Source organism: Acidocella sp., assembly GCF_050253495.1.
Taxonomy (GTDB): Bacteria; Pseudomonadota; Alphaproteobacteria; order Acetobacterales; family Acetobacteraceae; genus Acidocella.
Window position 1 is genome coordinate 57,512 of sequence record NZ_JBFWIX010000001.1, and the last position, 113,936, is coordinate 171,447.

The 113,936-nt window shown below is 65.2% G+C and carries 107 protein-coding genes (2 of these 107 running past the window's edge); 41 read left to right on the forward strand and 66 right to left on the reverse strand.

What is annotated here, in order from left to right:
• Window positions 1-885: the 5' portion of a malonyl-CoA decarboxylase gene (locus tag AB7D48_RS00265; RefSeq protein ID WP_427975021.1), read on the reverse strand. The gene continues 627 nt to the left of window position 1, outside the view; only the first 885 of its 1,512 coding nucleotides appear in the window; its start codon is at window positions 883-885; its stop codon lies off the left edge, out of view.
• Window positions 886-1,038: 153 nt separating this feature from the next.
• On the opposite strand from AB7D48_RS00265, the gene AB7D48_RS00270 reads away from it, so the two are divergent.
• Window positions 1,039-1,755, forward strand: coding sequence for a GntR family transcriptional regulator (locus tag AB7D48_RS00270; protein ID WP_427975023.1), 717 nt, complete (start codon window positions 1,039-1,041; stop codon window positions 1,753-1,755).
• A gap of 44 nt (window positions 1,756-1,799) precedes the next feature.
• Here the strand turns inward: AB7D48_RS00270 and AB7D48_RS00275 are convergent, their stop codons facing one another.
• Window positions 1,800-3,296 (reverse strand): helicase HerA domain-containing protein, encoded by a 1,497-nt coding sequence (locus AB7D48_RS00275; RefSeq protein WP_427975025.1) that lies wholly within the window; start codon window positions 3,294-3,296, stop codon window positions 1,800-1,802.
• 190 nt (window positions 3,297-3,486) lie between these two features.
• On the opposite strand from AB7D48_RS00275, the gene AB7D48_RS00280 reads away from it, so the two are divergent.
• The 4 genes from AB7D48_RS00280 to AB7D48_RS00295 all read left to right on the forward strand — a co-directional run bounded on the left by AB7D48_RS00280 (window position 3,487) and on the right by AB7D48_RS00295 (window position 9,081).
• Complete coding sequence (locus AB7D48_RS00280; RefSeq protein ID WP_427975027.1) at window positions 3,487-5,364, forward strand: sigma-54-dependent Fis family transcriptional regulator; 1,878 nt, start codon at window positions 3,487-3,489, stop codon at window positions 5,362-5,364.
• Window positions 5,365-5,490: 126 nt separating this feature from the next.
• Window positions 5,491-6,567 (forward strand): 2,3-butanediol dehydrogenase, encoded by a 1,077-nt coding sequence (locus AB7D48_RS00285; protein ID WP_427975030.1) that lies wholly within the window; start codon window positions 5,491-5,493, stop codon window positions 6,565-6,567.
• 29 nt (window positions 6,568-6,596) lie between these two features.
• The gene (locus AB7D48_RS00290) at window positions 6,597-8,414 is read left to right on the forward strand and encodes a flavin-containing monooxygenase (protein WP_427975032.1); all 1,818 of its coding nucleotides are present in this window, start codon (window positions 6,597-6,599) and stop codon (window positions 8,412-8,414) included.
• A 106-nt stretch (window positions 8,415-8,520) separates the two neighbouring features.
• A complete protein-coding gene (locus tag AB7D48_RS00295) occupies window positions 8,521-9,081 on the forward strand; it encodes a cytochrome b (RefSeq protein ID WP_427975035.1) in 561 nt (186 codons plus the stop codon).
• Window positions 9,082-9,085: 4 nt separating this feature from the next.
• Here AB7D48_RS00295 and AB7D48_RS00300 read toward each other — a convergent pair whose 3' ends face one another.
• Window positions 9,086-10,114, reverse strand: a complete 1,029-nt coding sequence (locus AB7D48_RS00300; protein ID WP_427975037.1) for a zinc-dependent alcohol dehydrogenase — start codon at window positions 10,112-10,114, stop codon at window positions 9,086-9,088.
• 113 nt (window positions 10,115-10,227) lie between these two features.
• On the opposite strand from AB7D48_RS00300, the gene AB7D48_RS00305 reads away from it, so the two are divergent.
• The 7 genes from AB7D48_RS00305 (at window position 10,228) to AB7D48_RS00335 (ending at window position 16,683) form a co-directional block, all read left to right on the forward strand.
• Window positions 10,228-11,223: an ABC transporter substrate-binding protein gene (locus AB7D48_RS00305; protein ID WP_427975039.1), complete on the forward strand. Its 996-nt coding sequence runs from the start codon at window positions 10,228-10,230 to the stop codon at window positions 11,221-11,223.
• On the forward strand, window positions 11,210-12,028 hold the full coding sequence (locus tag AB7D48_RS00310) for an ABC transporter permease (RefSeq protein WP_427975042.1): 819 nt from the start codon (window positions 11,210-11,212) through the stop codon (window positions 12,026-12,028). The genes AB7D48_RS00305 and AB7D48_RS00310 overlap by 14 nt, the downstream gene beginning before the upstream one ends.
• On the forward strand, window positions 12,028-12,792 hold the full coding sequence (locus AB7D48_RS00315; protein ID WP_427975044.1) for an ABC transporter ATP-binding protein: 765 nt from the start codon (window positions 12,028-12,030) through the stop codon (window positions 12,790-12,792). The genes AB7D48_RS00310 and AB7D48_RS00315 overlap by 1 nt, the downstream gene beginning before the upstream one ends.
• Window positions 12,793-12,802: 10 nt before the next feature.
• Window positions 12,803-14,125 carry a histidinol dehydrogenase gene (gene hisD / locus AB7D48_RS00320; RefSeq protein ID WP_427975047.1) on the forward strand — a complete coding sequence of 441 codons (1,323 nt, stop codon included), beginning with the start codon at window positions 12,803-12,805 and terminating at the stop codon, window positions 14,123-14,125.
• A complete protein-coding gene (locus tag AB7D48_RS00325) occupies window positions 14,122-14,877 on the forward strand; it encodes an SDR family NAD(P)-dependent oxidoreductase (protein ID WP_427975050.1) in 756 nt (251 codons plus the stop codon). The genes hisD and AB7D48_RS00325 overlap by 4 nt, the downstream gene beginning before the upstream one ends.
• Window positions 14,864-16,150, forward strand: coding sequence for a hypothetical protein (locus AB7D48_RS00330; protein WP_427975052.1), 1,287 nt, complete (start codon window positions 14,864-14,866; stop codon window positions 16,148-16,150). The genes AB7D48_RS00325 and AB7D48_RS00330 overlap by 14 nt, the downstream gene beginning before the upstream one ends.
• 68 nt (window positions 16,151-16,218) lie before the next feature.
• Entirely contained in the window at window positions 16,219-16,683 is a 465-nt protein-coding gene (locus AB7D48_RS00335) for a CBS domain-containing protein (protein ID WP_427975054.1), read from the forward strand.
• A 117-nt stretch (window positions 16,684-16,800) separates the two neighbouring features.
• Here the strand turns inward: AB7D48_RS00335 and AB7D48_RS00340 are convergent, their stop codons facing one another.
• Both AB7D48_RS00340 and AB7D48_RS00345 read right to left on the reverse strand, forming a co-directional pair.
• The gene (locus AB7D48_RS00340) at window positions 16,801-16,992 is read right to left on the reverse strand and encodes a YqaE/Pmp3 family membrane protein (RefSeq protein WP_427975057.1); all 192 of its coding nucleotides are present in this window, start codon (window positions 16,990-16,992) and stop codon (window positions 16,801-16,803) included.
• A gap of 106 nt (window positions 16,993-17,098) precedes the next feature.
• Window positions 17,099-18,592: a CoA-acylating methylmalonate-semialdehyde dehydrogenase gene (locus AB7D48_RS00345; protein ID WP_427975059.1), complete on the reverse strand. Its 1,494-nt coding sequence runs from the start codon at window positions 18,590-18,592 to the stop codon at window positions 17,099-17,101.
• Window positions 18,593-18,808: 216 nt separating this feature from the next.
• On the opposite strand from AB7D48_RS00345, the gene AB7D48_RS00350 reads away from it, so the two are divergent.
• From AB7D48_RS00350 to AB7D48_RS00360, 3 genes are all read left to right on the forward strand, one after another.
• A complete protein-coding gene (locus AB7D48_RS00350; protein ID WP_427975061.1) occupies window positions 18,809-19,663 on the forward strand; it encodes a MurR/RpiR family transcriptional regulator in 855 nt (284 codons plus the stop codon).
• Window positions 19,664-19,937: 274 nt separating this feature from the next.
• On the forward strand, window positions 19,938-25,106 hold the full coding sequence (locus AB7D48_RS00355) for a Hint domain-containing protein (protein WP_427975063.1): 5,169 nt from the start codon (window positions 19,938-19,940) through the stop codon (window positions 25,104-25,106).
• Window positions 25,107-25,233: 127 nt separating this feature from the next.
• Complete coding sequence (locus AB7D48_RS00360) at window positions 25,234-25,692, forward strand: glycine zipper family protein (RefSeq protein ID WP_427975066.1); 459 nt, start codon at window positions 25,234-25,236, stop codon at window positions 25,690-25,692.
• Window positions 25,693-25,754: 62 nt separating this feature from the next.
• Here AB7D48_RS00360 and glcF read toward each other — a convergent pair whose 3' ends face one another.
• From glcF to AB7D48_RS00405, 9 genes are all read right to left on the reverse strand, one after another.
• Window positions 25,755-27,056, reverse strand: coding sequence for a glycolate oxidase subunit GlcF (gene glcF, locus AB7D48_RS00365; protein WP_427975068.1), 1,302 nt, complete (start codon window positions 27,054-27,056; stop codon window positions 25,755-25,757).
• The gene (gene glcE / locus AB7D48_RS00370) at window positions 27,046-28,182 is read right to left on the reverse strand and encodes a glycolate oxidase subunit GlcE (protein WP_427975071.1); all 1,137 of its coding nucleotides are present in this window, start codon (window positions 28,180-28,182) and stop codon (window positions 27,046-27,048) included. Before glcE ends, glcF begins: the two co-directional genes overlap by 11 nt.
• A gap of 3 nt (window positions 28,183-28,185) precedes the next feature.
• Window positions 28,186-29,679 (reverse strand): FAD-linked oxidase C-terminal domain-containing protein, encoded by a 1,494-nt coding sequence (locus tag AB7D48_RS00375; RefSeq protein ID WP_427975073.1) that lies wholly within the window; start codon window positions 29,677-29,679, stop codon window positions 28,186-28,188.
• A 175-nt stretch (window positions 29,680-29,854) separates the two neighbouring features.
• On the reverse strand, window positions 29,855-30,565 hold the full coding sequence (locus AB7D48_RS00380; RefSeq protein WP_427975076.1) for an ABC transporter ATP-binding protein: 711 nt from the start codon (window positions 30,563-30,565) through the stop codon (window positions 29,855-29,857).
• Window positions 30,562-31,326: an ABC transporter ATP-binding protein gene (locus AB7D48_RS00385; RefSeq protein WP_427975079.1), complete on the reverse strand. Its 765-nt coding sequence runs from the start codon at window positions 31,324-31,326 to the stop codon at window positions 30,562-30,564. Before AB7D48_RS00385 ends, AB7D48_RS00380 begins: the two co-directional genes overlap by 4 nt.
• Window positions 31,323-32,309, reverse strand: coding sequence for a branched-chain amino acid ABC transporter permease (locus tag AB7D48_RS00390; RefSeq protein WP_427975081.1), 987 nt, complete (start codon window positions 32,307-32,309; stop codon window positions 31,323-31,325). Before AB7D48_RS00390 ends, AB7D48_RS00385 begins: the two co-directional genes overlap by 4 nt.
• Window positions 32,306-33,175, reverse strand: a complete 870-nt coding sequence (locus AB7D48_RS00395) for a branched-chain amino acid ABC transporter permease (protein ID WP_427975083.1) — start codon at window positions 33,173-33,175, stop codon at window positions 32,306-32,308. The genes AB7D48_RS00390 and AB7D48_RS00395 overlap by 4 nt, the downstream gene beginning before the upstream one ends.
• A gap of 124 nt (window positions 33,176-33,299) precedes the next feature.
• The gene (locus AB7D48_RS00400) at window positions 33,300-34,553 is read right to left on the reverse strand and encodes an ABC transporter substrate-binding protein (protein WP_427975086.1); all 1,254 of its coding nucleotides are present in this window, start codon (window positions 34,551-34,553) and stop codon (window positions 33,300-33,302) included.
• A 229-nt stretch (window positions 34,554-34,782) separates the two neighbouring features.
• Entirely contained in the window at window positions 34,783-35,940 is a 1,158-nt protein-coding gene (locus AB7D48_RS00405; protein WP_427975088.1) for an iron-containing alcohol dehydrogenase, read from the reverse strand.
• Window positions 35,941-36,087: 147 nt separating this feature from the next.
• On the opposite strand from AB7D48_RS00405, the gene AB7D48_RS00410 reads away from it, so the two are divergent.
• Both AB7D48_RS00410 and AB7D48_RS00415 read left to right on the forward strand, forming a co-directional pair.
• Window positions 36,088-37,014 (forward strand): LysR family transcriptional regulator, encoded by a 927-nt coding sequence (locus AB7D48_RS00410; protein WP_427975090.1) that lies wholly within the window; start codon window positions 36,088-36,090, stop codon window positions 37,012-37,014.
• Between the two features lie 103 nt (window positions 37,015-37,117).
• Entirely contained in the window at window positions 37,118-38,218 is a 1,101-nt protein-coding gene (locus AB7D48_RS00415; protein ID WP_427975093.1) for a class II histone deacetylase, read from the forward strand.
• A gap of 42 nt (window positions 38,219-38,260) precedes the next feature.
• Here the strand turns inward: AB7D48_RS00415 and AB7D48_RS00420 are convergent, their stop codons facing one another.
• Window positions 38,261-39,874 (reverse strand): GMC family oxidoreductase, encoded by a 1,614-nt coding sequence (locus AB7D48_RS00420; RefSeq protein ID WP_427975095.1) that lies wholly within the window; start codon window positions 39,872-39,874, stop codon window positions 38,261-38,263.
• A complete protein-coding gene (locus AB7D48_RS00425; protein ID WP_427975098.1) occupies window positions 39,852-41,252 on the reverse strand; it encodes an amidase in 1,401 nt (466 codons plus the stop codon). Before AB7D48_RS00425 ends, AB7D48_RS00420 begins: the two co-directional genes overlap by 23 nt.
• Before the next feature lie 110 nt (window positions 41,253-41,362).
• Between AB7D48_RS00425 and AB7D48_RS00430 the strand changes: the two genes are divergently transcribed.
• On the forward strand, window positions 41,363-42,328 hold the full coding sequence (locus AB7D48_RS00430) for a LysR family transcriptional regulator (RefSeq protein ID WP_427975100.1): 966 nt from the start codon (window positions 41,363-41,365) through the stop codon (window positions 42,326-42,328).
• Between the two features lie 20 nt (window positions 42,329-42,348).
• Here the strand turns inward: AB7D48_RS00430 and AB7D48_RS00435 are convergent, their stop codons facing one another.
• The 11 genes from AB7D48_RS00435 to AB7D48_RS00485 all read right to left on the reverse strand — a co-directional run bounded on the left by AB7D48_RS00435 (window position 42,349) and on the right by AB7D48_RS00485 (window position 51,481).
• The gene (locus AB7D48_RS00435; protein ID WP_427975103.1) at window positions 42,349-43,875 is read right to left on the reverse strand and encodes a sodium:solute symporter family protein; all 1,527 of its coding nucleotides are present in this window, start codon (window positions 43,873-43,875) and stop codon (window positions 42,349-42,351) included.
• On the reverse strand, window positions 43,872-44,153 hold the full coding sequence (locus tag AB7D48_RS00440) for a hypothetical protein (protein WP_427975106.1): 282 nt from the start codon (window positions 44,151-44,153) through the stop codon (window positions 43,872-43,874). Before AB7D48_RS00440 ends, AB7D48_RS00435 begins: the two co-directional genes overlap by 4 nt.
• Window positions 44,154-44,497: 344 nt before the next feature.
• A complete protein-coding gene (locus AB7D48_RS00445; protein ID WP_427975109.1) occupies window positions 44,498-44,704 on the reverse strand; it encodes a 2-hydroxymuconate tautomerase in 207 nt (68 codons plus the stop codon).
• A 5-nt stretch (window positions 44,705-44,709) separates the two neighbouring features.
• Entirely contained in the window at window positions 44,710-45,483 is a 774-nt protein-coding gene (locus tag AB7D48_RS00450; protein WP_427975111.1) for a 2-keto-4-pentenoate hydratase, read from the reverse strand.
• Window positions 45,480-46,514, reverse strand: a complete 1,035-nt coding sequence (gene dmpG / locus AB7D48_RS00455) for a 4-hydroxy-2-oxovalerate aldolase (RefSeq protein WP_427975114.1) — start codon at window positions 46,512-46,514, stop codon at window positions 45,480-45,482. The genes AB7D48_RS00450 and dmpG overlap by 4 nt, the downstream gene beginning before the upstream one ends.
• Window positions 46,515-47,456, reverse strand: coding sequence for an acetaldehyde dehydrogenase (acetylating) (locus AB7D48_RS00460; protein WP_427975117.1), 942 nt, complete (start codon window positions 47,454-47,456; stop codon window positions 46,515-46,517).
• A 3-nt stretch (window positions 47,457-47,459) separates the two neighbouring features.
• Window positions 47,460-48,239: a 2-keto-4-pentenoate hydratase gene (locus AB7D48_RS00465; RefSeq protein ID WP_427975119.1), complete on the reverse strand. Its 780-nt coding sequence runs from the start codon at window positions 48,237-48,239 to the stop codon at window positions 47,460-47,462.
• Between the two features lies 1 nt (window position 48,240).
• A complete protein-coding gene (locus tag AB7D48_RS00470; protein ID WP_427975121.1) occupies window positions 48,241-49,740 on the reverse strand; it encodes a 2-hydroxymuconic semialdehyde dehydrogenase in 1,500 nt (499 codons plus the stop codon).
• A 25-nt stretch (window positions 49,741-49,765) separates the two neighbouring features.
• Entirely contained in the window at window positions 49,766-50,167 is a 402-nt protein-coding gene (locus AB7D48_RS00475) for a GlcG/HbpS family heme-binding protein (RefSeq protein WP_427975123.1), read from the reverse strand.
• 37 nt (window positions 50,168-50,204) lie between these two features.
• Window positions 50,205-51,125 carry a catechol 2,3-dioxygenase gene (locus tag AB7D48_RS00480; RefSeq protein WP_427975126.1) on the reverse strand — a complete coding sequence of 307 codons (921 nt, stop codon included), beginning with the start codon at window positions 51,123-51,125 and terminating at the stop codon, window positions 50,205-50,207.
• On the reverse strand, window positions 51,116-51,481 hold the full coding sequence (locus AB7D48_RS00485; protein WP_427975128.1) for a 2Fe-2S iron-sulfur cluster-binding protein: 366 nt from the start codon (window positions 51,479-51,481) through the stop codon (window positions 51,116-51,118). Before AB7D48_RS00485 ends, AB7D48_RS00480 begins: the two co-directional genes overlap by 10 nt.
• Window positions 51,482-51,785: 304 nt before the next feature.
• On the opposite strand from AB7D48_RS00485, the gene AB7D48_RS00490 reads away from it, so the two are divergent.
• From AB7D48_RS00490 to AB7D48_RS00535, 10 genes are all read left to right on the forward strand, one after another.
• A complete protein-coding gene (locus tag AB7D48_RS00490; RefSeq protein ID WP_427975130.1) occupies window positions 51,786-52,514 on the forward strand; it encodes a GntR family transcriptional regulator in 729 nt (242 codons plus the stop codon).
• A 151-nt stretch (window positions 52,515-52,665) separates the two neighbouring features.
• Window positions 52,666-52,959: a phenol hydroxylase subunit gene (locus AB7D48_RS00495; protein WP_427975132.1), complete on the forward strand. Its 294-nt coding sequence runs from the start codon at window positions 52,666-52,668 to the stop codon at window positions 52,957-52,959.
• A 90-nt stretch (window positions 52,960-53,049) separates the two neighbouring features.
• Entirely contained in the window at window positions 53,050-54,042 is a 993-nt protein-coding gene (locus AB7D48_RS00500) for a phenol hydroxylase (protein ID WP_427975134.1), read from the forward strand.
• 18 nt (window positions 54,043-54,060) lie between these two features.
• Window positions 54,061-54,333 (forward strand): MmoB/DmpM family protein, encoded by a 273-nt coding sequence (locus tag AB7D48_RS00505; protein ID WP_427975136.1) that lies wholly within the window; start codon window positions 54,061-54,063, stop codon window positions 54,331-54,333.
• Between the two features lie 23 nt (window positions 54,334-54,356).
• Window positions 54,357-55,871 (forward strand): aromatic/alkene/methane monooxygenase hydroxylase/oxygenase subunit alpha, encoded by a 1,515-nt coding sequence (locus tag AB7D48_RS00510; RefSeq protein WP_427975138.1) that lies wholly within the window; start codon window positions 54,357-54,359, stop codon window positions 55,869-55,871.
• Window positions 55,872-55,920: 49 nt separating this feature from the next.
• Window positions 55,921-56,283: a phenol hydroxylase subunit P4 gene (locus AB7D48_RS00515; RefSeq protein WP_427975140.1), complete on the forward strand. Its 363-nt coding sequence runs from the start codon at window positions 55,921-55,923 to the stop codon at window positions 56,281-56,283.
• A 14-nt stretch (window positions 56,284-56,297) separates the two neighbouring features.
• Entirely contained in the window at window positions 56,298-57,359 is a 1,062-nt protein-coding gene (locus tag AB7D48_RS00520) for an NADH:ubiquinone reductase (Na(+)-transporting) subunit F (protein WP_427975142.1), read from the forward strand.
• A 38-nt stretch (window positions 57,360-57,397) separates the two neighbouring features.
• On the forward strand, window positions 57,398-58,318 hold the full coding sequence (locus AB7D48_RS00525; protein WP_427975144.1) for a SphA family protein: 921 nt from the start codon (window positions 57,398-57,400) through the stop codon (window positions 58,316-58,318).
• Window positions 58,319-58,448: 130 nt separating this feature from the next.
• Window positions 58,449-60,461, forward strand: a complete 2,013-nt coding sequence (gene nagA / locus AB7D48_RS00530) for an N-acetylglucosamine-6-phosphate deacetylase (RefSeq protein ID WP_427975147.1) — start codon at window positions 58,449-58,451, stop codon at window positions 60,459-60,461.
• Between the two features lie 13 nt (window positions 60,462-60,474).
• Window positions 60,475-60,987, forward strand: coding sequence for a hypothetical protein (locus tag AB7D48_RS00535; RefSeq protein ID WP_427975149.1), 513 nt, complete (start codon window positions 60,475-60,477; stop codon window positions 60,985-60,987).
• Window positions 60,988-60,994: 7 nt separating this feature from the next.
• Here AB7D48_RS00535 and AB7D48_RS00540 read toward each other — a convergent pair whose 3' ends face one another.
• On the reverse strand, window positions 60,995-62,188 hold the full coding sequence (locus tag AB7D48_RS00540; RefSeq protein ID WP_427975151.1) for an MFS transporter: 1,194 nt from the start codon (window positions 62,186-62,188) through the stop codon (window positions 60,995-60,997).
• Between the two features lie 163 nt (window positions 62,189-62,351).
• Between AB7D48_RS00540 and AB7D48_RS00545 the strand changes: the two genes are divergently transcribed.
• Complete coding sequence (locus AB7D48_RS00545) at window positions 62,352-62,966, forward strand: DUF1826 domain-containing protein (protein ID WP_427975154.1); 615 nt, start codon at window positions 62,352-62,354, stop codon at window positions 62,964-62,966.
• 56 nt (window positions 62,967-63,022) lie between these two features.
• On the opposite strand, the gene AB7D48_RS00550 is transcribed toward AB7D48_RS00545, so the two are convergent.
• The gene (locus AB7D48_RS00550; protein WP_427975156.1) at window positions 63,023-64,303 is read right to left on the reverse strand and encodes a tetratricopeptide repeat protein; all 1,281 of its coding nucleotides are present in this window, start codon (window positions 64,301-64,303) and stop codon (window positions 63,023-63,025) included.
• Window positions 64,300-65,100 carry an alpha/beta fold hydrolase gene (locus AB7D48_RS00555; RefSeq protein ID WP_427975158.1) on the reverse strand — a complete coding sequence of 267 codons (801 nt, stop codon included), beginning with the start codon at window positions 65,098-65,100 and terminating at the stop codon, window positions 64,300-64,302. Before AB7D48_RS00555 ends, AB7D48_RS00550 begins: the two co-directional genes overlap by 4 nt.
• Before the next feature lie 178 nt (window positions 65,101-65,278).
• Between AB7D48_RS00555 and AB7D48_RS00560 the strand changes: the two genes are divergently transcribed.
• Window positions 65,279-66,217, forward strand: a complete 939-nt coding sequence (locus AB7D48_RS00560; protein ID WP_427975160.1) for an NAD(P)H-dependent flavin oxidoreductase — start codon at window positions 65,279-65,281, stop codon at window positions 66,215-66,217.
• Window positions 66,218-66,305: 88 nt separating this feature from the next.
• Here AB7D48_RS00560 and AB7D48_RS00565 read toward each other — a convergent pair whose 3' ends face one another.
• The 22 genes from AB7D48_RS00565 to AB7D48_RS00670 form a co-directional block, all read right to left on the reverse strand.
• A complete protein-coding gene (locus AB7D48_RS00565) occupies window positions 66,306-66,908 on the reverse strand; it encodes a TetR/AcrR family transcriptional regulator (protein WP_427975162.1) in 603 nt (200 codons plus the stop codon).
• A complete protein-coding gene (gene hpxZ / locus AB7D48_RS00570) occupies window positions 66,909-67,295 on the reverse strand; it encodes an oxalurate catabolism protein HpxZ (RefSeq protein WP_427975165.1) in 387 nt (128 codons plus the stop codon). It lies immediately after the preceding gene.
• A 2-nt stretch (window positions 67,296-67,297) separates the two neighbouring features.
• Window positions 67,298-68,647: an AtzE family amidohydrolase gene (locus tag AB7D48_RS00575; RefSeq protein WP_427975168.1), complete on the reverse strand. Its 1,350-nt coding sequence runs from the start codon at window positions 68,645-68,647 to the stop codon at window positions 67,298-67,300.
• Between the two features lie 6 nt (window positions 68,648-68,653).
• On the reverse strand, window positions 68,654-68,836 hold the full coding sequence (locus AB7D48_RS00580) for an AtzG-like protein (RefSeq protein WP_427975170.1): 183 nt from the start codon (window positions 68,834-68,836) through the stop codon (window positions 68,654-68,656).
• The gene (locus AB7D48_RS00585; RefSeq protein ID WP_427975173.1) at window positions 68,836-69,921 is read right to left on the reverse strand and encodes a BMP family ABC transporter substrate-binding protein; all 1,086 of its coding nucleotides are present in this window, start codon (window positions 69,919-69,921) and stop codon (window positions 68,836-68,838) included. The genes AB7D48_RS00580 and AB7D48_RS00585 overlap by 1 nt, the downstream gene beginning before the upstream one ends.
• Window positions 69,922-69,950: 29 nt before the next feature.
• The gene (locus AB7D48_RS00590) at window positions 69,951-70,877 is read right to left on the reverse strand and encodes an ABC transporter permease (RefSeq protein WP_427975175.1); all 927 of its coding nucleotides are present in this window, start codon (window positions 70,875-70,877) and stop codon (window positions 69,951-69,953) included.
• On the reverse strand, window positions 70,874-71,950 hold the full coding sequence (locus AB7D48_RS00595; protein ID WP_427975178.1) for an ABC transporter permease: 1,077 nt from the start codon (window positions 71,948-71,950) through the stop codon (window positions 70,874-70,876). Before AB7D48_RS00595 ends, AB7D48_RS00590 begins: the two co-directional genes overlap by 4 nt.
• Window positions 71,934-73,505 (reverse strand): ABC transporter ATP-binding protein, encoded by a 1,572-nt coding sequence (locus tag AB7D48_RS00600; RefSeq protein WP_427975180.1) that lies wholly within the window; start codon window positions 73,503-73,505, stop codon window positions 71,934-71,936. The genes AB7D48_RS00595 and AB7D48_RS00600 overlap by 17 nt, the downstream gene beginning before the upstream one ends.
• A 123-nt stretch (window positions 73,506-73,628) precedes the next feature.
• Window positions 73,629-74,297, reverse strand: coding sequence for a cysteine hydrolase family protein (locus tag AB7D48_RS00605; RefSeq protein ID WP_427975182.1), 669 nt, complete (start codon window positions 74,295-74,297; stop codon window positions 73,629-73,631).
• Window positions 74,294-74,770, reverse strand: coding sequence for a nucleoside deaminase (locus AB7D48_RS00610; RefSeq protein WP_427975184.1), 477 nt, complete (start codon window positions 74,768-74,770; stop codon window positions 74,294-74,296). Before AB7D48_RS00610 ends, AB7D48_RS00605 begins: the two co-directional genes overlap by 4 nt.
• Window positions 74,757-75,677 (reverse strand): xanthine dehydrogenase accessory protein XdhC, encoded by a 921-nt coding sequence (gene xdhC, locus AB7D48_RS00615; protein ID WP_427975187.1) that lies wholly within the window; start codon window positions 75,675-75,677, stop codon window positions 74,757-74,759. The genes AB7D48_RS00610 and xdhC overlap by 14 nt, the downstream gene beginning before the upstream one ends.
• The gene (gene xdhB / locus AB7D48_RS00620; protein WP_427975190.1) at window positions 75,670-77,985 is read right to left on the reverse strand and encodes a xanthine dehydrogenase molybdopterin binding subunit; all 2,316 of its coding nucleotides are present in this window, start codon (window positions 77,983-77,985) and stop codon (window positions 75,670-75,672) included. The genes xdhC and xdhB overlap by 8 nt, the downstream gene beginning before the upstream one ends.
• A complete protein-coding gene (gene xdhA / locus AB7D48_RS00625) occupies window positions 77,978-79,405 on the reverse strand; it encodes a xanthine dehydrogenase small subunit (protein WP_427975193.1) in 1,428 nt (475 codons plus the stop codon). The genes xdhB and xdhA overlap by 8 nt, the downstream gene beginning before the upstream one ends.
• A 70-nt stretch (window positions 79,406-79,475) precedes the next feature.
• A complete protein-coding gene (locus AB7D48_RS00630) occupies window positions 79,476-80,402 on the reverse strand; it encodes an ABC transporter permease (RefSeq protein ID WP_427975196.1) in 927 nt (308 codons plus the stop codon).
• Window positions 80,399-81,469 carry an ABC transporter permease gene (locus AB7D48_RS00635; protein WP_427975198.1) on the reverse strand — a complete coding sequence of 357 codons (1,071 nt, stop codon included), beginning with the start codon at window positions 81,467-81,469 and terminating at the stop codon, window positions 80,399-80,401. The genes AB7D48_RS00630 and AB7D48_RS00635 overlap by 4 nt, the downstream gene beginning before the upstream one ends.
• The gene (locus tag AB7D48_RS00640) at window positions 81,469-82,920 is read right to left on the reverse strand and encodes an ABC transporter ATP-binding protein (RefSeq protein WP_427975200.1); all 1,452 of its coding nucleotides are present in this window, start codon (window positions 82,918-82,920) and stop codon (window positions 81,469-81,471) included. The genes AB7D48_RS00635 and AB7D48_RS00640 overlap by 1 nt, the downstream gene beginning before the upstream one ends.
• 56 nt (window positions 82,921-82,976) lie before the next feature.
• Window positions 82,977-84,053, reverse strand: coding sequence for a BMP family ABC transporter substrate-binding protein (locus AB7D48_RS00645; protein WP_427975202.1), 1,077 nt, complete (start codon window positions 84,051-84,053; stop codon window positions 82,977-82,979).
• A 17-nt stretch (window positions 84,054-84,070) separates the two neighbouring features.
• Window positions 84,071-85,102 (reverse strand): isopenicillin N synthase family dioxygenase, encoded by a 1,032-nt coding sequence (locus AB7D48_RS00650; RefSeq protein WP_427975204.1) that lies wholly within the window; start codon window positions 85,100-85,102, stop codon window positions 84,071-84,073.
• A gap of 211 nt (window positions 85,103-85,313) precedes the next feature.
• Window positions 85,314-86,225, reverse strand: coding sequence for a polyprenyl synthetase family protein (locus tag AB7D48_RS00655; protein ID WP_427975207.1), 912 nt, complete (start codon window positions 86,223-86,225; stop codon window positions 85,314-85,316).
• 1 nt (window position 86,226) lies between these two features.
• Window positions 86,227-86,463, reverse strand: a complete 237-nt coding sequence (locus AB7D48_RS00660; RefSeq protein ID WP_427975209.1) for an exodeoxyribonuclease VII small subunit — start codon at window positions 86,461-86,463, stop codon at window positions 86,227-86,229.
• 30 nt (window positions 86,464-86,493) lie between these two features.
• Window positions 86,494-87,417, reverse strand: coding sequence for a histone deacetylase family protein (locus AB7D48_RS00665; RefSeq protein ID WP_427975212.1), 924 nt, complete (start codon window positions 87,415-87,417; stop codon window positions 86,494-86,496).
• Complete coding sequence (locus tag AB7D48_RS00670) at window positions 87,414-87,650, reverse strand: sulfurtransferase TusA family protein (protein ID WP_427975214.1); 237 nt, start codon at window positions 87,648-87,650, stop codon at window positions 87,414-87,416. The genes AB7D48_RS00665 and AB7D48_RS00670 overlap by 4 nt, the downstream gene beginning before the upstream one ends.
• 64 nt (window positions 87,651-87,714) lie before the next feature.
• On the opposite strand from AB7D48_RS00670, the gene AB7D48_RS00675 reads away from it, so the two are divergent.
• Complete coding sequence (locus tag AB7D48_RS00675) at window positions 87,715-88,608, forward strand: ROK family protein (protein WP_427975217.1); 894 nt, start codon at window positions 87,715-87,717, stop codon at window positions 88,606-88,608.
• Between the two features lie 31 nt (window positions 88,609-88,639).
• Here AB7D48_RS00675 and AB7D48_RS00680 read toward each other — a convergent pair whose 3' ends face one another.
• Both AB7D48_RS00680 and mutY read right to left on the reverse strand, forming a co-directional pair.
• Entirely contained in the window at window positions 88,640-89,665 is a 1,026-nt protein-coding gene (locus tag AB7D48_RS00680; protein ID WP_427975218.1) for a dipeptidase, read from the reverse strand.
• Window positions 89,646-90,683 (reverse strand): A/G-specific adenine glycosylase, encoded by a 1,038-nt coding sequence (gene mutY / locus AB7D48_RS00685; RefSeq protein ID WP_427975220.1) that lies wholly within the window; start codon window positions 90,681-90,683, stop codon window positions 89,646-89,648. The genes AB7D48_RS00680 and mutY overlap by 20 nt, the downstream gene beginning before the upstream one ends.
• 11 nt (window positions 90,684-90,694) lie before the next feature.
• Here mutY and AB7D48_RS00690 point away from each other — a divergent pair, with 11 nt between their 5' ends.
• Genes AB7D48_RS00690 through smc form a run of 3 tightly spaced genes read left to right on the forward strand, consistent with a single transcriptional unit; the run spans window position 90,695 to window position 95,349 of the window.
• Complete coding sequence (locus AB7D48_RS00690) at window positions 90,695-91,135, forward strand: DUF721 domain-containing protein (RefSeq protein WP_427975222.1); 441 nt, start codon at window positions 90,695-90,697, stop codon at window positions 91,133-91,135.
• Between the two features lie 60 nt (window positions 91,136-91,195).
• Window positions 91,196-91,807: a DsbA family protein gene (locus AB7D48_RS00695; protein WP_427975224.1), complete on the forward strand. Its 612-nt coding sequence runs from the start codon at window positions 91,196-91,198 to the stop codon at window positions 91,805-91,807.
• A gap of 11 nt (window positions 91,808-91,818) precedes the next feature.
• The gene (gene smc / locus AB7D48_RS00700; protein ID WP_427975226.1) at window positions 91,819-95,349 is read left to right on the forward strand and encodes a chromosome segregation protein SMC; all 3,531 of its coding nucleotides are present in this window, start codon (window positions 91,819-91,821) and stop codon (window positions 95,347-95,349) included.
• Window positions 95,350-95,471: 122 nt separating this feature from the next.
• Here smc and AB7D48_RS00705 read toward each other — a convergent pair whose 3' ends face one another.
• On the reverse strand, window positions 95,472-95,705 hold the full coding sequence (locus AB7D48_RS00705) for a DUF1127 domain-containing protein (protein ID WP_427975227.1): 234 nt from the start codon (window positions 95,703-95,705) through the stop codon (window positions 95,472-95,474).
• A gap of 173 nt (window positions 95,706-95,878) precedes the next feature.
• On the opposite strand from AB7D48_RS00705, the gene AB7D48_RS00710 reads away from it, so the two are divergent.
• The 4 genes from AB7D48_RS00710 (at window position 95,879) to AB7D48_RS00725 (ending at window position 100,361) form a co-directional block, all read left to right on the forward strand.
• Window positions 95,879-97,645: an aminopeptidase P family protein gene (locus AB7D48_RS00710; protein WP_427975228.1), complete on the forward strand. Its 1,767-nt coding sequence runs from the start codon at window positions 95,879-95,881 to the stop codon at window positions 97,643-97,645.
• Between the two features lie 74 nt (window positions 97,646-97,719).
• The gene (gene thpR, locus AB7D48_RS00715; protein ID WP_427975230.1) at window positions 97,720-98,253 is read left to right on the forward strand and encodes an RNA 2',3'-cyclic phosphodiesterase; all 534 of its coding nucleotides are present in this window, start codon (window positions 97,720-97,722) and stop codon (window positions 98,251-98,253) included.
• 85 nt (window positions 98,254-98,338) lie between these two features.
• A complete protein-coding gene (locus tag AB7D48_RS00720) occupies window positions 98,339-99,829 on the forward strand; it encodes a CHAD domain-containing protein (RefSeq protein WP_427975231.1) in 1,491 nt (496 codons plus the stop codon).
• Window positions 99,830-99,875: 46 nt separating this feature from the next.
• Window positions 99,876-100,361, forward strand: coding sequence for a cupin domain-containing protein (locus AB7D48_RS00725; RefSeq protein WP_427975233.1), 486 nt, complete (start codon window positions 99,876-99,878; stop codon window positions 100,359-100,361).
• A gap of 13 nt (window positions 100,362-100,374) precedes the next feature.
• Here AB7D48_RS00725 and AB7D48_RS00730 read toward each other — a convergent pair whose 3' ends face one another.
• On the reverse strand, window positions 100,375-101,814 hold the full coding sequence (locus AB7D48_RS00730; RefSeq protein WP_427975234.1) for an ATP-binding protein: 1,440 nt from the start codon (window positions 101,812-101,814) through the stop codon (window positions 100,375-100,377).
• A complete protein-coding gene (locus tag AB7D48_RS00735) occupies window positions 101,811-102,530 on the reverse strand; it encodes a response regulator (protein WP_427975235.1) in 720 nt (239 codons plus the stop codon). Before AB7D48_RS00735 ends, AB7D48_RS00730 begins: the two co-directional genes overlap by 4 nt.
• Window positions 102,531-102,861: 331 nt before the next feature.
• On the opposite strand from AB7D48_RS00735, the gene AB7D48_RS00740 reads away from it, so the two are divergent.
• Window positions 102,862-103,983 (forward strand): type III PLP-dependent enzyme, encoded by a 1,122-nt coding sequence (locus AB7D48_RS00740; RefSeq protein ID WP_427975236.1) that lies wholly within the window; start codon window positions 102,862-102,864, stop codon window positions 103,981-103,983.
• A 24-nt stretch (window positions 103,984-104,007) separates the two neighbouring features.
• On the opposite strand, the gene AB7D48_RS00745 is transcribed toward AB7D48_RS00740, so the two are convergent.
• Window positions 104,008-104,508 (reverse strand): hypothetical protein, encoded by a 501-nt coding sequence (locus tag AB7D48_RS00745; protein WP_427975237.1) that lies wholly within the window; start codon window positions 104,506-104,508, stop codon window positions 104,008-104,010.
• 140 nt (window positions 104,509-104,648) lie between these two features.
• On the opposite strand from AB7D48_RS00745, the gene AB7D48_RS00750 reads away from it, so the two are divergent.
• Together AB7D48_RS00750 and AB7D48_RS00755 are read left to right on the forward strand one after the other, a co-directional pair.
• The gene (locus AB7D48_RS00750; protein WP_427975239.1) at window positions 104,649-105,350 is read left to right on the forward strand and encodes a dienelactone hydrolase family protein; all 702 of its coding nucleotides are present in this window, start codon (window positions 104,649-104,651) and stop codon (window positions 105,348-105,350) included.
• On the forward strand, window positions 105,343-106,512 hold the full coding sequence (locus AB7D48_RS00755) for a hypothetical protein (protein ID WP_427975241.1): 1,170 nt from the start codon (window positions 105,343-105,345) through the stop codon (window positions 106,510-106,512). The genes AB7D48_RS00750 and AB7D48_RS00755 overlap by 8 nt, the downstream gene beginning before the upstream one ends.
• A 21-nt stretch (window positions 106,513-106,533) precedes the next feature.
• On the opposite strand, the gene mnmE is transcribed toward AB7D48_RS00755, so the two are convergent.
• The 8 genes in view from mnmE to ctaD are tightly spaced (at most 36 nt apart) and all read right to left on the reverse strand, a layout consistent with a single transcriptional unit that may run on beyond the window.
• Window positions 106,534-107,811: a tRNA uridine-5-carboxymethylaminomethyl(34) synthesis GTPase MnmE gene (mnmE, locus tag AB7D48_RS00760; RefSeq protein WP_427975242.1), complete on the reverse strand. Its 1,278-nt coding sequence runs from the start codon at window positions 107,809-107,811 to the stop codon at window positions 106,534-106,536.
• The gene (locus tag AB7D48_RS00765; protein ID WP_427975243.1) at window positions 107,808-108,968 is read right to left on the reverse strand and encodes a low temperature requirement protein A; all 1,161 of its coding nucleotides are present in this window, start codon (window positions 108,966-108,968) and stop codon (window positions 107,808-107,810) included. The genes mnmE and AB7D48_RS00765 overlap by 4 nt, the downstream gene beginning before the upstream one ends.
• A complete protein-coding gene (locus AB7D48_RS00770) occupies window positions 108,968-110,437 on the reverse strand; it encodes a carboxypeptidase M32 (protein WP_427975245.1) in 1,470 nt (489 codons plus the stop codon). Before AB7D48_RS00770 ends, AB7D48_RS00765 begins: the two co-directional genes overlap by 1 nt.
• Complete coding sequence (locus AB7D48_RS00775) at window positions 110,434-111,117, reverse strand: SURF1 family protein (RefSeq protein WP_427975246.1); 684 nt, start codon at window positions 111,115-111,117, stop codon at window positions 110,434-110,436. The genes AB7D48_RS00770 and AB7D48_RS00775 overlap by 4 nt, the downstream gene beginning before the upstream one ends.
• A 3-nt stretch (window positions 111,118-111,120) precedes the next feature.
• Window positions 111,121-111,972: a cytochrome c oxidase subunit 3 gene (locus AB7D48_RS00780; RefSeq protein ID WP_427975248.1), complete on the reverse strand. Its 852-nt coding sequence runs from the start codon at window positions 111,970-111,972 to the stop codon at window positions 111,121-111,123.
• Between the two features lie 36 nt (window positions 111,973-112,008).
• Window positions 112,009-112,212 (reverse strand): hypothetical protein, encoded by a 204-nt coding sequence (locus AB7D48_RS00785; RefSeq protein ID WP_427975250.1) that lies wholly within the window; start codon window positions 112,210-112,212, stop codon window positions 112,009-112,011.
• Between the two features lie 8 nt (window positions 112,213-112,220).
• Window positions 112,221-113,156 (reverse strand): heme o synthase, encoded by a 936-nt coding sequence (gene cyoE, locus AB7D48_RS00790; protein WP_427975252.1) that lies wholly within the window; start codon window positions 113,154-113,156, stop codon window positions 112,221-112,223.
• Window positions 113,157-113,173: 17 nt separating this feature from the next.
• Window positions 113,174-113,936, reverse strand: partial view of a cytochrome c oxidase subunit I gene (gene ctaD, locus AB7D48_RS00795; protein WP_427975254.1) — the 3' end only. Its footprint extends 836 nt past the window's final position; the window shows 763 of its 1,599 coding nt (coding positions 837-1,599); its start codon lies off the right edge, out of view; its stop codon occupies window positions 113,174-113,176.

A 113,936-nucleotide genomic window follows, 5' to 3' on the forward strand; every position in this document is an offset into this window, starting at 1 on the left:
GCCGCGCAACCCGTCCTGGCAATTTGAGATGGAATAGAAAATCGCGCTATCCGCCTTGCTGGCATGGGCGATCTGGCTGGCCTCGTCCGTGTCGCGTTCCAGCAGGTTCTGCACGGACCCGGCCAGGCCGGACACCAACGCCACCTCCACGAAGATCAGCGGCTCATCCGGCAGGGCCGGATGGAAGAAGGCAAAACAACGCCGGTCCGCCGCCAGACGCCGGCGCAGGTCATCCCAACCCTGGATTTCATGCACCGCCTCGTAGGCGATCAGTTTTTCGAGGATGGCGGCGGAAGTCTGCCAATCGATCCGGCGCAACTCGAGAAACCCGCGGTTGAACCAGGACGCAAACAGATGGCGCATATCCGCGTCGAGCAGCTTCAGAACCGGATCCGCCTTCAGCAACCCGTTCAGCTCGCGCCGCAGCGCCACCAGCAAGGCGGTGCCGCCTTGGGCCATGTTGATGCGCCGCAGCACCTCCTGGCGCGGCGGCTCGCTGGCGCGGGCCAGAGCGGCGGCGGTTTCAGGCCCGCGCGCGGCCAGATAATCCCGCGCCGCGGCGGCCAGACCATCCTCGTCGGGGTTAAAATCCTCCGCCAGGAACAGATAATAATCCCGCCGCTCCTCCGGCGTCAGGGCTTTCAGCGCCAATAACAGCTCACGCGAGACCGCCGCGCCGGAGGCCTCGCCCCGTTCGGACAACAAGGATCTGGTGAGCTGGCGGGCACGCTCCAGCCCGGTGACATCGCTGGCGGGAATCGGCGCGAAACCACGCCCGCGCTCGGCGATGGAGGACCAAAGCCGTTCCAGCCAGTTGCGTCCGCGCGGACGCAACGTGATCTCCAGAGTCGGTTCCTCTTTGCCCTGTAAGGCTTGTTTCGGCATGACATTCCCCCGGGACAGCGTTAGGTATACAATAATTATTCAATCCCGCTTCTAAATATATTTGCAACCTCAAAAAACGTCAATCTGAATATTTTTATCCCCGGGCGACAACCTTACCTTGCACCGCCCCCCGGCGCTGTGAGACAAAGCCTCATGAGCCGATCCCCCTCAAACGCAGAGACCGTGATCCGCATGCCATCCGCCGAGATGGGACGTGAGGCGGGTGAGACACTCGCCAGCCGGATCCGCACCAGCCTCGCCGACGCCATCACCAGCGGCCGCATCGCCCCAGGCTCGGAAATCGACGAACAGGAGCTGGCGCAGCGTTTCGGCGCTTCACGCACGCCGGTGCGCGAGGCTCTGCGCGAGCTGGCCTCCACCGGGCTAGTGATCATCGAGCCCCGGCGCGGCGCGCGCGTGGTGGAAATGACCGTCGAGCGCATCGGCGAATTATTCGAGCTGATGGCGGAGATCGAGGCCATTTGCGTGCGCTTCGCCACAAACCGGATCAACGCCCGGGAACGCGCGGCCCTGGCCCATGTTCACGCGGCGGCGCTGAAGGCCGTGCAGGCGGAGGATCTGGACGGCTATGACAGGCTGAACCAGGAATTTCACGCCATGATCTACAGCGCCACCCGCAACCAGGAGATCCAGAGCCATGCGCTGGCCCTGCGCCAGCGCGGCGCGCCCTTCCGTCGGGCGCAGTTCAGGGGGATGGAACGGCTACGCGCCTCCTGGACCGAGCATGACGCCATTCTGCAAAGCCTCTTCGCCGGCGATGGCGACCATGCCGCCCGGCTGATGCGCGCGCATATGCTCAAGGCCGGCACCGTCTATGCCGATTATGCGCATGAGCAAGGCATCGCCTGAGCAAGGCATCGCCGCGCCGCGCGAGGATGCCGGCGCGGCTTAGCTCACCCTTCCAGCGCGCCATCTCCCTCCGGGCTGCCCGCCGCCGTGGCCCAGGCCAGCTCCACCAGGGTCACGATACGCCGCCCCGCCCCGTCCTGCTGACAGACGATCAGCCCCTGCTCCTCCATGTAGGTGAGCAGGCGCCGCGCCCGGCCCATCGAGCGCGTGCCATAGGCGCGGGCAATGGCGGAATCCGGCGGGCAAGGCGCGCCTTCCTTCGCGGCGCGGGCGATCATCATATAGATCCCCTGCATATCCTCCGGCAGCACCGCCGCACGAGTGGCAACATCCCGCCATATGTCGTTTTCGGCCATGTCGGCGGTAATGCCCGCGCGCGCGCGGGTGAGCATGCGGCGAAACGCCGCCAGCTCCGGCACGCCATTGCCCATGCCCTCGATCCGGCAGCGGACCAGAAAATCCTGATACAGCACGCCGACCGCGCGGAACCCGGCCTCCGGATCGGCGAGGATGGCGGCAAGGATCCTGTCCAGCTTGGCGCGCCGCTCGGCGAGCCGTTCGGGGCTGGGCGGTTCCGATGCCTCTTCCGGCGCGTCCTCCACCGCCGGAGCGGCGGCCATGAGCTGGCTGATCAAATCCGGCGGCGGCGGCGGTGGCGCCCGGCGGGCCGGACGGGGCGCATCGGGCGGCGGCGCGGCCAGAATCACCGCCTGCGCATCCTCCAGCGCCATGCCCGGCAAGGGCATCAGCCGGGGCGGGGCGGTGCGCGGCGCCGTCCGCGTGACGCCGATGCGAACCCCCAGAGGGCGGCGGGACAAAGCCGGGCCGAGCGCCATGAAATGGCCACGCTCCAGATCGCGGAAGGCCTCGGCTTGGCGGCGCTCCATGCCGAGCAGCTCGGCGGCGCGCATCATGTCGATATCCAGAAACGTGCGGCCCATCAGGAAGTTGGAAGCCTCCGCCGCCACGTTCTTGGCGAGCTTGGCCAGGCGCTGGGTGGCGATGACCCCCGCCAGGCCGCGCTTGCGCCCACGGCACATCAGATTGGTCATCGCCCCCAGGGAGAGCTTGCGGGCTTCGTCCGGCACCTCGCCCCCGGCGGCGGGGGCGAAAAGCTGCGCCTCGTCCACCACCACCAGCACCGGATACCAATGGTCGCGCGGCACCTCGAACATCCCGCCCAAAAACGCCGCCGCGCGGCGCATCTGGTGCTCGGCATCCAGCCCTTCGAGATTCAGCACGGTGGAAACACGGTGAATACGCGCGCGCTCCCCCGCCAGTTGCAGCCCCTGCTCGCCATGCGCCTCGGCATCGATGACGAGATGGCCGAACGGCTCGGCCAGGGTGACGAAATCGCCCTCGGGGTCGATGATGGTCTGCTGCACCCAGGGGGCACTTTGCTCCAGCAGGCGGCGCAGCAGATGGGATTTACCCGAGCCGGAATTACCCTGCACCAGCAGGCGCGTGGCCAGCAGCTCCTCCAGATCCATCGCCACCGGGCCACCGCCCGTGCCCTGCCCCATCTCGATCGCAACCGTCATGCCCGACTCCGAGCCCCCTTTCGCCGGGTGGGCTTATCAACCCAATCCCGGCGCGTCGAGCGCCGCGCGCCATGCGCGCGCCAAGGCTGGAAAAGCTTGCAATCCACCGGCCAGGAAGCCAGATTTCAAACAAAACCATAAAGCCGCCGCGTGTCGCCCCGGTGCCGCGCGCACGGCAAGGGGAAACGCTATGAGCACGATCGAGCATGTGCGTGAAATCGAAACCGCCTGGCGCGGCGGCGTCTCGGGGCGGGATTCTTATGTCGTCCAATCCTGGCGGCGCTGCCTGGATGAACATCATCTCGACCCGACGGTGAATTGCGAGGCGGTGATCTTGCCCGAGGGGCGGCTGAAGGAACATCGCCAGCAGGCGGAGGAGCTGATCTCCATCGCCCGTTCCGGGCTGGAACGGCTCTACGGCCATATTTCCGGGCAGAACTACGTGCTGCTGCTGACCAACCGACATGGCATCGCCGTGGAATATTTCGGCGATCAGCGTCAGGCGCGGGATCTGCGCAAGGCGGGGCTTTATCTGGGCGCGGACTGGGCCGAGGCACGGGCGGGCACCTGCGCCGTGGGGGCCTGCATCGCCGCTGGCGAGGCGCTGACCATCCACCAGACCGACCATTTCGACATGACGCACACCCCGCTCTCCTGCACCGCCGCGCCGATCTACGACACGGGCGGCGCGCTGTGCGCCGTGCTGGACATCTCACTGCTCTCCTCCCCGCGGGAGAAGATCAGCCAGACCCTGGCACGCCATCTCGTCACCGCCACGGCCCGGCGGATCGAACTTGCCAACCTCATGGCCCAGACCCGCCGGCAATGGGTGCTGCGCTTCGCGCCCGCGCCCGAATTTTTGGATGTGGACCCGGAAGGCGCCATCGCCATCGACCATGCGGGGCGGATCGCGGGCATGACCAACGCCGCCGCGCGCATGCTGGCCCAGGCAACGGGGCAAGCAACGGGGCGGGATTGGCGGCGGCCCGAGGCGCTGTTGGGCAAGCCCGTTTCGCATTTCCTGGATCTGGAGGTGGACGGGCTGCCCGGCCTCACACGCGGGCGCCCGGCGCAGGAACGCGTGCTGCGGACACGGAACGGGCAGACACTCTTCGCCCATGCCATCGAACCACCGGCGCGCCCGCGCGCCCGCGCCGCCAGCCTGCCCACCGCGCTACCCACGGCGCTGCGCGAACTAGGCGGCCAGACGCCGGAGATAAACCGGCTGCTGGACAAAGCCGCGCGCCTGGCCCGCACCCACCTGCCTCTCTGCATCCATGGCGAAACCGGCACCGGCAAGGAATTCATGGCCCAGGCGCTGCACCAGACCAGCGGGCTGAAAGGCCCGTTCGTCGCGGTGAATTGCGCCGCCATCCCCGAAAGCCTGGCCGAAGCGGAGTTGTTCGGCCATGCGCCGGGCGCCTTTACCGGCGCCGCGCTGAAGGGCCGCAAGGGGCTGATCGAAGCGGCGGATGGCGGCACCTTGTTCCTGGACGAAATCGGGGACATGCCGCTCGCCCTGCAAACCCGGCTGTTGCGCGTGCTGGCCGAGCAGGAGGTGCAGCCTCTGGGCGCCACCCAGCCCCGCCGGGTACGGGTGCGCATCATCTCCGCCTCGCACCGCGACCTCGGCGCGCTGGCGGCGGAAGGGCGGTTCCGGGAGGATCTTTATTACCGGCTGCACGCCGCCACCCTCAGCCTGCCCCCCTTGCGCGCGCGGGCGGATTTCGGCTGGCTGGTGGAAAAATTGCTGGCCCGGCACGCCCCATCCGGCCAGAGCCTGAACCAGGCGGCCTGGGCGGCGCTGCGGGCGCATCATTGGCCTGGCAATATCAGGGAGCTGGATCATTGCCTCGCCACCGCCTCGGCCTTGTGCGAGGGCGATGAGATCGGCCCCGAAGACCTGCCGGAGACATTGGGCGGCGGCCCCATAAACGAAGCCGCGCGGCTGCGCGCCGCCCTGGCCGATTGCGGCGGCAATGTTTCCGCCCTGGCGCGTCAGTTGGGGGTGGATCGCACCACCATCCATCGCCGCATGCGCCGGATGCAAGTGAACCGCCACAGGTAAACGCCACAGGCCCCGCCACATCGTGGCGGGCACGCATGCATGGTTTTGTGCTTTTTCAATGAGTTGATTTTGGCACGCCGGTTGCTCATCCGTTTCTTGCAACGACAAAAGCAAGGAGGAAACAGCTTGCGAGCCCTACGATTCCATGCCGCGCGCGATTTGCGCGTGGAAGATATTTCCGCCCCGCCCGGCAACCCGCCCCCCGGCCAGGTGCTGGTGCGCAACCGCTTCGCCGGCATTTGCGGCACCGACCTGCATGAATATGCCTATGGTCCGATCTTCATTCCCACCACCCCGCACCCCTATACGGGCGCGCATGGGCCGCAAATTCTGGGCCATGAATTCGGCGGGGTGGTGGAGGCCATCGGCGCGGGTGTCACCAACGTCAAACCCGGCGACCGCGTCTCCATCCAACCGCTGATCATGCCCCGCTCGGGGGATTATTTCGCCGAACGCGGATTGTTTCATCTCAGCCCCCAACTGGCCCTGGTGGGGTTGAGCTGGGCCTGGGGCGGCATGGCCGAGGCCGCCACGGTCCATGACTATAACGTCCAGAAAATCCCCGACAGCCTCAGCGACGAGGAAGCCGCCCTGGTGGAGCCCACCGCCGTCGCGGTTTATTCCTGCGACCGCGGCGGGGTCAGCGCCGGCCACTCCGTGCTGGTGACGGGTGCCGGGCCCATCGGGCTGCTGACCTTGCTGGCCGCGCGCGCCGCCGGGGCCGGACCGCTCTTTCTCTCGGACTTGAACGATGCGCGCCTAGCCTACGCCAAGGCCATCGTGCCGGAGCTGACCACCCTCAACCCCAAGCGCGACAATGTGGGCGAGGCGGTGCGCGCCGCGACGGAAGGCGGCGTGGGTTGCGACGTGGCGCTGGAATGCGTGGGCAATGAACATGCGCTGAAAGCCTGCCTGGATGCGGTGCGCAAGCAGGGCGTGGTGGTGCAGACTGGGTTGCACCCGCACGAAAACCCGCTGGACTGGTTCCAGGTGACGTTCAAGGATGTCGATCTGCGCGGCGCCTGGGCCTACCCGACCCATTACTGGCCGCGCGTCATCCGGCTCATCGCCTCCGGCGCGCTGCCCGCCGCCAAGGCCGTCACCGCGCGGATCAAATTGCAGGATGCGGTCAGCCAGGGTTTCGAGGCGCTGCTCGACCCCTCCGGCAAGCATCTGAAAATCCTCATCGATTTGAATGGCTGAGACAAACCCAAGAAAAACTGGAAACGAACATGAACGACATGACGATCGAAACCAGCGCCGCCGCGCCGCGTGAGGCCGTGGAATCCTGGCTGAGCGCCTTCAACGCCGCCCTGGCGGAATATGACGTGGACACCGCCGCGCGGCTCTTCGCCACCACCAGCTTCTGGCGCGACCTGACCGCCTTCACCTGGAACATCAAGACGGTGGAAAATCCGGATGGGGTGCGCGACATGCTGCGCGAGACATTGCCGCATCTGGGCCGCGTGGCCTTCCGCCTGGCCGAGGACCCCAGCCAAAATGGCGATGTCACGGAAGCCTGGCTGAGCCTTGAAACCGGTGTCGGCCGGGGGGAAGCCTATCTGCGGCTGCGCGACGGCGCGGCCTGGACGCTGCTGACCACCCTCACCGAACTGAAGGGCTTCGAGGAACCCTCCGGCTTGCGCCGCCCGATGGGCGCGGAGCACGGCATTTCCAAGACCCGCAAGAGCTGGGCGGAAAAACGCGAGGAGGAAACCCGCGCGCTCGGCCATGAGACACAGCCTTATGTGCTCGTCATCGGCGGCGGCCAGGGGGGCATCGCGCTTGGCGCGCGGCTGCGCCAGCTCGGCGTGCCGCATATCGTGATCGACAAGCATGACCGCCCGGGCGACCAATGGCGCAAGCGCTATAAATCCCTCTGCCTGCACGACCCCGTCTGGTACGACCATCTGCCCTATATCGATTTCCCCAAGAACTGGCCGGTATTTTCACCCAAAGACAAAGTCGGGGACTGGCTCGAATTCTACACCAAGGTGATGGAAATCAATTACTGGCCCAAAACCGTGGCCAAGCACGCCACATTCGACGAGGCCAGCAAGACATGGCGCGTGACGGTGACGCGCGATGGCCAGGAGATCGAACTGCGCCCCACCCAGCTCGTGCTGGCCACCGGCATGTCGGGCAAGCCGAACATTCCCAGCTTCAAGGGCATGGAGCGCTTCAAGGGCGAGCAGCAGCACAGCTCCCAGCATCCCGGACCAGATGCCTATGCGGGCAAGAAGGTGGTGGTGATCGGCGCCAACAACTCAGCCCACGACATCTGCGCCGCCTTGTGGGAGGTGGAGGCGGACGTGACGATGGTACAGCGCTCCAGCACCCATATCGTGCGTTCCGATTCCTTGATGGAGGAAGCCCTAGGCGGGCTTTATTCCGAGCAGGCGCTCGCCAACGGCGTCACCACCCGCAAGGCGGACATGATTTTCGCCTCCATCCCCTACAAGATCATGCATGAATTCCACATTCCGGTTTACGAGAAGATCCAGGCGCGCGACGCCGCCTTCTATGCCGCCTTGCGCGAGGCCGGCTTCATGCTGGATTTCGGCGATGACGGCTCTGGCCTGTTCATGAAATATCTGCGCCGCGGCTCAGGCTATTACATCGATGTCGGCGCCTGCGAGCTGGTGATCAATGGCGGCATCAAGCTGAAGAGCGGCGTGGGGGTCGAGGAACTCACCGAAACCGGCGTGAAATTCACCGACGGCACGGAGCTTCCCGCCGACCTCATCGTCTACGCCACCGGCTATGGCTCGATGAATGGCTGGGCGGCGGATCTCATCAGCCAGGACGTGGCGGACAAGGTCGGCAAGGTCTGGGGGCTGGGCTCCGCCACCACCAAGGATCCCGGTCCGTGGGAAGGTGAGGAGCGCAATATGTGGAAACCGACCCAGCAGGAAAATCTCTGGTTCCATGGCGGCAATCTGCATCAGTCCCGCCATTATTCGCTCTATCTGGCGCTGCAACTGAAAGCCCGGATGGAAGGGCTGGCGACCCCGGTCTATGGCCTGCAAAACGTCCATCATCTGAAATGATCCAGAGCCGGGCTCCATGCCTCCCCTGGGCCGGAGCCCGGCGCGCGGCTTTGCCGCATGGGGAAAAATCCCTTATAGCTCACGCGCAACTTCTTTCCGGCAGAAGATGGATCCGCAAGCTTCCCCCCGCTCCTCCGCCTTGCCCACCCACCATGACCGCCTCACCATCGCCCTGCATTGGCTGACCGCGCTGCTGGTGGCCGTGCAATTCCTGCTCGCCGAGCTATGGGGCTTCTTTCCCCGCCCCACGCATCATCTGATGGTCTCGGCGCATATGTCCTTTGGCCTGCTCCTCACCGCCCTGTTCGCCCTGCGCCTGGCCTGGCGGCTCCGCCCGGGCCATACAAGCTTCGATGACGGCGCCGGGCTGTTCGCCCGCGCCGCGCGGGGCATGCATCATCTGCTCTACCTGCTGCTGGGGGCGGAGATCGTGCTCGGCTTTCTCACACGCTGGACGGACAATCACCCGCTCGTTTTTTTCGGGCTGCTGATCCCCTCGCCCTTCGGCACCTTTTCCAAGACGGCGGGCTATGTCACCGACCAGATTCACGACATCGCCGCCTGGACCATCATCGTGCTGGCCGGCGCGCACGCGGCGGCGGCCCTTCTGCATCATTACATCCTGAAAGACGGCGTGCTGCGGCGGATGCTGCCAGGGCGCAGCTGACCGGCTACGGGCGCGCCAGCGTCTTCAACGCCAGCACTTCCCCCGCCAGCAGCGCCTGATAGGTCGCGGGCAGATCCTCCAACGCCACCCCCGCCGCCACCAAGCGGGACAAAGCGGGCGCATTCGCCGCCGCCAGGGCCGCCGCGCGCGGCAATTCATCGGCGAATGCGTGGCTGCCGAGCAACGTGATCTCACGCTCCACCAGCAGATTGGCATCCAGGCTCACCGGGCCATGAAAAATCCCCACCAGGGCAACGCGCCCGCCCGGGGCCATCAACCCGGCCAGGGCGGTGAGCACGGCACCACTGCCCGTGGCCTCCAGCGCGTGGCCCAGACGCTCCCCCGCCAGCACCGCCGCGTCGAGCGGCACAATGCGCGCGCCGGTCACCTGCGCCACCAGCGAGGCGCGGGCCGCGTTCCGGTCGGCCACCAGCAGCGGCCCGTCATGCAGGCGGCTCGCGGCAAAGGCGGCCAGCCCGCCAATGGCGCCGCACCCCGCCACCAGCAAGGGCGCGCCCTTGGGAAGGGTCAGCCGCGCCAGCCCGTGCAAGGCCACGGCCAGCGGCTCGGCAAGGGCCGCCACCTCCGGCGGCGTGCCCGCCGGAACAGCCAGCAGCTGGTGCGCCGGCAGCACGACCTCCTCGGCGAACCCGCCCTCGCAAACCTCTCCCACGAAGCCGATATGCGCGCATAAATTATAAGCACCATCGCGGCATTGCGGACATTCCCCGCACCAGACCCGGGAATCCGCCACCACCAGCGTACCCGGCGACAGCGCGGCACCCGGCCCCGCCTCCACCACCACACCCGAGAACTCATGCCCCGGCGTCGCGGGCACGCGGGAAATCCACTGCCCTGTCCTGAAATTATGCAAGTCCGACCCGCAGATGCCCGCCGCCTTTACCGCCACCCGCACATGGCCGGGCGGGGGCGCGCCCGGCGCGTCAATCTCTTCAAACCGAATATCCGCCACACCGTGGAGCCGTACCGCCTTCATGCCCGCGACGATAAAAAAGGCACTCTCGACGGTCAAGCAAATTGTATATGCAAATAATGCGAAATGTATATACAAACGCATTGACCAAACTTCCCGCCCCTGCTGTTATCGCGGGCATCCGACCGCGGGACGGTCCAAGACGGAGATTCATGATGCTGAAGAAGAGGCTGCTGCTTTCCCTGGCTCTCGGAGCCGCTCTGCTGGGCACGACATTCGCCCGCGCGCAACCCATTCCCGCCACGCCCGAACCCGGCACGGTGAAGATCGCCCTGGAGCCCTGGCTTGGCTATGGTCAATGGTATGTGGCGCAGAAGGAAGGCTTCTTCGCCAAGGAAGGGCTGAAGGATGTGAAGATCATCTCCTTCCAGGAAGACAAGGATCTGAACGCGGCGATGGCCGGCGGGCAGGTCAGCGTGGCCTGCGTCTCCACCAATACCGCCATGGCCATGGTCGCCGCGGGGCTGCCGGTGAAGGCCGTGCTGCTGATGGATTTCTCCAACACCGCCGATGCGATCCTGGCGCCGGATTCCATCACCAGCATCGCCCAGCTCAAGGGCAAGAAAATCGCCTATGAGGAAGGCTCCACCAGCGACGTTCTGCTGCATTACGCGCTGGCCAAGGCGGGAATTCCATTCTCGGACATCACCAAGGTGCCCATGCCCGCCGCCGACGCGGGCAGCGCGCTCATCGCCGGGCGGGTGCCGGTGGCCGTGACCTACGAGCCCTATATTTCCGCCGCTCTCGCCTCCGGCAAGGGGTATCACCGGCTCTTCACGGCCGGGGTGAATCCCGGCCTGATCTCGGATGTGCTGATCGTGCCGGATTCGATGATCAAGAAGGATCCCGGCCAGGTCGAGGCGCTGATCCGCTCCTGGCAGGACGCGATCACCTATTACAACACCCATGTAAAGGAAGGCCGCACCATTATCGCCCAGGCGGTTGGCTCGGATCTCGCCAGCCTCAACACGGCGTTCGACGGCGTGACCTATTACACCGTGCCCGCGGCCCGCGCGGCCTTCAATGGCAGCTTCAAGGATAAAACCTTCGGCGACGTGCTGAAAGCCGCTCAGGCGGCCGGCATCGTCAACGGCACCGTCACCCCCGCTCAGGTTCTGGACGCCCGCTTCCTCGATGCCGCAAAATAAATTCAGCGCCGCGCGCCGTGCCCTCTTCACCACCGGGGGCACGATCGGGCGGCGGAGTTTCCTCACCATTTCCGGTGGGGTATTCCTGCTCCTGTTCCTCATCTGGTGGGCCGTCACCGCCAGCGGGCTGGTGCCCGCCTTGTTCCTGCCGGCCCCCGGCGCGGTCTGGGGCAAGCTCGCCGCCCTCTCCGCCGCCGGCACGCTCTGGGGGGATGTGGGCATTTCCACCTACCGCATCGTTGCCGGGTTTCTCATCGCCTCGGTCATGGCCGTGCCCATCGGCGTGCTCATCGGTTCCTACCGCTTCTGGGAGGCCGCGCTCGAACCGCTGGCGGATTTCATCCGCTACATGCCCGTCGTCGCGTTTCTGCCGCTGACCATCCTCTGGACCGGCACCGGCGACATCCAGAAATTCCTGATCATCTGGATCGGCACCTTTTTCCAGCAGATCCTGATGGTGATGGACAACGTCAAGCGCGTCCCGCGCGATTTCATCGGGCTGGGCCGCACGCTGGGTCTTTCGGAATTCCAGTTGCAGATGAAAATCGTCGTGCCCTCCGCTCTGCCCGGCATCTGGGACACGCTGCGCATCACCTTCGGCTGGGCCTGGACCTGGCTGGTGGTGGCCGAGCTGGTGGCGGCCAATTCCGGCCTTGGCTATCGAATCACCGTCTCCCAGCGTTATTTCCAGACGGATGTGACCATCGGCTATATCCTCATTCTCGGCGTGCTGGGGCTGATTTCCGACCAGATCATGAAGGCGCTGGAACGCGTGCTCTTCCCCTACGCGAAAGGCCACCGCTGATGGCGGCGAAGCTTGAAATCAAACATCTTGGCAAACGCTTCGCCCGCAACGAGGCGCTGCGCGATGTCAACCTCGCCCTGGCGGAGAATGAATTCGTCTCGCTCGTCGGCGTGTCGGGCTGCGGCAAAAGCACGCTGCTTTCCATTGTCGCCGGATTGCTGGATTACGAGGCGGGGGACATCCTCATCGACGGCGCGCCGATGGAAGGCCCAGGGCTGGACAGGGGCGTGGTCTTCCAGTCCTACACGCTGCTGCCCTGGCTCAGCGCGCGCGGCAATGTGGAATTCGCGCTGAAGGCGGCGGGGCATAAGGGCAAGGCGGTGCGCGAGATCGCCGAGGAGCATTTGGCGCTGGTGCGACTGTCCAAATTCATGGATGCCTACCCGCATGAGCTGTCCGGCGGCATGAAACAGCGCGTGGCCATCGCCCGCGCCTTGTCCTACCGGCCGAAAGTGCTGCTGATGGACGAACCCTTCGGCGCGCTGGACGCGATGACCCGCCATGAGATGCAAACCCTGCTGACCGGCGTATGGGAAAAGCACAGGCTCACCGTTTTGTTCGTGACACACGATGTGGAGGAAGCGGTCTATCTCTCCGACCGCATCGTGGCGATGACCATCGGCCCTGGCCGCATCAAGACCGAATTCAAGGTGGATCTGCCCCGCCCGCGCCCGGCGGGCATCACCACCAGCCCCGAATTCATCGCTCTGCAAAGCCAGGTTCTGGCGACCATCCGCGAAGACCTGCACCCAGATGAAGACTGAGAGACAGACCATGAGCCAACCCATCAGCTTTCACGATCTGCGTCATGACGACGCGATTCCACCCGCGCTGCTGCGCCGCACGGAGACCGATCTGTCCGCCATCACCGAACAGGTGAAGCCGATCATCGAGGCCGTGCGCCAGGAGGGCGATGCCGCCTTGCTGCGTTTCGCCCATGATTTCGACAAGGTGCGCGCACAGGACATGTCCCTGCGCGCCACGCCAGAAGAGTTCGAGGCGGCATTCGCCGATTTCGACCCGGCGATGATCGAGACGCTGAGCTTCGCCATCGACAATATCCGCCGCTTTCACGAGGCGCAGAAGCCCGAAGAGATGTGGATGAAGGAGATCCGCCCCGGTGTATGGACGGGCGACCGGATGCTGCCGATCGACTCCGTGGCCTGCTACGTGCCGCGCGGCAAGGGCGCCTTCCCCAGCGTGGTGAACATGACCTGCATCCCCGCCATGGTGGCGGGCGTGAAGCGCGTGGTGATCATCACCCCGCCTGGGCCGGACGGCAAAGTGGATGCCGGCACCTTGGTCGCCGCGAAACTGATCGGCATCACCGAGATCTATAAATGCGGCGGCTCCCAGGGTGTCGCGGCCGTGGCTTACGGCACCCAGACCGTGCCGAAATGCATCAAGATCGTCGGCCCCGGCAGCCCTTATGTGGTGGCGGCCAAGAGGTTGCTGGCACAGGCGATCGACACGGGCACGCCGGCCGGCCCCTCGGAAGCCATCATCCTGACCGATGACAGCGTCAATGGCGCGCTGGCGGCACTGGATCTCATCATCGAATCCGAACATGGGCCGGACAGTTCCGCCTATCTGGTCACCAACAGCGAGCGCGTTGCGAAAGAGGCGATGGAGGCCCTGCCCCGCTATTGGGCGCAGATGGAGCCACAGCGCGCCGAATTCTCGCAAACCGTGCTGGGCGGCGCCCATGGCGGCGTGGTGCTGACCAAGGATGAAGCCGCCGCCGTCGCCTTCGTGAACGCCTATGCGCCCGAGCATCTGGAGATTCTCACCAAGGAGCCGCATGCCACGCTGGGGCGCGTGACGAATGCGGGGGAAATCCTGCTTGGTGTCCATACACCGGTGACATTGGCCAATTACTTGCTCGGCCCCAACGCCGTGCTGCCCACCAACGGCATGGCGCGCACCTCCTCTCCGCTTTGCGTGTTCGATTTCATGAAGCGCGCCTCCATCGCGCATGTCACGGGGGCCGCTTATCCCGCCCTGGCGCCGCACGCAGAACGCTTCGCCACCTATGAAGGGTTCAACGGCCATGCCCGCGCGGTCTCGGCGCTGCGCGCGAAACTGCTGACGGAATGAGCCATTTTTCCCTGCACGGCCGCAAGGCGCTGATCACCGGCGCCACGCGCGGTATCGGCCGGGCGCTGGCCTTGGCCCTGGCCGAAGATGGCGCCGAGGTTTTTTGCGCCGGGCGGGACGAAGCCGCCCTGGATCGGCTCGCCCAAGGGCTGCGCGCCACCGGGCACAAGGCGCACACCCTGCGGCTGGACGTGTCCGCGCCCGCGCGAATCGCCGAAGGATTTGAAATCCTCAAGTCCATGACCTCGACATTGGACATTCTGGTGAACAATGCCGGGGTGGAGGATGTGCGCCCCTCCCTCGATGTCGACGAGGCATTATGGGACAAGATCCTCGACACCAACCTGAAGGGCGCCTTTTTCTGCGCGCAGAATGCCGCGCGGATGATGGGCAAGGGCGCGGCGATTTTGAATCTTTGTTCCCTCACCTCGGAAGTCGGCGTGCCGACCGCCGCCCCTTATGGTGCCTCGAAATCCGGCATGCTGGGCATTACCCGCGCGCTGGCGGCGGAATGGGCGCCGCGCGGCATCCGCGTGAACGGCATCGGCCCCGGCTATTTCCGTACCGCGATGACGGAGGTGTTTTACGAAAACGAAGCCTGGGCGCGGGCAATGCTGGAAAAGATTCCCCTGGCCCGCTTTGGCGAGCTGGAAGATCTCGCGGGTGCCGCGGTCTTCCTGTGCTCCCCCGCCGCCGCTTACATCACCGGGCAGGTGCTTTATATCGACGGCGGCTATCTTGCCAGCATCTGAAAGCCGCACGGCCCGTCTGCGCGCCCTGGCGGCGCAAGGGCGGATGGAAGACGCCCAGGCAGGCATCGCCGCCTTGCTGAAGGATCGGTTCGGGCTGGTGGCGCGGCAGGTGCGGATCAATGACGATCAGTACAGCCTGAACTCCCTCAACGGCTTCTTCTTGGCGGAAGATGGGGAATTCTTCTTCAAGTTCCACCAGGAGGACGGCGAGGATGAGATGGCGGGCGAATATTACCGTGCCCAGCTTCTAAGCCATGCGGGCCTGCCGGTGGACCAGCCCGTGCATGTCTCGCGCGAGCCAGGCGCACAGATCCTCGTCTATCCCCGCCGCCGGGATCCCCGCTTCGCCGACACGCTGGCGGCGCTGGACATGGCGGACGACACCGTGGAACATCGGCGTGCCCTGGCCGCCGAACAGGCGCTGAATGAAAAGCTGCTGGCGGTTGCACGCGCAACGCTGCACCCCATCGCGCCGGGCGACGCGGCGGCGGAGCCCATCCATCAGCTTTTCCATAACCGGCTGACGCCTGGCGGGCGGTATGAACTGTTCTATCCCGGCCAGAAAGTCGTTCTGCCCGGGCTGACCCTGCCGTGGGAAGAATTCGCCTCATTGCGCTTCGTCGTCAATGGCGCGGCATACCGGGAGCCCCTGTCCAGCCTGTTCAACCGCGCGCGGGCGCGCCTGGCCCCCTCCAATCTGGCCGATGCGGGCGGCATCACCGCTCACGGCGATGCGCATAACGCCAATGTGTGGGACAGCGCCCAGGGTTTGACCTTTTACGACCCCGCTTTCGCCGGCACCAACATCCCCTCCTTGCTGGCGGAGGTGAAATCCACCTTCCACAATATCTGCGCGCACCCTTTCTGGCTGTACGAGCCCGATCAAACGGCCCGTCTCCACCGCGCCACCGCCCGGCGCGAGGGAGATTGCCTGTTCATCGACACGGACTGGGCCCCCACCGCCATCCGCCAGGATCTGATGGAGATAAAGCTGCGAAGCTTCTGGGCCCCCTGGCTGGCCACGCTGGCGGCACGCGACATGCTTCCGGCGGACTGGCGGGAAGTGATCCGCCTTGCCTTGTTCCTCTGCCCCACTCTGGTGATGAATCTGCGCGCCGGGGCGGGGCGGCATAACCCCGTCTCCTCGGCCATCGGCTTTGCCGTGGCGGTGATGGCGGGCAGCGAGGCCGTGGACCAGCCGGCCGAAATCGACCTGACCGCGCGTTTGATCGCGCCCTTGACGGCCCAATTGCTGCATCGCAGCAATTTTTGATCCAGATCATCGCGTCGCCGGAACCGGCGGGTGCAAGCAGGCCCTGTCATTTCCCAAGGAGAGAGGCGATGATCACCGCCAATATAATGACCGACGCCGTGACGGTCGCGCCCGGCGCCAGCTTGGCCGAGGCGGCGCGGGTCATGCTCGCGCGCAACGCGGGCAGCCTGCAAGTTGTCGACGAGGCCGGCCAGTTGCTCGGCATTCTGACGGAGAGCGACCTGCTGCGCCAGGCCGCGCTGGAAAGCCATGACGGGCAGCATGTCTGCTGGCTGAAGGCCTTCCTGGCCGCGGCACCGCTCGTCGTGGATTACAGCCCCGCCCATGGCCGCAAGGTCAGCGATGTGATGACGCTCAACCCCACTTCGCTCGGGCCGGAGGACACGCTGGCCGAGGCCGCCAAAACCATGCGCCGCCTGAATGTCAAACGCCTGCCGGTGGTGGATGAAGGCACGCTGGTGGGGTTGCTCAGCATCGGCGACCTGCTGGCCGCCCTGACCAATGGCCATCCCGCCCCGCAAGCCTTGGCGTGATCCCACCCGCGGGCCCGGCCCAAAAGCTTCAGCGCCTGGGCGGCGTCCGGTCAGATCAAGTCACCCGTTGAAACACCGGGACGCGCCCCCCGCGAGCCGGCCCCAACGGCAACGGCGCTAGCCGCCGCGCATGGCTTTTTCGATCTTCTGGTCCGTCTTGTACTGGCTCAGCGCATAGACGGACCAGATGGCCGCCGGAATCCAGCCGATCAGCGTGATCTGCAGGATCAGGCAGAAAAAGCCCGCGAAGGGCCTGCCAATGGTGAAGAATTGCAGCCAGGGCAGCAACAGGGCGAGAAGCAGGCGCATCATTCCTCCAGAAACATGTTCTGTCCTCCTCGCAAATTTAGCCCCGAAAAGAAAGGGGCGGCGCATGGCACGCCGCCCCCTGGTTTCAAAACCGGAAAGACCGCCTTTACTTCATTGTCGGCATGGCGAATTCCGCGCCCTTGCGGATGCCGGTCGGCCAGCGGGACGTAATGGTCTTGATCCGGGTATAGAAGCGCACGCCCTCGCGCCCATGAATGGCATGGTCTCCGAAGATGGAACGCTTCCAGCCGCCGAAGGAATGGAACGCCATCGGCACCGGAATGGGCACGTTCACCCCCACCATGCCGGCCAGCACGCCGTTGGTGAAGGCACGGGCGGTATCGCCGTCGGATGTATAGATGACCGCGCCATTGCCGAACTCATGCTTGTTCACCAGTTCCAGCGCCGCATCGAAGCTGTTCTGGCGCACCACGCTCAGCACCGGCCCGAAAATCTCTTCCTTGTAGATGCTCATCTCCGGCGTGACATTGTCGAACAAGGTCGGGCCGGTGAAATACCCGCTCTCATTGCCCTGCAACGTCAAGCCGCGCCCATCCAGCACCAGCTTGGCACCTTCTGCCTCGCCCTTGGCGATATAGCCTTCCACCTTCGCCTTGTGCTGCTCGGTCACCAGCGGGCCCATCTCGGCTTCCTTGTCCGTGCCCGGCCCGATCTTGAGGGCGCGCGCGCGCGCGGCGATGCGTTCGATCAGCGGTTCGGCGATCGGCCCGATGGGCACGGCGACGGACACCGCCATGCAGCGCTCGCCAGCCGAGCCGTAAGCCGCGCCCATCAGCGCATCCACCGCCTGGTCGAGATTCGCATCGGGCATGATCACCAGATGGTTCTTCGCCCCGCCCAGCGCCTGCACGCGCTTGCCGGCCTTTGTGCCGGTGGAATAGACATATTCGGCGATCGGCGTGGAACCGACGAAGCTGATGGCGGCAATGCGCTTGTCATGCAGCAATTGCTCCACCACATCCTTGTCGCCGTTCACGACATTGAACACGCCATCCGGCAGCCCGGCCTGCTTCAAAAGCTCGGCCATGCGCAAGGCGGCGGACGGCACTTTTTCCGACACTTTCAGCACAAAGCTGTTGCCGCAGGCGATGGCCACCGGGAACATCCACAACGGCACCATGGCGGGAAAGTTGAACGGCGTGATGCCCGCGCACACCCCCAGAGCCTGGCGCACGCTATAGCTGTCGATATTGGTGCCGACATTCTCGGTGAACTCGCCTTTCAGCAGTTCCGGAATCCCACAGGCGAATTCCACGACCTCCAGCCCGCGCGTCACCTCGCCCTTGGCATCGGAGACCACCTTGCCATGCTCGGAAGAAATCAGCTCCGCCAGCTCATCCGCATGGTCCTCGAGCAAATCCTTGAACTTGAACATCACCCGCGCGCGGCGCAGCGGCGGGGTCGCGGCCCAGGCGGGGTAAGCGGCGGCGGCGGCGGCGATGGCCGCATTCACCTCGTCCGCGGTGGCCACGGCCACCTGCTTGCTCTGCGTTCCGGTGGCGGGGTTGAACACGGGCAGGCTGCGCGGGCCAGAGCCCGAAACAGGTTTGCCGTTGATATAGTGACCAAGCGTTTCCATTGCGGCTTTCCAATCCTCTCAGGCCATGATGGGCGGCGCGGCGGCCAGAAACAGCCGCCGCCAGACATTGTTTTTGACAGATGAATGAAACAACAATTCCATTTTTTCCGCAATACCGGAACTCATATTCTGTTTTTAATTCATATTCCTCTAGTTCATTCCAAAAATAGAAATTTCATTCTAGATTTATCGCCCTGCTTGAGGTAACTTGCCTTCATGTCCTCCGCTGGTCTTTCCCCGTCCGCGCCGCCACGCAGCTTCGCCGCGTTGCGCGAGATGCTCATCGAGCGCCAGGCGGCCTTGCCCAAGCGCTTGGCCCAGGTGGCGAAATTCATGCTCGACCGGCCGGATGAAGCGGCCCTGGGCACGGTGGCGGAACTGGCCGGCGCCGCCGGTGTGCAGCCCTCGGCCTTGGTGCGCTTCGCCCAGACGCTTGGCTATTCCGGTTTTTCGGACCTGCAGCAGGTGCTGCGCGCGCGCCTGCGCGAACGCTGGCCGGATTATCAGGAGCGGCTATCCAAGGTGAAGGACGAAACCGGGCAGGGGGCCGATTCCGCCCCGGTGCTGACAAGGCTCGTGGAAACCTCCGCGCAATCGCTGTCCCGCCTGTCCGGCAGCATCGACCCCACCGCGTTCGGCCGCGCCGTGAGCGTGCTGGCCCGCGCGCGGATGATCTATCTGCTGGGCCAGCGCCGGGTGTTTCCCGCCGCCGCGTACCTGTCCTACATGCTCGGCAATCTGGGCATGCCGCATATGCTGCTGGACAATGTCGGCGGCATGATCGACGTGCAGGCTGGCGGCATCGGCCCGCAGGACGCGCTTCTGGCCATCACCTTCACCCCCTATACCCCCGCGACCGTGAAAATCGCGGCTCAGGCCGCCGCGCGCGGCGTTCCGCTGGTCGCCATCACCGATTCCGCCTTCTCGCCCGTCGCCGGCCTCTCCCAGGCTTGGCTGGAAGTCGTGGAGGCGGATCTCGGCGCTTTTCGCACCCTCTCCGCGACCATGGCCCTGGCCATGGCGCTGGCCATCGCCAGCGCGGAACGGCGCCTGAGCCTCGCCTCCTCGTGAGGCTGGGGCCATCACGAAAAATTCATCCCGCGCCAAAGCGGATTTTTCCCGCATAGCGTCGCACGCGCCTCGCGCCGGCCTCAAAATCCCCTTCAAAATCAAGCCTTAATCCAGCCCTCATGGGCCACCGCCCAAATGTTAGGTTAACAAACTATTCCGGGCCCATTGACACAACCTGACGTTACAAAAAAAGTACCGAAACGTGACGGCCCATTCCCCGTGAATGCCAGCCTGCCCGTGCCGAAACGCTGAACCAATAGTTTAGGAAAAACACATGGCGACGACGCTGGATGTCACGCTCAGCAACACGCTGATCGATAGCCTGACGAGCGCGGGGAATACGGCATCCTCCGTTTACGCTGTTTATTACGATTCTTCAACAACAATCGGAACCTGGACCCCCCTGGTCACGAACGGGACCGTGCAAAACGGCACGGCGGCATCCATCTCCTCATCCCTGGATGGCGAGAAATTCACCGTCGATCTGCCGTCCAGCTTCGCCAGCGGCAAGGTCTATATTCTGGTGCAAAGCCAATCCAATGGCAGCACCCTCGCCTCCCTGCCGGACGTGATCACGCAGCAGAGCCAGATCAACGCCTCCATGGCCTCGGCCTATGATTTCGCCTATGATTCGGTCGAGCTGAACCTCACCGGCACCACCACGGACGCGGGCAATCTCACCTCCGTCGTCGAATACGGGCTGCCGATGAGCCTAGGCGTTAGCTATAGTAACGGCTCCACCGCCTCCGTCGGCTATAAAATCAGCGGCGCCAGTCTGGTCAGCGAGCTGAGCCACTCCGGCGCCACCATCGTCACATACAGCACCGGCCCGCTCGCCAACGACACGATGAGCGTGCAGCCGCCGACCGATGCCAGCAACTGGGCCACCTATGTCGAAAACCTGGAAGGCACGCAGGCCGAAAGCATCGAAATCTCAGGCTTCTTCAACGGCGCCAAGGACAGTTCCGGCACATATCACAATGCCGGATATTTCGCTTATACGCTGAGCTATTCGAACGGGGCGTTCTGGCTCAAGCCCATCGCCAATGTCAGCCAGATCCAGGGCGACATCGAACTGACCCCGACGGAGCTGGAAGACAGCATCTACCAGACCAACGGCACGGCCAGCATCTATTCCGAGGGCACATTCGTCACCACCATCAATACCGGCGCCAACAACCAATGGGGCACCGTGCTGCGCCAGCTCATGGTGGGCTTCAACGCCGGCTATTACGGCTCCACCGGCACTCCCGTGAACACCCAGGTCACTGGCGGCGGCATCGACCTCAATGACAGCTATAACTGGGACCCCACCTACGCATTCGACAATAACCTGACGAGCAAATCGAACGCGCAAACCTATAATTCCTACGCCTCGGTCATCACCGACAATTCAAATTCCTACGGTTTTGGCTATTCCGACGCCGAAACGGCGGCCTACTCCTCGGGCGGCCCGCTGCTCTCCCTAACCGAACCGCACACCAGCATCGATGTTTCGACCATCGACCTCACGGTTTTCGGCGCCAGCGACACGCCGACAGGCTACACCGCCCCGACGATCAACAATATCGTCGTCCCCTCCAGCGGCACATACGCCGCCGCCACCGGCACCAGCGGCAACAACATCGTGCTGGATTTCTCGGTCGGCAATTCCGAAAACGCCGGCATGGTGCTCGACCAGGACGCGACCATCGTGCTGAGCATCCTGACATCCGACGCTGGCGACAATCCGGTTTTCGACAATGTAACGCTGGACGGTAGCGGGCTCTCCGGCGGGCTTTGGCGCGAATGGGACATTGAATATTCCAACGGCAGCTACGCCGTCTCCGCCACGACCAGCCTGCAAGCCAACGGCGAGCTGATGATCAACAATCTGCCGGTCAACGCCGAGGGCGGCGTTTCCTGGTACAAGGTCACGGAAGAAACCGCCACCGACAGCGGCAAGACCTATAACCTCTACCTCACCACGGCCCGGCAAACCGCCACGAATACCGGCACCGTCACCGGCGCGGTCATCAACAACGCCACGGCCTCCGGCGGCACGGTCACGGTCGGCACGCTGGGCGGCGCCACCGTGACCAGCGCCTACGTCACCGGCGCCACCATCGTCATCGACCATACCTCCAACGTCACCAATGTCTCGGGCGGGCAGATCGTCACGGGCATCCTCGAAACCGGCAATCTCATCTCCGGCGGCATCTCCGGCGCCACCATCAGCGGCACCATCGATAATTTCGGCGTCTCCGGCACCCTGCTGACGGAAGGCATCTTCACCGGCGGCACGCTCACCGGCGGCAGCTACACGAACACCTCCTTCAGCCAGGACTTCCAAACCGCCTCCCTCAGCGGCAGCACCATCGAAAGCGCGAATTATTCCGGCTACAGCATTACGGGCGGCTCCTCGACCACCAGCAGCAACGAAACCACCATCACCAACGCGACCCTCACCAACGCCACGGTGAGCGGCGCCGCCTTGCAAGACGGCACCATCACCAACGAAACCTTCACGCTCTCTGGCGTCGACGACACACAAATCAGCGGCGGCACGGTCGTCACCCAGGCCTATATCAAAAATCCCGACTATACGAGCCAGGAAACCTCCGCCGCCATCGACGGTCTCGGGCTCGTCAACGGCACCAGCGGCACCACGATTCCACAATATGTCGATACGCTGACCTACACGCTGTCCGGCAGCGACGGCGACGCCAGCGACCCCGCGCTCATGACCGAGAATACCAGCACCAGCGCGCTGGCCACCCTGACCATGCCAAGCGCTCCGGTCATCGGCACGCTCAATGGCAACGATTTCAGCGCGCTGGCCAACCAGGACAGCCTGAACGGCAACATCGTCACCACCAGCCTGGAAAGCCTCGTCTTCGGCTGGACCGGCACCAACGACGCCACCGGCACATCCTCCTGGATCTCCAGCTACACCAACAAGGTCAATGGCGACGATTTCGTCGTCGTTACCGTGTCGGAAAACAACAGCATCGTCACGCGGGTCACCACCACCGCCAATATCGACGGGGAATGGCAAACCACCACGCCGATCAGCCTGGATTCCGGCACCTACGCCATCACCATGCAGGATTATCAGGCCGTCACCGACACCAGCACCGGCAGCATCACCATGGGCGCCGCCCTGACCGGCGAAAGCAACAGCCTCGTGCTGGTGGAAACCGGCACGCCCTGCTTCTGCCCCGGCACACGCATCCGCACCGAAACCGGCGACGTGGCGGTCGAGGATCTGCGGATCGGCGACCAGGTGAGCGTGCGCTCCGGCGCGGCGCGGCCGATCAAATGGATCGGCCGGCGCAGCTATCTCGGCGCCTTTGCCGCCGCCAACCGCAATGTCTGGCCCATCCGCATCGCCGCTGGCGCGCTGGGGCCGCGATTGCCCGCCCGCGAGCTGCATGTCTCGCCCGAGCATGCGATGTATCTGGACCGGCATCTGGTCCAGGCCAAGCATCTGGTGAATGGCCGCAATGTCACGGTCGTGGACTGCCCCGAGCGGATCGATTACATCCACATCGAACTGGACACGCACGACATCATCTTCGCGGAAGGCGCCGCCACCGAAAGCTTCGTCGATTGCGGCAGCCGCGGCATGTTCCATAACGCGGATGAGTTCGCGGCCCTCTACCCGGGCCAAAAGCCGGCGCAATGGCAATTTTGCGCGCCGATGCTAGAGGGTGGCCCCCGGCTCGCGGCGCTGCAACGCCGCATCCTGGCCCGCGCCGGGCAAGACAGCGCGCCGCAAGCCGCCTTGCAAGGCTTCGTGGACGAAGCCACGCACGATTTCGTGCGCGGCTGGGCCTGGCGCCAGGGGCACGACCAGGACATGGTGGAGCTGGACGTGCTGGACAACGGCACCCTCATCGGCACCGTGTTCGCCAATGAATTCCGCGCCGACCTCGCGGAAGCGGGCATCGGCAATGGCTGGCACGGCTTTCACCTGACCTTTCCGCGCCGTCTGGCGGCGGACCAGCCCCATAGCCTCATGGTGCGCGGCAAGCGCCACGGCACCGGCTTGTCCGGTTCTCCGGTCCGCCTCGAAGCGATAACGGGCACGGACATGGCGCTGGTGCAAAGCCTGCGCGCGCAACTCAGCGCCGCCATGGCCCGGGCGGACAGCCCGGCCCAGGCCCGCGCCTTGCTCGCCATGCTGACGGACGAGACCGAGCAGATGAAACAGCGCCATGCCGGCCTGCTGCGCGCCGCCGGGCCACACCGCGGGCAGCGCGGCAGCCGGGTCGGCCTGACGGCCCGGCGCGCCCTGGTCATCGACGATGCATGGCCACGCCCGGAACGCGGCGCCGGCGCTCAGGCCATTCTCTCCCATATGCAAGCCCTGCTGAAACTCGGCTGGCATGTCACCTTCACCGCCAAGACGAACGCGCCGCTGGATCATGCCGCCATCGCCTCTCTGGAGGCGCTGGGCATCGCCTGCCTCGCCCCGCCCGCCATCGGTTCCGTGGAGGAAGCCCTGGCCCGCCAGGCCGGGCAGTTCGAGCTGATTTATCTGCACCGCGCGCCGGTGGCGGCCCCCTATATGGGGCTATTGCGCCATTACCAGCCGCGCGCGCGGATTCTCTACAGCGTCGCGGATCTGCATCATCTGCGCCTGGCACGGCAAGGCAATGTGCAGAACCGGCCGGAACTGACACGCGCCGCCGCGCGCACGCGCCGGCAGGAGCTGGCGGTCATGGCCCAGGCCGACGCGGTCATCACCCACTCCCCGGCCGAGGCGGCACAGCTGATCGAAGCCGGGCTTGAAGCCGGGAAACTGCATATCGTGCCCTGGGCCATCAAACCCGCCTTGACGGGGGCCGCCAAGGGCAAACCGCCGGTACCGGCGAGCCCCGGACCGGGAGAGGGGCTCATCTTCGTCGGGAATTTCACGCATGAGCCAAATCTCGACGGGCTGGACTGGCTGAGCGAGCATGTCCTGCCGCTGCTGCGCGCGCGCCAGCCGAACATGAGGCTTGTGGTCGCGGGGGCCGGCATTCCGGTGGATCTGACCCGGCGGATCGCGGCGCGCGGGGTCGAGCTGCGCGGTCACGTGCCGGATCTCGCGCCGCTTTATGCCGGGGCCCGGGTGGCGCTGGCACCCTTGCGCTTCGGCGCGGGGATCAAGGGCAAGATCCTGGAGGCATGGGCGCACGGCCTGCCTTGCGCGATGACGGCAATGGCCGCCGAGGGCCTGCCCCGCGCCGCCGGGCTGGACAGCGCCATCGCCCAGGATGCGCGCGGCATGGCCGATGCCATCCTCGCCCTGCATGAGAACGCCAAGCTGCGCGCCAGCCATGTGGCGGCGGGCCGCGCCTTGCTGCGGACGCATTTCTCGCAAAAAGCGACCATGGCGGCCTTGGCCGAATCCCTGCGCGCCCCGCCCGCCATGTCCACCAACGTGACCGGCCTATCCGGGCGCAAACGGGGCTGAACGCCATGGCGGCTCCGAAAGCCGCCACAACCACAAGCTGCACACCACCCCCGAAACGGGTGGCAGTTGCCCCGCGCGGCGCGCTCTGGCAAGATTCCGGAACCCCTTCGGGGATAGGAGGTTTATGATGAACAAGGATAGAAAAATTCTGCGCGGCACGGCCATTGGGAGCGCGCTCCTGGCGTCTCTGGCCCTGGCGGGCTGCGCGGTTCCCGCACCGACAGGTCCGACCGTCCTCGTCACGCGCGGCGCCAAGGTGACCCCGACCGAGTTCCAGCAGCAGGACGCCTATTGCCGCCAGACCGCCAGCCAGACCCTCAACAGCGCATCGCAGCAGGCCAAGAGCTCGGCGACCACCAAGGCCGTGGGCGGCACGCTGGTCGGCACGGCCGCCGGGGCACTGCTGGGCGCGGCCGCGGGCAATGCGGGCATGGGGGCGGCCATCGGCGCCGGTTCCGGCTTGCTGCTGGGCGGCGGCGCCGCCGCGCTCGGCGCCAACAAGTCCGAGCAGACCATGCAGCAGCAATACAACATCAATTACGTTCAGTGCATGACCAGCTACGGCAACGTCTATCACGGATCGTAATAACCAAACGCCGCGCCATGCTTACCCTGAATAAGGGCGCATGGCACGGCCTCACTGTCTCCTCACCCGATGGCCGCTTTCGCCAGCGGCGCGGGGGCTGGGCCGCCCGTGGCCCAGTCCAGCAATTCCACCAGATGCACCACGGGCAGCTCCATATGCTGGCCGATCTGCACGGCGCAGCCGATATTGCCGGTGGCCACCACATCCGGCCGTAATTGCGCCAGCGTTTCAGCCTTGCGGGTGCCAAGCTGCCCCGCGATCTCCGGCTGGAAAATATTATAAGTGCCCGCCGACCCGCAGCAGAGATGCGCATCCGCCGGCAAACGCACGCTAAACCCCGCCGCGCGCAGCAAGTTCTGCGGGGCCGCGGTGATCTTCTGGCCGTGCTGGATGGAGCAGGGCGGATGATAGCCGACGGTAAGGGCCGGCACCTCCACCCGCGCGGGCAGCCCCGCTTCTTCCAGAACCTCGCTGATATCCTTGGCCAGGGCTGAAACCTTCGCCGCCTTGGCGGCATAGGCGGGATCGTCCCTCAGCATGAACCCGTAATCCTTGACCGTGGTGCCGCAGCCCGAGGCGGTGATGACGATCGCCTCCAGCCCCGCCTCGATCTCGCGGGTCCAGGCATCGACATTGCCGCGGGCGGATTGCAGGGCGCTGGCCTCCTTGCCCATATGATGGGTGAGCGCGCCGCAGCAGGCCTCGCCCGCGGCAAAGCTGACCTGATAGCCGCAGCGTTCCAGCAGCCGCACCGTGGCGGCGCGGATCTCGGGGCGCAGCACGGGCTCGGCACAGCCTTGCATCACCACCACCCGTCCACGCGGGCCGCGCGCATTGGCGGTGGCCAGACCGGCCTTGGGCGGCAAGGCGGGCGGGGCGAGCCGCAGCATGGCGGCGGCCGGGCGCAGGGGCTTCACCTGGTCCAACAGCGGCGCCAAGGGCTGGGCCAGGCGGGCCAACCGCAAGCCGGCGCGCAGGCGCCCGGGCACGGGCAGAATGGCCGCCACCGCCGCGCGCAGAGCGCGTTCCACCAGCGGGCGGCGGTAGCGCCGCTCGATATAGGCGCGGGCATGATCCACCAGATGCATGTAATTCACGCCCGAGGGGCATGTGGTCATGCAGGACAGGCAGGAGAGGCAGCGATCGACATGGCTCACCACATCCGGCCCCGGCACACGCTCATTCTCCAGCATGTCCTTGATGAGATAGATGCGCCCGCGCGGGGAATCCAGCTCATCGCCGAGCAGCACATAGGTCGGGCAGGTGGCGGTGCAGAAGCCGCAATGCACGCATTTACGGATCACCGCCTCCGAAGCGGCCATATGCGGATCCGCGAGTTGGGCGGGGGTGAAATCAGTCTGCATTTGGTTCGTCCAGGAAACGGTTTATCTCGAACACGCCCATGGGGTCGAAGGCGCGGCGGACACGGCGCGACAGCGCCTCGATGGCCGGCGGCTGCGGATGCAAGGCCGGGATACGCGCGCGTAGCGCCGCCGGGGCGCGCGCCAGCGTGGCGTGACCGCCCGCCAGGGCCGCCTGGGCGCGGACAATATCCTCATGCCCCTCCAGGACAAGCCAGATGAGCCCGCCCGCCCAGTCCGCCACATAACGCCCCCCCAGGGCCAATAGCGGCGCGATGGCGGCCAGCGCCTGGCGCGGCGGCAGGCTGAGGCGCCAGAGCGGCAGCTCCGGAGCCAAGGCGGCGCCGTCCCGCAGGCTGGCCCAAAGCGGCGCGGCCTCATGCGCGTCCAGCACATCCGGCAGGCCATAACGCTCCAGGGCGGTGGTGAGATGCGCCTTGCGCGCGGCCACCGAGGGGCCAAACCCATCCAGCCGGACCAACGCGGCATGGCCGGGCAAATACGAGGCGGCGGCGGCATCGACGGGCTGGCGCATCGCCTCACGCAGCAGGGCGAAACCGGCCTCATCCTCCAGCCCGCGCCAGAGCAGGGTCTGGCATTCCGGCGGGCGCGGCAGCACTTTCAACGTCACCTCGGTGAGCGCCGCCAGCCGGCCCCAGGAGCCGCAAACGAGCTTGGGCAGGTCGTAGCCGGTGACGTTCTTCACCACTTTCGCCCCGGCGCGGAAACTGTCCCCCCGGCCGGAGACCGCCTCGAACCCCAGCAGATGGTCGCGCACCGCCCCGGCGGAGACGCGGCGCGGCCCGGAAACACCCGCCGCGACGACACCGCCGATGGTGGAGCCCGCCGCCCCCCAGGGCTCGAAGGCGAGAGCCTGGCCCTGGGCGGCGGTGGCCTCGTTCAGCTCGGCCAAAGCCGTCCCCGCGCGGGCGGTGAGCACCAGCTCGGCCGGGTCGTATTCGAGGATGCCGGAGAGGGCGGCAAGGCTGAGCCGGTCGGCCTGGCGATCCGGCGCGCCGAACGCCAGGCGAGTGGCCCCGCCAGTGATTTCCAGCTTGCCGCCGCCCGCCAGCGCATCGGAAACGAGGTCACGAACCTCTTGGGTATTTTGAGGGGTGTGCAAAATCATGGCTCAGAAACGCGGCAATTCAGGAAAGGGAAGCTGCCCGCGATGCACATGCATGCGGCCCAGCTCGGCGCAGCGATGCAAGGTGGGAAAAACCTTGCCGGGATTCAGCAGCAAATCAGGGTCGAAGGCGCATTTCAGACGCTGTTGCTGGCGCAGATCCTCCTCGCCGAACATGTCCGGCATCAGGTCGCGTTTTTCGACCCCCACCCCATGCTCGCCGGTGAGCACACCACCGACCTCGACGCAAAGCCGCAAAATATCGGCGCCGAACCCCTCCGCGCGTTCCAGCTCGCCGGGCTTATTGGCATCGTAGAGAATGAGCGGATGGAGATTGCCGTCCCCCGCGTGAAAGACATTGGCGACGCCAAGGCCATATTGTTCGGAAAGCTCGCGCATGCGTTGCAGCACCCGGGGCAATTGGCCGCGCGGGATCGTGCCGTCCATGCAGTAATAATCCGGCGAAAGGCGCCCCACGGCGGGGAAGGCGGCCTTGCGCCCGGCCCAGAAGGCCAGGCGTTCCGCATCGTCGCGCGAGGCGCGCAGCGTGACCGCGCCGTTTTTCCGCGCCAGGGCCTGGACCTCCTCCAGCAGATGGTCGCATTCCGCCAGGGGGCCATCCAGCTCGACGATCAGCAGGGCCTCGACATCCAGCGGGTAGCCCACCTGCACGAAGGCCTCGGCGGCGTGGATGGCGGGTTTGTCCATCATCTCCATGCCCGCCGGAATGATGCCCGCCGCGATGGTGTCCGCCACGCATTGCCCGGCGGATTCCACGGTGGGAAACCCGATGAGCAGGGCCCGCGCGGTTTCGGGCCTTGGCAGGATGCGCACGGTGACTTCGGTGACCACGCCGAGCAGCCCCTCCGAGCCGACGACGATGCCGAGCAGATCCAGCCCCGGCGCGTCCAGCGCCTTGCCGCCGAAGCGCAGGATCTCGCCCGCCATCGTCACGAACTGCACGCCCAGCACGTTATTGGTGGTGAGGCCGTATTTCAGGCAATGCACGCCACCGGAATTCTCCGCGATATTGCCGCCGATGGAGCAGGCGATCTGGCTGGACGGGTCGGGAGCGTAATAGAACCCCTCCCCCTCAACCGCCTTGGTGATGGCGAGGTTGGTGACACCTGGCTGCACCACGACCAGCCGGTCCTCGTAATCGACCTCCAGAACCTTCTTGAACTTGCCCATGCCGAGCAGCACCGCGTCCGCCAGGGGCAGCGCCCCGCCGGACAGCGAGGTGCCCGAACCGCGCGGCACCACCTTGACCTTGTTGGCGTGACAATAAGAGAGAATGGCCGCCACCTGTTCCACGGTCTCCGGCAGCACCACCACCATCGGCGGCTGACGGTAGGCGGTGAGGCCGTCCGATTCATAAGGGCGCAGCGCATCGGGCTTGTCGATGACGCCTTCGCCCGGAACGATCCGGCGCAACGCGGCGATGATCTCATCGCGCCGGGCCAGAACCCTCTGGTCCGGCAGGGGCATCTTCAAGGACATCCTAGTTTCGTTTCCCTTGTTTTTCAGTGCGGGCCACGGCCATGGAACCGGACGACCTGAGGCGGGGCGGTCTGGCCTAGCCGTCTTATGTCCGAGCCCGTCTCCAAGGCCCCACCTCCAGCCCATGGACATAGAACGCGTTTTTCCAGCCGCCCACAAGTGGCCGGCCAGGAGCTTACGCGGCGTGGCTGACGCCGGCCAACGATTCCATGCGCTTGGTATCCGCCTTCAGCGCGGCGGCGTCGCCATCATACACCACCTCGCCATCGGAGAGCACATAGGCCCTGTCGGCCAGTTGCAGAGCCAATCTGGCATTCTGCTCCACCAGCAGGACCGACATGCCCTCTTTCTTCATGCGGGCGATGGTGCGCATCACCTCCTGCACGATCACCGGCGCCAGACCCTGGGAGGGCTCGTCGAGAATCAGCAGCTTGGGGTTCAGCAGCAGGGCGCGGGCGATGGCCAGCATCTCCTGCTCACCGCCAGAAAGCCGCCCGCCCTTGCTGGTGCGCCGCTCATTCAGGCGGGGAAACAGCTCGTAGATCGTGTCGATGCTCCAGGGTCCCTTGGTTTCAGGCGGCACCTGGAGATTTTCATGCACGCTCATATGGCCGAAGATCTTGCGCCCCTCCGGCACATACCCCACGCCCGCGGCGGCGATCCTGTAGGACGGCGCGCGGGTCAGATCCTGCCCGAACAGCCTCACGCAACCGGATCTAGGCGGTGTGAGCCCCATGATGCTGCGCATCGTGGTGGTTTTGCCGGCCCCGTTGCGCCCCAACAGCGCCACCAGCTCACCTTGCCCCACCCGCAGCGACACGCCATGCAGAATATGGCTCTTGCCGTAATAGGTATGAAGTTCCTGAAGTTCGAGAACATCGCTCATGCGGCGGTCTCCTCAAGCGCGGTGCCCAGATAGGCTGTTTGCACGCGGGGGTTTTCGGAAATCTCGGCGGCGGTGCCCTCCGCCAGCATGGTGCCGTTATCGAGCACGGTGATCTGGTCAGCGATGCCGAAAACGATCGCCATGTCGTGCTCCACGAACAAGATGGTGATGCCCTGCTCCTTGTTCAGCCGGCGGATCAGATCCGTCATGTGGTGGGTTTCCTCATCGCCCATGCCCGCCGTGGGTTCATCCAGCAGCAACAGGCGCGGATGGCGCGACAGCGCGATGCCGACCTCCACCACGCGCTGGTCGCCATGCGACATTTCACCCACGATCCGGTCCAGCTTACTTCCGATGCGCGTGATCTCGATCAGTTCCTCCACCTTATCCTCGACCTTGGCGCGCGTGGCGCGGGAGATCCAGGGACGCAATTGCAGCCCCATCGCCGTTTCCACCGCCACGCGCAAATTCTCATGCACGCTGAGGGACAGGAAAACCTGCGTGATCTGGAAGGTGCGGATGATGCCGCGCCGCACCAGCTCATTCGGGCTGACGGAGATGATCGGCTGACCATCGAAACTGATCGTGCCCTCGGTGGGGGGAAAGAAACCGCTGATCAGGTTGAACAAGGTTGTCTTGCCCGCGCCGTTCGGGCCGATGATGGCGCGCAGCTCCCCCGGTTCGACGGACAGGGAGATGCCCTTGAGGGCTTGCAGCGCGCCGAAGCGGCGCCCGACACTCTCCAGCTTCAGAAGGCTCATGAGCGCGCCCTCCCCTTGATGAATCCCAGCAGACCTTGCGGGAAGAACAAAACCGCGAGCACGAAGATGAGACCGATGAAGCTCATCCAGTTCTGGGTGACGCTGGACAGATAATCCTGCGCGACGATGAAGATCACCGCCCCCAGGAACGGCCCCCAGAAGCTGCGCATGCCACCCAGCACGCAGATGACGACGAAGGAACCCGATAATTGCCAGCCGAGATTGTCGGGCGAGGCAAAGCCGGTGAGCAGCGCGTTCAAGCTGCCCGCCAGCGCCACGATGAAGGTGGAGATGGCGAACACCACCCAGATCTGCCGGTCCACCGCGACCCCCAGAAAGCGGAGCCGTGTCGTGTTCTCACGCACCGCGACGAAACTATGGCCCATCGGCGAACGCAGGATCTGCCAGACAGCCAGCATCACCACGGCGAACAGCACCAGCACCAGATAATAAAAACGCTCCGGACCGAGCTTGAAGGCCTCGCCGCCGATATGCAGCGGCACGCGCGAGAAGCCCGTCAGCCCATCCTCGCCGCCGGTGAGGGCGTTCCAGCGCACGGCGAGGAAATAAAACATCTGCCCGAAGGCGATGGTGATCATCGCGAAATAGATCCCCTTGCGCTTCATCACCATCGGGCCGACCAGAATGCCCGCGACACCGCCCAGCACCGTGCCCGCCAGAATGGCCAGGGGCAAGGAAGGCGCGACATGGATAAGGCACAGCCCGGTGCCGTAAGCCCCGAGGCCGAAATAGGCGGCATGGCCGAAGGATAACCCCCCCGTATAGCCAAGCAGCAGGTTCAGCCCCGTCGCGGCGATGGCGTAAATCAGCGCGCGGGTGGCAAGGTCCGTGTAACCGCCGAGCATGGGCAGCCAGAACGGCACGAACAGCAGCACCAGCCAGATGAGGGCGGCGGCCAGGGGCTGCCCGCCGGAAGCCGGCGCGAGGCGGGCGGCTGGCTTGGTATCGATGGAGACGCTCATTCAAAAAGTCCTTCCTGACCGAGCAAGCCGCGAGGGCGGGCGATCAGCACGACGGCCATGATCACATAGATCACGACCTCCTGCGCGACCGGGAAAAAGGCGGCGGTAATGCCGGAGGCGATGCCGATGATCAGCCCGCCCAGAACGCTGCCGATCAGACTGCCGACACCGCCGACGATGATCGCCACGAAAGAGGGCATGATCAGGGACGAGCCAATGGATGGCGAAAGCCCCAACTGCCCCGCCGCCAGAATGCCCGCCACGCCGGCCAGAAACACACCGATGCCGAAATTCGCGGCGCGGAGAAAATAAATATTCACGCCGACGGCCGAAATGGTTTCAAGATCCGCGTTGCCCGCGCGGATTCGGATTCCGATCCGGCTATAGCGCAGCACCGCGAACAGAGCACCTGTCACCAATATCGTGATCAGGATCAGCACCACGCGGTAGCCGGTCAGGAAGAACAGCGAGGAACTCAGCGGCGTGTTGAGATAAGCCGGCAAGGCGAATGGTTGCCCGACCGCCCCCCAGATGGTGCGGATCAGATCCTCCATGATCATCGCCAGCCCGAATGTGAGCAGCAGCGAGAATAACGGGTCCCGCCCATAAAGCGGGCGGATCAAGATTCTCTCCACCACCAGGCCGAAGATCACGGCCAGGAGCGGCGCGAAAACGAGACTCCCCCAGAAGCCCACATAAGGCTCGATGGTGAAGGCGAGATAACCGCCCAGCGCCATGAAGGTGCCGTGGGCGAAATTGATGACGCCATTAAGGCCTAGAATCAACGACAGCCCCAGCGCCATCAGCGCATAGAAGATGCCGACGATAAGCCCGTTGAAAGCACTGTATAGAATCAGGGATTCCACGGTATTTGCTTCACTTTCCTAGCACCCTCGGGCGCGGTTGCCGATGACGCCCGGCGCTGCGGCCAAGGCGGTGCCGGCCATGAGCCGGAACCGCCCGCCCGCACCGGGCCGCGGGTCTGTTTATTCAGCCTGGATAAGTCATCTTGCAGCCAGCCTCCGCCGGAGACTTGGCGATGGTGCCGCTGGGAATGGTCTTCGCCACGGTGAAGAGATTCGGATAGGTGGCCCCCTTGGGCACATAGCCCGGGAACATATTGGCGATCATCTGGTGATCTTCCGCCCGGTAATAGCATTTACCCGGTTGCAGCGCGACTTCCGGCGGTAGTTCCATGCCTTCCAACGCTTTCACGACCTTCATCGAATCGAGCGACTTGGCCTGATTGGCGGCAAGCGCCAGCGCGTGAACGGTGGCATAACCGAACCAGGAACGCGCCGTTGGCACCTTGTTGCCGTAACGCGCCTTGTAGGCGGACACGAAATCGGCCAGATGCGGCACGTTGGGCTGGTTCCAATACCATTCGAACGTCCACCAGCCGAGCAAGGCCGCGGGCGGCAGCGCCTCCAGCACTTCCATTTCCTGCATGGCGCCGGCCACGGTCATCTGCGTGTTCATGCCAAACTGCACGGTCTGCTTCAGCAAATTCACGAGATCGTCGCCCGCCTGCAGGCAGATCAGCACATCGGGTTTCGCGGCACGGGCACGGATCAGATAGGACGAGAAATCCGTGGTGCCCAGCGGCGCCAGCGCATTGCCGACCTCCACGCCGCCCGCCTTCTTGAGCTGCGCGACATAATCATCATGCAATGCATGCCCGAAGGAATAATCCGGGGTGATGAAAAACCATCTCTTGCCGAATTTCTCGAACAGAGGCGCGAAATCGCCCGCGGTCAGCATCCAGGTTGTGGAACAGGTACGGAACGTGTTCCAGCTGCAATTCTTGCCCGTGATGTCATCGGCATGACCGCCCGTATCGACATAAATCAGATCATGCTGCGCGGCGAACTGGCTGAGCGAGCCGGCGACGGCGGAACTGACCCCGCCGATGAGGAAATTCACTTTTTCCTGATTGACCAGCTTTTGCGCCTTGCTGACGGCCGGGCCCGGCAAGCCCTGGGAATCCTCGATCGAGATCTGCAACGGCCGGCCAAGGATACCGCCTTTCTTGTTAATCTCGTCCACCGCCATGGTGGCGCCCCGAATCTGATTATTGCCCAGCGCGGCATATGTGCCCGTTCGGGGATCGACCACGCCAATTTTGACCGGCGTTTCACTTTGCGCCCAGGATATTTCCGGCAGGACCAGACTGGACGCGCCACCCGCCGCACCGGCCTTCAACAGACCGCGGCGAGTCAGGGAAACCGAGTTCTTTGAAAACATTTAGCTATTTCCTCCGTAAATTTTTATAGCCTTTGTTGTTGTTCCATATCGGCTTTGTTTGCAATGTTCGTCGGATCACATAAGCTTGTCAACAACTCTTTGATCAATGGCTTGCCAAACCTCAAGGCGGGAATTGGTCCGACCAAAAAACACCAAGCCCATGCCGCCCGCGAAATGGCCTGGATAAACCAACCAGGCCACAAGGGTTATAGACGCGTTTTGGACATCCTCATGCCCAGGCCTCGTTGTAAATCCCGATGATCGTCTCCGCATCCGGCACCCGGGGGTTATTCGCGGGCGAGCCCGAGGCCAAGGCCTGCTCGGCCATCAAGGGCAGCAAGGCGTGCCAGCGCGTCTCATCGAGGCCATATTGCCTGGGGCTGGGCACGGCAAGCTCGCGGTTCAGCTCGCGCAGCGCCGCCACCAGCTTGCGGGCCGCCTGCTCATCCGTGTCGCCGGGCGGGGCCAGCTCCATCACCCTGGCGCAGTCCGCATAGCGCGCGAGATTGCCCCCGACGGACCATTCGGTCACGGCGGGCAGCAACATCGCGTTCGACAGCCCGTGCGCCACATGGAAATGCGCGCCGATCGGCCGGCTCATGCCATGAACCAGACAGACAGAAGCATTGGAAAAGGCGATCCCGGCCTGCATGGCTCCCAGCATGACGGTTTCGCGCGCCGCGCGGTTATCCGGCTCATGATAGGCCGTGCGGATCCCCCGCCAGATGGCCCGCATCGCCGCCACGGCCATCGAATCGGAAAAAGGATTGGCCAAGCGCGAGACATAAGCCTCGATCGCATGGGTCAGGGCGTCGATACCGGTATCGGCGGTCAGCCGGCGCGGCATGGTCATGGTCAGCTCGTAATCGACGACGGCCAGGGTCGGCAGATAAGCCAGCCCCGCGCAAAGCATTTTCTCATCCGTCTGGGTGTCGGTCACGATCGTGAAGCGTGTCGCCTCGGAGCCAGTGCCCGCCGTCGTCGGGATCGCCACGATCGGCAAACCTTGCTGGTTTTCCTGATGCGGCGCCTTCAGCGCCCGCATCTTGCCGCCGCGCGCGGACAAGATGGCCGCCGCCTTGGCCGTATCGATCGGACTGCCACCGCCAAAGCCAATGACGCAGTCGCAGCCGCTCTCGCGCACGAAGCGCGCCGCCTGATCCACGCATTCATCGGTCGGGTCGGGCACGGTATCGGCGAACACCACCGCCTCGATCCCCTCACGCGCCAGACACGCCCGCAGGCGCTCCACCGCGCCGCTGTCGAGCAAATAACGGTCGGTGATGATCGCCGGGCGGCGCAGACCCAGAATGCCGAGCGCCTGACCTGTTTCTTCCAGGGCACCACCGCCAATACGTACCATGCGGGGAAGCGTGACCGCGGGCATGTCTCTCTCCTTGATTTTGTCGTCCTTCTTGGACTGGTCTTTTAGCCTTGACCCCCATGCGAGAATACAGGAAATATTGACCAGAAACTGTGCAAAAACGCACAGATAAAATCCGCCCGAGAGGCACAGCCCCATGAATGACACCCCATGAGAAATGGTTTCGACTGGAACGATCTGCGCTATTTCCTGGCCGTGGCGCGGGTGGGGACGATTTCCCAGGCGGGCCGGGCGACGTCATCCGACCATGCGACGGTGGCGCGGCGGATCACCGCCCTGGAGGCGGCCTTGCAGGCGCAGCTCTTCATCCGCAATGCCCGCGGCTACACGCTGACCCGCGAAGGCGAACGCCTGCTGGAAACCGCCGCGCACATGGAACGCGAGGCCGGCAAGCTGGAAGAAAGGCTGAACGGGCGCAACCAGGGCGCCAGCGGCATCGTCAAGATCAGCGCGCTGGAAGGGATCGGCAATTTTTTCCTGGCCGCGCGGCTCAGCCGCTTTGCCGCGGAGCATCGGCGCCTCTCCGTCGAATTGCTCACGATTCAACAGATCGTCGCCATGTCGCGCCGCGACACGGACATCATCATTACCCTCGCCCCCCCCAATTCACGCAAATTCGTGCAGGAGAAGCTGACGGATTACCGGCTGTTCATTTATGGCACCCGCGACTATCTGGCGTCGAAACCGCCCATCGCCTCCGCCCAGGATCTGAAAAACCATGATTTCACCGGCTATATAGACGAGCTGGTCTTCACGCGCGGGCTGGATTATCTGAGCGAGCTGGAAGACAGCCTGCGTGCCCGGCTGCAATGTTCCAGCCTGCATGCGCAGATGGAAGCCGCCTGCGCGGGCTATGGGCTGTGCGTTCTGCCCGCCTTCATCGCCCGCACCCGGCCCGAGCTGATTGCGGTGCTGCCGCGCAGCCTCTCGCTCCTGCGGACATATTGGACCGTCGTGCATGCCGACATCGCCGCCAGCACGAATGTCCGCCTCGCCCTGGGGTTCATCCGCCAGGAAGTTCTAGCGTCCGCCTCCTTGTTTCTGGGCGATACCGCCCTGCCGGAGACAGCCGGCTGAACCGGGCGCGCCATGGACAAACACCATGGGCAAACGCCATGGACAAAAGAGACGATTTACAGAAGACTTCTCCAGGCGAGGCTTGCAAAGATTGGAGACAAAAATGGCAACCGGCTGGAATTTCCACGAACTTTACCTTTGGCACGATACCGGGCGGGCGGCTTTGTTCTACCCGCCGGGCCTGACCATCGAACCGGGCGAGCATGCCGAAAACGCCGACACGAAGCGGCGCTTCAAGAATTTGATGGAGGTTTCGGGACTGACCGAACAGCTCGTCTCCCTCAAATCCACGGCGGTGAGCGATGAGGATCTCGCGCGTTTCCACAGCAAGGATTACATCGCCCGCATCAAGGCGGACTCCAGCGCGTGCGGGGGCGAAGCCAGCCCGCTCACGCCGTTCGGCCATGGTTCCTACGAGATCGCCTGCCTGGCCGCGGGCGGCACCTATGCGGTGATGGACGCCGTGCTGTCCGGCGCGGTTGCGAATGGCTACGCGCTGGTGCGCCCGCCAGGGCACCATGCGGAGGCGGCGCAAGGCATGGGGTTCTGCCTGTTCGGCAATATTCCCGTTGCGATTCTCAAAGCCCGCGGCGTGCATGAATTCGACCGCGTGGCCACGGTGGACTGGGATGTGCATCACGGCAACGGCACCGAGTCGGCGTTCTATGAAGATCCCGGCGTGCTGACAATCTCACTGCATCAGGAAGGGCTGTACCCGCCCAACCGAGGCCATGCGGCGGACCGGGGAAAAGGTAAAGGCGAAGGATATAACATCAATATTCCGCTTCCCGCCGGTAGCGGGCACGGCGCCTATCTGGCGGCGTTTGAGCGTGTTGTGCTTCCGGCCTTATACAAATACAAACCGGATATGATCGTCGTGCCCTCCGGCTTCGATGGTTCGGCGGCGGATCCGCTGGGGCGGATGATGCTGTATTCCGAAACCTACCGGCACATGACGAGGATGCTGAAGGCGGCGGCGGCGGATCTTTGCGGCGGACGACTGATGATGTCCCATGAGGGCGGGTATTCCGCCGCCTATGTGCCCTATTGCGGCCTGGCGGTGATGGAGGAGCTTGCCGACATCAAGACGGCCGTCGACGATCCGTTCCTTGAGGAATATGCGGGCTATCCAGGCCAGGAGCTGCGCCCCTGGCAGGCGGACGCCATCGCAGCCGCCGCTTCGTTGCTGGGCGGGATCAAATAAGCATCCGCAAGGCGCGGGGTGCTGACGCGCCCGCGCGAAACATCACGCCGCGAGGATCATCTTGCAGCCGCGTTCGGCGATCATGATGGTCGGCGCATTGAGATTTCCAGATACCATTTTCGGAATCGCCGAGGCGTCGATCACCCGGATCCCCTCCAGCCCGTGAATTTTCAAACTGGCCGGATCCGTCACCGCCAGCGCATCCGTGCCCATGCGGCAGGTGCTGGACGGATGATAGAGCGTGGTCATGTGCCCGCGCACATAATCGGCGATCTCCTCATCCGTTTCACATTCCGCGCTGGGTGACAATTCATAATCGATGAACTCCCTGATCGGCGATTGCCGCAGGATATGCCGGTGGATTCGCACTCCCTCCACCATGGTGGCAAGATCCTCCCCGCTTTCATCCGAAATGAAATAGCGCGGATCGATGGCGGGATTTTCCAGCGGGTCGGCCGAGCGCAGCGCGATCTCGCCCCGGCTGTTGGGGCGCTGCAAGGTGGCATGGCCGGTGATGCCGGAACGCCCACCGAGAAACCGCGCATAATCGCGGTGAGGGCTGATGGCGCCGTAAAGCTGCAAATCCGGCTCCACCCCCGGGCGCGAGCAGACATGGCCGCTGGCCGCCACCCAGGGCGAGGTCCGGATGCCGCTGCGGTGCTCGTTCCATTCCTTGAAGCTTCCGGAGAGCGTCGCCTCCGTCCAAGCGCCGATGCCCATCGGCGTCTTTGTGTAAAAGCTGGTTGGAATATTCAGATGATCCTGTAAATCCTTGCCCACGCCCGGCAGATCGTGCACAGGCTTCACCCCCGCCGCCGCCAGCTCCGCCGCGGGGCCGATCCCCGACAGCAGCAGCAGATGCGCGGTGCCGATGGCCCCCGCCGCCATCACCACCTCGCGATCCGCCAGCGCGCTGTGCGGCACGCCATTCACCAGGTAGTTCACCCCTTTCACGCGCGTGCCTTCCAGGATCAGCCCCGTCACACGCACGGCTTTCCGCAAGGTGAGATTCGGCCGCTCCAATGCCGGGCGCAGATAGGCCTTGCCGGTGCCCCAGCGCTCACCATCCTTGATGGTGAACTGAAAGAAGCCCACACCTTCCTGGCTCTCGCCATTATAATCCGGGTTGTAGGCATAGCCCGCCGCCCGCGCGGCCTCCACCCAGAGCCGCTCATGCGGGTCGATATATGGCACATTGCCGATATGCAGCGCCCCGCCCTGGCGGTGATAGGGGCTGTTGAGAATGTCCGCGTTATGCTCCGAAGCCAGGAATTCCGGAAATACATCCTTCCAGCCCCAGCCCTTGCAACCCATTGCTTCCCAGCCATCGTAATCGGAGGGCAGGCCGCGCATATAAATCATCGCGTTCAACGCGCCCGAGCCACCCACCATGCGCCCGCGCGGCCAGAAGATGCGCCGCCCCCGGCAGCCCGCCTGCGGCTCGGTATAATAGCCCCAATCGGCGCGCGTATTGAACATGCTCACCCAGTCCGAGGGTATGTCCGAGGCAATCGGCGCATCCTGCCCAGCTTCCAGCAGCAGCACCTTGCGGCCGCCATCGGCACTCAGCCGGTTCGCCGCCACGCAGCCGGCCGAGCCAGCCCCCACAATGATCGTATCGTACATTCCGACCTCACGCCGCGAAAAGCGGCTCAAGCGCCGCCGCCAGGGACAAAACCTTCGAATCATCGCCACGCGCGCCGATGATCTGCAATGCCACCGGCAAGCCCGCCTCGGTGGCGCCGCAGGGCGTCACGGCGGCGGGTTGCTGGGTGAGGTTGATGGGAAAGCTGAAGCCCGCCCATTCCGTCCAGCGCTTCAGCCCGGAACCGGCGGGAAGCTCCACCCCGGCCTCGAAAGCCGGAATGGCGGTACCCGGCGACAGGATGAAATCATAATCGGCCAAGGCCGCATCCATGGCCGCGCCGAATGAAGCGCGGCGCACCTGCGCCTGTACGAGCCGCACCGCATCCTTGGCGGCCCCTTCGCGCGCCACTTCCAGGAAACCAGGATCGATCCGCCCACGCCGCGCCTCCGGCACCGAAGCCAGCCGCGCCGCCGCGCCCGCGAACCAATGGTCGTGAAACAGCTCCAGCAGATCCTCGCCCGGCAACTTAAAGGGCGTCACCTCCACGCCCAGATCCGCGAGCTGGGCGATGCGCGCCGCGACAATATCGCGCACTTGCGGGTCCAGCGCACCGGCGGCGGGCTGGGACCAATACCCGACCCTCAACCCTTTCAAGGCCCTTTCCGCCAGCCCCAGAGCCGGAAACCGCCCCGCCCCCTGGTTCCAATCGCGCAGATCCCGGCCGGACATGGCCTTGAGCATGGCCATCGCATCGGCCGCGTTGCGCGTCATCGGGCCAATATGCGCCACCGTGCCGAAGGCGCTGGCCGGGTAGGCCGGGACCTGCCCGAAAGTCGGCTTCAGCCCGGTGATGCCGCAAAAGGCCGAGGGCACGCGAATGGAGCCGCCGCCATCCGTGCCGAGATGAAACACCCCCGCCCCCACGCAAGCCGCCACCGCCGCGCCGCCGGAGGAACCGCCGGAGGTCTTGGACGGATCATGCGGATTGCGGGTGATGCCGAAGGCCGGGCTGTCGGTCACCGCCTTCCAGCCGAATTCCGGCGTCGTCGTCTGGCCGATGAACACCACGCCATGCTGGCGCAGCAACGCCACGGCGGGCGCATCCTCCTCATAGGGCGCGGCATCGGTGGTGGTGCTGCCATAGCGCACGCTCCAGCCCTTGACCCAGACGATGTCCTTCAGCGTTGCCGGCACGCCATCCACATCGGAAAGCGGCGCGCCGGCGCGCCAGCGTGCCTCGGCGGCCCGGGCGGCGGCCAGCGCGCCCTCATGATCGATGCGGGTAAAGGCGTTGAAACGCGGATTGATCTCCTCCGCCCGCGCCAGACAGGCCTTCGTCACCTCGACGGGTGAAAGACCGCCCGCCCGGTAAGCGGCTTGCAGCGCGGCGGCGTCCAGCCGGCAGAGTTCATCCGGCGCGAAGCCGGGGGGAAAGCTGGTATCCATGAGTAACCTCATATTTGACGGAAGAATGGGGAAGGCCACGCGCCAGGGACGCTGTTGCGGCTTTCCATGAATTGGATAGGATCAGAAATTATCCTTCATTTTATACAGGAATGACGGCGTTGAATCTGACCATCCGCCAATTGCGCTATGTCAACGAGGTGGCGCGGCTGGGCAGCGTGCAGGCGGCCTCGCGCAGCCTGCATATCTCGCAATCCTCGATCCTGGCGGCAATCTCCATCGCCGAGGCGGAAATCGGCGCCCGGCTGTTCGACCGCAAGCCCGCGCGCGGTGTGATGCTGACCCCGGCGGGAGAGCGCTACATCAATGCCAGCCGCTATCTGCTGGAGGCCGAAAAGGAGTTCGACCGCGCCATCGGCACGCTCTCCGGCCGGGTGCCACCGGTCATCCGCATCGGGTGCTTCGAGCCATTCGGCGCCATTTTCATGGCGGAGATGCTGCGCCTGTATCTCGACGAAATCGGTGAGCAGGTGGAGATCATCCTGCAGGAGGGCGACCAGCTCGAAGTGCGGAACTGGCTGGCCGAAGGCAGCGTGGATCTGGCGATCCTTTACGATATCGGCCCGGACATTGTCGGCACCATCACCCGCATCTGCAAGGCGCCCGCCCATGCGCTGCTCAGCGCCTCGGACCCCCTGGCCAAGAAAGAGGCGCTGTGGCTGGCCGAACTGGCCGACCGACCGCTTGTGCTGCTGGACATGCCGCAAACCTCCACCTACCTGCTCACCTTGTTCGATGTTCTGGCGCATCGCCCATCGGTGAAATTCCGCACACGCTCTTACGAGACCGTGCGCTCGGCCGTGGGCTCGGGGCTGGGCGTCTCCATCCTGAATCTTCGCCCGGTGGGACGCGCCAACCAGGACGGGCCGGGCATAGCGCGCCGCCCGCTGCTGGACGAATTGCCACCCCCCACCCTGCTGATCGCCGATATGTACGGCACGCTGAAGCCGATGTTCCTGCGCGTGTTCATCGAAGTGTTCCGCAACTTCTTTCAGGGGCTGGGCCCGGCGCGGTTTGCCGTCACCACACCGGAACGCCAACGGACATTGCTGCTCTGACAGCCCGGCCATGACTCTGCCTACGCCGCCTCGACCTCGGAGGAGACAGCGGGCGGCAGATGCTCATACGCGCTGGCGGGCGCGCCCACGCGGGTCATCGCGAAGAGCTGCTCCACACGCGCACTCTCTTCCGCGGATTGCGGGAAGAGATAGGCACAGGCCACATACACGGCCGCATTCACCGCCAGCGCCACAACCCCGGAGGTGAGCCCGCCCAGCACGGAGATGGAGCCAGGGTTTTCAACTTCCAGCGCCACGGCGGTGATAAAGCCAACCACCATGCCCGCGATGGCGCCCTGCTTGTTGCCTTTTTTCCAGAACACGCCCAGGAATTGCGGCACGGCAAGCTGCACGATGCCCTGATAGGCGATGACCGCCAGCGTGAAGAGGGCGGCCATCTTGATGCAGGCCACCCAGGCGGCCAGCACCGTGAGCAGCAGCATGCAGATCTTCGCGGCGCCGACGAGATGCTTATGCGCCATCTCGGTATAATTGCCGATCAGATCGTTGGCGATCTGCGCGCCGGCGGCCTGGATGGTGCCGTCCACATTGCCCATGGTGGCCGCCAGCACCACAACCCCCGCCAACGCCAGCATCACCAGCCCGCCCGCCTGCTGGCAGACGATGAACCAAATATTGTCCGGGTTGGCCGCCACCTCCGGCAGTTTGGTGGCCAGAAGGCAGAGAATCAGAAACAAGGAGCAGAACACCAGGGACAGCGGAATGGCATAGGCCGCCGCCTGCTTCACGCTCTTCACGCCATCTGCGGTAAAGAGCCGCACGAAGATATTGGGCCAGCACCAGCCGCCCACCGTGCCGGTGAAGACCAGCGAGAAGAGATAAAGCGGCCCTTCCTTGGAACCCAGACCGGGAATGGCGAACAGCTTTGGATCGACGCTGGAAAAGGTGATGTGCTTGGTGTTCACCATCCAGCCCAGCAGCCCGATGACGATGAGCGTGCCCGCGATATAGGCGGCGATGCCCTGCACCATGTCGGAGATCACCACGCCGCGCATGCCCATGCGGATGGTCCAGAATTGCCGCACCACCAGCACCACGACCCCCAGAATAATGGCGGCGGTGAAGCTCATCTTACCCAGCGACATCGCCTGGAACAGCGTGCCCAGCGCCTGCATGCCCAGCACCAGCCAGGGAAAGGAGGAGATGATGCCGATCATGCCCGCGAGTGCGCGGATGTGATGGGAGTTATAACGCAGCGCGAACAGATCTGGCTGGGTGCGCAAATCGAACGCCTGCCCCCACATCCATACACGCCGCGCCATCAGATACATCAGCACGATGGTGAGCAGGCTGTAGGAGAGCAGGTAGAACCCGATCACCCCGCCCGAAACCGCCAGCCCCGCGAAGGCGATGAAGATGGCGCCGGGGTACCAGGTATTGAGAAAGGACATCGCCTGATAGGCGCCGCCAAAGGAGCGCCCGCCCACGGCATATTCCGTGAAATTCTTATCCTTCCTGAAGGTAAGCTGCAAAATGCCGATCACCAGCGCGAAGAACGCGGCCAGGATACCGAATGTAACGATCATGGCTCACCTTCCGTCACATGATGCGTGCCCATTCCCTCGAAATTTCCGCGCTTCACCTCGATGGCATAAGCCGTCACGATGCTGCCCGTGATCGAAGCGCCGGTCAGGATGAAATAGAACACCGAGAGCGGCAGGCCGAACACCGCCGGCGTGGGGCCGCTGGCCGCCCAATAGATGGGGGGCAGCAAGGCCAGGGCGGCATCCAGGGCGAACCATAATTTGATCCAGCCAGGATATTCCTGCTCAGACAAAACAGGGGGAGAGGGAACTGAACTCATTCGGTAACACCTCCTCAGCGCGCAAAACAGACGCACATATTTTGCGCTCTAGTGCAAAAATCGGATAAAATAAGAACACTCGTTTATTATTGTTGCCGTAAATTTAGCTTATCAACCAAGCATAACTACGCAAAACATATAATTTGAAAATAATTCATACATTTTATGTACATAAATCCGGGCCATATGGCCGCGCGGCGCGACAAGACCGCATCAAAAAACGGCAGAGGCGGGATCATCCGCCATCTGCCGTTTTCCTGAATCGCGCCCCCTCGCGGCTTATGCCATCGGGTGGCGCAGAAATCGTCCCGCCCTTGCGCCGGGCCCGTGAAAGGCTCGGCGTTTCAAGCCGATCCCTTCTTCGTGTCCGGAAGCCCCTTGACCTCTCCCGCCACCCCGAAATGCCAAGGCGGCACCTCGTTGATAATGACCCGCACAGCCTCGCGCGGGGCGCCGACACTCTCGACGACGGCATCGGTGATGGCGCGGATCATCTTTTGCTTCAGCGCGACAGTGCGGCCCTCGATCAGCGTCACATTCACGATCGGCATGGGCTTCAAGCCTCCACGTTGAACGAAACCCGGCCAAGGGTCTGGAAATGGGTTTGGATATGCTCGCCTGGCGTGAGCGCATGCGCGGCGGTGGCGCCGCCCGCCAGCACGATGTCGCCCGGCATCAGGCTTTCCCCCGCGCGCCCCACCAGCCGCGCGGCCGACACCAGGGAGCGGATGGGATTGCCCAGAATGGCGGCGGAGGATCCGATCTGCACGGGGCGGCCATTCACCTCCATCACGATGCCGAGATTGCTCACATCCGTGCTCCGGGGCGCCCAGGGACCGACATAAAAGCCCGAGGAGGAGGAGTTGTCCGCGATCACGTCCGGCAGCGCGAATTTGAAATTCTGATAGCGGCTATCGATGATTTCCAGGGCGGGGGCGACAGCCTCCACGGCTTGCAGCGCTTCCGCGGCGGAGACTTCGCCCGCCAGCGGCTTGCCGATGATATAGGCGATTTCAGGCTCGACACGCGGATGCACGAATTTGCCGCGCTTGAGCACGCCGCCTTCATCCTGGCGCATCGCATCGGTCAACCGGCCCCAGATGACCTCCGACACGCCAACCTGCACCATCTTGGCGCGGGAGGTCAGGCCCATCTTATAGCCCACCCGGCGCTCCCCGCGCGCCCAGCGGCGCTGCAGCAGCATGAGTTGCACGGCATAAGCCTCGGCGGCGGAAAAATCTGGATAGGTTTCGGTGAGCTGCGGCGTGGCCGTGGCATTGCGCGCGGCATCGTCGAGCTTGTCCGCGAAGGCGGCGAGCGCCGCGCTCATGCCACCTCTCCACGCGCCTTGAGAAGATCCAGGGCCACATCGAGGATCATGTCCTCCTGGCCGCCGACCATCTTGCGCTTGCCAAGCTCGTCCAGAATGGCGCGCGTATCCACGCCATGGGTTTTCGCGGCGTTTTCCGCATGGCGCAGGAAGGAGGAATAAACCCCCGCATAGCCCAGCGACAGGCTTTCGCGGTCCACCCGCACCGGGCGGTCCTGCAGCGGACGCACCAGATCGTCCGCCGCATCCATCAGCTTGTAGAGATCGCAGCCCGTTTCGATCCCTTCCCGGTCCAGCACGGCGATCAGCGCTTCCAGCGGCGCATTGCCGGCCCCGGCCCCCATGCCCGCGAGGGAGGCATCCACCCGCACGGCACCGGCCTTGATGCCCGCCACGGCGTTGGCCACGCCCAGCGTGAGGTTATGGTGCGTATGCACGCCGATCTCGGTCTCCGGCTTCAGCGCGTCGCGCAGCGCCCGCACGCGCTCGGCATATTGCTCGGGCAGCAGGGCGCCGGCGCTGTCGGTCACATAGACGCATTCCGCGCCATAGCTTTCCATCAGCCGGCCTTGTTCCACCAGTTTTTCCACCGGCGCCATGTGCGCCATCATCAAAAATCCGACCGTATCCATGCCGAGCTTGCGCGCCGCCTCGATATGCTGGCGCGACACATCGGCCTCGGTGCAATGGGTGGCCACGCGCACGGACCGCGCGCCCGCCTCATACACGGCCTTGAGGTCGTGCACGGTGCCAATGCCCGGCAGCAGCAGAACCGTGACCACCGCGTGCCGGCAAACCGCCGCCACCGCCGCGACCCATTCCGCATCGTCATGCGCGCCAAAGCCGTAATTGAAGGTGGAGCCGGTGATGCCGTCGCCATGGCTGATCTCGATGGCGTCGATTTTCGCCTCGTCCAGCGCCTTGGCGATGGAGACCGCCTGCTCGATGGTATATTGATGCCGCACGGCATGCATGCCATCGCGCAGCGTCACATCCTGCACATAGAGCTTGTTGGGATTCTTGCGAGCCATTTATGCCGCCTCCTTCATCAGCTCGCGCGCCGCCCAATGGTTGGCGGTCGTCAGCGCGGCGGATGTCATGATGTCGAGATTGCCCGCATAAGCGGGCAGATAATGCGCCGCGCCCTCCACCTCCAGCATGATGGTGGTCTTGAGGCCCGACACATAACCGATGCCTGGAATCCGCACCGGCGCATTGTCGCCAATGGTCTCGAACTGCACCTTCTGCTTCAGCCTGTAGCCGGGCACATAGGCCTGCACCGCTTTTTCCATATCCAGAATGGAAGCCTCGATCGCCTCGCGCGAGCCGCCCTGGCTCAGCACGAACACCGAATCACGCATGATCAAGGGAGGCTCGGCGGGATTCAGGATGATCACCGCCTTGCCGCGCTCCGCCCCGCCCAGTTTTTCGATGGCATGGGACGTGGTCTCGGTGAATTCATCGATATTCGCGCGGGTGCCGGGCCCGGCGGATTTGGAGGAGATGGAGGCGACGATTTCGCCATACACCACCCGGTCCGTCGCGCGTTTCACGGCATAGACCATGGGGATGGTCGCCTGCCCACCGCAAGTGACCATGTTGACGTTCGGCTCGTCGATATTCGCATCCCCATTGATCGCCGGGATGGTGAAGGGACCGATGGCGGCGGGGGTGAGGTCGATGACCTTCTTTCCATCCTTCCGCAGAATTTCGTTGTTCTTGATGTGCGCCCCGGCGGAGGTCGCATCGAACACCACCTTGATGTCCTGGTAATTGGGCAGCTTGCGCAACCCCTCGATGCCCTCATGCGTGACCGGCACGCCCAGGCGCTTGGCGCGGGCCAGACCGTCAGAGTTCGGGTCGATGCCCACCAGCGCCCCCATGGCGAGATGCTTGGAGGTACGCATGATCTTGATCATCAGATCGGTGCCGATATTGCCGGACCCGATGATGGCGGCTTGTATCTTGGCCATATCTCACTCCTTGGAAAATGCGGCGCGCACGGCGCCCAGCCCCTCGATGCGCACATCGAACACGTCACCGGGGCGTACCGGCGCCATCGGCCCCAGCGCGCCGGACAAAATCGTCTCGCCCGCCCGCAAGGGGCGGCCGACACGGGCCATGATTTTCGCCAGCCAGAGCGCCGCGTTCAGCGGCGAGCCCAGGCAGGCCGCGCCGGCGCCGACGGATACCGGTTCGCCGGAAGCTTCCATCACCATGCCGCACAGGCGCGGGTCGAAATCCGTCAGTCGAACCGGGCGCGATCCCAGGACATAGAGGCCGGAAGAGGCATTATCCGCGATCGTGTCGGTGATGCGAATATCCCAGTTGGCGATGCGCGAACCGACGATCTCGATGGCCGGCACGGCATATTCGATGGCGCGGAACAGATCCGCGACGGTGAGCTGCTCATGGGGGAGATCCTGCCCGAGCACGAAGGCGATCTCCGCCTCCACCTTCGGCTGCATCACAGCGCCCAGCGCGATCTCCTCGGCGTCGCCACGGGCCATGTCGGCGAAGAGCATGCCGTAATCTGGCTGGTCCACGCCGAGCTGCTTCTGCACGGCCAGGGAGGTGAGGCCGATCTTGCGCCCCACCAGCCGCCGCCCGGCGGCAAGCGCGCGCTCTGTATTCACGGCCTGCACGGCATAGGCGCCGTCCAGATCGCCTTCCGCCAGCAGGGTGCGGATAGGCGCCGCCGGCACACCGGACCGCGCGGCCTCGAACAGCGTATCCGCCGCTTGGGTGATCTTCATTTCAGAGCTTGACGCAGACATTCGTCATTTCCGTGTAGAATTCGAGGGAGTGAACACCACCTTCGCGGCCGATGCCCGAGGCCTTCGCCCCACCAAAGGCCGTGCGCAGATCTCGCAGGAACCAGGAATTGATCCAGCAGATGCCGACCTGCAACTTCGAGCCGACGCGATGCGCGCGGGAGAGATTTTCCGTCCAGACCATGGCGGCAAGGCCGTAAGGCGTGGCATTGGCCAAGTGAATCACCTCCTCTTCCGTATCGAATGGACGGATATGGCAGCATGGCCCAAAAATCTCTTCCGTCACCACCGGCGAATCATCGGCCAGCCCGGTCCAGATGGTCGGCTGCACCCAGGCGCCGCCCGCCAGCTCCGCGGGCATGTCCGGCACGGCGCCACCCGTCACGACCGTGGCGCCATCCGCCACCGCGCGGGCGTAATAAGACAGCACCTTCTTGCGGTGCGTCTCGCTGATCATCGGCCCCATGCCCGTCGCGGGGTCTTCCGGCCGGCCCAACTTCAGCGCCTCCACCGTGGCCTTCAGCTTCGCCACGAAGGCGTCGAAAATCGGGCGTTGCACATAAAGCCGCTCGGTGCCCAGGCAGACCTGGCCGGAATTGGAGAAGACGGAGCGCATCGCGCCTTCCACCGCCTTGTCGATATCACAATCCGCGAAGATGATACCTGGGTTTTTCCCGCCCAGCTCCAAGGAAACAGGGCGGATGCCCGTCGCCGCCGCGCGCATGATATTCTCGCCGGACTTCGTCGAGCCCGTGAAGGTGACACCGTTCACACCGGGATGCTGGGTCAGCATCTGCCCGGCGGAATTGCCGCCAAAACCATGAATGACATTATACACGCCCTTGGGCACGCCCACCTTGTTCATCACCTCGCCCAGCAGCGTGGCGGTCAGCGGTGTCGCTTCCGAGGGCTTCACGACCACGGTGTTGCCCAACGCCAGGGCGGGGCCAACCTTCCAGGTCATCAGCAGCAACGGCAAATTCCAAGGCGAGATCACCGCGATCACGCCGCGCGGGCGGCGCAGCCCGTAATTCAGCGCACCCGCGCCATCCGGCGTGGGCATCGGAAAACATTCCGTGGAAACGGTTTTCGCCACATCCGTGAACATGGTGAAATTCGCCGCCCCGCGCGGAATATCGATATGGGACGCCAGGCTGGCCGGCTTACCGGTATCGAGACATTCCGCCGAGAGGAAATCGTCGAACCGCCGGTTGATCTCGGCGGCCACCTCCGCGAGCATGGAGGTGCGGTCCGCCAGGCTCATCCGTCCCCAAGCACCCTCCAGCGCGGCGCGGGCGGCTTTCACGGCCGCGTCCACCTCCGCCTCTCCCGCTTCCGGCACGAACCCGATCCGTGAACCGTCGACAGGGCAGATATTATCCCACCCCTTGCCTGAATTGCCCTGGGTGAACACACCATCGATAAAATGCGAGGCATCCCGGCGGAATCCCGCCTGCGCGCGTAAATCCGTCTGAATATTCATGGTACTGTCCTTAATGGCTGGAAACTCATCCTGGCTGCCCCAACGCGGCCAGGCCGGCATGCGCGGCGGCACGGTCGTCATCCTCGGAACCACCGGAAACGCCGAGCCCGCCGATCACCACGCCATTTTCACGCACCGGCACGCCACCACCGAACAACACGACATTCTGCCGCGCGGCGATACCGTCCAGCAGCACCTGGTCGTGCCGCAAGGCCGCGCGCAAATCATCCGTGCTGGCGCCGAAAACCGCGGCGGTGAAGGCCTTGTCCCGGGCAATGTCAACGGAGGCGCAAAACGCACCGTCGGCCCGCAAGCAGGCCAGCAGATGCCCGCCCGTATCGACCGCCGCCGCCACCACGGGCACGCCGCGCGCCTTGCCCGCGGCGACCGCCGCCCGCACCGCGCTCAGCGCCGCCGCGCTGGTCAAACAAGGCACTGTCCGGGAAATGCTCATCACGGCAAACTTAGGTCACGACGCTCAGGAACGCATCGTTAAGCTGGCGTTCGTAATAGAAGATCGCCTTGCCGATCTGGCTTTCATCCCAGGTGCGGGTCGGATTGTCGGGGTAATAGGTGTAACCCCCGGCGAACACCTCGTTGCGGTTTCCGGATGGATCGAAGAAATAGATCGTCTGCCCGCGGGTAATGCCGTGCCGGGTGGGACCGACATCGATGGAAATGTCGTAGCGCGTGATGATATCGGCCGCGTGCCCCACATCGCCCCAACTTTCCAGCATGAAGGAAAGATGATGAAGCTTGCCGGGCTCTGGATGTTTGACGAAGGCGATGTCATGCGCCTTCATGCCGCAGGACAACCAGATGGCCAGCAGCCCGTCTGGCGTGTCCACGCGCTCGGCGCATCTGAACCCCAGAACCTTCTCGAAAAAATCAAGATTTTCATCGATGTCGGGGCCATAGAACAAAGCATGGTCGAAACGCTGCGCGGCCATGCCATGCGGCTCGACGCTCCAGACATCGGGATTGTGAATGAAGGGTTTGGGATCCGACAGATCCGCATGCGCGTACAGCTCGATCCTGTGCCCGGACACAATGGTAAAACCGACACGCCGCCCGATCCCCGGCTGCTCACCGGCGGGAACATGATCGACGGCATAGCCATAAGCGACGATCCGCTTTTCAAACTCATCCAAATCCGCCTCGGAGGCGACCTTGAAGGTCATGTAATCGACACACGCCTGGTCAGCGGTGCGCAGCACGATGCTGTGATGGTCGAATTCATCCCCAGCCTTGAGATAGACACGACCGTCCTCGCCGGTCATGACCTCGTGCAGCCCAATGCGTTTGATATAATGCTCCAGCGCCTTTGGCATATCGAGCACGCGGATCTGAATGAACCCAGGACGCAGAACTCCGGTCATAGACATTTGGTTTCTCCCTTTTCTTCCGCCCGGCGGAATGGTTTCGTTAAAGCATCGGATTCAAGCCGCAAAACAAGATCCGACAATGGAAAAACAGCACAGGACAGCACGACTCCCGCCGCTTCGTCCGTTTCCGATACATGCGCGCGGCTCATGGCCTCGCGCCGATACTCTCCGGCGAGCACCCGCGCGCGGCAGACACCGCAGCCGCCACGCCGGCACCCTACCGGCAATTTCCGGCTCAAATCCTTCAATTGCCCACGCCCCTGGGCACGCTCCATCGCCACCAGAGCGCGTTCGCCCTCATAACAATCCGCCTCTCCGGCACCTTCGACGGAAATCTTGAAAGCACGCGGGCTCATGCGCCGCGATCCACACCGAAGACTAGCCCGCGCCGAAAATACAGCGCCCGCATCTCGTCCATTTCGTCCCTCGTGGCTTTATTCGCGGGCCGGAGCCTGCGCCCGCTCTTATGGCGCGCAGTATCGGGGAAGGGCGCCCCGGCGTCAATAATAATTTCGAGATTTTTTAAAACATCGTAAAATTAACAATTTTACGCATAAGTGCCAAACGGGGTGATTTTCTTAAAAAGCTTGTTTTTTTTCACCGGATTACTACCCTGTACGCAGGATCCGGCCCGCCTGACCGGATCCTGGAGCAGGAATCATGGATAGCAACATCAATATCAGCCCGGCGCACGGCATGAAGCCGACCAGCGCCCGCAGCCTCGTGGAAGCGGCCTATGCCACCATCCGGCACGAGATTCTCAACGGCACGCTTGGGCCGGAAACCAAGCTGCGCTTTGAGATGCTGCGCAAACGCTACGGGTTTGGCGCCAGCACCCTGCGTGAGGCCTTGACAAGACTGGTCGGCGAATCGCTCGTGACCTCCGAGGAGCAGAAAGGCTTCCGCGTCGCGCCGGTCTCGCTGGAGGATTTCTCGGACATCACACGCACCCGCATCTTCCTGGAAAAAGAGGCGCTGCGCGAATCGATCCTCGCCGGAGACGATGCCTGGGAGGGGCAGCTCGTCGCGGCTTACCACCGCCTATCCAAGACCGAAGCCAAACTGGCCGCCTCGCCGCAAGCACAGCAGGATGAGTTCGAGGACCGCAACCGTGAATTCCACCAGGCGCTGATCAGCGCCTGCCCCTCGCGCTGGTTGAATCATATTTACGGCATCCTGTTCCAGCAATCCGAGCGCTACCGCCGCATCTCACTGGTCAACCGCATGGTCTCGCGCGATGTTCACGCCGAACATAAGGCGATTTTCGAAGCCGCCTTGCACCGCGATGTCGAACTTGCCTGCAAGGTCGCGGGCGAACACATAGAACGCACACTGACCGTTTTCACGAAGCTTCTTCATCAATCCGCCGATGCCGGGTTGAAATCTTAAATTAACGAAAATATTTTTTATTTCCGCCTTTACAAAAAATCTCGAAATTTTTATTGACGTCCAGGTAAAATCTTCCTACTAAAACCGCCAAGCGAGACATGCACCCGAACAAGTAAGCATCGCATGCCGCCTGCCTGGAGGAAGTTTGAGAATGGCGCACCATCGGCAAGCCACGGCCGCGGGCGAGACCATGTACTCACCGCAAGACCCCACCGCCTATGTGAAGATTCTAGGAACGAGATCGGAACGATTCGTCGAGTTTGAATTTTGTCTCGGCGATGAGGCTCTCACCGTGGAGTTGATCTTGCCCTTCACCGCCTTCACCGAATTCTGCGCGGCACGGCAAGCGCGCATCCTGCCGCCGCAAGCCACCATGGCCGCGGAACTGGACAAGCTGGCCTGGCGGGCGGGGCAACCAGGATTGCTGCGCCCACCCCACCCTTAAAACAGCGCCCGCCCACCTCCCCGGGGCGAAGAATCATAAGACGCAAGCCGCAACACGGCCATCGCACGATGCGCCGAGGAGAGAGACCGCATGACCGTACAAATCAAAACCATCGACCTGGAGCCACGGCGCCATACATTCGCCCATGTGGCCCGCAGGCTGGGAGCGGACAAACCCGCCTCACGCTATCAGGAAGCCACGCTGGACATTCAGGCCACCGAGAATTTCCATTACAAGCCGCTCTGGGAACCGGATTATTGGCATTACGATCCGCGCAAAACCGCAATCGTCATGCAGGATTGGTACAAGCCCCTCGATCCGCGCCAATATTATTACGCTTCCTATAACATCGCCCGCGCCAACATGAACCAGGCGGTGGAACGCAATTTCGGCTTCGTCGATGAGCGCGGCCTCCTGACCAAGGCCAGCGACAGCGCGCGCCACGCCATTCAACGCGGCTTGCTGCCCCTGCGCCATCTGCACTGGGGCAGCAACATGAACATGACCGAAATCTGCCAGCGCGGCTATGGCACCGCCGTCACGGCCCCCTGCATCTTCTCCGCCGGCGACCATCTTGGCATGGCGCAGATCGTCAGCCGCATCGGCCTGGCGCTGGATGGCCAGACCGGCGCCTCGCTCGATGAAGCCAAGCAAGTCTGGCTCCACGATTCCGCCTGGCAGGGTATCCGCCAATTGACGGAAGACACGTTCGTGGAACGCGACTGGTTTCATCTTTATGTCGCGCAGACGCTCGGCATCAACGCGGTTCTGCTCGGCTTCGCCTACCGGCGGGCCGACAATGCCTGGCGGGATGCCGCCATGGCGGTGGCCCTGCTGAGCGAATTCATGACCGACTGGCTGGCCGAGGAGAGCCGCTGGAGCAGCCATGTCATCAAAACCGCCGCCGCGGAATCCGAGGCGAACCGGCGGCTCATTTCCGGCTGGGCCGCGCATTGGATCGACCGCGCGGTCGCGGCCGGCGAACCTCTCTGCGCCGCGCTGCTCGAAGATAACGGCGAGGCCGCCCACGCCGCCGGCGCCGAGGCACGCAAGCTCGCCGCCTCTCTCGGCCTGGCCATTTAAGCAACAGGATCCAACAAAATGGCACAGATCGCCTCCATAACATTGGTGCAGAACGACGATGCCCGCCCCATCATAGAGGCCATCATGGCCGATAATCCTGATGTCAGGGTTCTCAACATGCCAGGTGCCGTCAAGCTGGATTGCGACGGCAAGATCACCGTCCGCCGCGCCTCCGTGGAAGAACGCATCGGGCGAAGCTGGGATCCGCAGGAGATCCAGCTCGTGCTCGTCTCCATGGCGGGAAACCTGAACGAGGACGACGACGAGTTCACACTGAGCTGGAACCGCTGACAAACAGAAAAGGGAACCGCGACATGAGTGGGAAAAAACTTGGGTTACGCCAGCGCTATGAACATATGACCCGTGGCCTGGACTGGGAAACCACCTACCAGCCGATGGACAAGGTCTTTCCCTATGACAGTTTCGAGGGAATCAAGATCAAGGATTGGTCCGCCTGGGAGGACCCATTCCGCCTGACCATGGATTCATACTGGAAATTTCAGGCTGAAAAGGAACGCAAACTATACGCCGTGCTGGATAGCTTTGCCCAGAACAACGGCCAGACCGGTATTTCCGACGGCCGCTACATGAATGTCCTGAAGCTCTTTTTGACCGGCATCTCCCCGGAGGAATATCAGGCGCATCGCGGTTTTGCCTTTGCCGGGCGGCATCTTCGCGGGGCGGGCACGCGCGTCGCGGCGCAGATGCAATCGCTGGATGAGCTGCGCCACCTGCAAACGCAGGTTCATACGATCAGCCATTACAATAAATATTTCGATGGCATCGGCGAATTTCCCCTGATGCATGACCGGGTCTGGTACCTTTCCGTCCCGAAAAGCTTTTTCGACGATGCCCGCAGCGCCGGACCGTTTGAGTTCATGATCGCGATCGGCTTTGCCTTCGAATATGTATTGACCAATCTTCTGTTCGTGCCCTTCATGTCCGGCGCGGCCTATAATGGCGACATGTCGACCGTCACCTTCGGCTTCTCCGCGCAGTCGGACGAAAGCCGGCACATGACCCTTGGCATCGAGGTCATCAAATTCCTGCTGGAGCAGCACCCCGACAATCTGCCCATCGTGCAGCGCTGGCTGGATAAATGGTTCTGGCGCGGACACCGGCTGCTTGGGCTTGTCGCCATGATGATGGATTACATGCTGCCGAAGAAAGTCATGTCCTGGAAGGAAGCCTGGGAGATTTATTTCGTCGAGGCCGGCGGCGCCCTGTTTCAGGATCTCGCGCGCTACGGGCTGAAGATGCCGAAACATGCCGACATCGCCACCGCCGAGGCCGAGCATATTTCCCACCAGAACTGGGCGATCTTCTATCAATACACCCATGCCGCCGCCTTCCATACCTGGATGCCCGACGAAGCGCACATGGATTGGCTTTCCGAGAAATATCCCGCGACCTTCGACAAATATTACCGGCCGCGCTGGGAGATGTGGGCAAGAATGGAAAAGGAGGGCAAGCGCTTCTACAACCCCGGCCTGCCGCAGCTTTGCCAATGCTGCCAGATTCCCATGGCCTATACGGAGCCGGGAGACCCCACCACCATTTGCTTCCGCTCCAGCAGCTACAAGGGCCAGCGTTATCATTTTTGTTCAGATGGCTGCAAGGACATCTTCGACAATGAACCGGAGAAATACGCGCAGGCCTGGCTGCCGGTGCATCAGATTTTCCAGGGCCATTGCGGCGGCGCCACGATCCCCGACGTGCTGAACTGGTATCATCTCAAGGATGGCGCCGACAACATGGATTATGCCGGATCCCCCGACGAGGCGATCTGGAACGAGTGGCACGCCAGCAAACTTCGCGCCGCCGGCTGAACCGCACATGGGGGCGCGGGGCGTCCCCATTTTCTCAAGGGAGATGAAAATGCCCGTTACCGCGCTCGACCCCGATTATGAAGCCAGAACACAACCGCGCGACAAGTTTGAAAATTTCCATGGCAATGCGCTGGTCTATGTTCATTGGGAGGAGCATCTCTCCTTCTGCTCGGCCATCGCTTTTCCGCTGCCCTTGAGCATGCCGTTCGCCGCCATGGTGCAGGAGGTCATCGCACCGCAATATGCCGCCCACCCGGATGCCGCGAAAATCGACTGGTCTGGCGCGCTCTGGTCCATCGACGGTGAACGCCGCATCCCCGCCCCCGACGCCTCGCTGGCCGATAACGGGATTGGGCATAAATCGCTTCTGCGTTTCTGGACGCCCGGTTTGTCCGGCGCCGCTTACTCCTGATTTTGGACAGCAAGATGAGCCATCAGCTTGTCATTGAACCTCTTGGTGAAACCATCGAAGTGGAAGATGGCCAGAGCATGCTGGATGCCTGCCTGCGCCAGGGCATTTATCTGCCTTATGCCTGCGGCCATGGGTTGTGCGGCACCTGCAAGATCGACGTCGCCGAAGGCGAGGTCGACCATGGCGACTCCTCCCCCTTCGCGCTCATGGATTTCGAACGCGAGGCGGGCAAGGCCCTGGCCTGCTGCGCCAGGCTGAAAAGCGATGTCACGATCGAAACGGACCTGGAGGAGGATCCGGATCAATTGCATATTCCCGTGAGGGATTTTCAAACAACCGTCGCCGCCATCGACTCTCTCACCCATGATGTGAAGGGGCTGCGCCTGCGGCTGGAAAACGGCCCCATGCACTTTCAGGCCGGACAATATGTGAATGTGAATCTGCCGGGCGTTTCTGGCACCAGGGCTTTTTCCATCGCCAATCCGCCTTGTGAATCCGGCCATGTGGAATTGCAGATCCGGCGCGTGCCTGGCGGGCAGGGCACATCCTATATCCACGATTCATTGCGGATTGGCGACAAGCTGAACATCTCCGGCCCCTATGGCCGCTTCTTCGTCCGCCGGTCCCGTGGCGGGCCTTTATTATTCCTCGCCGGTGGCACGGGCATCTCCAGTCCGCGCGCCATGATCCTGGATCTTCTTGGTTCTGGCTACGACGCTCCCATAACGCTGATCCATGGCGTGCGCACCCATGCCGATCTTTATGGCGAGGCGGAATTCACCGCCCTGTCGGCAAGCCATCCGAATTTACGTTATGTTCCCACGCTCTCGGCCGAGCCTGGCTCGGGGACCTGGTCTGGAGAGCGCGGTTTCGTGCATGAGGTAGCCGCGCGCCTATATGACAATATGTTTGAAGGATTAACGGCTTATCTCTGCGGCCCGCCACCGATGATCGAAGCCTGTGTCAATATTCTGATGCAAGGCAGGCTCTTTGAAAAACACATCTTCACCGAGAATTTCCTGACCGCCGACCAAGCGGGCAAGAAAGCCAGAAGCCCCTTGTTCAAGACGCTCTGACCTCTCGGCAATACCGTATAACCAAAAAGGGAGCCAACATGTCGAAACCGCTTCATTATCTCAGCGCCGCGCTGGTGCTCACCATGCTCGGGCAGGCGGCGAACGCCGAGGAACTCTGGGATCCTTACCTGCGTGGCGTGAATGAGGGCCTGCCCGCGGGCGCGCTGCCGCCGCCAGGCGTGTATGGCATCCTCAATAATTATTGGCTGAGCTATTCGCGGTTCGACAATAATGGCGACAAGGTTTCCAACACGGGCCTGTTCGCGGTCATTGAAGTGCCCGTTCTGCTCTGGGTTCCCGGCATCAAGCTTCTCGGCGCCGATTACGCGGTGGGCATCGCGCAACCTTTCGATTATACCTCCTCCTCCAACAAGCTCTCGCCTTATTCCGGCTCGGGCAATATCGGCCTTTACAACACGATCCTCATCCCCGGGCAGCTTTCATGGACCTTGCCCCATCACCTATTCGTCAAGACGGGGCTTGAAATCTATCTGCCCGACGCCTCGACCACGATGGGCGATCTGGTGTCCGGCAAGATAAAAAATGGCGGCTTGCCATCCGGCAATGGCTACACGGCCATCCAGCCTGATCTCGGTTTCAGCTATATCAACGGCCCCTTGACGTTAAATGCGGGCTTCAGCATCTCCTTTCCTGTCACGGACGACAATTACGACGGCATATCCTACAGGTCTGGCAATGAGTTTTCCGCCGATTACTCGGCCATGTACGCCATCGGCAAATGGTCGTTCGGCCTCGGCATGGAGCAGCAGCAGCAGCTCAATGGCGACAAGGTCAACGGCGTCGATATCGGCAACAAGGCCACCAACCTGGCGATGGGGCCGCTCGTTTCCTATCAGGCCGGCAGCGTGACCATCACCGGAGAATGGAACCACAACCTCATCACCAAGAACGAGGTCGCCGGCGATTTCTTCAATGTCCGGCTGCTGACCCGGTTCTGACCCGAAGGCGGGCCGGATCCCGTCCGGCCCGCCTCTTGCCTTTGGCCCGGCCACGCCGCAGAAGGGACGCCAGTCCCTCAACTCCGCCTGGCCAGACCCCGCCGCCCGGCGGCACGGCCCGGTTGTTCCGATGCGTATTTTTGCCCAGCGCCTGTTCGACGGTGATTCCCTCATCGGCCCCGCCACCGTTGAAATCGCGGAGGGGCATATCCTCGCCGTGCTGCCCGGCGAGGCCAGCCCGGATCTGCATCTCCCCCATGGCGTGCTGGGTCCGGGGTTGATCGACCTGCATAATAACGGCGCCTTCGGGGTGGATTGCGCCACCGCGACCCCTGAAGACTGGGACCGTTTCGTGGAGGGGCTGGCCGAACGCGGCGTCACCCGCGTGCTGCCCACCATCATCACCCAGCCCTTGCCAGACATCGCCAAGGCCGCCACGCGCCTGCGCGCCGCCATGCAACGTCATCCGGAGCTGCTGGGGCTGCATCTTGAAGGCCCGTTCCTTGCCCCCTCCAAACGCGGCGCCCACCGGGCGGATTGGCTGTGCCTGCCCGACGATGCCGCGCTCGACACGTTGCTGGATGGCCCGGCGGCGGCCGTGCTGCGGCTCATCACCCTGGCGCCCGAGCTGCCCCACGCGCCAGAAGCCATCGCCCGGCTCACCCGCGCGGGCATCCTCGTCGCGCTCGGCCACACGGCGGCGGATGCGGCACATATGCGCGCGGGCGCGGCCGCGGGCGCGCGGCTGGTCACGCATCTCTTCAACGCGCAATCCCCGCTCGGCCACCGCGCGCCGGGCGCGCCGGGCGTGGCGCTGACGGACCCGCGCCTCGCCCCTTGTGTGATCGTGGATGGGGTGCATGTGGATCCCACCTTGCTGCAAATCGCCTTCCGCGCCTGCCCGCGCGCCATCGTGGTGACGGATTCCATCGCCCTGGCCGGGCTGGAGCCTGGCGCCAGCCTGGAATTTGGCGGCGCTCCCGCCACGCTGGGAGCGGACGGCGTGGGCCGCCGGACGGACGGCACCATCGCCGGAGCCGCCATCACGCTGGATGAAGGGGTGCGCCGGCTCATCGGCCTTGGCATCGCGCCGGAAGTGGCGCTCGCCGCCGCCACTTCCCGGCCCGCCGCCGCCTTGGGGCTAACGGCCGGGCGGATCGCCCCTGGCGCGCCGGCGGATCTCGTCTGGTGGTCCGAGGATTTCCACGCCCAGCAGGTCTGGCGGGCGGGTCGACCCGCCACCTCCAGCCCCCCGCGCGGCACCGAGTCTCCCCGCGCCGAGCTGATGGATCTGGAGACACGCGGCACGGAAGAGATTGTGCGCCTTTTCCTGGGCCAGGAAGCAACCGCCCAGCGCGCCATGCAAGCCGCCATCCCCGCCCTGGCCAGGCTCGCGGACAAGGTGGCGGAACGGCTCGCGGCGGGCGGACGGCTCTTTTATGCCGGGGCGGGGACATCCGGGCGGCTCGGCTTTCTGGATGCGGTGGAATGCCGCCCGACCTTTGGCGTGGAGCCGGGTTTGATCGTGCCGCTGCTGGCGGGGGGAGCGGGGGCCTTCATCCAGGCCGCGGAAGGGGCCGAGGATGACGAGGCCGCCGCCCGCGCCGCCTTGGACGAGCACGAATTCAACGCCAGGGATGCGCTGGTGGGCATCGCCGCGTCCGGCGGCACGCCCTTCACGCTGGCGGCGCTGCGCCATGCGGCCGGGCTGGGCGGGCTCACCGGCGCCATCGTCAACAATGCCGGATCGCCCATGGCCAGAACGGCCGACATCGCGGTGGAAATCCTTTCCGGGCCGGAGATCATCGCCGGCTCCACCCGGCTCTCCGCCGGGTCAACGGAGAAGATCGCGCTCAACACCCTCTCCTCGGCGGTGATGATCCGGCTCGGCAAGACCCATGGGCCCTTCATGGTCGACATGCATGCCAGCAACGCCAAGCTGCGCCGCCGGGCCGTGCGCATCGTCGCCGCCCTCACCGGCGCGGGCGAGCAAACGGCAAGCCTTGAACTGGAGGCCTGCGGGATGCATGTTAAACTGGCTGTGCTGGCCATCAGGCTTGGCCTGCCGCCGGAAGCGGCGCGGGAGAGGCTGAAGCAAGCAGGCGGCTCGCTGCGGCGGGCCCTGGCGGACGAAAAGGGCTGACGGGACGAAGACATTGGCCGGGAACATCATCGGTTTGGCGCGAAAGGCGGACGATTTCATCATCGACCGGGTGCTGCAGCCGGGGGTCGACCGCGCGGAATGGTGGCTGGGCCTGCCTTTGTTCACATTGGCACGGGTTTGCGCCGCGGCCGGGGCGTTGAGCGGGCTGTTCTGGATTCACCTGTTCGACCGGCCTTATTCGACCGGTTTTTTCGAGGACATGCTCTGCCTGGGCATCATGGCCGGGGCAGCCCATCTGCAAATCAACGCCCAGCAGACGCAAGCCACGCGGCGGGCGCGCATGGCGCCGGCCGTGCGTCTCTCCGGCCTGCTCTGGCGTACGCTCTGGCTGCTGGACCTGGTGCTGTTCCCCACCCAATGGCCGCTGGAATCCCATGCCCGGCTGATCGGAAACTTCACCTGGACGCTGTTGCTGGTGCTGCCTTACTGGCTGATCTGCTGCCTGAAGGCCCCCCCGCCAGAACGCAGCCACGCGCTGCGCTACGCCACCATTCCAGTGCGCTGAACCGCCTCTATTCGGCCCCCGCCAGCACGCCGGAGCGTTGGCTCAACGCCGCCAGGGCCCAAATGCTCAACCCGCCAAGCGACATCGCGCACCCCACCCAACCGCTGGCTGGCAACCCCCATCCCGCGCCGATCGCCAGCCCGGCCAGAACCGGACCCAGCGCATTGGCCGTGTTCATGGCGCTATGATTCAGCGCCGCCGCCAACGTCTGCGCCTTTCCGGCCACATTCAGCAGCCGGGCCTGCAAGGGCGAGCCCAGCCCAGCCCCGCCCCCGACCAGAAACGCCGCCAGCGCCATGCTCCAGAGATGCCCTGTCATCAACGGGTAGAGCGCCTGCGAGGCGGCACTCCATAGCAGCACCCCCGCGATGGTGGCCATCAGCGCCTTGTCCGCGAAACGCGCGCTCACCAGATTGCCCAGCGTCATGCCGATGCCAAACAACACCAGCACCATCGGCTCGGCCGCTGGCGCGGCATGGGTAACCTGCAGCAAGGTCGAATCGATATAGGTATAGACCGCGAACACACCGCCAAATCCGATGGCGCCAATGCCCAATGTCAACCAGACCTGCCGATTGCGCAGCGCCGCCAGCTCATCCAGCGGGTTCCGGCGGCGCGGCGCCTCTTCCTCACGCGGCACCAGCACCCAGACCAGCCCCGCCGTGACCGCCGCCATCACCGCCACCAGCACGAAGGCCCAGCGCCAACTCAGGAGCTGGCCGATTTCATTGGCCAGCGGCACGCCGAAAATGGCGGATACGGTCAGCCCGGTCATTATGCCGGCAATTGCCTGGGTCCGCTTGTGGGGTGGTACCAGCCCGGCCATCACCAGCGCGGCCACGCCAAAATACGCCCCGTGCGGCAGACCCGCGATGAAGCGGAACAGCAGCATCCAACCGAAACTCGGCGCGAAGGCGCTCAGCAGATTGCCCAAGGCGAAGAGCAGCATCAGTATGATCAGCAGGCTGCGCCGGCGCATCCTGGCCCCGGCGACGGCCAGAACCGGCGCGCCCACCACCACGCCCAGCGCATAGGCGCTGATCACCTGCCCGGCGCTCTCGATGTCGATATGCAGCCCCTTGGAAAAATAGGGCACCAGCCCCATCGTCCCGAACTCCGTGGTTCCGATGGCAAACCCGCCCATCGACAGCGCTAACAGAGCCAGACCGGCATGCCCGGTCCCCTGGGCCACATGACGCATCGTAAATCCACCGCCAAATTATCAGGAACGGCCGCGAAGGCCCCGAAGCCTTCATGTGATCGCACTGCAGCATGGGGTCAAGCCCGCCACGCCCCGTGACAGGAAATGCGTTTCCTGTATACGATATGTTATATTGTACTAATTATGGAAGGGAACGCCCCCCATGACCGATTGCCCCACACGGACCAGGCTGAACCGCGCCGCCAGCCTTCGCCAGATCCTCAATGCGGGCTGTTCGGTCGTGGAAGCACCCCGGATTTTGCCCCCCGCCTTGGCCGAGGCCGCCAGCCTGTGCCTCGCGGCGGGCCCCCGGCTGGTTTTGGCCCGCGGGCCGCTCGAAGAGCTGCGCGCGACCCTCGCCCAGGCACTGCCCGCCCAGGCCATGCCCTTATCAGACGACATACTGAACCTGGCCGAAACCTACCGGGATCTGACCGGCCATCAGGAGCTGCGGTTGCGGCTGGAACGCATAACCGGCGATAGCTGCCGGAAATTTCATGTCGATTGCGTGGGGCTGCGCCTGCTCTGCACCTATAAGGGCCCGGCGGTGCAATGGACGAAAGATGGCGGCGTCACGATTCACGAAGCCGGAACCGGCGCGGTGGTGCTGCTGAAGGGAAAACATTTCGCCAACTGGTCCGAGGCGGATGGGGTCTTGCACCGTTCGCCGCCGCTATCGGGCCATCCCCGGCCAGAAACGGCCCGCCTGCTGCTGACGCTCGATGAGGTCGATGCCTGCGGCGCCGATCCCGCCGAAAAACGGCTGATCGCCGCGTGAGGCTCCGGGCGGGCGCCAAAACCGCGCGCCCGCCCGGACCTACCCTCGTTCTACCCTTACTGCCGGAGCGCCTCGTGGGCCGCCCAGGCACGCGGCGAGCCCATTTTCAACCGGCGCCGCTCCGCCGCGACCTCTCCGGCCAGCGCCAGATCCCCCGCCTTGCAGGCGGCCACGCCCAATGTCTGCACGATCAGATCGCGCTGCGCATTGCTCCCGCCCACCGGCGCCAGATGTTTGTAAAGCGGGCGCAGCAAGGTGGCCGTCCGCGCATAATCCCCATCCCTGAACGCCCGCAGCGCCTGGATCACCGGCAAACCCAGCGACCGGCTCACCGCCGCGTTGGTGCCCTGCTCATGGCCGATATATTCTTGAATGGATGCCTCCAGCCGATCGGCCGCCCCCCGGTCGTCCGCGCCGGAATAGGTCATGGCGATATGCAGATCGTTAAAGGCCAGCACATGCTCTTGCGCATGCACGCCCCAGAACGCGGCCAGATCCCGCCAGCGCGCGCCGACATCCACCCCCGCGAGTTCCAGCCGCCAGAGCAGCGCCGCCGCATCCACCAGATCGAGCACGATGGAAGCGGGCGTGGCACGGATATGATCGTCGTAGATCGCCAGAACCTCGTCGAACGCGCCGGCTTCCAGCCGGTACAAGGTTAGGTGCCACCATTGGTGCACGGCCAGCCCGTTGGCGGCGGTCCAATGCGGCTCCAACCCTCTCAGCCAGTCCGTGCCGTCCCGCACGCGCCCTTGCATTTCCAGCACATGCGCCACGGCGTGGATGCCCCAGCTATCGGCGGGGTTGATCTCAACCGCCTCGCGCCCGGCCGCCTCTCCGGCCTCGTAGTCACCCAGTTCCTCCAGCCCGAAAGCGGCCATGCCGAGCACAAAGCCGCGCTCACGCGTGCCGGGCCTGTAGGCATCCAGCACGGACAGCGGCACGTCGCGCAATTTCGGCAAGGCGCCGAGAAAGAAATGCGTGTCATGGGCCAGGCGCAAGGAGAAAATATCCGCCGGATCGTCCGCCAGCGCGCTTTCCCAATGGGTGGCGGCACCCGTTATGTCGCCATCGGCCCAGGCACGGGCCGCGGCGATGTGCAGGCGCTCGCGCTTGGTCGCCTGCCCGGCGCGCGCCTCGGCCGCGGCCAGGGGGGCACGCACGGCCTCGTCCTGGCCCGGCACACCGCCCAGGCAATTCAGCGCGGCGATGCTGGTATGGCCAATGATAAAATCCGGGTCCGCCTCGATGGCGGCGCTCAAGCTCGCCACCGGATCGTTCTTCATCCCGAGATAGTCTCCCAGGGCGGTCTCGAAGAGGGCATCGGCGTGGCTCATCGGCATGGCTCCTGTTCATCGAGTCCTCGCCAGAAGGCCAGCAGCGCCGCCGCGCTCTCCTCCGGGCGTTCCCAGTTGGGGGCATGACCGGTCTTGGGGTAGCTGATGAACGCCGCCCGCGGAAAGGCCTGGCGCAGCCGCTCCTGGTCCGGCGGCGGGAAAATCCCATCCTCCTCCCCCCACAGGATCAGCGTGGGCATGGCGGGCGGGTCTCCCACCGGCGCGGGCTCATCCAGCAGCCCGGCCAGCGCGCCACGCCAGACATCGGCCTTCACCTTACGGGTGGCCTGGAGATAGGGGCTGAAAATCTCTTCCGCCATCGGCTCATGCAGCGATGAAAGCTGAAACTCCCGCCCCAGCGCGTCCGGCACGGGGTCGGACAGCCCTTCCAGCAGCGGCGCCGTTTCCAGCAGCGTCCGATTGCCCCCGGCATGACGGGCCGTGCCGATCAAGGCCAGGCTGCGCACCAGATCCGGCCGCCGCGCGGCGACACGCTGCGCCACGATCCCCCCCAGAGAATGTCCACCCAAATGCACCGGCCCCTCGGCGATGGATTCGATGAAGGCGATGGCATCCTCGGTGAATCCGGCAATGGTATAATCGGGTGCCGGAAAGCTCTCGCCATGGCCGCGATGATCCGGCGTATACAAGCGGTGCTTCGCCGCCAGCGCCTCGAACAGACGGTAAAAGGTCATGTGGGAATCGAGATAGCCATGCAGCAATACACTCTGCGAGCCGGTATCGCCGAATTGCCGGTAATACAGGCCACGCTGGTCTTCGAGGGTGAGTTGGCTCATGCGGTCATCCAGGAATAAGGGGAATCAGGAATAAGGGGAATTCAGTGGCCATTGGATCATAGCGGCCGACGATCCGATATTACCAGAGCACCCAGCGCGTCTCTCTTGCTCCGCCCTCAAATCTGTGCCCCATTCCTGCTTAACAGCATTAACAACCATCCAAGACCGAGGAACCCACATGCCCCTGCCCACCTTGCTGGAAGGCCGCCTGGCCCTGCCCGCCATCGCCGCCCCGATGTTCATCATCTCGCGGCCCGAGCTGGTGATCGCCCAATGCAAGGCTGGAATCGTCGGGGCCTTTCCCTCGCTCAACGCCCGCCCCTCGGGCGTGCTGGAAGACTGGCTGACCCTGCTGCGCAGGGAGCTTTCCGAGGCGGACGCGCCCTTCGCGGTCAATCTCATCGTGCACAAGACCAATTCACGCCTGCGGGAGGATCTGGCTTTGTGCGTGAAATATCAGGTGCCCATCGTCATCACCTCACTGGGCGCCAATCCTGAGGTGAACGAGGCGGTGCATGCCTATGGCGGGCTGGTGTTCCACGACGTCATCAACGACGAATTCGCCCACAAGGCCATCGCGCGGGGGGCGGATGGGCTGGTGGCCGTGGCGGCGGGGGCGGGCGGGCACGCGGGCACGCTCTCGCCCTTCGCCCTGATGCAGGAAATCCGCGCCTGGTTTTCGGGTCCATTGGCCCTCTCGGGCGCCATCGCCAATGGCCGTTCCATCGCCGCCGCGCGGGCGCTGGGCGCGGACCTCGCTTATATCGGCTCCGCCTTCATCGCCACCGAGGAAGCCAACGCCGCCCCCGCCTACAAGCAAATGATCGTGGAATGCGCCGCCAGGGACATCGTCTATTCCAATCTCTTCACCGGCATACATGGCAATTATCTCATCCCCAGCATCGCCGCGGCGGGGCTGGACCCCGCGGCGCTGGGCGATGCCACTCCCACACAGATGGAATGGGGCCAGATTCTGGGCGGCAACAAGGCCTGGCGGGATATATGGGGGGCTGGCCAGGGCATCGGCGCGGTAACGCAGATTCAGCCCGTGGCCAGGCTCGTCGCCAGACTGCAAGCCGAATACAAAGCGGCATTGGCCGCCCTCGGCGCCGGATGAGCGTCCCAAAGGGCGGCAAAAGACACATCCCAATGCACGTAAACCGATTGAAGTCTTACGGGCCTCGAACAAGCCGCTGACACAAACCCTATGTCCGCCTGAAACCGCGCTCCAGGCCGCGCATCATCTCCCGCCGCAGCGTGTCGAAATCCGGCGTCCCCTCGCCGATCTTGCCGGTCATTTGCAAGGTGATCAGCCCATGCAGCCCGGCCCAGAACAGATGCCCCAGAATATTCGGGTCGGTGTCCAGCCCGCCTTCGGCAATCATGCGCGCGACATAGCGCGTCATATTGCCCTGGGCCCGCGCCAGCGCGCCGGCGAACTCCGGATAATCGGCCGGGTCCGGCTGGTTGAGGGAGAAAATCAGCCGGTAGGCATCCGGGTTCTCGAACGCAAACGCCACATAAGCGTCCCCCACATTGCGCGAAATCTCCCAGCCATCGCCCGGCCCGGCGATGGCCGCCTCCAGCGTGGCGGACAGCTTATCCAGGGCCACCGTGCGCGCCGCCGCCAAAATCGCCTCCTTATTGGCGAAATAGCGATAGAGCGCGGTGGCGGACCAGCCCAGCTCCCGCGCGATTGAATGCATGGAGACATTCCCGAAGCCACGCGCCACGGCCTGACGCTCCGCCACGCGGACAATCCGCTCTCGCGTCTCGGCGATCCGTTCATCGGACAAAGCTTGCGGCATTCAGGCTCCGGCTGGCGTGGCGACAAGGGACACATGCGCGCTGACGATGCGCCAGCCAAGCACCGGAAACCGTACCCAGACCTGCGTCTGCCGCCCGGTGCGCGCCTCTCCCTCGCGGATGAATTCGGTCGTCGCCACCCCATGATCCGGCCCGAAGGTCACGATGCGCGTGTCCTTCAGCACCCGCCGGGGCGAGCCGCCGGCCCGGCCGCGGCGAAAGGCGGCGATCTCGTCTATGCCATAAGAGGCACCGCCATCGCCAAAACGCAGCGCCTGAGGCGATGGCCAGAAAAACCCATGCAACGCGTCGAGATCGTTTTCCATCAAAGCGCGCTCATAGGCGGCAAACAAGGCTTCCAGCTCCGCCCGCGCGGTGGCGTCGTTCATGCTCACGGCACCACCTTGGCGGCGAGCACCCCCTTCTCCTCCAGCCGGGCGGCCGCCGCCAGGGCCAGCGCCTCGCGCCCCGGCGCGGCGATTATCTGCACACCGCGCGGCAGCCCCGCCGAGGCCACCGGCACGCACACCACCGGCAGGCCGATGAAGCTGATCGGCTGGGTATAGAGCCCGATATTGGCGCGCAGCGGCACCTCCTCCCCGGCCAGATCGAAGCTCGGCTGGCCGATGAGCGGCGCGGTGATCGGCGTGGCCGGGGCCAGCAACAGATCATAGCGCTCCAAAAGCTCCAGAGCCCGCGCCCGGAACCAGGCACGCAAGCGCTGGGCCTGATACACCACCTCAGCCGGCTGCAACGCCCCGGCGATGAGGCGCGGCACGGTGGCATGGTCGTAATCCCATGGCCGGGCGATCAGATCCGGCTTGTGCAGTTGCCCCCCCTCGAACGCGGTGATGCAAAAGGCCGCCGCGCGGGCACGCTCGGCTTCGGGCAAGGTCGCGCTGGCGGTTCCACCCAGCCCTTCCGCCACGCTCCTCACCGCCTCCAGCATCTCGGCGCTGGCGCCGTGCCGGAACCAGCCATCCAGCATCGCCACGCGGGTTGGGTCGATCTCCTGCCCCAGCGCGGGGCTTGCCCGGTCCTCGTCCTGCAACACGTCATAGGCCAGGGCCAGATCGGCGACGGACCGCGCGAATGGGCCGATATGGTCGAAACTATCCACGAAGGGAAACGTTCCCTCCCGCGTGACCCGCCCATAGGTCGGCTTCAGCCCATACACGCCGGCAAGCCCCGCGGGCAGGCGGATGGAACCGTTGGTGTCCGAGCCCAGGCTGAGCGCACAGAACCCGGCCGCCAGCGCGCCGACGGAGCCGCCCGAGGATCCGCCGCAAATCCGCGCTGGATCGTGCGGGTTGCGTACCGGCCCGTCATGCGCGTTCTCGGTGACGAAGCCATAAGCGAACTCGTCCATGTTCAAGGCACCCAGCAGCACCGCCCCGGCCTCGTTCAACCGGACGATATGCGGCGCATCCATCTTGGCGGGCGGCGCGGCGCGGCGGATTTTCGAACCCGCGACGGTCGCCAGCCCTTCGATGTCGAACAGGTTCTTCACCGCGAAGGGCACGCCCGCCAGCGGGCCGGGCTCCTGCCCCGCCTGCACCTTGGCATCCACCAAGGCGGCCTCGGCGCGGGCACGCTCGAAGGTGCGGGCCGTGAAGCAATTGAAGATATTGTCCAGCGCCTCGATCCGCTCAATATGAGCGGCCAGAATCTGCGAGGCGGAGAGTTTGCCCGCGCGCACCCGCGCGGCGATCTCAATGGCGCTCAGCCGGTAAAATTCCATGAACCCTCAGGGACGATAGCGTGGCGCCGCCTCGGTCCCGGGCGGCGGCGCGAAGGAGGTCACCAGCTCGGCCTGCTGGCACAAAACCGCGAAGGCGGCCCGCACGGCCTCCTGCTGCTCGGGCGGGATGGGTAGCCCGAGCAATTTCGCGGCGGCCGCCAGATAGGCGGCCTGCGCGTCCGTCTCCATCAGGAGAGCTTGCCGTCGATTCCGGCCACCAGGGTCTGCATGCCGGTCAGCGCGGTATCGTCCATGGTCTGGCCGGCGGGCACAAACACCTTGCCGCTCTGATCCGTCAGCGGCCCCGTGAAGACCTTATTCTGACCCGAGGAAATCTCCGCCACCGTCTGCTGGGCCGTGGCGGCCACGGCATCGGGCATGTTGCGGAACGGCGCCATGGCCAGCATGCCATCCGAGAAGCCACCCCAGGTATCCGTGCTGGTCCAGGTGCCGGCCAGCGCCTCCTTGATGCGCTTGATGTAATAGCCGCCCCACTCATTCACATCGGCGGTGAGCTGCGTGTGCGGCGCGAACTTGATCATGTCCGTCGCCTCGCCGAACGCGGGAATATGGCGGCTGGCGGCCACCTGCAACGGCGCTGGGCTGTCCGTATGCTGGGTCAGCACATCGCACCCCTGATCGATCAGCGCCTTGGCCGCGTCGCCTTCCTTGCCGGGGTCGTACCAGCTATCGATCATGATGAATTTCAGCCGCGCCTTGGGGTTGACGCTTTGCATGCCGAGCATCACCGCGTTCATGCCGCGCACCACCTCTGGAATCGGCACGGAGGCGACATAACCGATCTTGCCGGTCTTCGACATATGCCCGGCGATCACGCCCTGCACATAGCGCCCCTGGTAATAACGTATGTCGTAGGTGGCGAGGTTCTTGGCGCGCTTATAGCCGGTGCAATGCTCGAACATCACATGCGGGTTCTTGGCGGCCACCTTCACCATATAGTTCATGTAGCCGAAGGAGGTGCCGAAAATCAGCTTATGGCCGGACGCGGCGAGGCTCTGGAAAACAGACTGGCATTCCGGGGATTCCGGCACGTTTTCGACATAGGATGTCTCGATCGCCGAGCCCAGGGCCGCCTGCGCCTGCTTGCGCGCCACGTCATGCTGATAGGTCCAGCCAAAATCCCCCACCGGGCCGACATAGACGAAACCGACCTTCAACGGCGCATCGGCCCGCGCGGCGCGCATGATCCCCGGCGCGGTCAGCGCCGAGGCGCCCAGCATGGCCGTAAAGCCACGGCGTTTCAGTGAAGACATCCTGTTGCTCCTTCCAACTTCAAAGACATTCAGGCGGCGGCGTGGAAATATCTGCCCAAACAGGCGGGCTGGTTGAGGCGGATGCGCCGCGCATCGCGCGAGATGAGCACCAGCACCGCCACCGTGCCGACATAAGGCAGCAGCGAGACCAGCGGCGAGGGCACCGGCACACCCGCCCCCTGGATATAAAGCGAGAGAAACGTGATGCCGCCGAACAGATACGCCCCCACCAGCAGCCAGAAAGGCCGCCAAGCCGCGAACACCACCAGCGCCAGCGCGATCCAGCCGCGCCCGGCGGTGAGGTCTTGCGACCAGAGCGGCGAATAGAACAGCGAAAGATAAGCCCCGCCAATGCCCGCCATCGCCCCGCCGAAGGCCACGGCGGCATAGCGGATGCGCAGCACCGGGTACCCCATCGCGTGCGCGGCGTCATGATTATCCCCCACCGCGCGTAAAATCAGCCCGGCATGGGTCTTGTTCAGAAACCAGGCGATCAAGGCGAGCATGGCAAAAGAGAAATAGATCAAAATGTTCTGATCGAACAACACAGGCCCGAGAAATGGAATGCGCGAGAGCAGCGGCAACGCGATGGGCTTGAGCACCGGCGCCGAGACGCCGACATACCCCGCCCCCAGCAAGGCCGCGAATCCCTTGCCGAAAATGGTCAGCGCCAGCCCGGTGGCGACCTGGTTGGCCAGAAAGGTCAGGGTCAGCACCGCGAAGATCATCGCGATCAACATCCCCGCCAGAGCGGCCGCCGCCAGCCCCAACCCGGCACTGCCCGTATGATGCGCGGTGGCGAACCCGGCGATGGCCCCCACCAGCATCATGCCTTCCACCCCCAGATTCAGCACGCCGGATTTTTCCGCCACCAGTTCCCCGGACGCGGCGATGAGCAGCGGCGTGGAAGCCGCCACGACGGAAACAGCGAGGTTAGACGCATAAGCGAGGGTCATGCGGCCTCCGGCGCGGGCGGACGGATACGGCGAAAACGGTGCAGAATCAACACGTCCGCGCCCAGCAGATAAAACAGAAGCACCCCCTGGAAGATGCCGGTGATGGCGTTGGGCATGTTGAGATTGATCTGCGCCGCGTCGCCACCGAGATAAGACAAGGCCAGCAGCAGCCCGGCGAAGATCACCCCCACCGGATGCAGCCGCCCCAGAAAGGCGACAATCACCGCCGAGAACCCATAGCCAGGGGTGATGGTGGTGGTGAGCTGGCCGATCGGCCCCGTGACCTCGATGATCCCCGCCAAGCCGGAAAGCCCGCCCGAGACCAGCAGCGCGATCCAGGTCAGCCGGGCATTGGAAAACCCCGCGAAACGCGCGGCGCGCGGCGCCTGCCCAACCACCCGCAACTGGAACCCCAGCACCGAGCGCGCCAATATCTGCCAGAGCGCCAGGGCCAGCAGGGGAGCGAGCAGACAGCCGAGATGGATCGAGGTGGCGCCGAAATCCGGCGTCGTCGCCCCCGCCCCAAACATGGCCGATTGCGGAAACCCGAATCCTTGCGGGTCCCGCCACGGGCCGGTGACCAGCCAGACCAGAATCAGATTGGCGATATAGACCAGCATCAGCGAGGTCAGGATTTCATTGGCGTTGAATTTCAGCTTCAGAAACGCGACGATCCCGGCCCAGCCCATGCCGCCCAGCACGCCCAGCGCCAGCACCAGCGGATATTCCCACCAGAAGGCGCCATTCGGCAGCGCCAGCGCCACGCCGGCCCCGGCCAGCGCCCCCATGGTGAACTGCCCGTCCCCGCCGATATTCCAGATATTGGCGCGATAGCAGAGCGCCAGCCCGGCGCCGATCATGATCAAGGGCGCCGCGCGCACCAGCAGGGCGGACAGGCCGGACAGATTGCTGACCGGGGCGATCAGGAATGTTTCAATCCCCCGCACGGGCGGTTTGCCGAGCAGCGCGAAAATCGCCATCATCGTGACGATGGTGAGGCTGATGGCCAGCACCGGCGAGCCATAAGACCAGAACAAGGAGCGTTCGCCCCGTGGCTCAAGCCGGTAGATCATGCACCCGCTCCTGCATGCCCGCCTGGGTTCCCCCCATCAGCAGGCCGATCGTCTCGATGGTCGCGTCCTTCACATTCATCGGCTCAGACAGCCTCCCCGCCGCGATCACGGCGATGCGGTCGCACAGCAGCAAAATCTCGTCCAGATCCTGGGAGATCAGCACAATCGCCGTGCCCGCCGCGGCCAGTTGCACCAGCGCCTCGTAAATCGCCGCGGCCGCTCCGGCATCCACCCCCCAGGTCGGCTGGGAGATCACCAGCACGCCCGGCTGCTGCAACACTTCCCGCCCGACCAGGAATTTCTGTAGATTGCCGCCGGAAAGCGAACGCGCCTCCGCCAGCGGGCCCGTGGTGCGCACATCGAAGGAGGCAATCACCCGGGACGCGAAATCGCGCGTGCGCCTGCCATTGATCAGCCCGAACCGTTCCAGCGCGCCGCGCACATGGGCGGAGAGAAAGCCGTTCTCCGCCAAGGTCATCGCCCCCACGGCGCCATGGCCGTTGCGTTCCTCCGGCAGGAAGCACCCGCCTCTTCGCCGGCGCGCGCGCGGGCGCTCCAGCCCCACCGCCACGCCGTCCAGCAGAATAATCTCCGGGCTGCCGGCGGGGATCTCGCCGGAGAGCGCATCCATCAGCTCGCCCTGGCCATTGCCCGCGATCCCCGCGATGCCAAAAATCTCCCCACCCCTCACGGTGAAGGAAATATCCTTCAAATCCGTGCCGAACTGCCGGTTGGAGCGGATGGTCAGCCGCTTCACCACCAGCCGGTCCGCCCCGCCCGGCCCGGCTTTCTGGGAATAATCCCGCTGCTTGAGCTTGGCGCTGATCATCAGCTCCGCCAGTTCGCGCGCGGTTTTCTCCCTCGGGTCGCAATGCGCCACCACCTTGCCCAGCCGCATGATCGTGGCGCGCTCGCACAGGCCGCGGATCTCCTCCAGCTTATGGCTGATATAGAGAATGGAGCAGCCCTCGCCGCGCAGGCGCCGCAGCGTGTCGAACAGCTTGCGCACCTCCTGCGGGGTGAGCACGCTGGTCGGCTCGTCCATGATGAGCAGCTTCGGGTTCTGCAACAGGCAGCGCACCACCTCGATACGCTGGCGCTCCCCCACCGAAAGGTCGTGCACCGCCTTGCGCGGGTCCAGGGGCAGACCGTAACGGGCGGAAATTTCGGCAATGCGGCTATCCAGATTCTCCCGGTCCTTGGGATCGTTGAGGCCGAGCGCGATATTCTCCGCCACGCTCAAGGCCTCGAACAACGAAAAATGCTGAAACACCATGCCAATACCCAGCGCGCGCGCCTGCGCCGGGCTGGCGATGCTCACCGGCCGGCCATTCCATAGAATATGGCCCGCGTCGGGCTTCATCACACCATAGATGATCTTCACCAATGTGCTCTTGCCCGCGCCATTCTCCCCCAGCAGGGCATGGATTTCACCTTTGCCGATGGTCAAATCCACATGATCGTTGGCCAGACAGCCAGGAAATTGCTTGACGATGCCTCTTAGCGAGAGAAGGGGCGGCGAATCAGGAACAATCTTCTCCGGTTCGAACTCCATGCCCTGCTCCCAAACGATGTTCAGACCGGCGGCCCGGCACAATGCGTACCCAGAGCATGCGCCTCCTGCAACAGAATTGACATGCACCGCCGGGGGAAAAAACCGGCCGTGAAAGCGCTTAGCCTACCCGCCCAGCGCCTCGACCACGGCCGCGCTTGGCGCCACCCAGCCGAAAATACCACCCTGGGCGCAGGCCATGTCCAGCGCCGCCTTGTGAAACGCCGGAAAATAAGACGCCGTGCCATCCTCCAGCAGCAAACATTCAAAGCCCCGGTCATTGGCCTCGCGCATCGTGGTATGCACGCAAACCTCCGTCGTCACGCCCGCGAGAATCAGTTGGGTGATGCCGCGCTTGTGCAAAATGGTTTCAAGATCGGTTGCATAAAACGCGCCCTTGCCGGGCTTGTCGATCACCGGCTCACCCATGACGGGGGCAAGCTCGGGGATGATTCCGTGCCCCGCCTCGCCGCGCACCAGAATACGACCCATCGGTCCTCGATCGCCGATGCGCGCGCCGGCCCCGCCGCGCTCATATTTCGTCCTGTGCAAGTCCGAAAGATCCGGCCTGTGCCCCTCCCGCGTATGCACCACCAGCATATGCCGCGCCCGCGCCGCCCCCAGCACCGCGGCGATGGGGGCAATGGCGGCGCGCAGATGCGAAACATCGTTTCCCAGCGCGGCGCCAAACCCGCCCGGCTCCAAAAAATCCCGCTGCATGTCGATGATCACCAGCGCCGCATGCCCTTCATCCAGCGGAAACCCATGGGGCCGGGCGGCAATCTCCTTGCTCAAATCCAGGCTCCCTCGTGCAGGGCGCGGGCTTCCTCCACCAGCAGCGGCCCCACGACCGCCACCTCGCGCTGCCCGGCGGCGAACACCGCGCGGCAGGGCATATCCAACGTCGGATTCTCCTCATGGTTTCCGGTGACGGATTTCAGCTCATGCTCGCTCATCCCGTACACGACCCGCCCGATGCCGGACCAGTAAATGGCCCCCGCGCACATGGCGCATGGCTCGGCGCTGGAATAAAGCGTGCAATCCGCCAGGAATTTACCGCCATATTCGATGCTGGCGCGCCCGGCGAGGATCCGTTCCGCATGGCCGGTCATGTCATGGTCCGGCAGAAAGCCATTGCCTTGCTCCATCAGCACCGTCCCATCCGGCCCCGCCAGCACGGCGCCGAACGGATGGCACCCGCCCGCCCGCGCGCGCCGCGCGACCGCGAAGCTCCTGCGTAGCAGGGTTTCATCGTCAGATCTGCTCATACTCATCCTTCGGCAAGGTCAAGAGTTGCGCGACCACGGCAATGGCGATCACCTCGGGCTGCTTGCCGGAAATCCCCGGCAGGCCAATGGGACAGGTCAGGCGCGACGGATCGACGCCATCGGCCCGCAAGCGTGAAAGAAACCGCGCCCGCTTGGTGGCGGAGCCGATCATGCCGACAAACTCCGCCCGCCCGCGCAAGGCGGCGGCGGCCAAACGATAATCCAGCCCATGATCATGGGTGAGGATCACCACCGCCGTCCCGGGCGTGGCGCGCGCCGCGCAGCTTTCCATCGTCTCCGACGTGGCCCGCATGGCCCCAGGCGTGGCGCTGGTCTCCTCGCGCATATCGAACCAGCCAAGCGAAAGCGGCAGCCCCGCGCAGACCCGGGCAATGGCCTGCCCCACATGCCCGGCCCCAAACAGCAGCACCTTGCGGCTGGGTGCCTCGATTGGCTCGACGATCCTGCCCCCCACTCCCGGCTTCTCTCCGCGCGCGGGCAGCACGCTGCCCGGCAGCCTCTTGCCGTAAGAGCGGCGCACGCTTCCTTCCGCCAATTCCAAAATCAGCGTTTCCCCGGCCGGCTCCTCCAGAAACCCGCATTGCGCGGGGTCCAGATGCTCGATCAGCAACCGGACCCGGCCGCCACAGCATTGGCCCAGCAGCGGACCCAGCGGATAATCCTGCACCGCCCAACTGCCCGGGGCGCGGGCCAATGCCGCGCGGGCCTGGGCAATGGCGGTGAATTCCAGATTGCCGCCGCCGATGGTGCCATGCGCGCCCGCCGGCGTGACCAGCATTTTCGTGCCCGCCGCGCGCGGGGCGGAGCCTTCCGTCGCCAGCACGCTCACCAGCGCCACGGGACCGCGCGCCAGCAGCCCTTGCGCCACACGCAGCCACTCAGCCATGCCCCACCCTCAGCCCGGCAATGGCCGCCAAGATCCGCTCCGGCGTGGCCGGCGCGTCGAGCCGCGGAAATCCCGCCTCCGGCACGGCGGCGGACACGGCCTGGGTCAGCGCGCAGAACACCGCGTTGGCCAGCATGAAAGGCGGCTCCCCCACGGCCTTCGAGCGATGAATGGTCGGCTCCGCATTGCGCCCCCGCGCCCAGAGATTGATCTCCATCCGCGCCGGGCGGTCGGAGGCCGTGGGGATCTTGTAGGTCGAGGGCGCATGGGTGAGCAGCCGGCCCTGCCCGTCGAACACCAGCTCCTCGGTGGTGAGCCAGCCCATGCCCTGGATGAACCCGCCCTCCACCTGCCCCAGATCGATGGCCGGGTTCAGCGATTTGCCGACATCGTGCAGAATATCCACCGCCAGCACCTTATGCTCGCCGGTGAGCGTATCCACCGCCACTTCCGCCACCGCCGCGCCATAGGCGAAATAATAGAACGGCCGGCCGGCATGCGTCTTGCGGTCGTAATGAATCTCCGGCGTGGCGTAAAACCCGGTGGCGGAGAGCGATACGCGGTTCAGATAAGCCAGGCGGCAAAGATCCGGAAAGGCAATCCAGTTCGCCCCCGCCCGCACACCCGCCTGGGTGAACCGCACATCCGTTTCCGCCACACCGAAATGCCTGGCCGCGACACCCGCCAGGCGCCGCCTGATCGTCTCCGCCGCATCGAACGCCGCCATGCCGTTGAGATCCGATCCGGATGACGCCGCCGTGGCGCTGGTATTGGGAACCTTGTCGGTGCGGGTTGAGGAAATGCCAACCATCTCGACCGGCACGGCGAACACATCCGCCACCACCTGCGCGACCTTGATCATCAGCCCCTGCCCCATCTCCGTGCCACCATGGTTCAGCAGGATGGAGCCATCGGCATAGATGTTCACCAGCGCTCCGCCCTGGTTGAGATGGGTGGTGGTGAAACTGATGCCGAATTTCACCGGGGTGAGGGCGATGCCTTTCTTGACGATCCGGTGTGTTTCATTCCATGCCGCCACCTCGGCGCGGCGGGCTTCGTAATCGCTGCTGTCCACAAGCTCGGCGATGATCTCCGGCGCCACATTATCCGTCACCCGCATCGCATAGGGCGTCACATCCCGCCCCGGGCCGTAAAGATTGCGCTGGCGCACCAGCAGCGGATCCAGCCCCAGCTCATGGGCGATATGATCCATGGCGCGCTCGGCCACGATCATCCCTTGCGGCCCGCCAAAACCACGGAACGCCGTGGCGGAGACGGTATTGGTTTTCGCGCGGTGGGACTCAATTTTCACCGCCGGATAGAAATAGCAATTATCGGCGTGAAACATCGCGCGGTCATTGATCGAGTAGGACAGATCCGCCGTGCAGCCGCAGCGCGAGGCCAATTTGATCGACATCGCCTGGATGTTTCCGCTTTCGTCGAATCCCGCCTCGTAAACGGTGGAGAATTCATGGCGCTTGCCGGTCATCACCATGTCATCGTCGCGGTCGGCGCGGATCTTCACCTGCCGCCCGGTGCGCGCCGCCGCCAAGGCGGCCGCGGCGGCGAACAAGGCCGGTTGCGTCTCCTTGCCGCCAAACCCGCCGCCCATGCGGCGCACCTCCAGCGTCACCCACGCATCGGCAAGCCCCAGCACCCGCGCGACGCTGTGCTGCACCTCGCTGGGATGTTGGGTGGAGGAGAGCACATGCATCCGCCCCTCCTCCTGCGGCGTGGCGATGGCGATCTGCCCTTCCAGATAAAAATGATCCTGCCCGCCAATCTCCAGCGTGCCCTTCACCCGGCGGGACGCGGCCGCCAGCGCCGCCGCCACATCGCCCCGGCCCATGATCTGCGCTGGTTCGATCACGGATTGCGCCGCCAGCGCCGCCTCGATGGAAAGCAAGGGCGGCAATTTTTCATATTCAATCCTGCCCAGCTTCGCGGCGCGGCGCGCGGCCTGCAAACTCGTTGCCACCACCAGAAAGACCGCCTGGCCGTGATAAATCACCTCATCCCCGGCAAAAAGCCTGTCATCGCCCGCGAAAGGGCTGACATCGTTCTCACCGGGAATATCAGCCGCGGAGAACACCGCCACCACGCCTTGCGCCGCGCGCACGGCGGCAAGGTCGAGATTCAGGATCTTCGCATGCGCCATCTCGGACAATCCGAACGCCCCATGCAACATGCCCGCCGCCTCGGGCATGTCGTCGGTATATAGCGCGCGCCCCGCCACATGCGCCCGCGCGGAATCATGCGGCAGCGGACGCGAGACCGCGTCGAGGCCCGTGGTCTCGCGGTCAGCCACGCGCCAGCTCCAGCACGCTCGTCACGTCGCCCTGCCGCTCGGCCCATAGGCGGCGCAACAAATTGCCCGCCACGGCCAGGCGATAGGCGGCACCGCCGCGCACATCGCTCAGCGGCGCGAAATCCGCGGCCAGCATCCTCGCCGCCTCATCCAGCGTTTCCTCGTTGAAGGGCGCGCCCGTCAAAAACGTCTCCACCGCCGCCGCGCGCTTGGGCGTGGCCGCCATGCCGCCAAAGGCAATGCGCGCATCGGTCATGCGGCCCGCCTGCACACGCAGTTTGATGGCACCGCACACGGCGGCGATATCGCTGTCGAAGCGTTTTGAAAGTTTGGAGATGCTGACAATCTCCCCTTCGACAGGCCGGGGAATGAAAAGACTTTCCACGAACTCACCCGGCTGGCGATCCTGTTGGCCATACGCGATGAAGAAACTCTCCAGCGCCATGCGCCGGCGCATATCGCCCTTGCGCAAGACCAGCTCCGCGCCCAGCGCGATCAAGGCGGGCGGCATATCGCCGATCGGCGAGCCATTGGCGATGTTGCCGCCGATGGTGCCCGCATTGCGCACCTGCGCTCCGCCAATGCGCCGCACCAGCGCGCCCAGGGCCGGGTGCAGCCGCGCCAGCACGCCTTGCGCCTCGGCATAGCGCACACACGCCCCCAGCCGCACCCCCTCCGGCCTGTCCTCGATCGACCGCAAATCCTCAAGATCGCCGATGAAGATCAGCTCATCCAGCACACGCTGCCGCTTGGTCACCCACAGCCCGACATCCGTGGCGCCGGCCACCAGCCGCGCCCGCGGGTGGCGCTCGTAAAGCGCCGCCAATTCATCCGCATCGCGCGGCATGAAGGCAAGGCGCTCACGCCCGGCCAGCCTATCCTGGAATGCAAACGCCCCAGCCGGTTCGCGCAACGCTTTCAATGCCGCCACCAGCGGCGCATCCTCGCGCGGCGTGCGGCCCACCGCTTCGCCCGCCGCCAGAATCGGCCCATAGCCCGTGCAGCGGCACAGATTGCCAGACAGCATCTCCGCCACGCTCTGCTCCGCCCCCAGCGCGCCGATCGCCCGGCCATAGAGCGACATCACGATCCCCGGCGTGCAGAAACCGCATTGCGAGCCATGGCGCGCCACCAGCTCCCGCTGCACGGGATGGTCGCCGCCCAGGCTTTCCACGGTCAGCAATGCCTTGCCGTCCAGCATCGGCAGAAACAGAATGCAGCTATTCACCGCCCGCCAGGCGATTTCATCGCCCGTGAGCGTGCCCAGCAGCACGGTGCAGGCCCCGCAATCGCCCTCCGCGCAGCCTTCCTTGGTGCCGGTGCGGCGCAGGCGGGTGCGCAGCATCTCCAGGACCGTGCCGGTGGGATCCACCTCATCCAGCGCGATCACCTCGCCATCCAGCAGGAACCGCACGCTCATCGGCCCCTCTCTCCTTCAAATCCAGACCTTGGACTGTTCACGCGGGCACCGGCCCTGTCAACGCCGAACTTCAGCGCCGCTCCTCGCGCAGATAAGGCCGCCCGAGATCGGCCGGTTGCGCATCCGCCCCCCTGGCGAAAAACCCGGCGATGAGCAGATAGGCCAAGGTGGCGAGATAAGGCGACATCTCGATGAAATAGACCGGCACATTCATGCCCGAGGACAGAAGCTGCGGCACCAGCGCCTGGATGGCGCCAAACAGCAAGGCCGCGATGATGGCGCGCAACGCGTTCCAGCGCGCCAGCGTCACCATCGCCACCGCGATCCAACCGCGCCCGGCCACCATGCCATCCACCCAGATATGCGCCCCCACGAGGCTGAGATGGGCCCCCGCGATGGCGCAGAACACACCCCCCGCCAGCACCGCGCCAAAACGGTAGAGCGCCACGTTCACCCCCGCCGCGTCCGCCGCCGGGGCATCCTCGCCCACCGCGCGCAAACGCAGGCCCAGATCCGTCCGCTCGATCACGAACCACACCAGGGCGGCGGCGATGAAGGCAAACCAGGTCAGCCAGTCCTGGTCCAGAATCCCCGCCAGCATTTTCGGCAGAAACGCGAAATCATGCAGCGGCGGCGGTGAGATGCCATTCACGGTCTGGTTCTCCGAGCCATCGCCCAGAAACCCCGACACGCCGATGCCCAGCGCAAAGGCCACCAGCCCGGCCAGCACCTGGTCCACCCGCAGGAACACCGCCATGACACCAAATACAACCGTCAGCGCCAACCCAGCGCCGATGCCGCCCAGCAAGGCCAGCGCCGCCCCATGCCCCGCCAGCTCGATCAGCACGGCGGTCACAGCCGACATCGCCATGATCCCTTCCGCGCCGAGATTCATCACCCCCGCGCGCTCATTGATGATCAACCCGATCGTGGCCAGCAGGAACGGCGCCGCGAAAGTGGGGATGCTGCCGATCCAGCCGACGAGCAGTACGCTCATGGCGCCACCTTCACGCTTTTCACCCAATCCAGCCTGTAGCGCAGGAAAAACTCAGCACAGCAGACGCATAGCAGCAAAATCGCCTCGATGGTCAGCACCGTCGCTCCCGGCAATTGGTAGAAGGCCTTCAGCGAATCCCCGGCCGTGTACAGCGCGGCGATGCCCAGCGCCGCCACCACCACCCCCAGCGGGTTGGAACGCGCCAGATAGGCGATGACGATGGAGGGAAAGATGAAATCATCGCCGACGAACTGGGTAAGCTTATGCTCCACCCCGCACACGATGGTGAACCCCGCCAGCCCGGCGAGCGCGCCGCCCAGACTCGCCATCAGCACCACCACCATGCCCGCCGGCACACCCACCGCCCGCGCCGCCAGCGGGTTGGCCGCCACGGCCTTGGCCATATAGCCCACCCGGGCGAAACCGCAGAGCCACCAGCAGAACAAAGCCGCGCCGAGGGAAAAGAAAATGCCCGCATGCACATGCCCAAAACCGATCAGCGCCAGCGTCTCGCCCGGCGCGAAAGTCTTGGAAACCGGAAAGGAATCCTCCGGGTTGCGCCAAGCCCCATAGAGAAGCTGCTGGGCGAGCATATAAGCGACGTAATTCATCAGAAGTGTCGTCACCACCTCGTTCGCCCGCAGCTTCAACCGCGCCAGCGCGCACACACCGCACCATAGCCCGCCGCCGGCCAGCGATGCCGCGCACATCACCCATAACCGCATGGATTCCGGCCCGATATGGTAGAGCGACACGGCGGTGGCCGCCATCGCCCCCGCCCAGAGCTGCCCTTCCACCCCGATATTCCAGAATTTCACCTTCAGGCAGACCGCGACCGCGAGCCCCACCAGGATCAGCGGGATGGCGCGCGTCAGCGTCTGGTCCAGCCCCGCCGGGTCGGCGAACGTATAGCCCACGAACTGGCTGGCGAGATCGGAAAGCCCCATGCCCTGGGTGAGCAAAAACCCGCCGGACACCACCAGCCCAGCCAGAACCCCGCCCAGCAGCACGAAAAACGTGAACCGGCGCGAGGCGGCCAAACGCGGTGAGAGAACAAGGCGCGGCATCAATGCATCTCCAGCATCAACCGGCCGATCCGGGCACGGTCCACCGCCGCCACCGGCTCGGGCGGGCTCAGGCGCCCATGGCTCATCACCGCCACACGGTCGGAAAGTTGCATGATCTCGTCAAGGTCCTCAGAAATCAACAGCACCGCGCAACCGGCCTCGGCGGCGGCGCGCAGGCGTGCCTGCACCGCCTGCACCGCGCGTATATCCAGCCCCCGCGTGGGGGAATGCGCGATCAGAATGGCCATGCCCTCGGTGAATTCCCGCGCCAGCATCAATTTCTGCGCATTTCCGCCCGACAGCAGCCGCACCGGCAGATCCACATGCGCGCCCGCCACCTCGAACTGGGCGATCGCCTCGCGCGCCAGCCCATTCATCCAGCCTTTTGTCACCAGCCATTGCCGCTCGGGCGCGGCACCCAGCAATCTGGGCAAGGCAATATTCACATTCAGCGGCAACGCCCCGAACAGCCCCATGCCCATGCGGTCGGCGGGGATATAGCGCAGCCCGCGTTCGCGCCGCGCCTCCGGGCTGGCGGGCATCTCCGCGCCATCGAACCAGACCGCCCCGCCGGAGAGCGGGCGCACACCGACCAGCGCCTCCACCAGCTCCGCCTGGCCATTGCCGCCAATACCGGCCACGCCGAAAATCTCGCCCCCCGCCACGGAAACGGAAATCTCCCGCAGCGCCACGCCATGAGCGCTGGCGGGGGCGGCAAGCTGCGTCACCTTCAGCCTGTCCGGCTTCAGGCGCCGGCCCTCGGCCATCCGCGCCGCCTCCATCACCGGCGCGCTGCCCACCATCGCCTCGGACAGCGAAACAGCATCCATGCCCCCCGACGGCGCGCCATCGATCACCGTGCGCCCGGCGCGCATCACCGTCACCTTGTCGGAAAATCCCAGCACATCGCGCAGCTTGTGGGTAATCAACACCACCGCCCGGCCACTTTTGGCGAGCTTGCGGGCCAGCCCCAGCGCCGCCTGCGCCTCCTGCTCCGTCAGCACCGCCGTCGGCTCGTCCAGAATCAGAATCCGCGCGCCCGCCAGCAACACTTTCATGATCTCCAGCTTCTGCTGGTCGGACACCGCCATTTCATCCACGCGCGCGGCGGGGTCGAGCCTGAAGCCAAGCTCCTGGCCCAGCGCTTCCATCGCCCGCAGCGCCTCGGCCTTGCCGCGCCACCCGGCCCGGCGCGCGCAGGCCAGGCGTAGATTTTCCAGCACCGAAAGCGGCCCGACCAGCTTGAAATGCTGGTGCACCATGCCGATTCCCGCATCCGCGGCGGCGGAGGGCGTCTCAAAACGCGCGGCGGCGCCATCCACTTCCAGCACCCCCGCATCGGCCGTGTAGAATCCGGCCAGCACGTTCATCAGCGTGGATTTTCCCGCGCCGTTCTCTCCCAGCAGCGCGTGCACCTCTCCCCATTCAAGCGAGAAATCCGCGCCCAGCAAGGCCGGGCGCGTTCCGAAGCTTTTCCCGACCCCCGCGAGCCGGACCGCGAACTTGCTTATTTCATCGAACCTTTCACGTTGGACACGAGATAATTCATGTTCCAAAGCTGGTCGACGGTGGGGGTGGAGCCGGCGGGTACTTCCACCTTGCCGGCCTGATCGGAAATCGGCCCGGCCCAGACATTGAACGTGCCATCGATCATCTTCTGGCGCACCGCCTCGATCTTGGCGATGTCATCGGCGGGGATATGCTGTAGCTTGGCGATATCCACCACGCCGGTATCGATGCCGTAAAGCGGGGTGCCCTGGCTCTTCCAGGTGCCGGCCTTCATCGCCGCCACGGCGGGCACCAGCTCCTTCTCCCAATGGAAGACCACGGAGGTGAGAATGCCCTTCGGCGCGCTCTTGGCCATGTCCACCTGATAGCCGATGGAATATTTGCCCGCCTTCTCGGCCACCACCAACGCGGCGGGGCTGTCCATGTCGGTGGCGATCACATCGGCCCCCTGCTGGATCATCGCCTTGGAAATCTGCGCCTCCTTCACCGGATCGGACCAGCTATTCACGAAGGCCACATGCACGATGGTGCCCGGATTGGCCGCCTGCGCCCCCAGGGCGAAGGAGTTGATGTCCCACAGCACGTCGGGAATGGGAAAGCCCAGCATCATGCCAAGCTGCTTGCTCTTGGTGGCATAGCCCGCCGCCATGCCCGCCAGATACCAGCCCTGGAAGGTCTTGGGGTATGGGCTTTCCAGGTTGGGCGCCGAGGAAATACCCGCCATGTTGATGAAGGCGACCTTCGGGTGCGCCTTGGCCTCCGCCAGCATCGCATCCGAATAACCGTAAGACCCGGCGATGATCACATTGGCGCCGTGATTGATGAACAGCTCCACCGCCTGCTCGACCTTCTCGGTCTGCTCGGGCACGTTCTCAACATAGGGCACTTTTTCATGATACGCCTTGGCCAGCGCCAGCCGCGCGGTGTTCTGGGACTGCGACCAGCCGCCATCCGTGTCGGTGCCCAGAAAGACGAAGGCGATTTTCGGTTTCTCGATCTTGAGCTGCGCCTGGGCGGCCGGGGCGGCGGCGATCAGCGCGGTCAGGGCCAAACCGGCGAGAGTCTTGAATTTCATGATGGGTCCTTGTTGTTTCAGGATTCAGTCTGGCGGTATCCATAGGTGGCGTCGAAACGCCCCTGCACATAATCTCCGGCGATCACGGGCTCGTATTTGCGCGGGCGCTCGGGCGTCACACAACCGGGCAGCACATCGATCAGCGTGTCGTAATTGGTCCCCAGGAAAAACGGCGCGGAATAGCGCGCCCGCCCGGTGAGATTGATGACCCGATGCAGGGTGGAGGCGAACAGGTCATTGCTCCAGCGCGCCATCTGGTCGCCGATATTGACCACGAACGTTCCTGGGATCGGCGGCGCCGCGATCCATTCCCCGGCATTGTTCAGCACCTGCAAGGCGGGCACCTCATGCTGGGCCAGAATGGTGAAGCATTCATAGTCCGAATGCGGACCGATGCCGATCTGCTCCTCGTCAATCGCCCCATCCTGCGAGGGGTAATAGATGATGCGCTGCGCGCAGGTGGGCTTGGTGATCATCGGGTCGAAGAAATGCTCATCCTGCCCCAGCGCCAAGGCGAAGGCCTTGAACATGCGCCGGCCCAGCTTCAGCACCTCATGGTGATAATCCAGCATCGCCCGGCGGAAACCCGGCATGTTCTCCGGCCAGATATTCACCCCATACAGCCCCTTGCCGCTGGCCAGGTCCGGGTCATTGGGGTCCAGCTCGGCGGCGATGTCGTAAGCCTCGTGCAGATCGCCCTTGGCCTTGGGGTTCACGTTCTCCTCCAAAAGCGGCGTATAGCCGGAATTATTGGTGGAGAGCTTGACGTGAACCTTCATCTTCTCGTCGAGCGGCAAGGCGAAGAACGCCGGCCCGGCGGCGAACATCGCCTGGATGATCTCCTCCGGCACGCCATGATTTTTGATGTAGAAAAACCCGACCTTGGTGGCCGCCTCGTACAAGGCCCTGGCCACCTTTTCCTTGGCGGCCAGATCGTCTCCCTGCATCGCGCCAAAATCGATCACCGGAATATCGTGAAAAGGCGCCTCACGGGCCGACAATCCGCCGCGCGCCGCGCGCACCCCGTTACCGGTTTCAACCAAATCCATGCAAACCGCTCCAAAAGCCACAAGGCCCGCTTTTCACGGCAAGCCCTTTTATGACAGTCCGGTAAGCAACATTAATGCCATGTCAGAACCCCCCGGCGCGGGCGGGGCCGGAACCGCGCCTGCCCATTTTTTAATCCACGCATCGATCGGGCTTTTGGGCAGTGCGGCCAATAATCTCGCAGCGCCTGACTTGTTTCCCAGGCGCGACGGGTCAGCTTTTACGGGTCACGGTGAAACGGGCCAGGGCCTGCAACAGCACGGCGCGCTCGCCAAACCCGTCCAGATGCCCCGCCGCCTGCGCGGCCAGCGTCTCGGCCTGGGCGCGGGCGCGCTCCAGCCCCAAAATCCGCACCATCGTGGCCTTGCCCGCCGCGGCGTCCTTGCCGGCGGTCTTGCCCATCTCCTCGGGAGTCGCGGTTTCGTCCAGCACATCGTCATAGATCTGGAACGCCGCCCCCAGATCGCGCCCATACGCCACGATGGCGTGGCGTTGCGCGGCCGGCGCGCGGCCGAGAATGCCCCCCGCCTCGGCGGCATACTGGATCAGCCTGCCGGTCTTCAGCGCCTGCAACCGGGTGATTTCCGGACCCGTGAGATCCTTGCCCTCGGATTCCATGTCGATCATCTGCCCACCGACCATGCCGCGCATGCCCGAGGCCATGGCCAGCGCCAGCACCAGCTCGACGCGCGCCTCCGGGTCGGCATGGGTGTCCTCCTCGGCCAGCACCTCGAAAGCACGGGTCTGCAACGCGTCCCCGGCCAGAATCGCGGTGGCCTCGTCGAATTTCTTGTGGCAGCTCGGCTGGCCGCGGCGCAGATCGTCATCGTCCATCGCCGGCAGGTCGTCATGCACCAGCGAATAGGCGTGCAGCATCTCCACCGAGGCGGCGACGCGCGCCGCGCAGGTACGGTTGACGGAAAACAGCTTCGCCACTTCCATCACCAAAAAAGCGCGCAGCCGCTTGCCGCCATTCAGCACCGCATAGCGCATTGCCTCGATGAGCTTGGCTTCGGCGGTTTCAGGCACCGGCAACAGCGCGTCGAGTTGCGCCTCCACCAGGCGGGCGGCCTCGCCCATCGCCTCGGCCAGGGCACCAGGCTTGTTCACAACATCCAGCGCCATGTCATTCTCCATCCTTCAGGGCCAGCGAGCCATCCGCCCGCGCCACGATCGCCTGCACCCGCGCCTCGGCCTGGGCCAGCTTCTCCTCGCAATGCTTCTTCAGCGCCGCGCCGCGCTCATAGGCGGTAATCGCGTCTTCCAGCTTCTGCTGGCCGGATTCCAGCCCGCGCACGATGGCCTCAAGGGCCGCCAGCGCATCCTCGAAGGACATGGCGGCAATATCGGAATTGTCTGTCATGACTGTTCCCGTACCCGCGCCACGCGGGAATCACAACCGCATTAACGCCCGCACATGCGCCGCACAGCTTTGCGCCAGGGCATTGAGATCGTAGCCTCCCTCCAGCAACGATACGACACGCCCCTGGCAGCACGCATCCGCCACCGCCAGCAGCTCGCGCGTCAGCCAGACGAAATCCGCCTCGCGCAGCCGCATCTGCGCCATCGGGTCGGCGGCATGGGCATCGAACCCGGCGGAGACGATCAGCACTTCCGGCGCGAAGGCCAAAAGCCTCGGCAGGACCGCCATATGCCAGGCCTCCCGGAAAACCTCGCCATTGGTGCCGGGCGGCAGCGGCACATTCACCACATTGCCCACCCCCGTCTCCGCCTGCGAGCCGGTCCCCGGAAAACAGGGCGATTGATGAGAGGAGGCATACATCACCCCCGCGTCGCGGGCGAAGATATGCTGCGTGCCATTGCCATGATGCACGTCGAAATCCACCACCGCGACCCGCTTCAGCCCCCAGCGCAGCTGGGCCTGCCGGGCCGCCACGGCGGCATTGTTGAAAAAGCAGAACCCCATGGCGCGGTCCGCCTCGGCATGGTGCCCGGGCGGGCGCATGGCCACGAAGGCCGCCTGCGCCCAGCCTTCCATCACCGCATCCACCGCGGCACCCGCCGCACCCGCCGCGCGCAGCGCCGCCTCCAGCGTGCCGGGGCCGAATACCGTGTCACCATCTATGGTGGTCACCCGGTCCCTCGGCATGGCCAGGATGGCCTCCACATAATCGGGATCATGCGCCGCCTTCAATTGCTCCGGGCTCGCCTCGGGCGCCAACTCCCGCAGCAAGGGGGCGAATTCCTGCCCCTCCAGCGCTCGCAGCACATAGCGCAACCGCTCCGCGCATTCCGGATGGTCATGCCCGGTATCGTGCCCCAGCGCCGCCGGATGGGTGAACAGGGCAACGCTCATGCCGGCCCCTTCCCGCATTTCAGCGAGAAGCTGAACACGCCCTTGCTCTCGCTCGCCGCGATCAAGGCATGGCCCGACTGTTTGCAGAACTCGCATATATCCGCCATGGCCTCCGGGTCGGTGGCCAAAAGCCGCAATTTCTCACCCGGCGCCATGCGCCGCATGGCACGCGCCGCCCTCAGCACGGGGATCGGCGATTTTTGATATTGCGCATCGATCAGACGTTCACCCATGCCCGGAATCATGCGCCTTCACGCGGGCTTGAGCAAGACAGCGTTTCGGACCAGAACCGGGCCCATGGCACATCGCATCGGCATCGATCTCGGCGGCACGAAAACGGAGATCATGGTTCTGGGGGCAGATGGCGCGCCCCTGCTGCGCCGCCGCCGCCCCACCCCCTCCGGGTACGAGGCGGCGCTGCGCGCCATCGCCGATCTGGTGGATGAGGCCGAACAGCAAACCGGGCCGGGCGCCACGGTCGGCGTGGGCATTCCCGGCTGCATCTCGCCGGCCACCGGGCTGGTGAAAAACGCCAATTCCAACGCCCTCAACGGCCATGCCTTCGACCGCGACCTGTCCGCCCTGCTGAAGCGCGAGGTGCGCGTGGCCAACGACGCGAACTGCTTTGCCCTCTCCGAAGCCACGGACGGCGCCGCCGCCGGGCATGCCGTGGTCTTCGGCGTGATCATCGGCACCGGCACGGGGGCGGGCATCGTGGTCAATGGGCGGATCCTGGAAGGCCGCCACCGCCTGGCGGGAGAATTCGGCCACACCCCCCTGCCCTGGCCCCGCGCCGAGGATCTGCCGGCACGCCCATGCTGGTGCGGGCAGACGGGCTGCCTGGAACTCTATCTCTGCGGCCCCGCTCTCGCCCGTGAGTGCGACGGGCCGGGCCATGACGACGCCTCCACCCTGCCACGGCGCGCCGCGGCGGGCGAGGCCAATGCCCGCGCCGCGCTGGAGCGCCATGCCGGGCGCATGGCGCGCGCTTTGGCCTCCATCACCAATCTGCTCGATCCGGACTGCATCGTTCTCGGCGGCGGGTTGTCCAACATGGACCATCTCTATACCGTCCTGCCGGAGCTGATGCGCCCCTACATCTTCTCCGACCATGTGGCGCCGAACATCGTGAAGGCGAAACACGGGGATTCGTCGGGCGTCAGGGGGGCCGCGTGGCTATGGCCAGGCTGACCCCTCCGCCCGCGCCAAAAGCCGGCCGCCCTTAATCCGCCGCCGCCTTGCGCTCCTGCGCGACATCTTCGGCTTTTCTCATCAGGCGCAGAAAATTCCCGCCCCAGATTTTGGCGATCTCCTCGCGCCCATAGCCCCTCCGGGCCAGAGCGGCGGTCAGGTTCGGCGTCTGCGCCGCGTTCATGTAGCCGCGCACGCCGCCGCCTCCGTCGAAATCCGTGCCAATGCCGACATGGTCGACCCCCATGCGCTTCACCGCATAATCCACGTGATCGACAATATCCTCCACCGTCAGATCCATCGCCCGCGCCCTGGGCCGCAGGAAATTGGAAACGATGGTCACCTGCGCCAACCCCCCGGTGGCGGCCAGCATATCCAACTGCTCGTCATCCAGGTTACGTTTATGGTCGCACAGCGCCTTCATGCAGCTATGGGTGGCCACCACCGGCGCGCGCGACCGGCCGGCCGCCTGCATCATGCTGGTCTTGGACGCGTGGGAGACATCCACCAGCACACCAAGCTGGTTCATCCTGTCCACCACGGCCTGGCCAAAATCGGAGAGACCACCATATTCCTGCGCCTCATCGCCTAGATTCGGCAGGGCGATGGCCGCATCCGCGATCTCGTTATGGCCATTATGGGTCAAGGTCATATAGCGCGCGCCCATCCCCGCGAACCTGTCCAGCACATCCAGGCTGCGCCCAATCGCATAGCCATTCTCGATGGCCGGCACGATCCCCGGCTTGCCGGCGGCAAACGCCGCCTCGATCCCGGCCGCGCTGGTGGCCAGCATGCCGCCGGACCCGTCCGCCGGGGCCATGGAGATAATCGCCTTCAGCATCGCCTCCGCCCGGGCGGAGGCGGCGGCATGCGCGGCATCGTCCCGGCGGCCTTGCGGAATATAGGCCGCGAAGCACACCGCCGCGACCCGCCCGCGCCTCAGCTTCGGCAAATCGACGCAGCGCGGCCCGTCCTCGAAGGGGCTAGGCCCTTCCGGCCAGGGTATGTCGACATGGGTATCTATGGCCAGCAGGCCGTCATGCGGATCGTTTTCCATTGCCCGCATGGTTGAGCGCCCCGCATCCCGCGTCAAGCGCCTTGCGCATCACCGAGGGCACGGGCGCGTCTTGCGCCGGGGCGCTCAGCACCCCCGCCGGCAGCACGGCCACCCGCGCCACCCACACGGCCAGGCTGAGGGAAAAATGAGTGAACACATGCTCCACCCGCCCCGCTTCACGCCAGCGCGCCGCAACCGGCGGCTCCTCCGGCAGCACCAGCATGCCGCCCAGCAGCCCACGCGGCGGGCGGCGCAGCAACAGCACGTTGTCCTGGCCGTCCAGCAGCACATAGGCCACGCCCTCGCGGCGCGGGCGCGCGGCCTTCCGCGCCTTCACCGGCAGTGACTCGGCCACCCCTTCCGCCCGCGCCCGGCAATGGCCGCGCCAGGGGCAAGCCAGGCAGTCCGGGGATTTGGGCGTGCAGACGGTCGCGCCCAGATCGAACAAAGCCTGCGCGAAATCCCCCGGCGCCGCCTGGGCCGCCTGATCCTCCATCAGCCGCGCCGCCGCCTGGGCGATGCGTTTCTTGCTCCCCGGCAGCGGCTCCTCGATGGCGAACAGGCGGGCGGCCACGCGCTCCACATTGCCATCCACCGGCAATACCGGCAGCCCGAAGGCAATGGCCCCCACCGCATTGGCGGTATAGGGCCCCACGCCGGGCAGGGCGCGTAACTCTTCGATACGTTTTGGAAAATCGCCGCGCGCGCTCACCGCGAGCGCGCATTTGTGCAGGTTTCTGGCCCGCGCATAATAGCCAAGCCCGGCCCAGAGGGCGCATACCTCCTCCACGCTGGCCTTGGCCAGATCTTGCACGGTGGGGTACGCCGCCAGAAATTTGGCGTAATAGGGCTTCACGGTGGCCACCACCGTCTGTTGCAGCATGATCTCGGAGAGCCAGACCCGGTACGGGTCCGCCGCTTCTCCCGGGGGCGAGCGCCAAGGCAGATGGCGGCGATGCCGGTGATACCAGTTGAGGAGTTTCCGTGCCGGAGGAAAAGAAAAGGAAGCGCGCGCCACGATCGTCGATTGTGCCCGAGCAGCCGGCCCCGCGCAATTTCGCCCCGCGCGGAATTTCGTCGATTCTGGCGCCGATCACCCGCCCCGCCTTCCGTCGGCGCGCGCCCGCCGCCGCGCAGATCCTGGCGGACTGGCCCCAGCTCGCCGGGCCGGATCTGGCCGCGCGCGCCGCGCCGCTCAGATTCGCCGGCGGTACCCTGACCCTGGGTTGCACCGGCCCCACGGCGATGGAACTGCAACTCGCCGCGCCGCAGATCATCGCCCGGCTCAATCTCGCCCTGGGCCACGGCATGGTGGAGCGCCTGCGTTTCGAACAGCAGGTTCCACGCCCTCCCGCCACACCGCCGGCGCGCCCCGCCGCGCGTCTGGCCGAGCCGCCGCGCGACCTGCCCCCCGGCCCGCTCGGCGCCGCCCTGGCGCGGCTCTATCAGGGCATAAAATCCCGTGGATAACTCCAACGCCGGGTTGGACTCCCGGCCAAGAATCCGACTACACTATATATAGGAGAAAACATGCAGATTACCCGCCGCTCCCTACTATCCATGGTAGGCGCCACCGCCATGCTCCCAACCGCCGCCTGGGCTGGCACCCCCTCCAGCGCGGAGACCGAGCGCGCCATAGGCTCCCCCCAGGCACCGGTCACGGTAATGGAATTCTTCTCCCTCACCTGCACCCATTGCGCCGAGTTCGCCACGGTGACGATGCCCAAGGTGAAGGCCAATCTGGTGAAAACCGGCAAGCTGCGCCTCGTCTATCACGATTTTCCGCTGGATCAGGTCGCGCTGAAAGCCGCCCAAGTGGCGCGTTATCTGCCCGAGAACGAATATTACCCCTTCATAGAGGCGCTTTTCGCCAGCCAGAATGACTGGGCCTTCCAGGAAGGCGAGGATTACCACGCCTCGATCTTCAAATATGCCGCCCTCGCCGGGATGGACCAGGCCACCTACGACAAGGCCTGGAACGACGAGGCACTGGCCAAATGGATCCTGGCCGGCCAGCAGGAAGCTGAAACAACCTATCAGATCGACGCCACGCCGACATTCGTCATCAATGGCAAGAAATACCCCGGCGCAATGGATTACGACGCTTTCGCGGCACTTGTGACCAAAGCCGCCAAGGCCTGAGGGAGGCCAGGATGCCCGCACGCTTCGCCCGGCTGCGTATCGCCGGTTTCAAGAGCTTCGCCGACCCCACGACCGTGGAAATCCTTCCCGGTCTCACCGGGGTGGTCGGGCCGAATGGCTGCGGCAAATCCAATGTCATCGAGGCGCTGCGCTGGGCGATGGGCGAGGCCAATGCCCGCAACATGCGCGGCACCGAGATGGAGGACGTGATCTTCGCCGGCACCACGGGCCGCCCGGCCCGCAACCTGGCGGAAGTGACGCTCACCCTGGAGGAAACGCTGGGCCTCGCCCCGCCGCCCTTCCAGGAGGCGGCCGACCTCGAAATCTCCCGCAAGATCGAGCGCGGCGCTGGCAGCAATTACAAGGTCAACGGCAAGGAAGCCCGCGCCCGCGATGTGCAGACCCTGTTCGCGGATCTGGCCTCGGGCTCTCGCGCCTCGGCGATGGTCAGCCAGGGCCGCGTCAGCGCGCTGGTCTCCGCCCGGCCAGAGGAACGCCGCGCCCTGCTGGAGGAAGCCGCCGGCATCACCGGCCTGCATGCCCGCCGCCACGAGGCGGAGCTGAAGCTCAAGGGCGCCGAACAGAATTTGCTGCGCGCCGACGATCTGAAAGGCCAGCTCGAATCGCGCCTTGGCGATTTGAGGAAACAGGCCCGCCAAGCCACACGCTATAAAGGGCTTTCGGGCAATATCCGCGCCGCCGAGGCGGAGCTGCTCTCCATCCAGCGCGCCCTGGCGGTGCAAGCCCGCGAGGCCGCGCAGGCCGCCTTCGCCGCCGCCGAGGCCCGCGTGGCCGAGGCCGCCGCCAAGGCCGAGACCGAGACCGCCAAGGCCGCCGAGGCGCAGGCCGCCCTGCCCGCCCTGCGCGAGGCCGAGGCACAGGCCCGCACCTTGCTGGAACGCGCGCGCATCGCCGCGGAGCAGGTGAAGGAAGCCCAGGCCCGCGCCCGCGCCGCCCTGTCCGAGGCCGAGGCAAGGCTGGAAGCCCTGACCCGCGACCATGGCCATGCCCAGAAGCTGGTGGCCGATGCACAAGCCGCCAAGGCCAGGCTGGACGCCGAACAGCACACGCTGCGGGAAGAAACCAACGCCGCCCCCGCCGCCATCGACGAAGCCGCCGACACCGCCGAAGCCGCGCTGGAGGCCATGCGCGCCGCCGAAACCGCCAGCACCAAGGCCACGGAGGACGCCGCGCATATCGCCGCCGCGGCCGAGGCCGCCCGCCGCGCCCTGACCGAAGCCGAAACCCGCGCCCGCCGCCTCGCCCAGCGCGCCGCCGAAACCAAGGCGGACCACGACAAGATCGCCGCCACCCTGATTCCGCCCGAGCGCGTGCGGGCGGCCGAAACCGAGCGCGATGAGACCGAAACCGCCCTCGCCGCCGCGCGCGAGGCCGTGACCGCCGCCGAGGGGGCGCGCGCCGAGGCCGAGGCCAAGGCCGCCGAAGCCAGGAGCACCGCCGAGGCGGAGCTGGCCGGGGCCCGGTCGCGCGCCGCTTCGCTGGAAGCCGCCGCCACCAAGGTGGGCACCGAATATGACGCGCTGGCCGCCATCCTGGCGCAGAAATTCGGCCGCGAGAGCCAGCCGGTCCTGGACGCCATCACCGTGCCGCCGGGGCTGGAAGCCGCCTTGGGCGCGGCCCTACGCGAGGAATTATCCGCCTCCGCCGACCCGCGGGCCGCCCGCCACTGGCGCGCCTTGCCCGCCCTGGAAGCATCCACCGCCAAGCTGCAAAATTTCGCGGAACTGACAAAGGGGCCCGAGGCGCTGAAACGGGCTCTCTCCCACATATTATTGTTGCCGGAGGGCGAAACCGGGGATCTCTACCAGCCCAACCTCTCCCCAGGGCAGATTCTGGTCTCGCGGGAGGGAGCGCTCTGGCGCTGGGATGGCTATACGGTGCGCGCGGGCGCCGCCTCCGAAGCCGCCGTGCGCCTGAAGCAGCGCAACCGTTTGACCGAGCTGGAGCATGAGCGCGCCGCCGCGCGCGAGGCCGCCCAGGCCGCGAAGGATGAACGCCTCAAGGCCGAGGCCGCCGAGCGCGAGGCCCGCGCCAATGAAGCCAAAACCCGCGACACCCATCGCGCCGCCGAAACCCAGGCCCGCAACGCCCGCCAGCAGGCCGAACAGCGTTTCGACAAGGCCCGCAACGAGGCCATCCGCCTCACCGCCGAGGCCGAACGCGGCCAGACCCGCGCCGCCGCCGCCCAGGCCCAACGCGACCAGGCCGCCACCGAGGCCGCCGAGGCCGAAACCGCCCTGGCCAGGCTGCGCGAGACCCATGCCGCCCTGCCGGATGTGAACGCCGCCCGCCAGGCGGTGGAGCAAGCCCGCGCCACGCTGAACAATGCCCGCCAGGCGGAAGGAGCGGCCAGCGCGCGCCTGGCCGCGCTGCGTGGCCAGGCCAGCCAGCGCGACCAGCGGCTGCAAGCCTTGGCCCGCGAGATGGAAAATTGGACCGAACGCGGCCAGGATGCCACGGACCGGCTGACCGACCTGAGCGCCCGCCTCGCCGAGGCGCAAAACGGCATCGCGACACTGCAAGCCGCCCCCATGGAGGCCGAAACCTCCCACAAGGACGCCATCGAGGCCCTGCGAAACGCCGAGATCGAGCATAAGCGCCTGGCCGGGCTGCTGCAGGCGGGCAGCGCCGCCGCCGAGGCCGCCACCCGCGAGGCCCGCGCCGCCGAAACCGGCATGAACACCGCCCGGGAGGCCCGCGCCCGCGAGGAAGGCAATATCGCCGCCGCCAACCACGCCTGGGGCACGGTGGCCGAGCGGATCCTGGAACGGCTCGGCGCCACCCCCGATTTGCCCGATCCGCCAACCTTGTTGACCGCCGAGATCGAGGACAAGGCCCGCAAGCGCTGGGAACGGCTCGTGCGTGAGCGCGAGGAGATGGGAGCCGTCAATCTCCGCGCGGAGATCGAGGTGAACGAGGCGGAAGAGGCCATCGCCACCATCGACAGGGAGCGCGACGAGATCACCTCCGCCATCGCCAAGCTGCGCGGCTCCATCGGCCATTTGAACCGCGAGGGGCGCGAGCGCCTCACCACCGTGTTCGCCGAGGTGGACCGGCATTTCCAAGCGCTCTTCACCCGCATGTTCGGCGGCGGCAAGGCACATCTGGCGCTGGTCGGTTCGGACGATCCGCTGGCCGCCGGGCTGGAAATCTTCGCGCAGCCGCCGGGCAAGAAGCTCAGCACCCTGTCCTTGCTTTCAGGCGGGGAGCAGGCGCTCACCGCGCTCTCGCTCATCTTCGCCGTATTCAAATGCAACCCCGCCCCGATCTCGGTGCTGGACGAGGTGGACGCCCCCTTGGACGACGCCAATGTGGAGCGTTTCTGCACCTTGCTGGAGGATATGGTGCGCGAGACCGGAACGCGCTTCATGGTGGTCACCCATCATCACCTCACCATGGCACGGATGGACCGGCTTTACGGCGTGACCATGCAGGAGCGCGGCGTCTCGCGCCTGTTGTCGGTCGATTTCCACAAGGCGATGGGCATGGTCGATCCCGGCCACGCCATGGCGGCGGAATAAGGCCCCGGCACGGGCCGCGTCCTAACGCGACCAGAAACGCGCGCATAAAAAAGGCCCCTTTCAGGACCTGTTTTATGCGCGCGCCCTGGCCGGACGCCAGGGGCCGCCGGGCTCACCCGGTTTTAGCGGATCGACCTCAGGATGGCCGGAATGTCAGCGCGGGCAACGCCAATATCGTTCAGATCGCGCGGCGTCATCGCGTAAAGTTCAGCCGCAACGGCGCGGCGGGCCTGCCAGGCCTTGAACCAGCGGCTCAGCTTGTTGCCACGGGGCTCAACGGCGGCCGGGGCTTCGCGCGTCATCGCCATCGACCCAAGCTTGCTCAGGACGGGCTGGTTATGGATAGTCGTCGACATGATACACCTACATCTTTGGGGGAGCGGCCGTTTCGGTATGACCCAGCAGCACTCCTTTTAAAGGACCAACAAACGTCCTTTCCGTGGCTGTATATAGTGCAGCCTGGTGTTTTTTTGTGCGTCTGCGAACGCCGAGTCTGGCCTGCATCCAGCGCATATCACGGGGCTTATTCATGTCATCAGAACATAACATTCCCATCGCCGCCCTGCGCGCGGCCTGTCTCTCCCACGGGCTGGATGGCTACATCATCCCACGCTCGGATGAATATCTGGGCGAATATGTCCCCCCTTGCGCGGAACGCCTGGCCTGGATCAGCGGCTTCACCGGCTCGGCCGGGCTCGCCATCGTGCTGGCCGGGCGCGCCGCCTTGTTCTCCGACGGGCGCTATACGCTGCAAATGGAACAGCAGGTGGACGGCAAGATCTGGGAATGCCGCCACATCGTCGAGGACAAGCCGGAAATCTGGCTACGCCAGGCGGCCGCCGGCAAGAAAATCGGCTATGACCCCTGGACCCTCAGCGCCGATATGCTCGCCCGCTTCACCGGGCTGGAGATGGTGCCCCTCTCGCCCAATCTGGTCGATACGCTCTGGAAGGACCGCCCCGCCCCGCCAACGGGCCCGGCCCTGGTTTATCCCGAGACCCATGCGGGCGAGCCCGCCGCCCATAAGCGCCGGCGGCTAGGCGCCGCCCTGGCCGAAGCCGGGCAGGATGCGGCCATTCTAAGCGATGGCGCCTCGCTCGCCTGGCTGTTCAATATTCGCGGCACGGATCTGGAATTCTGCCCCTTCGCGCTGGGCTACGCGCTGCTGCACCAGGACGGCACGGCCGCCTTGTTCATGGCGCCGGAGAAGATCACACCGCAGTTGCGTACCCATCTCGGCCCACAGGTGGTGATCGCCGCGCCCGCGGCGCTGCCGGGCGCCATCGCCGGGCTGGCGGGCAAAAACGTGCGCTACGACCCCGCCACCCAGCCCGCCTGGTTCCAAACCGCCCTGACCGAGGCGCAAGCCAGGATCACCCCCGGGCCGGATCCCGTGTCCCTGCCCCGCGCCCGCAAGAACCCGACCGAGCAGGCGGGCGCGCGCGCGGCGCATCTGCGGGACGGCGTGGCGATGGTGGAGTTTCTGGCCTGGGCGGCCACGGCCTTGCCCAAGGGCACGCAGACCGAACTCTCCGCTTCCGAACGGCTGCTCGCCTGCCGGGCTCAGCAAGACCTCTTCCGGGGCGAGAGTTTTCCGGCCATTTCCGGCGCCGGGGAAAATGGCGCCATCATCCATTACCGCGTGACGGCCGAAAGCAACCGCGCCATCCGGCCTGACGAGGTTTATCTCATCGATAGCGGCGGCCAATATCTGGATGGCACCACGGACATCACCCGCACTCTCTGGACCGGGCCCAGCCCCGCCCCGGCGGCGGTCAAGGCGCATGCCACGCGCGTGCTGGCCGGCACCATCGCCCTGGCGCGCGCCATCTTCCCCGAAGGCCTCGCCGGCGCGCATCTGGACGCCTTCGCGCGTCAGGAACTCTGGCGCGCGGGGCTGGATTACGACCATGGCACCGGCCACGGCGTCGGCGCCTATCTGTCCGTGCATGAAGGGCCGGTCAGCATCTCCCGCGCCGCGCGGCCGGTGGCCCTGGCGGAAGGCATGATCCTCTCGGACGAGCCGGGCTATTACCTGCCCGGCGCTTATGGCATCCGCATGGAAAACCTGTTGCTGGTGCAAAAAGCCAGCTTCGCGGACACGAAAAAACCCTTCCTGTGCTTCGAGACCCTGACACTGGCCCCCTTCGACCGGGCGCTGATCGACCCCGCCTTGCTCCCCCGTGAATCGCTGGACTGGCTCAACGGCTATCACGCGCGGGTGCTGGCCGCCTTGTCGCCCAGGCTCTCCGCCGGGGCGCTGTCCTGGCTGCGCGAGGCCACCGCCCCCATATAATATTTGACCTGCCCTTCACGGATCAGGCAAAATTTCATCAGCGATTCGCTGAAACCTTGAAGAAAGGACAAGCCATGCGCCTGTTCGTGGCACTCGACCTCCCCTGGGACGTCAAGGAGCAGCTCAGCGATCTCTCCTGCAATCTGCCCGGCGCCCGCTGGGTGCCGGAGGAAAATTTCCACCTCACGCTGCGCTTCATCGGAGAGGCCAACCGCCTCCAGGCCGAGGAGATCGACCATGCCCTGAGCGCCCTGCGCGGGCGGGGCTTTCTCTTTACCTTGTCGGGCTTGGGCTGGTTCGAGAAAAACGGGCGGGTGAACATGCTCTATGCGGGGGTGGAACGCAACGAGCACCTGGCCAGGCTGCAAACCAAGGTGGAAACCGCCTTGCACCGCGTGGGGCTGGCCCCCGACCGGCGGCGCTTCACCCCACACGTAACCCTGGCGCGGATGGACATGCCCGTCACCCCGGCGCTGAGCGGTTTCGTGCGGGCGAATAATCTCTACCGCTCGGCCCCCATCCGCGCGGACAATGTAACCTTGTTCAGCTCCTTCCTCGGCAAGGACCAGCCAACCTACACGCCCGAGGCCGAATACGCCCTGGCCTGACCGGCGGCGCCAGCCCCGCCAGGACCGGCAAACGTCACGGTTGCGTCGCTCGACACTGTCGGGCGCCATGGCTTATCCTGCCGCCATGGACGCCACCCCGATGGAGCAGACGGACCCCAACGCGTCTCCAGCCCTGGCGCATATGCGCCTCACCCTGGACGATGCCGGTTTCCACAAGCTGGCGCCCGCCCCGCCTGCCCGCGCCCGCCATATCCACGACCAGTTTCTCGACACCGGGGATTTCGCCTTCGCCCGCCACGGCATCACGCTGCGCCTGCGCAAGGCCGGGCGTGGCGCGCTGTTCACGCTGCTGCATGAGGACGATGCGCTGGATGCGCCCCTGCCCGCCATGCAGCCGGATCTTTCCGTGTTCGGCCCTGACTGGCGGGAGAGTCTGACCGCCATCTCGCAAGACGCGCCCCTGCTCATCGTGGCCGAAGCCCGTACCCGCCGCCTCACCCGCGATTTCGACGGCGGCGCATTGGCGCTTGAAACCGGGCAGCTCATCGCGAACGGGCAAAAACATCCTTTCCAGGAGGCGGTCCTGTCCACGCCGCCCGCCTTGCTGGCGCAAACGGCGCTGAAGCTGACGGACATGGCCGGGACCCGCCTACAACCCGAGCCCCCAGGCCGGCGCGCCGTGCGCCTGGCGGGCGGCCCCCGTCCCGCTCCGCTCAAATCCACACCGGCCCTGCGGGACGATCCCTGCCTGGACGAAGCGGTCTACCGGATCGTCCTCGCCTGCCTGCGGCAATTCCGCGCCAATCTTCCGGCTTTTTTCGAGGGGGACGAAGTGGGGGCCGTGCATCAGATGCGTGTCGCCATGCGCCGGCTGCGCTCGGCGCTCGGGCTGTTCAACCGCGTTCTGCCCACGCCGGAATTCCTGACCCTGCGCGAAGAAGCCAAGCGCCTCGCCAGCACGATGGGCGAAGCCCGGAACTGGGATGTCTTCATCGCCATGCTGCGCGCTGGCCCGGCCGCCGCCTTTCCCGCCGAAACCGGCTTCGCCGCGCTGGAAGCCCAATGCGCGGTGCATCGCGCGGCGGGCTACCAGCTCGTGCGGGCCTTGCTGGAAGACCCCGCCACCACGCGTTTTCTGCTGACGGCGGAAGCCTTCGCCACAAGGCGGGGATGGCGCGCCAGCCTGGCGGCGGAGTCGCTGCCCCGCCTGGCCGGACCCGCCCGGCTATTCGGCGCGGAAAGCCTGAACCGGCTGCACCGCAAGCTGCGCAAGCATGGCCGCCATCTCGCCGCCCTGCCCGCGCATGAGCGCCATCTGGTTCGCATCGAATTGAAAAAGCTGCGCTATGCGGCGGAGTTTTTCGGCCCCCTGTTCGAGCCGCGCGGCCGTGTGCGGCAATTCAACCGCGCCGCCGCCGCCTTGCAGGAAGAGCTGGGCAAGCTCAACGACATGGCGACCGCCGAGGGCTTGGCCGCCCGGCTGAATGGCGGTGTCCCCGAAGCAGCGCGGGCGCTTGGCATCGTGCTGGGCTGGACCGCCCATGCCGCCCTGGGCGAACCGCGCGCCCTCACCGCCGCCTGGAAAGAATTTCAGGCCGCCAAGCTGTTCACGTGATGTTGCGAACTCACGCGGGAACCAAGCGCCCGGAAGGTCAGCCACGATGGAAAAATACCTGATAAAAAGCCAGGACATCGCCGACATGGCGGGCACCGGCAAGACCCATTTCATCAACCCCAATGCCCGGCGCGTCAATAAATCGCTGGGGGATGCAACCGGCCTGACCGGGTTCGGCTTTCACGTGATCGAGGTCGAGCCCGGCCACGAAACGACGGAGCATCACACGCATCGTTACGAGGATGAATGCGTTTTTGTCCTCAGCGGCACCGCGACCGCGATGATCGGAGATGAGGCGTTTGCCATCGGCCCAGGCGATTTCATCGGCTACCGCAAGGGCGGCCTGCCTCATTCGATCAGGAATACCGGCCCGGACATCCTGCGCTGCATCGTCGCGGGCGAGAGGCTGCCCCACGATGTCTGCGACTATCCGCGCCGGAACAAGCGGATCTACCGCAACGCCGGAATGCCCTGGACCTTGGTGGATCTTGCCGATATCGAAGAACTTGGCGGCGCTATCGGCAAAAAATAACGCCGCACGCTCCTTACACCGGCAACGTCACGCTCACCCGCAGGCCTTGCGCCTGATTCTCCAGCACGATGTCGCCGCCATGGGCGCGCACGATGTTGCGGGCGATGGACATGCCCAGCCCCGATCCGCCGGTTTCACGGTTACGGCTGGTTTCCAGCCGGCGGAACGGCTCGAACACGCGCTCGCGCTCCTCTTCGGGAATTCCCGGCCCGTCATCGTCAATATCGATCCGCGCCACGCCCTTGACCGGCACGCGCAGCGTCACGCGGGCCGCGTCGCCATATTTCATGGCGTTGGTGATCAGGTTGCTCAGCGCGCGCTTCAGCGCCAGCGGCCGCGCATTCACCGGCAGATGATCGGGGCCGGTATAATCGACCGCATCGGCCCGGTCCGGATCGATATCCGCCACCTCATCGACGATGGTGCGCAGCAAACTGGCCAGATCCAGCCGCGCCACCGGCTCGGTGGTGGTGATGTCCTTGCCGAAGGCGAGCGTGGCGGCCACCATCGCCTCCATCTCGTCCAGATCCGCCAGCATCTTCGCCCGCTGCTCGTCATCCTCCATATATTCGGCGCGCAGCTTCAGCCGCGTGATCGGCGTGCGCAGATCATGCCCGATGGCGGTGAGCAGAAATGTGCGGTCCTCCACGAATCTGCGGATTCGCGCCGCCATGGTGTTAAAGGCCCTGGCGGCGGTCACGATCTCGCTGGGCCCTTCCTCCGGCAGCGGCTTGGCGTTGACCACGTCGCGGCCGAAAGTCTCCGCCGCCGCCGCCAGCGTCTTCACCGGCACCAGCAATTGCCGCACCGCGAGCGTGATGACGATACCGCCCAGAAACATCATCACGATGAACGCCGTGGCAAAACCGGGGGACCGCCACGGTGCCGGCGGCAGCAATTCCGTCGTCACCGTCAGCCACATCAATGGCGGCAGCAGATCCTGGGGCGCGAACGCGCCGGGCAAATCGCCGTCCGGGGGCGATGGCGGCGCCGCGTCGTCGACCAAGGGGGGCGGGAAAAACAGCCCATCCGGCAAGCCGAAACTGACGATCAGTTTCAGCGGCCGGCCGGTGACGCGCAGCACGATCCCGCGCGGGCGGATGTTACGCGGTATCCCGTACGTGAAAATGCCCGCCCGCACGGCTTCCGCGATCGGCAGCGGCATGGGCTGCGTCCCCGTCAGCGGCGGCGCCAGGGTCAGGCTGACCGTGTCACCCTTGGGCACCGGCTCACGCGCCGCCACCAGCGCGCGGTCGTTCGGCCGCGCCAGCGCGATATGGCGGTAGATGATCGCGGCGCGGGTCGCGAATTCCTGCTCCTCCACCAGCCTTTGCAGCTTGATCTGATTGACCGTGTGCACCAGCAACCCCAGCAGCTGGATCAGCGCGAAACCGACCAGCAGCAGCAAAATGGTCCGACGCGCCAGGCTACGGGGAATCAGGTGAAGCTTCAAAGCCGCTCGACAGGGGTGGACAGCACATAGCCGCCGCCGCGCACGGTCTTGATCAGTTGGGCGTTGCGCCCATCATCCTCCAGCTTGCGGCGCAGCCGCGACACCGCGACATCGATGGCCCGGTCGAACGGCCCGGCCTGGCGGCCACGCAGCAGGTCCAGCAGCATGTCCCGGGTCAGCACCCGATTCGGCCGGTCCAGCAGCGCCACCAGCAGGTCATATTCCCCACCGGTGATGGAAACCTCCACCCCGCTCGGGTCCAGCAGGCGCCGGCGCGCGGTCTCCAGCACCCACCCCGCGAACTGATAGGTCTTGGCGGATTGATCGGCGGCCCGGTCCTCGGCCTCGCCGGTGCGGCGCAGCACGGCGCGGATCCGCGCCAGCAGCTCGCGCGGGTTGAAGGGCTTGGTGACATAATCATCCGCCCCCAGCTCCAGCCCGATGATCCTGTCCGTCTCGTCCGCCATCGCGGTGAGCATGATGATCGGCACATTGGCTTCCGCGCGGAACCAGCGCGCCAGCTCCAGCCCCCCCTCGCCCGGCAGCATCAGGTCCAGCACCACGAGCTGGTAATGCCCGTTCAGAAAAGCACGCCGTGCTTCCTTTCCATCCCGGGCGGTGGTCACGCGCAAACGCTGACGTTCCAGGAATTTGGCCAGCAATTCACGAATTTCGCGGTCGTCGTCCACGACCAGGATATGCGGCAGGGTTTCCATGTCTGTTACAATAGCGCCGCGCCCGGGTTTTGGGCAGTACAGGTTGCAATTGGTGACAATTAACGCTTCCGCCGTAACATTCCGCCCGGCGGTGCCGGAAAATCGCGCGCCGGCGGGCTTGCGCCATGCCCCCCATGGCTTTAAGGGCAGGATACGCAGCAACGTACGTGCCTCTGCCGGATCTCCGGTTACGCAACGGCGTCAAGCGTTCTGGCAGCACGACTGGGAAGCCCCGCATGGCGCGACCTGGAAGTCGGCTGGTTCGTTGGACCGTTTCGCAACCTTGCCCCGCCGCGTGAACAGGCGGGCAATTGAGAGAAGGATGAGGGCGGTGACTCCCAAGATCGCTTCCTTTCTGGCGTCGCAACCCGCGACGCCCTGCCTGGTGCTCGACCTGGACCAGGTGGCCGAGAATTTCGCGCGCTTGCGCGCCGCATTGCCCGCCGCGGCCATTTATTATGCCGTGAAGGCCAATCCGGCACCGCAAATTCTGGAGTTGCTGGCCAAGGCGGGCGCCTGCTTCGACGCCGCCTCCCTGCCCGAGATCGAATCCTGCCTCGCCGCCGGGGCCAAGGCGGCGTCGATCTCCTTTGGCAATACGGTCAAGAAACCCTCCGCCATCGCGCGCGCCCATGCGCATGGCGTGCCGCTCTATGCCTTCGACAGCCGCGAGGAGCTGGAAAAAATCGCCGCCCACGCGCCTGGTGCGAAAATCTATTGCCGTCTGGCCGTGAACAATGTCGGCGCGGAATGGCCGCTTTCCAAAAAATTCGGCACCACGCTGGAAAAAGCCCGCGAGCTGATGCTCGCCGCCCCCGGGCTGGGCCTCGTGCCGCATGGGCTCTCCTTTCATGTCGGCAGCCAGCAAACCGGCACGCTGGCCTATGAGCTTGCCATCGCCGAGGTGGCGATGCTGTTCACGGATCTAAAAAATGCCGGCCTGCCCATGCGCATGCTCAATCTCGGCGGCGGCTTCCCCACCCGCTACCAGGAAGACGTGCCCGAACCCGATGCGTTCGCCACCGCCATCATGGATGCGATGGCAACCCATTTCGGCAACGACATTCCCGACATCCTGATCGAGCCGGGCCGTTCCATCGTCGGCAATGCGGGCGTGGTCGCGGCGGAGGCCGTGCTGGTCTGCCAGCGCATGCCCGAGGATACGCGCCGCTGGGTCTATCTGGACATTGGCCGCTTCGGCGGGCTGGCGGAAACCGAGGGCGAGGCGATCCGCTATCGCATCACCGCCGGAGAGGGGGCCGCCGGCCCCGTGGTGCTGGCCGGTCCGTCTTGCGACGGGGTGGATGTGATGTATGAAAAAACCCCCTATCGCCTGCCGCTCTCGCTGAAATCCGGAGATCCGGTGCTGATCCACGATACCGGCGCCTATGTCACCAGCTATGCCAGCCAGAATTTCAACGGCTTCGCCCCCCTGGCCGAGCATTATATCTGACCGGCCGCCAAGCGGGCCGCCAAATCACGGCCAGGCGATCCGCGCCATGTCCAGATCATGCCCATGCGTCCTGGCGACCATCAGGGCCGGAGCCGGAATCGGCAGCCTCTCGCCGGGCCGCTCCAGCCAATAACCCTGCACGGCCAGGGCCGCCGCCAGGGCCTCCACCGCTCCGGCCAGGCGGCGGCGGCGCTCCGGGGCCAGGGCCAGCTTGTAGAGATAATTATCCAGCAGCCAGGCATCCTCGCTCTGCGCCGCCGCCAGCGCCTTGAGCAGGCGGCGCTCATCCTTGCTCACGCCCCACTCACCGGCGCGGCCCACGCGCAACGCCTCCCGGCATAGCGGCGCGCTGCCATCCCAAACCGCCAGGAACCGCACGCGGATTCCCGCCAGATCGCGGCCAATACCAAAGGGGCAAATCCCCGCATCGCCGCAACAGCCCATCCCGGTCACGGCCCGGCGCAGGCTGCACAGCGCCACGCGTTGCGCCCTCGCGCCATCCCTCTCGAACCCCACATCCCTCATGGCGGCACCTCCTGTTCCGCCCTACATCAATTAAGAATTATTCTCAATTAAATTGATCGTCATCTATCCGCCTTTGCACCCCTCCCGCGCATCCCGTAAACTCCGGCTGCTGCTCAAAAGCCAACCGAACGGAGACCAGAATGCGCGAAATCAAACTGCAAGCCGAAGATCGCAGCGGCGAGTTCTCGGCCTTCATCTGGGAGCCGCAAGGCAAGGCGAAAGCGGGAGCCGTGGTGGTGATCCAGGAGATTTTCGGCGTCAACGACTCACTGCGCGAAACCGCCCAGGCCTTCGCGGATCAAGGCTTCATCGCCATCGCCCCGGATTTGTTCTGGCGGCTGGAGCCGGGCGTGAACATCTCCGACAAAACCGATGCCGAATGGCAGAAGGCCTTCGACCTGATGAACCGCTTCGACCAGGACAGGGGCATCGAAGATCTGAAGACCACGCTGGCCGCGGCGCGGGAGCTGCCGGGCGGCAACGGCCTTGCCGGCACGGTCGGCTTCTGCCTCGGCGGGCGGCTGGCCGCGATGATGGCCACCCGTTCCGACGCCGATGTGAACATCTCCTATTACGGCGTCGGGCTCGATGAATTGCTGGACGAGTTCGACAGCATCGAGGCCCCGCTGATGCTCCACATCGCCGAACAGGACGAATTTTTCCCCGCCGAGGGCCGCGCCCGGCTGATCGACGGCATCGAGGACAACGACTGGATCGACGCCTTCGTCTATCCTGGCGTGCAACACGCCTTCGCCCGCGCGGGCGGCGTGCATTACGATGCCCGCGCCGCCACCATCGCCAATGGCCGCACCACCGAACTCCTCTCTGAAATTCTTGAATAAGCCCACACGCCGGGCAGTCTGCGCCAGCGCCTTGCTGCTGCCCGCGCTGGCATGGGCGCGCGACAGGCCCGCCGGGCTGGCCAAAACACTGGTCGGGGCGGTCCGCCGCCAGATGGCCGCGCTGGCCGGCGGCCCGGTGCTGCTCAACTCCTATCTGGTGCGCACCGGCTCCCGGGCGGATGATTTCGACCTCACCCAGGCCAATGCCGCCTATGTATACGACAACGCCCTGGCGGGGCTGTTGCTGCTGGCCGCCGGGCACCGGGGCGAGGCGCTGCGGATCGGCCAGGCCCTGGAAATCGCCCAGGCGCATGACCGCCATTTTCACGACGGCCGGCTGCGCAACGCCTACGCCGCCGGCCCCATGAGCGTCCCCGCCAAGCTGCCCGGCTTCTGGAACAGCAAGACGAACCAATGGGATGAAGACCCCTACCAGGTCGGCACCGATACCGGCCCCGTCGCCTGGGCCATGCTGCTCTGGTCGGCCCTGGGCATGACCCGTCCCGCCAACGAGGCCGGCGATTTCCTGAATGCGCGGCTGCGCGCCCCGCTCGGCTATTATGGCGGTTTTTACGGCTTCGATTCCACCCAGCGGAAACTCACCTGGGAAAGCACGGAACAGAATCTCGACCTCGCGGTTGCGTTCAAAAAACTCGGCCGCGCGAAAGACGCTGACCATGCCAGCGCCTTTGTCCGGACCGCCTACGATGCGCAGGCCGGGCTGTTCAAAACCGGCCTCACCCCGCAAGGCAAACCCGGCGCCATGGTCGCGGCGGATGCGGGCATCTGGCCCTATCTCGCCGAGCTGGGAGACGAGGCCAGCGCCCGGCACGCCATCGCCGCGCTGCGCCATGGCGCGGGCATCGGCTTTTCGGATGCCAGCAAGGGCATCTGGCTGGAGGGCACAAGTTTCGCGGCACTGGCGCTGGAACGCATGAAGGATCCCCTCGCGGCGGCGTTCTTCAAGACCATCTCAGCCAATTTGTCTCCGCAAGCCTATGTCTACGCCACCGTGGCGCCAATGCTCGCCACCGGGCTGAAGGTCGGTCCCGCCTTGCAAAAAACCGAACCCGCGCAAGACTTCAACTATTACCGCCGCCCATCTCTCAGCGCCACGAGTTGGGCCGGGCTGGCGGCGCTGCGGGTCAATCCACTCAGCTGAGCCCGCTTCGCCCCCGCGCGCTCACTTGCCGATGCAAAATCCCGAGAACACGGCATCGAGAATCTCCTCCACCCCGATGCCGCCCGCCAGCCGCGCCAGGCCTTGCGCGGCGGCACGCAGCTCCTCTGCGCGCAATTCCGGCTCCTCCAGCGCCAGCGCCATCTCCAGCGCCATCACCGCATCGCGCACGCACGCCACCTGACGCGGCCTGGCAAGCGCCGCCGCGCCCTTGTTGTCCGTCAATGTCCTGGCCTCGTCCACCAGCCGCGCCCGCAAGGCGGCCAGCCCCGCCCCGGTCTTGGCGGACACACAAAGCTCCCCGGCCGCATCCGCCAAATCCACCGGCAAATCCGCCTTGGTGCGCACACGCAGCACCGCCGCCCCCGCCGGTGCCGGCGCAAAGTTCCCGCCCGGGCCCGCCACCAAAATCACGAAATCGGCTCGTTCCGCCCTGGCCCTGGCCCGCCTGACCCCTTCCGCCTCGATCACATCGCCGGTTTCGCGCAGGCCCGCCGTGTCGGTCAGGCGCACCGGCACACCGCCCAGATCCACCCGCGCGCCCACGGCATCGCGCGTGGTGCCGGGCAGCTCGGAGACAATCGCCACCTCCTCCCCCGCCAGCGCGTTCAGGAGCGTGGATTTACCCGCGTTCGGCGCCCCGAGAATCACGAACTCCAGCCCTTCGCGCAGCCGCTCCGCCGCCGGGGCGGCATACAAGGCCGCCTGCATCTCGTCGCGCAAGGCGGCGATACCGGCGCGCAGCGCCTCCTCCACCTCCGGCGGCAAATCCTCATCCGGAAAATCGATCAGCGCCTCCTGCCGCGCCATGAGCTGGCGCAAGCTTTCGCGCCACGCCGCGCACGCCTCGTGCACCCCGCCTTCCAGCGCCTGCTCACGCTGCGCCTGCGTTTCCGCGGCGATCAAATCCGCCATCGCCTCCGCCTGCAACAAATCCATCCGGCCCGTCTCGAAAGCGCGGCGGGAAAATTCTCCCGGTTCCGCCGGGCGCGCCCCCAGCGCCACCAGCGCCTCGCTCACCGCCGCCTGCACCGCCCGCCCGCCATGGATGGAAATCTCCGCCACATCCTCGCCGGTGAAACTGCGCGGCGCCGGAAACATCACGACCAGGGCTTCGTCCAGCAGCTTGCCGCCATGGCGCAAGCGGCGCAGCCCGGCATGGCGCGGCGGCGGCGGCGTGCCGGTCATGTCGCGCATGATCCTGAAACTCTCAGGGCCCGAGAGGCGCAGCGTCGCCACCGCCCCGCCCCGCCCGGTGATGGGCGCGAAAATCGTGCTCATGGCGTCGATACCAGCAGATTGGAAATGACAATGACCAGCAACAACATCACCGCACCCCCCGCCGCCAATCCCCAAAGCGGGCATATGGGCGAAACCAGCGCCAGCGCGGCCAGCCCCGCCAGCCCGTAAACATGCGAAACCGGAAATCGCGGATGCAGCAGCCGCCTGAACACGCCATTGCCAAGCAAAAACGCCGCCGGGCCGCCCAACAACATCAGATCCTGTCCCGGCGTGCCGCGCGCCAGCGGCGCCTCCAGCACAAACGCATCCCCCGCGGCCATCACGATAATCGCCGCGATCAGCAGCCCATGCGCATAAGTATAGGCCGCGCGCGCGATCTTGCCGACATCCCCGGCCTGGGCAAACGCCTGGGCGGTGCGCTCCGCCGCATCGTTGAAATAGATCCACCACAGGCTGGTGGCCGACAGCAACGCCAGCAGCGCCGCGCCGAGCGTCGCATCGCTCCAGCGCAATTCCGAGATAGTCGCGCCGATGACGGTGATCGACTCACCCAGGGCGATCAGCACGAAGGCCGCGCAGCGTTCCGCCATATGGGGTGCATCCACCCGCCAGTCCCGCGTGGTCGAACGGCCGAGCCCCGGCACGTAAAATCCATTGGCCGGCCCTGAAAGATCGAACATCAACGCCCCCAGCCACAACCATATCCGCCAGGCGGGCTCCACCAGCGCGCCCGCCAGCCACAGCAGCGCTCCCGCGCCGAGCCACGCGAAAATCCTCTGGAAATTTCTGTAATTTCCAGAATCATGCCGTTTCAGCGCCCAGAGCATGAAACCCGAGCGCCCCAGATTCAGCAACGCCAACCCGGCGGCAAACCCCAGCCCCCGTTCGCCGAACGCCTCGGGCACCGAGGCCGCCAGCAGCAAGGCGCAGAACATCAAGCCCAGCATCAGCAGCTTCACCGGCCTGCGGTCGGGGTCGATCCAGTTCGTCGCCCAGCTCGTATAAACCCAGGCCCACCACATGGCGGCGAACAGCATCGCCCCCTGGAAAGCACCCAAGGCATTCATATGCGCGCGCAGGAATTCCGAAATCTGCGTCACCGCGAACACGAAGATCAGGTCGAAAAACAGCTCGACCTGCGTCACCCGCGCCCGCTCCCCCTTGCGGCGCAGCAGGCTGAAAGCAGCCCCTCGCATCAGCGAAGATAACGCGCGCTCAGATGCGCCTCGAAATATGCTGGGTTCAGCGCCTCGCCGGTCGCATCCCGCAGCAGCTCATTGAACCCGGCCGAGGCGCCGCGCCCATGCACATGCTCCGCCAGCCAGCGGGTGAGCGGCGCCAGATCCCCGCGCCCCAGCGCCCCGTCCAAATCCGGCAGCGCCTCGCGCGCCGCCGCCATCAGCTGCGCCGCCGCCATCGCGCCCAGCGTATAGGACGGAAAATACCCGATCGCCCCGTCGAACCAATGAATATCCTGCAAACAGCCGCGCGCATCGTCCGGCGGCACGATGCCGAGCAGTGCCTGGACCCCCTCATTCCAGGCGCCGGGCAGATCCACCACCGGCAAGTCGCCGGACAGCAGCGCCCGCTCCAGCCGGAAGCGCAGCAATACATGCGCCGGATAGGTCATCTCATCGGCTTCCACGCGGATGAAGCTGCGCTCCACCCGGCGCAAGCGATGTTTCAGCCCCGCCAGCGTGATCGCCTTGCCGAACGCCGCGCCGGCCAGCGGCGCGAGATACGCCAGATACGCATCCGAGCGCACCGCCTGCATCTCCACGATCAAAGACTGGCTTTCATGCACCGCCATGCCCGCCGCCATCCCCACCGGCTGACGCGCCCAGGCGGCGGGCAGGTTCTGCTCATACAGCGCATGGCCGGTTTCATGCAGCACACCCATCAGCGCGGCGGCGAAATCCGCCTCGTCATAGCGCGTGGTGATCCGAATATCGGTGGCGGTGCCGCCGCAGAACGGATGCGCCGAAACATCCAGCCGCGCGGCGTTGAAGTTCAAACCCGCCCCGGCCGCCAAGCGCCGCGCCAGCACCGCCTGCACCGCTTCCGGGTAAGGCCCCGGCGGCAGCGCCGCTTGCGGGCGCTGGGCCTGCAACGCCTCCGCCCGGGGCAGCGCCTCGCGCAAAAACGCCTCGTAACGGGCAAAAATCGCCTCGGCCTGCTCAGCGTTAATACCGCGCTGATACTGGCTCATCAGCGCGTCATAAGGCGAAACCCCCAAAGCCTCGCCCAGAATCACCGCCCCCTCGCGGGTCAGCCGCACCACCTCCGCCAGCGCCTCCCGCACGGCGGCAAAGTCGCTCTCCTTGCGCGCGGCACGCCAGAGGGTCTCGCAAGCCCGGCCCGCGCGCACCTGCGCCTCCACCAGATCGCGCGGCAAGGCGGTGGCGCGCATATGCGCCTCGCGCATCAGGGCCAGATTCCTCGCATCCCACCCTTCCGGCGCGCTGGCCCTGGCCAGTTGCTCCCGCATCTCCGGCGCGCAAAGGCACTCATGGCTCAGCCCCGCCAGCACCGCCAATTGCTCGCCGCGCGCCGCCGCGCCGCCCTCTGGCATCATCGCCGCCGCGTCCCAGCCCAGCATGGCGCTGGCCTCGTCCAGGCAGGCGATACGGTGGAAGGAGGATTTCAAAGCCTCATATGCGCTCATGATTTCAGCAGCCTTTTGCGGGCGATCAGGATGAACTCGAACACCAGGACACCGGCGAAGCCGAACCAGGTGAGCGCATATTCATAATGGTTGTTTGGCGGGGTCGGCAAATTCTGGGCGGGCTGCGGCGCGGCGCTGCCCGGCGGGGGCTTCGGCCCCATGGCGATCAGCATATAGGGCGCCACATCGCGCAACCCCATCCCCTTGCCGATCGCCGCCGGATCCAGCGTGTAATAGAGCCCGCGCCCCGGATCGTCGCGTGGGGAGAACACTCCCCGCGCGATCGGCGCATGCACATAGCCGGCGGGAGCGGCGGGCGGGTCGGCCAGCGCCACGGGGGAGGATTGCGCCACCCAGCCCAGATCCACCAGCAAAATCCGCCCCTCGCCCCGCCGCAGCGCCATGATCAGCTCACCACCGGATACCGGCCCCTCCGGCGTGTCATGCACCTCCTGCCCGTAAAGCGCCGCCTTGCCCGGCAGCCACGCGCCGGTGACGAAAACCTTCTGGAACGGGCCAGGCCGTCGCGGCATCCTCACGGGCGGCGCCATCTGCGCCGCGCGGATCTCGGCGATGAGCCCCTCTTTCCATGCCAGCCTGTGCAACTGCCAGACCCCCAGGCCGATCGAGACGCAAAACGCCGCCAGCCCCAGCGCGCCAGGCACGATCAACCCGCGCAAGGACTATCCCGCGGTCATGGCGCTGCGGCCGAGATAATAGATGCACACGAACAGGAACAGCCACACCACATCGACGAAATGCCAGTACCAGGCCGCCGCCTCGAAGCCGAAATGCCGCTCCCGGGTGAACTGCCCGGCCCGCGCCCTGAAAAAACACACGATCAGGAACAAGGTGCCGACAATCACATGCGCGCCGTGAAACCCGGTGGCGATGAAAAAAGAGGAAGGATAGATCCCGCCATGATGGAACGGAAAGGGCGAATGGGTATATTCCCAGCCCTGCCCGCACAAAAACATCACCCCCAGCGCGATCGTGACCCCCAACCCCCGCACCAGGGCCTTCCGGTCCCCCTCCAGCAACGCATGATGCGCCCAGGTGATGGTGGTGCCCGAGAGCAGCAGCACCATGGTGTTGAACAGCGGAATCGCGAACGGGTCGATGGTGGTCACGCCCTGCGGCGGCCAGACCGGTGCGAAGCCATGCCCCATTTTGTCCGGAAAAAAGAAATAATTGAAATAATTCCAGAAGAAGGACACGAAGAACATCACCTCCGAGGCGATGAACAAGGCCATGCCGTAACGCAGCCCCATCTGGGTGACGACCTTGTGCAGCCCCGGCGTGCGCGCCTCGCGGATCACATCCCGCCACCAGAGGAACATCACGCTCGCATCCGCCGCGAAACCGGCGGTCAGCACGATAAAATCGTGAAAATGCGCGGCCAGGATAATACCGGCGAACGTGACCATCGCCGCCATGGCGCCGAACAGCGGCAGCGGGCTGGGGTTCACAAGATGATACGGGTGCGGCACCGTGCCCTTCACCTGGTCCGTGGCGGTATGGATCGTGCCACTCATCTGCTGTCCCCTTTCCGGTGTTTCCCTAAGAAATGGTCACCACATCTGTCCGTATTCGTGCAGTTTCACCATCGCGATCACGTAGACGATCAGGCAGAACCCGCCGAGCGCCATGAGCAGCAGATAATTGCGCGCCCGCCTGCGCCGCAGAAACTCCGCCTTCTGTTCCTCGCTCCAGCGCGCCTCGGCCAGCTCGACGCGCGGCATCGCATCCCGGCCCTCCTCTCGTCCCTGGCTCATCGCGGCACTCATATCAGCCGGTCCACGGCGCAAGCCGCGAAAAGCAAAAAGAGATACAGGATCGAGAATTTGAACGAGGCGCGGGCGGGCTTGTCCCGGGTCAGGCTGACCCCCGCCTCGTCCTGCTCATCGCGCAGCACGCCCCAGGCATAATAAATGAACGCCGCCCCCAGCACCAAGGCCGTGGCGCCGTAAATCCAGCCCGTCAATCCCAGGAACCAGGGCGAAAGCGCCAGCGGAAACAGAATGAGCGTATAGATGAACACGTTCCAGCGCGTATGGCGCGCGCCCTTCACCACCGGCAGCATCGGGACACCCGCCTTCTCGTAATCGGTGGAGGCATAAAGCGAGAGCGACCAGAAATGCGGCGGCGTCCAGAAAAACACGATCAGAAACAACAGAACCGGCAGCAGCCCGATCTGGCCCGTCACCGAGGCCCAGCCGATCACCGCCGGAAACGCGCCCGCCCCGCCGCCGATCACGATATTCTGCGGCGTGCGGCGCTTCAGCCAGATCGTATAGATGACGGCATAATAGAAAATCGAGAACGCCAGCACGGCGGCGGCACAGAGATTGGTGGCCATCGCCAGCAGCAGCACCGAGATCGCCGAGAGCACGAGCCCAAACCCCAGCGCGCCCGCCGCCTCGATCTTGCCCGCCGGAATCGGCCGCGTGGTGGTGCGGCGCATGATCGCGTCGATGTCGCGGTCATACCACATATTGATCGCCCCGGCCGCCCCAGCACCCAGCGCGATGCAGAAAATGGCGATCGCCGCGATGAGCGGATTGATCGGCCCCGGCGCGATGACCAGCCCGATGGCCCCCGTGAACACCACCAGCGAGACCACGCGCGGCTTCAGCAGCGCCAGCCAATCCCCCGGCTCCGCCCCCAGATGCGGGGCCAAATCGGCATCGGACAATAATTCAACAGCCTGGTCGGACAAAATGTCTCCTTAACCTTTCACCGGATGATCGGCACGTCTTCAAAGGTATGGCGCGGCGCCGGGCTGGGGATCGCCCATTCCAGCGTCGTGGCACCCGCGCCCCAATAATTGTCGGCGAGCTTTTCCCTCGAAGTGAAGACGCGCCAGATCACATAGAAAAACACCAGAGTCGACACGCCGGACATGATCGACCCCACCGAGGACACGTAATTCCACCCCGCGAAGGCATCCGCATAATCCGGGTAGCGGCGCGGCATGCCCGCCAGCCCCAGGAAATGCATGGGAAAGAATGTCAGATTCACCCCGATGAAGAAGGTCCAGAAATGCACCTTCCCCCAGAATTCCGGATATTGATGCCCGCTCATCTTGCCGATCCAGAAATAGAACCCGGCGAAAATGGCGAAGGCCGCCCCCATCGAGAGCACATAATGGAAATGCGCGATCAGGAAATAATCATTGTGCAATTCCTGATCGAGCCCGGCATTGGCCAGCACCACGCCCGTCGCCCCGCCGATCACGAACAGAAAGATAAAGCCCAGCGCCCAGAGCATCGGCGTCTTGAACTCGATGGACCCGCCCCACATGGTGGCGATCCAGGAAAACACCTTGATGCCGGTGGGCACGGCGATGATCAGCGTCGCCACCTCGAAATAGATCTTGGAATCGGTGGAAATGGCCGAGACGAACATATGATGCGCCCAGACCACGAAGCCGACGAAGCCGATGATCACCATGGCGTAGGCCATGCCGAGATAGCCGAAAATCGGCTTGCGCGAGAAG

What these genes read in the sequence shown, in the direction of transcription:
- AB7D48_RS00270 (WP_427975023.1), top strand. Translation starts at nt 1,039, where the DNA reads ATGAGCCGATCCCCCTCAAACGCAGAGACCGTGATCCGCATGCCATCC.
- AB7D48_RS00275 (WP_427975025.1), bottom strand. Translation starts at nt 3,296, where the DNA reads ATGACGGTTGCGATCGAGATGGGGCAGGGCACGGGCGGTGGCCCGGTG.
- AB7D48_RS00280 (WP_427975027.1), top strand. Translation starts at nt 3,487, where the DNA reads ATGAGCACGATCGAGCATGTGCGTGAAATCGAAACCGCCTGGCGCGGC.
- AB7D48_RS00290 (WP_427975032.1), top strand. Translation starts at nt 6,597, where the DNA reads ATGAACGACATGACGATCGAAACCAGCGCCGCCGCGCCGCGTGAGGCC.
- AB7D48_RS00295 (WP_427975035.1), top strand. Translation starts at nt 8,521, where the DNA reads ATGGATCCGCAAGCTTCCCCCCGCTCCTCCGCCTTGCCCACCCACCAT.
- AB7D48_RS00305 (WP_427975039.1), top strand. Translation starts at nt 10,228, where the DNA reads ATGATGCTGAAGAAGAGGCTGCTGCTTTCCCTGGCTCTCGGAGCCGCT.
- AB7D48_RS00310 (WP_427975042.1), top strand. Translation starts at nt 11,210, where the DNA reads ATGCCGCAAAATAAATTCAGCGCCGCGCGCCGTGCCCTCTTCACCACC.
- AB7D48_RS00315 (WP_427975044.1), top strand. Translation starts at nt 12,028, where the DNA reads ATGGCGGCGAAGCTTGAAATCAAACATCTTGGCAAACGCTTCGCCCGC.
- hisD (WP_427975047.1), top strand. Translation starts at nt 12,803, where the DNA reads ATGAGCCAACCCATCAGCTTTCACGATCTGCGTCATGACGACGCGATT.
- AB7D48_RS00325 (WP_427975050.1), top strand. Translation starts at nt 14,122, where the DNA reads ATGAGCCATTTTTCCCTGCACGGCCGCAAGGCGCTGATCACCGGCGCC.
- AB7D48_RS00335 (WP_427975054.1), top strand. Translation starts at nt 16,219, where the DNA reads ATGATCACCGCCAATATAATGACCGACGCCGTGACGGTCGCGCCCGGC.
- AB7D48_RS00340 (WP_427975057.1), bottom strand. Translation starts at nt 16,992, where the DNA reads ATGCGCCTGCTTCTCGCCCTGTTGCTGCCCTGGCTGCAATTCTTCACC.
- AB7D48_RS00345 (WP_427975059.1), bottom strand. Translation starts at nt 18,592, where the DNA reads ATGGAAACGCTTGGTCACTATATCAACGGCAAACCTGTTTCGGGCTCT.
- AB7D48_RS00350 (WP_427975061.1), top strand. Translation starts at nt 18,809, where the DNA reads ATGTCCTCCGCTGGTCTTTCCCCGTCCGCGCCGCCACGCAGCTTCGCC.
- AB7D48_RS00355 (WP_427975063.1), top strand. Translation starts at nt 19,938, where the DNA reads ATGGCGACGACGCTGGATGTCACGCTCAGCAACACGCTGATCGATAGC.
- AB7D48_RS00360 (WP_427975066.1), top strand. Translation starts at nt 25,234, where the DNA reads ATGAACAAGGATAGAAAAATTCTGCGCGGCACGGCCATTGGGAGCGCG.
- glcF (WP_427975068.1), bottom strand. Translation starts at nt 27,056, where the DNA reads ATGCAGACTGATTTCACCCCCGCCCAACTCGCGGATCCGCATATGGCC.
- glcE (WP_427975071.1), bottom strand. Translation starts at nt 28,182, where the DNA reads ATGATTTTGCACACCCCTCAAAATACCCAAGAGGTTCGTGACCTCGTT.
- AB7D48_RS00375 (WP_427975073.1), bottom strand. Translation starts at nt 29,679, where the DNA reads ATGTCCTTGAAGATGCCCCTGCCGGACCAGAGGGTTCTGGCCCGGCGC.
- AB7D48_RS00380 (WP_427975076.1), bottom strand. Translation starts at nt 30,565, where the DNA reads ATGAGCGATGTTCTCGAACTTCAGGAACTTCATACCTATTACGGCAAG.
- AB7D48_RS00385 (WP_427975079.1), bottom strand. Translation starts at nt 31,326, where the DNA reads ATGAGCCTTCTGAAGCTGGAGAGTGTCGGGCGCCGCTTCGGCGCGCTG.
- AB7D48_RS00390 (WP_427975081.1), bottom strand. Translation starts at nt 32,309, where the DNA reads ATGAGCGTCTCCATCGATACCAAGCCAGCCGCCCGCCTCGCGCCGGCT.
- AB7D48_RS00400 (WP_427975086.1), bottom strand. Translation starts at nt 34,553, where the DNA reads ATGTTTTCAAAGAACTCGGTTTCCCTGACTCGCCGCGGTCTGTTGAAG.
- AB7D48_RS00405 (WP_427975088.1), bottom strand. Translation starts at nt 35,940, where the DNA reads ATGCCCGCGGTCACGCTTCCCCGCATGGTACGTATTGGCGGTGGTGCC.
- AB7D48_RS00410 (WP_427975090.1), top strand. Translation starts at nt 36,088, where the DNA reads ATGAGAAATGGTTTCGACTGGAACGATCTGCGCTATTTCCTGGCCGTG.
- AB7D48_RS00415 (WP_427975093.1), top strand. Translation starts at nt 37,118, where the DNA reads ATGGCAACCGGCTGGAATTTCCACGAACTTTACCTTTGGCACGATACC.
- AB7D48_RS00425 (WP_427975098.1), bottom strand. Translation starts at nt 41,252, where the DNA reads ATGGATACCAGCTTTCCCCCCGGCTTCGCGCCGGATGAACTCTGCCGG.
- AB7D48_RS00430 (WP_427975100.1), top strand. Translation starts at nt 41,363, where the DNA reads ATGACGGCGTTGAATCTGACCATCCGCCAATTGCGCTATGTCAACGAG.
- AB7D48_RS00435 (WP_427975103.1), bottom strand. Translation starts at nt 43,875, where the DNA reads ATGATCGTTACATTCGGTATCCTGGCCGCGTTCTTCGCGCTGGTGATC.
- AB7D48_RS00440 (WP_427975106.1), bottom strand. Translation starts at nt 44,153, where the DNA reads ATGAGTTCAGTTCCCTCTCCCCCTGTTTTGTCTGAGCAGGAATATCCT.
- AB7D48_RS00445 (WP_427975109.1), bottom strand. Translation starts at nt 44,704, where the DNA reads ATGCCGATCGTGAATGTGACGCTGATCGAGGGCCGCACTGTCGCGCTG.
- AB7D48_RS00450 (WP_427975111.1), bottom strand. Translation starts at nt 45,483, where the DNA reads ATGAGCGCGGCGCTCGCCGCCTTCGCGGACAAGCTCGACGATGCCGCG.
- dmpG (WP_427975114.1), bottom strand. Translation starts at nt 46,514, where the DNA reads ATGGCTCGCAAGAATCCCAACAAGCTCTATGTGCAGGATGTGACGCTG.
- AB7D48_RS00460 (WP_427975117.1), bottom strand. Translation starts at nt 47,456, where the DNA reads ATGGCCAAGATACAAGCCGCCATCATCGGGTCCGGCAATATCGGCACC.
- AB7D48_RS00465 (WP_427975119.1), bottom strand. Translation starts at nt 48,239, where the DNA reads ATGAAGATCACCCAAGCGGCGGATACGCTGTTCGAGGCCGCGCGGTCC.
- AB7D48_RS00470 (WP_427975121.1), bottom strand. Translation starts at nt 49,740, where the DNA reads ATGAATATTCAGACGGATTTACGCGCGCAGGCGGGATTCCGCCGGGAT.
- AB7D48_RS00480 (WP_427975126.1), bottom strand. Translation starts at nt 51,125, where the DNA reads ATGTCTATGACCGGAGTTCTGCGTCCTGGGTTCATTCAGATCCGCGTG.
- AB7D48_RS00485 (WP_427975128.1), bottom strand. Translation starts at nt 51,481, where the DNA reads ATGAGCCCGCGTGCTTTCAAGATTTCCGTCGAAGGTGCCGGAGAGGCG.
- AB7D48_RS00490 (WP_427975130.1), top strand. Translation starts at nt 51,786, where the DNA reads ATGGATAGCAACATCAATATCAGCCCGGCGCACGGCATGAAGCCGACC.
- AB7D48_RS00495 (WP_427975132.1), top strand. Translation starts at nt 52,666, where the DNA reads ATGGCGCACCATCGGCAAGCCACGGCCGCGGGCGAGACCATGTACTCA.
- AB7D48_RS00500 (WP_427975134.1), top strand. Translation starts at nt 53,050, where the DNA reads ATGACCGTACAAATCAAAACCATCGACCTGGAGCCACGGCGCCATACA.
- AB7D48_RS00505 (WP_427975136.1), top strand. Translation starts at nt 54,061, where the DNA reads ATGGCACAGATCGCCTCCATAACATTGGTGCAGAACGACGATGCCCGC.
- AB7D48_RS00510 (WP_427975138.1), top strand. Translation starts at nt 54,357, where the DNA reads ATGAGTGGGAAAAAACTTGGGTTACGCCAGCGCTATGAACATATGACC.
- AB7D48_RS00515 (WP_427975140.1), top strand. Translation starts at nt 55,921, where the DNA reads ATGCCCGTTACCGCGCTCGACCCCGATTATGAAGCCAGAACACAACCG.
- AB7D48_RS00520 (WP_427975142.1), top strand. Translation starts at nt 56,298, where the DNA reads ATGAGCCATCAGCTTGTCATTGAACCTCTTGGTGAAACCATCGAAGTG.
- AB7D48_RS00525 (WP_427975144.1), top strand. Translation starts at nt 57,398, where the DNA reads ATGTCGAAACCGCTTCATTATCTCAGCGCCGCGCTGGTGCTCACCATG.
- nagA (WP_427975147.1), top strand. Translation starts at nt 58,449, where the DNA reads ATGCGTATTTTTGCCCAGCGCCTGTTCGACGGTGATTCCCTCATCGGC.
- AB7D48_RS00540 (WP_427975151.1), bottom strand. Translation starts at nt 62,188, where the DNA reads ATGCGTCATGTGGCCCAGGGGACCGGGCATGCCGGTCTGGCTCTGTTA.
- AB7D48_RS00545 (WP_427975154.1), top strand. Translation starts at nt 62,352, where the DNA reads ATGACCGATTGCCCCACACGGACCAGGCTGAACCGCGCCGCCAGCCTT.
- AB7D48_RS00550 (WP_427975156.1), bottom strand. Translation starts at nt 64,303, where the DNA reads ATGAGCCACGCCGATGCCCTCTTCGAGACCGCCCTGGGAGACTATCTC.
- AB7D48_RS00555 (WP_427975158.1), bottom strand. Translation starts at nt 65,100, where the DNA reads ATGAGCCAACTCACCCTCGAAGACCAGCGTGGCCTGTATTACCGGCAA.
- AB7D48_RS00560 (WP_427975160.1), top strand. Translation starts at nt 65,279, where the DNA reads ATGCCCCTGCCCACCTTGCTGGAAGGCCGCCTGGCCCTGCCCGCCATC.
- AB7D48_RS00565 (WP_427975162.1), bottom strand. Translation starts at nt 66,908, where the DNA reads ATGCCGCAAGCTTTGTCCGATGAACGGATCGCCGAGACGCGAGAGCGG.
- hpxZ (WP_427975165.1), bottom strand. Translation starts at nt 67,295, where the DNA reads ATGAACGACGCCACCGCGCGGGCGGAGCTGGAAGCCTTGTTTGCCGCC.
- AB7D48_RS00575 (WP_427975168.1), bottom strand. Translation starts at nt 68,647, where the DNA reads ATGGAATTTTACCGGCTGAGCGCCATTGAGATCGCCGCGCGGGTGCGC.
- AB7D48_RS00580 (WP_427975170.1), bottom strand. Translation starts at nt 68,836, where the DNA reads ATGGAGACGGACGCGCAGGCCGCCTATCTGGCGGCCGCCGCGAAATTG.
- AB7D48_RS00585 (WP_427975173.1), bottom strand. Translation starts at nt 69,921, where the DNA reads ATGTCTTCACTGAAACGCCGTGGCTTTACGGCCATGCTGGGCGCCTCG.
- AB7D48_RS00590 (WP_427975175.1), bottom strand. Translation starts at nt 70,877, where the DNA reads ATGACCCTCGCTTATGCGTCTAACCTCGCTGTTTCCGTCGTGGCGGCT.
- AB7D48_RS00595 (WP_427975178.1), bottom strand. Translation starts at nt 71,950, where the DNA reads ATGATCTACCGGCTTGAGCCACGGGGCGAACGCTCCTTGTTCTGGTCT.
- AB7D48_RS00600 (WP_427975180.1), bottom strand. Translation starts at nt 73,505, where the DNA reads ATGGAGTTCGAACCGGAGAAGATTGTTCCTGATTCGCCGCCCCTTCTC.
- AB7D48_RS00610 (WP_427975184.1), bottom strand. Translation starts at nt 74,770, where the DNA reads ATGAGCAGATCTGACGATGAAACCCTGCTACGCAGGAGCTTCGCGGTC.
- xdhC (WP_427975187.1), bottom strand. Translation starts at nt 75,677, where the DNA reads ATGGCTGAGTGGCTGCGTGTGGCGCAAGGGCTGCTGGCGCGCGGTCCC.
- xdhA (WP_427975193.1), bottom strand. Translation starts at nt 79,405, where the DNA reads ATGAGCGTGCGGTTCCTGCTGGATGGCGAGGTGATCGCGCTGGATGAG.
- AB7D48_RS00630 (WP_427975196.1), bottom strand. Translation starts at nt 80,402, where the DNA reads ATGAGCGTACTGCTCGTCGGCTGGATCGGCAGCATCCCCACTTTCGCG.
- AB7D48_RS00635 (WP_427975198.1), bottom strand. Translation starts at nt 81,469, where the DNA reads ATGCCGCGCCTTGTTCTCTCACCGCGTTTGGCCGCCTCGCGCCGGTTC.
- AB7D48_RS00645 (WP_427975202.1), bottom strand. Translation starts at nt 84,053, where the DNA reads ATGAAATTCAAGACTCTCGCCGGTTTGGCCCTGACCGCGCTGATCGCC.
- AB7D48_RS00650 (WP_427975204.1), bottom strand. Translation starts at nt 85,102, where the DNA reads ATGGATTTGGTTGAAACCGGTAACGGGGTGCGCGCGGCGCGCGGCGGA.
- AB7D48_RS00655 (WP_427975207.1), bottom strand. Translation starts at nt 86,225, where the DNA reads ATGGCGCTGGATGTTGTGAACAAGCCTGGTGCCCTGGCCGAGGCGATG.
- AB7D48_RS00660 (WP_427975209.1), bottom strand. Translation starts at nt 86,463, where the DNA reads ATGACAGACAATTCCGATATTGCCGCCATGTCCTTCGAGGATGCGCTG.
- AB7D48_RS00665 (WP_427975212.1), bottom strand. Translation starts at nt 87,417, where the DNA reads ATGAGCGTTGCCCTGTTCACCCATCCGGCGGCGCTGGGGCACGATACC.
- AB7D48_RS00670 (WP_427975214.1), bottom strand. Translation starts at nt 87,650, where the DNA reads ATGGGTGAACGTCTGATCGATGCGCAATATCAAAAATCGCCGATCCCC.
- AB7D48_RS00675 (WP_427975217.1), top strand. Translation starts at nt 87,715, where the DNA reads ATGGCACATCGCATCGGCATCGATCTCGGCGGCACGAAAACGGAGATC.
- AB7D48_RS00680 (WP_427975218.1), bottom strand. Translation starts at nt 89,665, where the DNA reads ATGGAAAACGATCCGCATGACGGCCTGCTGGCCATAGATACCCATGTC.
- AB7D48_RS00695 (WP_427975224.1), top strand. Translation starts at nt 91,196, where the DNA reads ATGCAGATTACCCGCCGCTCCCTACTATCCATGGTAGGCGCCACCGCC.
- smc (WP_427975226.1), top strand. Translation starts at nt 91,819, where the DNA reads ATGCCCGCACGCTTCGCCCGGCTGCGTATCGCCGGTTTCAAGAGCTTC.
- AB7D48_RS00705 (WP_427975227.1), bottom strand. Translation starts at nt 95,705, where the DNA reads ATGTCGACGACTATCCATAACCAGCCCGTCCTGAGCAAGCTTGGGTCG.
- AB7D48_RS00710 (WP_427975228.1), top strand. Translation starts at nt 95,879, where the DNA reads ATGTCATCAGAACATAACATTCCCATCGCCGCCCTGCGCGCGGCCTGT.
- thpR (WP_427975230.1), top strand. Translation starts at nt 97,720, where the DNA reads ATGCGCCTGTTCGTGGCACTCGACCTCCCCTGGGACGTCAAGGAGCAG.
- AB7D48_RS00720 (WP_427975231.1), top strand. Translation starts at nt 98,339, where the DNA reads ATGGACGCCACCCCGATGGAGCAGACGGACCCCAACGCGTCTCCAGCC.
- AB7D48_RS00725 (WP_427975233.1), top strand. Translation starts at nt 99,876, where the DNA reads ATGGAAAAATACCTGATAAAAAGCCAGGACATCGCCGACATGGCGGGC.
- AB7D48_RS00735 (WP_427975235.1), bottom strand. Translation starts at nt 102,530, where the DNA reads ATGGAAACCCTGCCGCATATCCTGGTCGTGGACGACGACCGCGAAATT.
- AB7D48_RS00745 (WP_427975237.1), bottom strand. Translation starts at nt 104,508, where the DNA reads ATGAGGGATGTGGGGTTCGAGAGGGATGGCGCGAGGGCGCAACGCGTG.
- AB7D48_RS00750 (WP_427975239.1), top strand. Translation starts at nt 104,649, where the DNA reads ATGCGCGAAATCAAACTGCAAGCCGAAGATCGCAGCGGCGAGTTCTCG.
- mnmE (WP_427975242.1), bottom strand. Translation starts at nt 107,811, where the DNA reads ATGAGCACGATTTTCGCGCCCATCACCGGGCGGGGCGGGGCGGTGGCG.
- AB7D48_RS00765 (WP_427975243.1), bottom strand. Translation starts at nt 108,968, where the DNA reads ATGCGAGGGGCTGCTTTCAGCCTGCTGCGCCGCAAGGGGGAGCGGGCG.
- AB7D48_RS00770 (WP_427975245.1), bottom strand. Translation starts at nt 110,437, where the DNA reads ATGAGCGCATATGAGGCTTTGAAATCCTCCTTCCACCGTATCGCCTGC.
- AB7D48_RS00780 (WP_427975248.1), bottom strand. Translation starts at nt 111,972, where the DNA reads ATGAGTGGCACGATCCATACCGCCACGGACCAGGTGAAGGGCACGGTG.
- AB7D48_RS00785 (WP_427975250.1), bottom strand. Translation starts at nt 112,212, where the DNA reads ATGAGCCAGGGACGAGAGGAGGGCCGGGATGCGATGCCGCGCGTCGAG.